Annotated in this window: 100 protein-coding genes, 1 tRNA gene and 17 pseudogenes (1 of these 118 only partly in view); 47 read left to right on the top strand and 71 right to left on the bottom strand. The window is 66.8% G+C overall.

The features are described from left to right. Positions 1–270 precede the first annotated feature (270 nt). The 6 genes and pseudogenes from G6N56_RS19880 to G6N56_RS19855 all read left to right on the top strand — a co-directional run bounded on the left by G6N56_RS19880 (position 271) and on the right by G6N56_RS19855 (position 6630). Positions 271–603 (top strand): CD225/dispanin family protein, encoded by a 333-nt coding sequence (locus G6N56_RS19880; RefSeq protein WP_085257896.1) that lies wholly within the window; start codon positions 271–273, stop codon positions 601–603. 13 nt (positions 604–616) lie between these two features. After that, positions 617–1042: a DUF2752 domain-containing protein gene (locus G6N56_RS19875; RefSeq protein ID WP_085257906.1), complete on the top strand. Its 426-nt coding sequence runs from the start codon at positions 617–619 to the stop codon at positions 1040–1042. 48 nt (positions 1043–1090) lie between these two features. Next, the gene (locus tag G6N56_RS19870) at positions 1091–2590 is read left to right on the top strand and encodes a M28 family metallopeptidase (protein WP_085257897.1); all 1500 of its coding nucleotides are present in this window, start codon (positions 1091–1093) and stop codon (positions 2588–2590) included. Next, on the top strand, positions 2587–4041 hold the full coding sequence (locus tag G6N56_RS19865; RefSeq protein ID WP_085257898.1) for a M28 family peptidase: 1455 nt from the start codon (positions 2587–2589) through the stop codon (positions 4039–4041). Before G6N56_RS19870 ends, G6N56_RS19865 begins: the two co-directional genes overlap by 4 nt. 36 nt (positions 4042–4077) lie before the next feature. Beyond that, positions 4078–5178, top strand: a pseudogene (locus tag G6N56_RS19860) (HNH endonuclease signature motif containing protein); the annotation flags it as partial. 15 nt (positions 5179–5193) lie between these two features. Then, entirely contained in the window at positions 5194–6630 is a 1437-nt protein-coding gene (locus G6N56_RS19855) for a recombinase family protein (RefSeq protein WP_163645148.1), read from the top strand. Positions 6631–6843: 213 nt separating this feature from the next. Here the strand turns inward: G6N56_RS19855 and G6N56_RS19850 are convergent, their stop codons facing one another. From G6N56_RS19850 to G6N56_RS19835, 4 genes and pseudogenes are all read right to left on the bottom strand, one after another. After that, positions 6844–7020 (bottom strand): hypothetical protein, encoded by a 177-nt coding sequence (locus tag G6N56_RS19850; RefSeq protein ID WP_163645069.1) that lies wholly within the window; start codon positions 7018–7020, stop codon positions 6844–6846. Then, the gene (locus G6N56_RS19845) at positions 7017–8567 is read right to left on the bottom strand and encodes a replication initiator (protein ID WP_232069101.1); all 1551 of its coding nucleotides are present in this window, start codon (positions 8565–8567) and stop codon (positions 7017–7019) included. Before G6N56_RS19845 ends, G6N56_RS19850 begins: the two co-directional genes overlap by 4 nt. Positions 8568–8637: 70 nt before the next feature. Continuing rightward, positions 8638–10049: pseudogene (locus G6N56_RS19840) on the bottom strand (FtsK/SpoIIIE domain-containing protein); the annotation flags it as partial. A 99-nt stretch (positions 10050–10148) separates the two neighbouring features. Next, the gene (locus G6N56_RS19835) at positions 10149–10484 is read right to left on the bottom strand and encodes an SCO3933 family regulatory protein (RefSeq protein WP_024637274.1); all 336 of its coding nucleotides are present in this window, start codon (positions 10482–10484) and stop codon (positions 10149–10151) included. Between the two features lie 164 nt (positions 10485–10648). Between G6N56_RS19835 and G6N56_RS19830 the strand changes: the two genes are divergently transcribed. The 5 genes from G6N56_RS19830 (at position 10649) to G6N56_RS19810 (ending at position 16078) form a co-directional block, all read left to right on the top strand. Beyond that, positions 10649–11851 (top strand): hypothetical protein, encoded by a 1203-nt coding sequence (locus G6N56_RS19830; RefSeq protein WP_096291189.1) that lies wholly within the window; start codon positions 10649–10651, stop codon positions 11849–11851. Then, complete coding sequence (locus G6N56_RS19825) at positions 11848–12570, top strand: creatininase family protein (protein WP_042791982.1); 723 nt, start codon at positions 11848–11850, stop codon at positions 12568–12570. The genes G6N56_RS19830 and G6N56_RS19825 overlap by 4 nt, the downstream gene beginning before the upstream one ends. A gap of 561 nt (positions 12571–13131) precedes the next feature. After that, complete coding sequence (locus G6N56_RS19820) at positions 13132–14205, top strand: IS110 family RNA-guided transposase (RefSeq protein WP_033711099.1); 1074 nt, start codon at positions 13132–13134, stop codon at positions 14203–14205. 107 nt (positions 14206–14312) lie between these two features. Next, positions 14313–15092, top strand: coding sequence for a tyrosine-type recombinase/integrase (locus G6N56_RS19815; RefSeq protein ID WP_197746635.1), 780 nt, complete (start codon positions 14313–14315; stop codon positions 15090–15092). Then, entirely contained in the window at positions 15089–16078 is a 990-nt protein-coding gene (locus tag G6N56_RS19810; protein WP_042909774.1) for a tyrosine-type recombinase/integrase, read from the top strand. Before G6N56_RS19815 ends, G6N56_RS19810 begins: the two co-directional genes overlap by 4 nt. Here the strand turns inward: G6N56_RS19810 and G6N56_RS19805 are convergent, their stop codons facing one another. Together G6N56_RS19805 and G6N56_RS19800 are read right to left on the bottom strand one after the other, a co-directional pair. Continuing rightward, on the bottom strand, positions 16079–16402 hold the full coding sequence (locus G6N56_RS19805) for a transposase (RefSeq protein WP_197746634.1): 324 nt from the start codon (positions 16400–16402) through the stop codon (positions 16079–16081). A gap of 254 nt (positions 16403–16656) precedes the next feature. Then, a pseudogene (locus G6N56_RS19800) lies at positions 16657–16884 on the bottom strand (transposase); the annotation flags it as partial. Between the two features lie 273 nt (positions 16885–17157). Here G6N56_RS19800 and G6N56_RS19795 point away from each other — a divergent pair. Then, positions 17158–18356: pseudogene (locus G6N56_RS19795) on the top strand (IS110 family RNA-guided transposase). On the opposite strand, the pseudogene G6N56_RS19790 reads toward G6N56_RS19795, so the two are convergent. Both G6N56_RS19790 and G6N56_RS19785 read right to left on the bottom strand, forming a co-directional pair. Beyond that, a pseudogene (locus G6N56_RS19790) lies at positions 18331–19413 on the bottom strand (IS256 family transposase); the annotation flags it as partial. The pseudogenes G6N56_RS19795 and G6N56_RS19790 overlap by 26 nt on opposite strands. 147 nt (positions 19414–19560) lie before the next feature. Continuing rightward, positions 19561–22644, bottom strand: coding sequence for an MMPL/RND family transporter (locus tag G6N56_RS19785; protein ID WP_408632638.1), 3084 nt, complete (start codon positions 22642–22644; stop codon positions 19561–19563). A 229-nt stretch (positions 22645–22873) separates the two neighbouring features. On the opposite strand from G6N56_RS19785, the gene G6N56_RS19780 reads away from it, so the two are divergent. From G6N56_RS19780 to G6N56_RS19735, 10 genes are all read left to right on the top strand, one after another. Next, positions 22874–23464, top strand: a complete 591-nt coding sequence (locus G6N56_RS19780) for a TetR/AcrR family transcriptional regulator (RefSeq protein ID WP_042792061.1) — start codon at positions 22874–22876, stop codon at positions 23462–23464. 135 nt (positions 23465–23599) lie between these two features. Continuing rightward, positions 23600–25057 (top strand): cytochrome P450, encoded by a 1458-nt coding sequence (locus tag G6N56_RS19775; RefSeq protein WP_042792062.1) that lies wholly within the window; start codon positions 23600–23602, stop codon positions 25055–25057. 210 nt (positions 25058–25267) lie between these two features. Further along, positions 25268–26410: an acyl-CoA dehydrogenase family protein gene (locus G6N56_RS19770; RefSeq protein ID WP_180150374.1), complete on the top strand. Its 1143-nt coding sequence runs from the start codon at positions 25268–25270 to the stop codon at positions 26408–26410. A 317-nt stretch (positions 26411–26727) separates the two neighbouring features. Next, entirely contained in the window at positions 26728–27441 is a 714-nt protein-coding gene (locus G6N56_RS19765) for a TetR/AcrR family transcriptional regulator (protein ID WP_051472933.1), read from the top strand. A gap of 77 nt (positions 27442–27518) precedes the next feature. Beyond that, a complete protein-coding gene (locus tag G6N56_RS19760) occupies positions 27519–28457 on the top strand; it encodes a R2-like ligand-binding oxidase (protein WP_042791989.1) in 939 nt (312 codons plus the stop codon). Positions 28458–28694: 237 nt separating this feature from the next. Beyond that, a complete protein-coding gene (locus tag G6N56_RS19755) occupies positions 28695–29105 on the top strand; it encodes an SCP2 sterol-binding domain-containing protein (RefSeq protein ID WP_042791990.1) in 411 nt (136 codons plus the stop codon). A 54-nt stretch (positions 29106–29159) separates the two neighbouring features. Next, complete coding sequence (locus tag G6N56_RS19750) at positions 29160–30776, top strand: long-chain fatty acid--CoA ligase (protein WP_042909773.1); 1617 nt, start codon at positions 29160–29162, stop codon at positions 30774–30776. A gap of 47 nt (positions 30777–30823) precedes the next feature. After that, positions 30824–31930, top strand: coding sequence for an NDMA-dependent alcohol dehydrogenase (locus G6N56_RS19745; protein ID WP_042791991.1), 1107 nt, complete (start codon positions 30824–30826; stop codon positions 31928–31930). A 55-nt stretch (positions 31931–31985) separates the two neighbouring features. Beyond that, positions 31986–33050, top strand: coding sequence for a BtrH N-terminal domain-containing protein (locus G6N56_RS19740; RefSeq protein WP_051472934.1), 1065 nt, complete (start codon positions 31986–31988; stop codon positions 33048–33050). After that, entirely contained in the window at positions 33047–33715 is a 669-nt protein-coding gene (locus G6N56_RS19735) for a transglutaminase-like domain-containing protein (RefSeq protein ID WP_042791992.1), read from the top strand. Before G6N56_RS19740 ends, G6N56_RS19735 begins: the two co-directional genes overlap by 4 nt. 153 nt (positions 33716–33868) lie before the next feature. Here the strand turns inward: G6N56_RS19735 and G6N56_RS19730 are convergent, their stop codons facing one another. Then, the gene (locus G6N56_RS19730; protein ID WP_042792065.1) at positions 33869–34753 is read right to left on the bottom strand and encodes a metal-dependent hydrolase; all 885 of its coding nucleotides are present in this window, start codon (positions 34751–34753) and stop codon (positions 33869–33871) included. Positions 34754–34852: 99 nt separating this feature from the next. Here G6N56_RS19730 and G6N56_RS19725 point away from each other — a divergent pair, with 99 nt between their 5' ends. Next, the gene (locus G6N56_RS19725) at positions 34853–35521 is read left to right on the top strand and encodes a TetR/AcrR family transcriptional regulator (RefSeq protein WP_042791993.1); all 669 of its coding nucleotides are present in this window, start codon (positions 34853–34855) and stop codon (positions 35519–35521) included. Positions 35522–35542: 21 nt separating this feature from the next. Here the strand turns inward: G6N56_RS19725 and G6N56_RS19720 are convergent, their stop codons facing one another. The 5 genes and pseudogenes from G6N56_RS19720 to G6N56_RS19705 form a co-directional block, all read right to left on the bottom strand. Beyond that, complete coding sequence (locus G6N56_RS19720; protein ID WP_042791994.1) at positions 35543–36433, bottom strand: alpha/beta fold hydrolase; 891 nt, start codon at positions 36431–36433, stop codon at positions 35543–35545. A gap of 71 nt (positions 36434–36504) precedes the next feature. Beyond that, positions 36505–36904: pseudogene (locus G6N56_RS19715) on the bottom strand (PaaI family thioesterase); the annotation flags it as partial. 27 nt (positions 36905–36931) lie between these two features. Continuing rightward, on the bottom strand, positions 36932–37126 hold the full coding sequence (locus G6N56_RS29860; RefSeq protein WP_408632637.1) for a hypothetical protein: 195 nt from the start codon (positions 37124–37126) through the stop codon (positions 36932–36934). Next, the gene (locus G6N56_RS29855) at positions 37116–37478 is read right to left on the bottom strand and encodes a TetR/AcrR family transcriptional regulator (RefSeq protein ID WP_408632636.1); all 363 of its coding nucleotides are present in this window, start codon (positions 37476–37478) and stop codon (positions 37116–37118) included. Before G6N56_RS29855 ends, G6N56_RS29860 begins: the two co-directional genes overlap by 11 nt. 294 nt (positions 37479–37772) lie before the next feature. After that, positions 37773–38131: pseudogene (locus G6N56_RS19705) on the bottom strand (hypothetical protein). Positions 38132–38159: 28 nt separating this feature from the next. Between G6N56_RS19705 and G6N56_RS29850 the strand changes: the two are divergent. The 3 genes from G6N56_RS29850 to G6N56_RS19695 all read left to right on the top strand — a co-directional run bounded on the left by G6N56_RS29850 (position 38160) and on the right by G6N56_RS19695 (position 40175). Further along, positions 38160–38606 (top strand): IS5/IS1182 family transposase, encoded by a 447-nt coding sequence (locus G6N56_RS29850; protein ID WP_042791995.1) that lies wholly within the window; start codon positions 38160–38162, stop codon positions 38604–38606. After that, on the top strand, positions 38524–39108 hold the full coding sequence (locus G6N56_RS29845; protein ID WP_408632635.1) for an IS5 family transposase: 585 nt from the start codon (positions 38524–38526) through the stop codon (positions 39106–39108). Before G6N56_RS29850 ends, G6N56_RS29845 begins: the two co-directional genes overlap by 83 nt. Before the next feature lie 104 nt (positions 39109–39212). Then, positions 39213–40175, top strand: a complete 963-nt coding sequence (locus G6N56_RS19695; protein ID WP_042792067.1) for an IS481 family transposase — start codon at positions 39213–39215, stop codon at positions 40173–40175. Here G6N56_RS19695 and G6N56_RS19690 read toward each other — a convergent pair. Beyond that, complete coding sequence (locus G6N56_RS19690; RefSeq protein ID WP_082278413.1) at positions 40121–40516, bottom strand: TetR family transcriptional regulator; 396 nt, start codon at positions 40514–40516, stop codon at positions 40121–40123. The two genes, G6N56_RS19695 and G6N56_RS19690, sit on opposite strands and share 55 nt — an antisense overlap. After that, the gene (locus G6N56_RS19685; protein WP_042792068.1) at positions 40513–41022 is read right to left on the bottom strand and encodes a PaaI family thioesterase; all 510 of its coding nucleotides are present in this window, start codon (positions 41020–41022) and stop codon (positions 40513–40515) included. The genes G6N56_RS19690 and G6N56_RS19685 overlap by 4 nt, the downstream gene beginning before the upstream one ends. A gap of 151 nt (positions 41023–41173) precedes the next feature. Here G6N56_RS19685 and G6N56_RS19680 point away from each other — a divergent pair, with 151 nt between their 5' ends. Next, positions 41174–41881, top strand: a complete 708-nt coding sequence (locus G6N56_RS19680) for a TetR/AcrR family transcriptional regulator (protein WP_051472936.1) — start codon at positions 41174–41176, stop codon at positions 41879–41881. Here G6N56_RS19680 and G6N56_RS19675 read toward each other — a convergent pair. Next, positions 41841–42071 (bottom strand): annotated as a pseudogene (locus G6N56_RS19675) (transposase); the annotation flags it as partial. The gene G6N56_RS19680 and the pseudogene G6N56_RS19675 overlap by 41 nt on opposite strands. Before the next feature lie 273 nt (positions 42072–42344). Between G6N56_RS19675 and G6N56_RS19670 the strand changes: the two are divergent. After that, positions 42345–43544: an IS110 family RNA-guided transposase gene (locus G6N56_RS19670; protein ID WP_082278410.1), complete on the top strand. Its 1200-nt coding sequence runs from the start codon at positions 42345–42347 to the stop codon at positions 43542–43544. Here the strand turns inward: G6N56_RS19670 and G6N56_RS19665 are convergent. Next, a pseudogene (locus G6N56_RS19665) lies at positions 43519–44616 on the bottom strand (IS256 family transposase); the annotation flags it as partial. The gene G6N56_RS19670 and the pseudogene G6N56_RS19665 overlap by 26 nt on opposite strands. Before the next feature lie 140 nt (positions 44617–44756). Beyond that, positions 44757–44984, bottom strand: a pseudogene (locus tag G6N56_RS19660) (transposase); the annotation flags it as partial. A gap of 273 nt (positions 44985–45257) precedes the next feature. On the opposite strand from G6N56_RS19660, the gene G6N56_RS19655 reads away from it, so the two are divergent. Further along, positions 45258–46457, top strand: a complete 1200-nt coding sequence (locus G6N56_RS19655; protein ID WP_082278410.1) for an IS110 family RNA-guided transposase — start codon at positions 45258–45260, stop codon at positions 46455–46457. Here G6N56_RS19655 and G6N56_RS19650 read toward each other — a convergent pair. The 10 genes and pseudogenes from G6N56_RS19650 to G6N56_RS19605 all read right to left on the bottom strand — a co-directional run. Further along, a pseudogene (locus tag G6N56_RS19650) lies at positions 46432–47513 on the bottom strand (IS256 family transposase); the annotation flags it as partial. The gene G6N56_RS19655 and the pseudogene G6N56_RS19650 overlap by 26 nt on opposite strands. A 118-nt stretch (positions 47514–47631) precedes the next feature. Beyond that, the gene (locus G6N56_RS29530) at positions 47632–48078 is read right to left on the bottom strand and encodes an ISAs1 family transposase (protein WP_142278382.1); all 447 of its coding nucleotides are present in this window, start codon (positions 48076–48078) and stop codon (positions 47632–47634) included. Then, positions 48056–48508, bottom strand: a pseudogene (locus G6N56_RS29525) (ISAs1 family transposase); the annotation flags it as partial. The pseudogene G6N56_RS29525 and the gene G6N56_RS29530, both read right to left, overlap by 23 nt. 53 nt (positions 48509–48561) lie before the next feature. Further along, positions 48562–48777 carry a transposase family protein gene (locus tag G6N56_RS29840; protein WP_082278415.1) on the bottom strand — a complete coding sequence of 72 codons (216 nt, stop codon included), beginning with the start codon at positions 48775–48777 and terminating at the stop codon, positions 48562–48564. Between the two features lie 385 nt (positions 48778–49162). Continuing rightward, a pseudogene (locus tag G6N56_RS29205) lies at positions 49163–49459 on the bottom strand (phenylacetic acid degradation protein); the annotation flags it as partial. Positions 49460–49477: 18 nt separating this feature from the next. Next, the gene (locus G6N56_RS19625) at positions 49478–49978 is read right to left on the bottom strand and encodes a PaaI family thioesterase (protein WP_042791998.1); all 501 of its coding nucleotides are present in this window, start codon (positions 49976–49978) and stop codon (positions 49478–49480) included. Beyond that, positions 49975–50667, bottom strand: coding sequence for an MFS transporter (locus G6N56_RS19620; protein ID WP_134770488.1), 693 nt, complete (start codon positions 50665–50667; stop codon positions 49975–49977). The genes G6N56_RS19625 and G6N56_RS19620 overlap by 4 nt, the downstream gene beginning before the upstream one ends. 216 nt (positions 50668–50883) lie before the next feature. Further along, complete coding sequence (locus tag G6N56_RS19615) at positions 50884–52086, bottom strand: NAD(P)/FAD-dependent oxidoreductase (RefSeq protein WP_042792000.1); 1203 nt, start codon at positions 52084–52086, stop codon at positions 50884–50886. Continuing rightward, positions 52083–53423 (bottom strand): cytochrome P450, encoded by a 1341-nt coding sequence (locus G6N56_RS19610; RefSeq protein WP_051472937.1) that lies wholly within the window; start codon positions 53421–53423, stop codon positions 52083–52085. The genes G6N56_RS19615 and G6N56_RS19610 overlap by 4 nt, the downstream gene beginning before the upstream one ends. 71 nt (positions 53424–53494) lie before the next feature. Continuing rightward, positions 53495–53815 carry a 2Fe-2S iron-sulfur cluster-binding protein gene (locus G6N56_RS19605; protein ID WP_042792002.1) on the bottom strand — a complete coding sequence of 107 codons (321 nt, stop codon included), beginning with the start codon at positions 53813–53815 and terminating at the stop codon, positions 53495–53497. 126 nt (positions 53816–53941) lie between these two features. On the opposite strand from G6N56_RS19605, the gene G6N56_RS19600 reads away from it, so the two are divergent. Beyond that, the gene (locus G6N56_RS19600; protein ID WP_042792003.1) at positions 53942–54955 is read left to right on the top strand and encodes a helix-turn-helix domain-containing protein; all 1014 of its coding nucleotides are present in this window, start codon (positions 53942–53944) and stop codon (positions 54953–54955) included. Between the two features lie 786 nt (positions 54956–55741). Beyond that, positions 55742–57026, top strand: a pseudogene (locus G6N56_RS19595) (IS3 family transposase). 410 nt (positions 57027–57436) lie between these two features. Here G6N56_RS19595 and G6N56_RS19590 read toward each other — a convergent pair. Further along, positions 57437–58201, bottom strand: a pseudogene (locus G6N56_RS19590) (ISL3 family transposase); the annotation flags it as partial. Positions 58202–58368: 167 nt separating this feature from the next. Between G6N56_RS19590 and G6N56_RS29835 the strand changes: the two are divergent. Beyond that, a complete protein-coding gene (locus tag G6N56_RS29835; protein WP_408632634.1) occupies positions 58369–58632 on the top strand; it encodes a hypothetical protein in 264 nt (87 codons plus the stop codon). Here the strand turns inward: G6N56_RS29835 and G6N56_RS19580 are convergent. Beyond that, a complete protein-coding gene (locus G6N56_RS19580) occupies positions 58577–59389 on the bottom strand; it encodes a helix-turn-helix transcriptional regulator (RefSeq protein ID WP_163645147.1) in 813 nt (270 codons plus the stop codon). The genes G6N56_RS29835 and G6N56_RS19580 overlap by 56 nt on opposite strands. 328 nt (positions 59390–59717) lie before the next feature. Here G6N56_RS19580 and G6N56_RS19575 point away from each other — a divergent pair, with 328 nt between their 5' ends. Continuing rightward, positions 59718–60143, top strand: a complete 426-nt coding sequence (locus tag G6N56_RS19575; RefSeq protein ID WP_042909771.1) for an MmpS family transport accessory protein — start codon at positions 59718–59720, stop codon at positions 60141–60143. Then, positions 60140–63005 (top strand): annotated as a pseudogene (locus tag G6N56_RS29830) (MMPL/RND family transporter). The gene G6N56_RS19575 and the pseudogene G6N56_RS29830 overlap by 4 nt, the downstream one beginning before the upstream one ends. Before the next feature lie 323 nt (positions 63006–63328). Here G6N56_RS29830 and G6N56_RS19565 read toward each other — a convergent pair. The 7 genes from G6N56_RS19565 to G6N56_RS19535 form a co-directional block, all read right to left on the bottom strand. After that, the gene (locus G6N56_RS19565; RefSeq protein ID WP_085258024.1) at positions 63329–64654 is read right to left on the bottom strand and encodes a UDP-glucose dehydrogenase family protein; all 1326 of its coding nucleotides are present in this window, start codon (positions 64652–64654) and stop codon (positions 63329–63331) included. A gap of 81 nt (positions 64655–64735) precedes the next feature. Further along, positions 64736–66229 carry a DUF7159 family protein gene (locus G6N56_RS19560; protein ID WP_232069099.1) on the bottom strand — a complete coding sequence of 498 codons (1494 nt, stop codon included), beginning with the start codon at positions 66227–66229 and terminating at the stop codon, positions 64736–64738. 145 nt (positions 66230–66374) lie between these two features. Then, positions 66375–67499: a DUF7159 family protein gene (locus G6N56_RS19555; RefSeq protein ID WP_163645221.1), complete on the bottom strand. Its 1125-nt coding sequence runs from the start codon at positions 67497–67499 to the stop codon at positions 66375–66377. Continuing rightward, entirely contained in the window at positions 67496–68962 is a 1467-nt protein-coding gene (locus tag G6N56_RS19550) for a DUF7159 family protein (protein WP_163645146.1), read from the bottom strand. Before G6N56_RS19550 ends, G6N56_RS19555 begins: the two co-directional genes overlap by 4 nt. A gap of 196 nt (positions 68963–69158) precedes the next feature. Beyond that, positions 69159–71054, bottom strand: a complete 1896-nt coding sequence (locus G6N56_RS19545; protein WP_197746633.1) for a DUF7159 family protein — start codon at positions 71052–71054, stop codon at positions 69159–69161. 130 nt (positions 71055–71184) lie between these two features. Further along, the gene (gene dcd, locus G6N56_RS19540) at positions 71185–71757 is read right to left on the bottom strand and encodes a dCTP deaminase (protein ID WP_085256122.1); all 573 of its coding nucleotides are present in this window, start codon (positions 71755–71757) and stop codon (positions 71185–71187) included. A 36-nt stretch (positions 71758–71793) separates the two neighbouring features. Continuing rightward, positions 71794–72447 (bottom strand): VldE C-terminal domain-containing protein, encoded by a 654-nt coding sequence (locus G6N56_RS19535; RefSeq protein ID WP_142280633.1) that lies wholly within the window; start codon positions 72445–72447, stop codon positions 71794–71796. A gap of 253 nt (positions 72448–72700) precedes the next feature. Here G6N56_RS19535 and G6N56_RS19530 point away from each other — a divergent pair. Both G6N56_RS19530 and G6N56_RS19525 read left to right on the top strand, forming a co-directional pair. Continuing rightward, positions 72701–72774, top strand: a tRNA-Gly gene (locus tag G6N56_RS19530). Positions 72775–72882: 108 nt separating this feature from the next. Further along, positions 72883–74037, top strand: coding sequence for a TIR domain-containing protein (locus G6N56_RS19525; protein WP_085256123.1), 1155 nt, complete (start codon positions 72883–72885; stop codon positions 74035–74037). On the opposite strand, the gene G6N56_RS19520 is transcribed toward G6N56_RS19525, so the two are convergent. From G6N56_RS19520 to G6N56_RS19470, 12 genes and pseudogenes are all read right to left on the bottom strand, one after another. After that, entirely contained in the window at positions 74034–75422 is a 1389-nt protein-coding gene (locus tag G6N56_RS19520; protein ID WP_085256124.1) for a site-specific integrase, read from the bottom strand. The genes G6N56_RS19525 and G6N56_RS19520 overlap by 4 nt on opposite strands. Before the next feature lies 1 nt (position 75423). Then, on the bottom strand, positions 75424–75720 hold the full coding sequence (locus tag G6N56_RS19515) for a hypothetical protein (protein ID WP_232069098.1): 297 nt from the start codon (positions 75718–75720) through the stop codon (positions 75424–75426). 74 nt (positions 75721–75794) lie between these two features. Next, the gene (locus tag G6N56_RS29625; protein ID WP_324616574.1) at positions 75795–76151 is read right to left on the bottom strand and encodes a recombinase family protein; all 357 of its coding nucleotides are present in this window, start codon (positions 76149–76151) and stop codon (positions 75795–75797) included. 112 nt (positions 76152–76263) lie between these two features. Next, a pseudogene (locus G6N56_RS29620) lies at positions 76264–76443 on the bottom strand (recombinase family protein); the annotation flags it as partial. A gap of 29 nt (positions 76444–76472) precedes the next feature. Next, positions 76473–76715, bottom strand: coding sequence for a hypothetical protein (locus G6N56_RS19505; RefSeq protein ID WP_142280634.1), 243 nt, complete (start codon positions 76713–76715; stop codon positions 76473–76475). Between the two features lie 144 nt (positions 76716–76859). After that, positions 76860–77681: a hypothetical protein gene (locus G6N56_RS19500; protein WP_232069366.1), complete on the bottom strand. Its 822-nt coding sequence runs from the start codon at positions 77679–77681 to the stop codon at positions 76860–76862. Positions 77682–78016: 335 nt separating this feature from the next. Continuing rightward, complete coding sequence (locus G6N56_RS19495) at positions 78017–80947, bottom strand: MMPL/RND family transporter (RefSeq protein WP_085256128.1); 2931 nt, start codon at positions 80945–80947, stop codon at positions 78017–78019. Beyond that, the gene (locus G6N56_RS19490) at positions 80944–81492 is read right to left on the bottom strand and encodes an MmpS family transport accessory protein (RefSeq protein WP_085256129.1); all 549 of its coding nucleotides are present in this window, start codon (positions 81490–81492) and stop codon (positions 80944–80946) included. Before G6N56_RS19490 ends, G6N56_RS19495 begins: the two co-directional genes overlap by 4 nt. Before the next feature lie 97 nt (positions 81493–81589). Beyond that, positions 81590–82276 carry a TetR/AcrR family transcriptional regulator gene (locus tag G6N56_RS19485; RefSeq protein ID WP_142280635.1) on the bottom strand — a complete coding sequence of 229 codons (687 nt, stop codon included), beginning with the start codon at positions 82274–82276 and terminating at the stop codon, positions 81590–81592. Positions 82277–82376: 100 nt separating this feature from the next. Continuing rightward, positions 82377–82856 carry a M15 family metallopeptidase gene (locus G6N56_RS19480; protein ID WP_232069365.1) on the bottom strand — a complete coding sequence of 160 codons (480 nt, stop codon included), beginning with the start codon at positions 82854–82856 and terminating at the stop codon, positions 82377–82379. A 77-nt stretch (positions 82857–82933) separates the two neighbouring features. Next, on the bottom strand, positions 82934–83455 hold the full coding sequence (locus G6N56_RS19475) for a lipoprotein LppJ family protein (RefSeq protein ID WP_180150369.1): 522 nt from the start codon (positions 83453–83455) through the stop codon (positions 82934–82936). Between the two features lie 33 nt (positions 83456–83488). Further along, positions 83489–85339, bottom strand: coding sequence for a putative alpha/beta hydrolase (locus tag G6N56_RS19470; protein ID WP_085256132.1), 1851 nt, complete (start codon positions 85337–85339; stop codon positions 83489–83491). 196 nt (positions 85340–85535) lie between these two features. Here G6N56_RS19470 and G6N56_RS19465 point away from each other — a divergent pair, with 196 nt between their 5' ends. Continuing rightward, positions 85536–85877 (top strand): DUF732 domain-containing protein, encoded by a 342-nt coding sequence (locus G6N56_RS19465; protein ID WP_085256133.1) that lies wholly within the window; start codon positions 85536–85538, stop codon positions 85875–85877. Positions 85878–85886: 9 nt separating this feature from the next. Here the strand turns inward: G6N56_RS19465 and G6N56_RS19460 are convergent, their stop codons facing one another. Next, on the bottom strand, positions 85887–87377 hold the full coding sequence (locus G6N56_RS19460) for a bifunctional phosphatase PAP2/diacylglycerol kinase family protein (RefSeq protein ID WP_085256134.1): 1491 nt from the start codon (positions 87375–87377) through the stop codon (positions 85887–85889). 25 nt (positions 87378–87402) lie between these two features. On the opposite strand from G6N56_RS19460, the gene G6N56_RS19455 reads away from it, so the two are divergent. Continuing rightward, the gene (locus G6N56_RS19455; protein ID WP_085256135.1) at positions 87403–88131 is read left to right on the top strand and encodes a hypothetical protein; all 729 of its coding nucleotides are present in this window, start codon (positions 87403–87405) and stop codon (positions 88129–88131) included. Here G6N56_RS19455 and G6N56_RS19450 read toward each other — a convergent pair. Genes G6N56_RS19450 through G6N56_RS19440 form a run of 3 tightly spaced genes read right to left on the bottom strand, consistent with a single transcriptional unit; the run spans position 88122 to position 89833 of the window. After that, positions 88122–88805: a GAP family protein gene (locus tag G6N56_RS19450; protein WP_085256136.1), complete on the bottom strand. Its 684-nt coding sequence runs from the start codon at positions 88803–88805 to the stop codon at positions 88122–88124. The two genes, G6N56_RS19455 and G6N56_RS19450, sit on opposite strands and share 10 nt — an antisense overlap. A 28-nt stretch (positions 88806–88833) precedes the next feature. Continuing rightward, on the bottom strand, positions 88834–89502 hold the full coding sequence (locus G6N56_RS19445) for a GAP family protein (protein WP_163645145.1): 669 nt from the start codon (positions 89500–89502) through the stop codon (positions 88834–88836). Positions 89503–89527: 25 nt separating this feature from the next. Continuing rightward, a complete protein-coding gene (locus G6N56_RS19440) occupies positions 89528–89833 on the bottom strand; it encodes a hypothetical protein (RefSeq protein WP_085256137.1) in 306 nt (101 codons plus the stop codon). A gap of 35 nt (positions 89834–89868) precedes the next feature. Here G6N56_RS19440 and G6N56_RS19435 point away from each other — a divergent pair, with 35 nt between their 5' ends. Next, on the top strand, positions 89869–91389 hold the full coding sequence (locus tag G6N56_RS19435; protein WP_232069097.1) for a glycosyltransferase family 39 protein: 1521 nt from the start codon (positions 89869–89871) through the stop codon (positions 91387–91389). Positions 91390–91392: 3 nt separating this feature from the next. Here G6N56_RS19435 and G6N56_RS19430 read toward each other — a convergent pair whose 3' ends face one another. After that, entirely contained in the window at positions 91393–92229 is an 837-nt protein-coding gene (locus G6N56_RS19430) for a glycoside hydrolase family 16 protein (protein WP_085256138.1), read from the bottom strand. Between the two features lie 240 nt (positions 92230–92469). On the opposite strand from G6N56_RS19430, the gene G6N56_RS19425 reads away from it, so the two are divergent. Continuing rightward, a complete protein-coding gene (locus tag G6N56_RS19425) occupies positions 92470–93066 on the top strand; it encodes a hypothetical protein (RefSeq protein WP_085256139.1) in 597 nt (198 codons plus the stop codon). Between the two features lie 114 nt (positions 93067–93180). Here G6N56_RS19425 and G6N56_RS19420 read toward each other — a convergent pair whose 3' ends face one another. Further along, entirely contained in the window at positions 93181–94206 is a 1026-nt protein-coding gene (locus tag G6N56_RS19420; RefSeq protein ID WP_180150367.1) for an NADP-dependent oxidoreductase, read from the bottom strand. Between the two features lie 81 nt (positions 94207–94287). On the opposite strand from G6N56_RS19420, the gene G6N56_RS19415 reads away from it, so the two are divergent. Further along, entirely contained in the window at positions 94288–94884 is a 597-nt protein-coding gene (locus G6N56_RS19415) for a DUF3060 domain-containing protein (protein ID WP_085256141.1), read from the top strand. On the opposite strand, the gene G6N56_RS19410 is transcribed toward G6N56_RS19415, so the two are convergent. The 4 genes from G6N56_RS19410 to G6N56_RS19395 form a co-directional block, all read right to left on the bottom strand. Then, a complete protein-coding gene (locus tag G6N56_RS19410) occupies positions 94885–95286 on the bottom strand; it encodes an Rv0313 family protein (protein WP_085256142.1) in 402 nt (133 codons plus the stop codon). 65 nt (positions 95287–95351) lie between these two features. Beyond that, positions 95352–96695: a DUF7159 family protein gene (locus G6N56_RS19405; RefSeq protein WP_163645144.1), complete on the bottom strand. Its 1344-nt coding sequence runs from the start codon at positions 96693–96695 to the stop codon at positions 95352–95354. Positions 96696–96787: 92 nt separating this feature from the next. Continuing rightward, the gene (locus tag G6N56_RS19400) at positions 96788–98698 is read right to left on the bottom strand and encodes an Hsp70 family protein (RefSeq protein WP_163645143.1); all 1911 of its coding nucleotides are present in this window, start codon (positions 98696–98698) and stop codon (positions 96788–96790) included. A gap of 165 nt (positions 98699–98863) precedes the next feature. Then, on the bottom strand, positions 98864–100090 hold the full coding sequence (locus G6N56_RS19395; RefSeq protein ID WP_085254606.1) for a hypothetical protein: 1227 nt from the start codon (positions 100088–100090) through the stop codon (positions 98864–98866). Positions 100091–100128: 38 nt separating this feature from the next. Here G6N56_RS19395 and G6N56_RS19390 point away from each other — a divergent pair, with 38 nt between their 5' ends. Both G6N56_RS19390 and G6N56_RS19385 read left to right on the top strand, forming a co-directional pair. Next, on the top strand, positions 100129–100764 hold the full coding sequence (locus G6N56_RS19390; protein WP_085254607.1) for a TetR/AcrR family transcriptional regulator: 636 nt from the start codon (positions 100129–100131) through the stop codon (positions 100762–100764). A 4-nt stretch (positions 100765–100768) separates the two neighbouring features. Next, positions 100769–101251, top strand: coding sequence for a nuclear transport factor 2 family protein (locus G6N56_RS19385; protein ID WP_408632633.1), 483 nt, complete (start codon positions 100769–100771; stop codon positions 101249–101251). 11 nt (positions 101252–101262) lie between these two features. On the opposite strand, the gene G6N56_RS19380 is transcribed toward G6N56_RS19385, so the two are convergent. After that, positions 101263–101919: a L,D-transpeptidase family protein gene (locus G6N56_RS19380; protein WP_085254609.1), complete on the bottom strand. Its 657-nt coding sequence runs from the start codon at positions 101917–101919 to the stop codon at positions 101263–101265. Positions 101920–101945: 26 nt separating this feature from the next. Next, entirely contained in the window at positions 101946–102611 is a 666-nt protein-coding gene (locus G6N56_RS19375; protein WP_085254610.1) for a phosphatase PAP2 family protein, read from the bottom strand. A gap of 58 nt (positions 102612–102669) precedes the next feature. On the opposite strand from G6N56_RS19375, the gene G6N56_RS19370 reads away from it, so the two are divergent. Beyond that, entirely contained in the window at positions 102670–103152 is a 483-nt protein-coding gene (locus G6N56_RS19370) for a hypothetical protein (RefSeq protein ID WP_085254611.1), read from the top strand. Here G6N56_RS19370 and G6N56_RS19365 read toward each other — a convergent pair. Next, on the bottom strand, positions 103136–103420 hold the full coding sequence (locus G6N56_RS19365) for a hypothetical protein (RefSeq protein WP_085254612.1): 285 nt from the start codon (positions 103418–103420) through the stop codon (positions 103136–103138). The genes G6N56_RS19370 and G6N56_RS19365 overlap by 17 nt on opposite strands. A 67-nt stretch (positions 103421–103487) precedes the next feature. Here G6N56_RS19365 and bluB point away from each other — a divergent pair, with 67 nt between their 5' ends. Both bluB and G6N56_RS19355 read left to right on the top strand, forming a co-directional pair. Continuing rightward, positions 103488–104135, top strand: a complete 648-nt coding sequence (gene bluB, locus G6N56_RS19360; RefSeq protein ID WP_085254613.1) for a 5,6-dimethylbenzimidazole synthase — start codon at positions 103488–103490, stop codon at positions 104133–104135. Positions 104136–104149: 14 nt separating this feature from the next. Continuing rightward, on the top strand, positions 104150–105535 hold the full coding sequence (locus G6N56_RS19355) for a sulfatase family protein (RefSeq protein WP_232069363.1): 1386 nt from the start codon (positions 104150–104152) through the stop codon (positions 105533–105535). A gap of 13 nt (positions 105536–105548) precedes the next feature. Here G6N56_RS19355 and G6N56_RS19350 read toward each other — a convergent pair whose 3' ends face one another. After that, the gene (locus G6N56_RS19350) at positions 105549–106334 is read right to left on the bottom strand and encodes a trans-aconitate 2-methyltransferase (protein ID WP_085254615.1); all 786 of its coding nucleotides are present in this window, start codon (positions 106332–106334) and stop codon (positions 105549–105551) included. A 136-nt stretch (positions 106335–106470) separates the two neighbouring features. On the opposite strand from G6N56_RS19350, the gene G6N56_RS19345 reads away from it, so the two are divergent. Further along, the gene (locus G6N56_RS19345; RefSeq protein ID WP_085254680.1) at positions 106471–107679 is read left to right on the top strand and encodes an alpha/beta hydrolase family protein; all 1209 of its coding nucleotides are present in this window, start codon (positions 106471–106473) and stop codon (positions 107677–107679) included. Here the strand turns inward: G6N56_RS19345 and eccE are convergent. The 7 genes from eccE to G6N56_RS19310 form a co-directional block, all read right to left on the bottom strand. Next, positions 107676–108656, bottom strand: coding sequence for a type VII secretion protein EccE (gene eccE / locus G6N56_RS19340; protein WP_085254616.1), 981 nt, complete (start codon positions 108654–108656; stop codon positions 107676–107678). The two genes, G6N56_RS19345 and eccE, sit on opposite strands and share 4 nt — an antisense overlap. Further along, positions 108653–110053, bottom strand: a complete 1401-nt coding sequence (gene mycP / locus G6N56_RS19335; RefSeq protein WP_085254617.1) for a type VII secretion-associated serine protease mycosin — start codon at positions 110051–110053, stop codon at positions 108653–108655. The genes eccE and mycP overlap by 4 nt, the downstream gene beginning before the upstream one ends. Continuing rightward, complete coding sequence (gene eccD, locus G6N56_RS19330) at positions 110050–111459, bottom strand: type VII secretion integral membrane protein EccD (protein ID WP_142280495.1); 1410 nt, start codon at positions 111457–111459, stop codon at positions 110050–110052. Before eccD ends, mycP begins: the two co-directional genes overlap by 4 nt. Before the next feature lie 82 nt (positions 111460–111541). Then, positions 111542–112426, bottom strand: coding sequence for an ESX secretion-associated protein EspG (locus tag G6N56_RS19325; protein WP_085254619.1), 885 nt, complete (start codon positions 112424–112426; stop codon positions 111542–111544). Between the two features lie 21 nt (positions 112427–112447). After that, the gene (locus tag G6N56_RS19320; RefSeq protein WP_085254620.1) at positions 112448–112738 is read right to left on the bottom strand and encodes a WXG100 family type VII secretion target; all 291 of its coding nucleotides are present in this window, start codon (positions 112736–112738) and stop codon (positions 112448–112450) included. Between the two features lie 27 nt (positions 112739–112765). Then, positions 112766–113059 (bottom strand): WXG100 family type VII secretion target, encoded by a 294-nt coding sequence (locus G6N56_RS19315; protein ID WP_085254621.1) that lies wholly within the window; start codon positions 113057–113059, stop codon positions 112766–112768. A gap of 57 nt (positions 113060–113116) precedes the next feature. Continuing rightward, positions 113117–113802 carry the 3' end of a PPE family protein gene (locus G6N56_RS19310; RefSeq protein WP_085254622.1) on the bottom strand. It continues 835 nt past the right edge of the window, so only the last 686 of its 1521 coding nucleotides appear in the window; its start codon lies beyond the right edge, outside the window — the gene reads right to left on this strand; it ends in the stop codon at positions 113117–113119.

The raw sequence follows: 113802 nt of genomic DNA, 5'->3' as shown, positions 1-113802 counted from the left end.
TGGTTGCTGCATACCGATCGTAGGGGTACCAGGTTGCCGTGCAAACACATTCCGCCGGATATTGTCTGTCTGGGTACGAATTTGTCGGTCGCGGATAATATCCATGCCGGACAAGCATTTCCGGATGCGGGGCTGATTGTTCCCACGTCGCGCGGTGGTGATTAGCCCTCGGCGGGGATCGGACTTTTTGTTTCGTGATGACGGCGCGACGCTGCTCGGGTATGGTTAGCACGTTTCACGCCAGCTAACTTCTCGTGATCTGGAGAATCCATGACACAGCCGCCCCCTCCGCCCCCGGGATATCCGCCGCAGCAGCCGGCCGGGCAGGCGCCGAATAACTACCTGGTGTGGTCCATTCTGGTGACCATTTTCTGCTGTCTTCCCTTCGGGATCGTGGCAATCGTCAAGTCCAGCCAGGTCAACGGGCTCTGGGCGCAGGGGCGTTACGCCGAGGCGCAGGCGTCGGCCGACAGCGCCAAGAAGTGGGTCATGTGGTCGGTCATCGTCGGCCTGATCGTGATCGTCATCAACGTGATCCTGGCGGCGACCGGCGCCTACAACGGAGACAACACGAACGCGGCGATGCTTGCCGCGATGTTCTAAGGTCGGCGTCGTGATGGTCACCCGACAGGGCTTCGCGCCGCTGAGTTTGGCTGCGCCCCTGGCGGTGGCCGCGTCGACGACGCTGGTCTGCGCGGCCGTTTGGGTGGGTGACCCGACCACCCCGAACGGCCCGCTGCCGGTCTGCCCCACCAAGGCGCTGCTCGGTATCGACTGCCCCGGCTGCGGCAGCATGCGCATGCTGTATTCGCTCATGCACGGCAATCTGCTGGCGGCCGCCAGGTTCAACGCGCTCGGCCTCGCGGCGCTGGTGCTGTTGGTCTGGGCGTACCTGGCGTGGACCTACGGCCGGGCCACGGGCAGGCGGATTCGCGGCTGGCAGCACCAGCGCTGGTCCGCCGCCGTGGCGCTGGGCCTCGTGGTGATCTGGTTCGTTGTGCGAAACCTCCCCTTCGCCCCGTTCAGCGCGCTGCATGTCTGAACGTGTCGATCGGCGCGACCGGTGCACCGCGGTCTAACCTGGGGCTTAATGCTGAACAAATCGTCGACGGTCCCGGCGGTGCTCGTCACGGTCGCCCTGACCGGGATCGCGGCCGGTTGTTTCCACAAGTCGGCCGACCCCACGCCCGGAACGCCCAACCCCGCGGCGGCCGAGTTCGCCGACACTTTGCACAGCAAGGTCACCGCCGACGCGATGATGGTGCACCTGTCCAAGTTGCAGGACATCGCCAACGCCAACAACGGCACCCGTGCGGTGGGCACCCCCGGCTACGAAGCCAGCGTCGATTACGTGGTGGATACATTGCGCCACAGCGGTTTTGACGTGCAGACGCCGGAGTTCTCCGCGCGCGTCTTCCACGGTGACAAGCCGGTGGTGACCGTCGGCGGCCGGCCCGTCGAGGCGCGTGCGCTGGACTTCAGCCTCGGCACCCCGCCGGACGGGGTGAGCGGCCCGCTGGTGGCCGCGCCCGCGGACGACAGCCCCGGGTGTGAAGCGTCCGACTACGACAGGCTGCCGGCGCAGGGTTCCGTGGTGCTGGTCGACCGCGGCAATTGCCCGTTCTCCCAGAAGGAAGACGTCGCGGCCAAGCGCGGCGCCGTCGCGATGATCGTCGCCGACAACGTCGACGAGCAGCAGATGGGCGGCACCCTCGGGCCGGACACCGAAGTCAAGATTCCGGTGGTGAGCGTCACCAGATCCATCGGGGTGCAGCTGCGCGCGCAGCCCGGGCCGGTCACCATCAAGCTGACCGCGAGCGTGCAGAACTTCAAGGCCCGCAACGTGATCGCGCAGACCAAGACGGGCTCGTCCCACGACGTGGTGATGGCCGGCGCCCACCTCGACAGCGTGCCGGAGGGGCCGGGCATCAACGACGACGGGTCCGGCGTGGCCGCGATCCTGCAGACCGCGATCCAGCTCGGCAGCTCGCCGTCCGTGCACAACGCGGTGCGGTTCGGCTTCTGGGGCGCCGAAGAGCTCGGGCTGATCGGGTCGCGGAACTACGTGGAGTCGTTGGATCTCAACGGGCTCAAAGACATTGCGCTGTATCTGAATTTCGACATGCTGGCGTCGCCGAACCCCGGTTACTTCACCTACGACGGGGACCAGTCGCTGCCCATGGACGCGCGCGGCCGGCCCGTCGTCCCCGAAGGCTCGGCCGGCATCGAGCGCACGCTGGTCGCCTACCTGAAGTCCGCCGGAAAGGCCGCGCAGGACACGTCGTTCGACGGCCGTTCCGACTACGACGGTTTCACCCTCGCCGGGGTCCCGGCCGGTGGGCTGTTCTCCGGGGCCGAGGTCAAGATGTCCGCCGACCAGGCCAAGCTCTGGGGCGGCACCCCCGACCAGCCGTTCGACCCCAACTACCACCAGAAGACCGACACGCTCGACCACATCGACCGGACCGCCCTGGGCATCAATGGCGGCGGCGTCGCCTATGCCATCGGCCTGTATGCGCAGGACCTGGGCGGGCACAACGGGGTACCGGTCATGGAGGACCGCACGCGACACGTGCTCGCGAAGTCATGATCCGCCGGCTGGGCGCGACGGTGCTCCTGCTGGCCGGGTTGCTGTCGGGGTGCTCGTCGGGCTCACGTGTGGCGGGGCCGGCCGCTGCGCCGGACCTGGGCCGCGGGCTGGCCGGAAAGGTGACCGCGGACCGCATCCTCGCGCACCTGCGGGCGCTGCAGGACATCGCCAACGCGAACAAGGGGAACCGGGCCGAGGGCACCCCCGGCTACGACGCCAGCGTCGAATACGTCGCGAAGACGCTGCGCGACAGGGGATTCGACGTGGCCACACCGCAGTTCGACCGGCTGTATGCCGAATCCCCCGGGAAACCGGCGGTGACGGTCGGCGGCCTCGGCTATCAAGTTGACCAGGCATCCCTGCTGGTGCAGACCCCTCCCGGCGGCCTGACCGGTCAGCCCGTCCGGCCCACGCAGCCGTCCGGCTGCTCGGCCGCCGACTACCCGGGCTTGCCGAAGGGGGCGATCGCCGTCGTCGACGACGCCCGCTGCTCGGTGGTGGACAAGCAGAACAGCGCGGTGGCCAAGGGCGCCGCGGCCGTGATCGTGCTCAGCACCCCCGCGGGTCAGGGGGCGCCGCCCACGCTGTTCAACCCCGGCTACTTCAAGCAGCTGACCGTGCCGGTCGCGGTTGCCGGTGGCTCCGCCGCGAGCGCGCTGGCACGCGCCACCGCACCGATACGTCTCGTGCTGGACGCCCGCAACGTCGTGGTCACGTCGCGAAACGTGCTGGCGCAGACCAAAACCGGCTCGCCGCACGAGGTGGTCGTGGTCGGTGCGCACCTCGAGGGGCCGCCGGGGGGGCCGGGCATCAACGACAACGGTTCCGGGGTCGCCGCGGTGCTGGAGACCGCGCTGCAGCTCGGCCCGCTGGCCCCGGTGAACGACGCGGTCCGGTTCGCGTTCTGGGGTTCCGGGGCGATGGATTATGTCTTCGGGATGGACGACGCTCAGCTCAACGACGTCGCGCTGTACCTGAACTTCACCACGCTGGGGTCGACGAACGCGGGCTTCTTCACCGACGACGGTGATCAGTCGGGTCCGGCCAGCCCGGGGGTGTCTTTCGGGGACGTCCCCGACGGCTCGGCCGGCATCGAGCGCACCCTGGCCGGGTTCCTGAACCTCGCGGGCAAGCGGCCCGCCGACATGCCGCTGGACACCAGGGCCGACTACCACCCGTTCATGGTCGCGGGCGTGCCGGTGGGCGGCATGACCGCCGGCGCCTCCCAGATGAAGACCACCGTGCAGGCCCGCCTGTGGGGCGGTCAGGCAGGGGCACCCTTCGACCCCAATTACCGGGGCCCCCGGGACACCGTCGATAACGTCAGCCGGGAGGCGCTGGGGATCATGGGTTCCGGGGTGGCGTTCGCCGTCGGCACCTACGCGGAGTCCGTCGGTGGGGTCAACGGGGTGCCCGGGCACGACAAGCGGCACCGCTCCCGCGTTCCGTAGGCGGGCTTGTCGGTGGGGTCTGCAATTATCGAATGCATGTTCGATAAGCGGCTTCACGAGTATTGGGAGCCCCCACAGCACGGTCGCGCGCGGGCGCTGGTGGAGCGGATGCGCGCCTCGTGGCGGGATGAGGCGCGGGCGGCGGCGGATCGGTTGGATGCGATCGGGGAGCTCTTCGAGATGCGCCGCGCCGAGCGGGGTGAGGAGGCCGATTGGGCGGTCGATACGTGGGCCGCGGTGGGTGGGGAGGTCGCTGCGGCGTTTCGGATCAGCCTGGCCATGGCGGGTAGTTACCTGCATCAGGCGCTGGCGATGCGTGAGCGGCTGCCGCAGGTGGCGGCGGTGTTTCGGACCGGCGACATCGACTATCGGACGTTTCAGATGCTGGTGTACCGCACCGGTCTGATCACCGATGCGCAGTTGCTGGCGGTGGTGGATGGGCAGCTGGCGGTAGCCGTGCCGCGGTGGCCGTCGATGACGCGGGGCCGGCTGGCTGGGCAGGTCGACAGGATCGTGGGCAAGGCCGACGCGGATGCGGTGCGCCGCCGCCACGAGTCGCGGAACGAGCGGGAGGTGTCGATCTGCGACCTGGAAGGCGGGATGTCTGAGATTCACGGCAGCCTGGTCAGCCCGGACGCCCACGCGCTGGACAGCCGGCTGGACGCGGTGGCGGCCACGGTCTGCGAGCGGGACCCACGCAGCCACGCTCAGCGGCGCGCGGATGCGTTGGGGGTGTTGGCCGCCGGGGCGGATCGGTTGGGGTGTCGCTGCGGGCGCGATGACTGTGCGGCCGGCGCGCGCCGGCCCGCCGCGCCGGTGGTGATTCATGTGATCGCCGAGCAGACCACCCTCGATGGCGGCGACGCCCCCGCCTCCGAGGGGGGTGTCGACACGCTGATCGCCCCCGAACTGCTCCGGGAGCTTGCCCGGTCGGCCACGCTGGTGCCGCTGGCTCACCCCGCCGGCGCCCCACCCGAGACGGGCTACGTGCCGTCGACGGCCCTGGCCGATTTCGTGCGGTGCCGGGACCTGACCTGCCGGGCGCCGGGCTGTGACCGCCCGGCGGCCCACTGCGACCTGGACCATACGATCCCGTGGGCCGACGGTGGCGCCACGCACGCGTCGAAGGTTAGATGCTGCTAATATACCCCCATGGCGAAGATGAAATCCGCTGGTCAGCGGGCTGGGGTGCGGTCGGCGGCGATTTACGCGCGTATCTCGGCTGATGTGGAGGGCACCGGGTTGGGGGTGGCGCGGCAGTTGGAGGATTGCCGCAAGCTGTCTGCTGACCGCGGTTGGCCGGTTGGCGATGAGTATGTCGATAACGATGTGTCGGCGTTCTCGGGCAAGCCGCGTCGGCAGTATGCGCGGATGCTGGCCGATCTGGCATCAGGGGCGCGGGATGCGGTGATCGTCTACAACTTGGACCGGTTGCATCGCCGACCGGTGGAGTTGGAAGAGTTTGTCGCTTTGTGTGAGTCGGTGGGTGTGCGAGACGTGGCTACCGTGACCGCCGATATTGACCTGGGTAACGATGACGGGTTGTTCATGGCCCGGATTTTCGCCGCGTTCGCCGCCAAGGAGTCCGGGCGCAAGTCCGCACGTATTCGCCGCAAGATGTTGCAGAACGCCGAACAGGGACTACCGCACGGCTCGGTGCGCCCGTTCGGCTACGAGGACGACAAGATCACGCTGCGGACGTCGGAGGCGGCGGTGGTGCGTGAGATGGTGGACCGCTACTTGGCGGGCCAGTCGTTGTTGTCGTTGACGGTGTGGCTCAACGACTCCGGCGTTTCCCCGGCGGTGGCCAAGTCGTGGCAGACCTCGGCGGTGCGCCAGATCCTGTGCTCGGGCCGTATCGCCGGGCTGCGGGAGCATCGTGGTGAGGTGATCGGGCCTGCGAAATGGCCGGCGATCATTACGCCGGCGGAGCGGGACCGGATCTTGGCGCGTATCGCGGCGCGGTCGGTGACCAAGACGCGGGCGCGCACATATGTGTTGTCAGGGATGCTGCGGTGTGGGCGTTGCGGTAATCGGCTGTATTCGCAAGCCCGGCACAGTAATCCCGATCATCGGGTGCGCCGCTATGTTTGTCTGAAAGGACCCGATCATGGCGGCTGTGGTCGGCTGACGGTGGTCGCCGAACCGGTTGAGGCTTTGTTGACTGATGCGGTGTTGACCCGCCTGGATTCTCGGGATCTGGCGAAGGTGTTGGCCGGCAAAGCCAGCCCTAATCATGATGTGGCTGCGTTGGCGGCGGCCGTGGAGGCCGATCAAACGCGCCTCGATGAGCTGGCCGGTTTGTATGCCGACGGCGCGATCAGCGCGCGGGAGTGGATCGCGGCCCGCGACCCGATCACCAGCCGCATCCAGCAGGCCAGGCGTGACATCGCTGAGGCCACCGATACCAGTGAGGTTTATGAGTTGGCGGGCACCGGCGGGGCGTTGCGCGGCCAATGGCCGGACCTCGACGTGGAACGCCAGCGGAGCATCGTCAAATCGATCCTGGATCACGCGGTGATCGCACCGGGCACCCCCGGTTCCCGCAGTCTCGACATTAACCGCGTGCAACCCCATTGGCGCATCTAGGTTTTCGGCGTCGCGGATGCTCCCTGGCGAGTGCCGAGTGTCTGGGCTGGTGGGCCGTCAAGGCCAAAGCCGCACGCGGTCGAAGCCAGCTTCGAGCCTGGACGGCCCACCAGCCCAGACACCAGGAATGCTCTTATCGCCGGGAAGGGTTGTGTTGAAATAACTTTCGTCGTCTATCCGGTTGGCCGGTGACGGTACGGTGCCTTTGCGTGCTCAGCGCAGGAGGGTTGCGATGGCAGCCAGGGTGGTGGGGTCGGTGACGGTGACGGATAGGGCTTGGCGTTCACATGAGGCGGTCAGCCAGGCTATGAACTCCGGGCGCTCGTGCAGCGGGACCGCGCCGGCATCGTGGTTGTTGGCGGCGCCGCCCGCGGGCGTCGTGGCCATCACCCTGCCCCGCGTGGTGGCGGCGAGATGCGGGTGGAGACAGTCCGGGATTCGGTGATACCGGTGATGCGGGCGCTGATGTGGCGCAGGGCTGCGGAGATGACCAGGACGCGGTCACCGGCGCTGGCGTGTCCGGCGCGGTCGAACTCCCACAGCATCTCATCGGTGTCGATCGGTTGCTGCTGCCTGCCGGTGCTCGCCGTCACGTCGTCAGCGAAATGGGCGGATTGCGTATCGTCCTGTCGCCCTGAATGTTTGGCTATCTGGTTACGGGTCCAGGTGGCGCGGGCGGCGCGCAGGGCACCCATGGTGGTCGAATAGCGCCGCGATTTGGTAGTGATGTGGCCGCGGTAGCCCAGGGTGTGCAGCCAGCGCCCAATCCCCGCCAACGACGGACCCGCGGACGCTGGGTGTTCGGCGAGTCCGGCGATGGTGGACAGGATGGCCCGCACATGTTCAGTAACGTCGAGTTCGCCGATCGCTTCTGCGGACAGCCGGCGCGCGGTGATGCCGAAGTCGTGCAGGGATTTGGTGACGTATTTCGCCAGATATGCCGCAACCCTGCGCGGCGACAACCGCGAGGCCGAAGCGACTGCGGTGTCGTCGACTTCGGAATCGCTTGCGGTTATTGGTTCGGGTGTCAATGGTTGGGTATCAATTTGGGTGCCGAACCGCACCGTGCGCACCCCGCCCGGGTTGGCGTAATCGTCGTCGCCGGCGGGCACGTCGATACTGACGCGACTGGCAGCGTGTTGGATCAAGGCGGCCAGCTCGGCGGCGGTGATCGCTGACGACCAGCCGGGATGCTGCTCGGCTACCGGACGAGACAACCTGCCACCCCGCGGGGCGGCGGGGCCGTGACGATCGTGGTCACCTGATTTCGTGGTGTCGTTGGTGGCGGGTGGCGGGTCGAGGCGGATCAGGGCATGGATGTGGGGTATGGCGCGGGCTTGCAATTCAACGACTTTGACGAAGCTGACCCGCACCGAGCCGGGCTTGACGCCAACTGTTTTCAGGTGCGTCGCCACGGCGCGCCGTAGTGCGATGGTGAACCGCCGCCACAGCTCGGGCAGATGCCAGGTGAACAAGATATGTCCCAGATAGTCGTAGCAGTCCGCGCACAATGGTTGGCCCACCAGAGGGTCATCGACACTGTGGATTATGGTGCAGCGCAGGCAGTTTCCGTGCCGGCAGCGGCCCGCCGACCTGTTGGGTATGGCGTGACACGGAGTTCCGGTGGCGTTGTGCACGGCCCCGTAGCTGGGGGCGGTCAAGGTGGTGAACACTTGCGGACGGTTGGCGACCTCGACGGGTATGTCGTGGTGGCCGCCGGCGGCTCCGGCGTGCACGAGTTGCCAGGTGTCGCGGGCGTAGAGGTCTGAGCATGACGGGCACACCGCGTGACGGCGGTTGTTGCAGCGCGTCCACACCGTGTGCTGACGCCCGGCGGTGTCGACACCGAGCAGCTGGATCGGGTGGGCGCAGTAACCGACCGATTCCACTCGCCGCCACCACGACCCGAAACCGGGTGAGGAGGCGCGCCGGCACATCTGGGTGACCACCGCATCGGCATCGATGGTGGCCGGCAGGCCCGGCAGCACGATCACCGGGCTCTGCGTCGTTACGGTCTTCACCGATTTCCTGTTCGCCTGAACGCGGTGCCCGAAAGGTGCGGGCCAACAAGGTGATATCGCGATCGGTGACGTGAAAGGCCCGGACCCGTATCGGGTCGGCGGTGCCATCGATCATCACGTACCCGATGCCGGGGGTGGTATCAGCGATCAGGTCGCATTCGGCGCCGGCATCGCGGGCTCCTTGGCCCAAGACCATGGCGGTTTGGGTAGCCTCGGTCATCCGCAGCCCGATCCGCACGGTGAACAACTGCCGTACCGGCAGGGTGTCTTTGGCCGGGTCTTGCACCGCGGCTACCACCGATATCCCGACCGCACGCCCTTGGGATAACAGCAGGCCGAGGAGTTGTTCTGTCTCGGCGCGGAGTTTGCGGTCGGTGACATAGGCGGTCAGCGCGGCGATCTCATCAATGATCAGCACGATCAACGGCTCAGCGAGGGCGGGGGTGTGCAGGCGGGTGTGCCCGCGCAGCCGGGTGGCGCGGGTCTGCATCAGCTTCACCAGCTCGCGCAGCAGTTCCACGGTGGGCTGACCGGTGTGGTAGCAGAACCGGGCGAACAGCGGCGCGCCAGCACCGAGTTCCATGCCGCCTTTGGGGTCGATCACCCACAACCGCACCCGCCCCGTTTTAACGTGGGGTGCCAGCCCGGCGATCAGCGACCACAACACCGAGCCTTTGCCGGCTCCGGTGGCACCGGCGGCCAGGATGTGCTGGCCCAACACCGGTAGGTGCCACCAGCGCCGCGATTCGGTGACCCCGACCCGCACCGCGCCCAGATCGACCGCCGAACCCGGGGGTTGGCATGGGCACCGCGATCGGCTGGCCGAGCACATCCCCGCGGCCCGATGATGATCCGCAGCTGGCCCGGCGTGGTGGCGCGGATCGTCAACCGCTGCGCGTCCCAGGTCGCCGCCAGTGCGAGGGCGCGTTTCTGCCAGTCGGCAATCGACTGGCCGGTCACCACCTTGACGATCAGCACGTCGGCGTGATGGCCGATCCGCACCGATTGCAGGGCAGGCACCAACGTGCGTTCACCCAGTTTGGCGGTCAGGCCGTGCAGGGCGCAGACCGATTCCCAGTTGCGGTGATAACGCCACCACGCCCAGAAACGCTGCCGCAGCGGAGCGCTGACCCACCGGGTGAATGAGGCCGGCTGGCACACCCACCAGCCGAGGTATGCCACGGCCTCCACAACGGCGGTCAAAACGCCGGCTCGGGCGCCGTGACTGAAACCGACCCAGATGGCGACGACGGTGGGAATGCTCAGGGAGGGAAACAGGATTGCCCACCACAGCAGATACCCGGCGGCTTTGAGTAGTCCGACGATCAGCTCGCCGATCCAGTCATCATCGGGTGATGGATTGTTGTTGTGGTTCTTACGGTTTGGACTATTCGACATGACGGTCTGCCTTCACTTACGACGGGGAAAGAAGGGGCGGGAGCGTCGGCCCGGCAGCCCATAGGCGCACGCTGTCGCGGGCTGCCGGGCCGGCTGCGGTTACCGGGCCTGCTGGCCCGTCTTGACGGTGGCGAGGTCGGTGGCGGTGATGGCTTCGGCGCGGTACGCGATGCCCGAGCGGCCGTCTTGCGACCACGGCAACGCCACCAGACCCGTCACAGACACCGGCTGGCCGACAACGACTTTCGGTTCCCCGACCACGGTGACCGCCAGCACTTCACCGCCGGTGGCGTCCAGGGCGATCAGCTGCACCTGCCACAACGCCTGCCCGGTGGCCTTGTCCACGCGCGGTGCACCGGTGTCGAAATTCGTGCGCTGCTCGGGAATCCGAGTACAGAGGAACGTCACCCCGGTGGTGTCGATACGTAACTTCATGGATTGCTGTCCTTCCTTGCGGTGTTGGCGCGGTCTGTTCGGCCGCGACTCAAGGACAGCGCCATCCCGGATGCGCCCGGAAGTGACAGGCAGTGATACTGGTGATGACCGCACACGCGCACACGTAGCTGACCTGCGCTGATGTATGCGGCATGATCGAAGCCATGGCCGCAGTCGACCCGATCCGGGCACTCAATGCGCAGCGGCTCAGCCAAGCCCGCAAACGCTACGGCTACAGCTTGCGTGAGTTGGCGATCGAGGTCGAAAACGTGCGCAAGCTACGCGGCGACCCCGACCTGCCCGCGCGGGAATCCCTGCGGCAAAAAATCGCCCAGATCGAGCGGACCGGAATGCTCGGCCCGCTGTGGCGTGAAGACCTGGCCGCGGTGTTCGGCGTCGAACCCGACGAAATGTTCAGCGTGCCGATCGCCACCGAGCTGCCGCACCCGCTGCTGATACAACTACCCGTCGACCGTGACGTACTCGCCGTCATCGAGGCCCAGCAACATGCCCACATCCAAGCTGAGCACACCTTCGGCCCCCAACACGCCCGCCCCCTGGTGGAATCCGATCTGGTCACCATCGAATCCCTGATTGCCCACGCACCCTCGCAGGTCAAGGCAGAGATGCGGCGCGCCGCTGGGGCTATCGCCGAAGTTGCCGGGTGGATCGCCCAAGACCTCGGAGATCACGCCGCCGCGGAGAAGCTCACCCACACCGCAGCCCTGCACCTACGTACGGCCGGCCCGCCATTCAACGCCATAATCTTGATGCGCCAATCCAACATTCTCACCCGCACCAACCCCGACCTGGCCACCGCCTTGGCCACCGATGCCGCCGACCTCATCGACGGCCACGACGTGGGTCGCCTGGCCGCCAGCATCGCCCGCCAACAGGCCCTTGCCGAGCTGGCCAATCACAATGAGCGGGGATTTCATCGCTACGCCGCCGCAGCCCTCGAACTCGGTGACCTGCAACCCCACCCGCATGATCATGCGATCTATGCCCACGGCGCCTACGTCGCCAGCGAGATCGCCTCCGGCTACCTGCGCATCGGTGACCCGGATAAAGCCCTAACCCTGCTCGCCGGGCACCATCACGCCTGGACATCACAGCAGCACCGCGATCAGACCGTGGCCGATATGCGACTCCTGCACGCCTACATCGCCACCGGCGAATACCAGCAAGCACTGGCACTGACCGCCGCAGCGATCCCGGGCTACCTGGCCGCGCCCTCGCAGCGAGCCAGGATTCATCTGGCCAGGGCAGGCACAATCGTGCGAGACCGTCGACGGCGAAACAAAGACCCGATCCTGCAACAGCTCGCCGGCCGCATCAAAAACGCCACCCAAGGAGTCACCCCGTGAGCCGTCGAATCATCCCCGACACCACCACCACCACCGACCCCGCGGCCACCCACACGGTCGCGGTGCTGCCGGTCGGCTCATTCGAACAACACGGCCCCTACCTTCCGCTGGGCACCGACACCCTCATCGCCACTGCCATCGCATCCGCAATCAATCAGCACCACAACGTATTTCAGCTACCACCGGTCGCGTTCAGCTGCTCCCACGAACACGCCGCCTACCCCGGCACCATCAGCATCAGCGCCACCACCTTGGCCGCGATCGTCGCTGACATCATCGAATCGCTGGCACAGCAGAACATCGCCGGGCTGATCGTCGTCAACGGCCACGGCGGCAACGCCGTACTCACCAACGTCGTCCAACAAGCCAACCACCCCAACAACCCCGTCAAGGTTGGGCTCTACCCCAGCCGCGAAGACTGGACCGAAGCCCGCACCGCCGCAGGAATCCACAGCAGCAACCACGACGACATGCACGCCGGCGAACTAGAGACCTCCATCCTGCTCGCCACCCATCCCGACTACCTGCGCGACGGCTGGCAGACCAGCGACCACACAGCCAACGACCGCCGCTACCTCACCAGCCTCGGCATCCACGCCTACACGCCCACCGGCGTCATCGGCTCACCATCCCAGGCCACCGCCGCCAAGGGCAGCAGTGCCCTCGACCACCTCGGCCGCAACGCCGACACCCTGATCGAACTCCTCACCACACGTTGAGCACAAGCGACAGCTCGGCGGCTACCTTCCGGGCTTCGCTGCGCTCCCTTCGCTTCCGTCCGCTGGCGCTCCCGTCCGCGCCGGTCGCTCCACTGCGCCCTGCGTCCGCCGCCGAGCACCAGACCAGCGCCCACCACTCAGTGAGAACACCGGCCGTGTTCGCGCCTGCCACCGCCAGGCCAACGGCGTTTGCGCCTCTCGCGCGGCGACCAGAGCCGGGCCAGACCGCCGGCCACCGTGGGACACATGCCCTGACCTCGCACGTGAGGACTTTCTTTACTGCTATTAAAGAACTACCGGCGTTTCCGCGGCCTCGCGAAGCGGGGCGTCGGTAGGGTCCGCGTCCGAACCGGTGCGGTCTGACTCATTTCTTTACCGGCCGCGAGCAGTGTGGCGTGCCTGCAATCGTCAGATCCGTCGACCGTGCCTGGTTCGGCGCGGAACCGCCGGACGGAATGACCTGATAGGAGCGCGACCAAGCATCCCGTAGCAGTATCGTCCCCGCCCGACGGCTTCGCCCTTTCACCCCATCCAGGAAATCCCGGTCACAGGAAGGCCGCAATGCAATCCACCATCGCCGCATCCACCCAACCACAGGTCACCGTCGGTGTCGACACGCACAAGCAGTTCCACGTCGCCCACGCCGCCGATCAGCTGGGCCGTCCGCTGGGCAGCCACCGCATGGCAGCCAGCACCGCCGGGTACCGCCAATTCGTGTCCTGGGCTCACGGGCTGGGCCAGCTTGTCATCGTCGGTATCGAAGGCCCCGGCCACTACGGCGCGGGCCTGGCCCGGTATCTGCGCGCCGAGGGCATCCCGGTCACCGAGGTCGGCCGCCCCAAACGGCAGCGCCGGGCACGCTACGGCAAATCCGACGATGCTGATGCGGCCGGAGCCGCCGCGATCGTGTTGGCCGGCGAAGCCCTCGGCGACCCCAAGTCCGCCGACGGTGCTGCCGAAATGGTGCGGGTGCTGCGGGTGGCCCGTACCAGTGCGGTGCGCGCCCGCGCCAAGGCCTACACCGCCCTGCAGGACCTTTTGGTCACCGCTCCCGCAGCGCTGCGTGAACAGCTGGCCGGCCTCTACAAAAAGCGTCTCATCCAGGCCTGCAAACAGTTGTCTGAGTCCGAAACGCCAAGCAGTCCAACCGATGCCATCACGATGGCGATCAAATCACTGGCGGCGCGCTGCGAGCAACTCGACGTCGAAGCCGCCCGGCTCAAACACCACATCGACACCATCACCGCCACCGCCGCACCGCAGTTGCGCGCCGTCTACGGTGTTGGCCCCGACACCGCCGCCACGCTGCTGGCAGCGATCGGCGACAACCACGATCGGATCAACGGCGATGGCGCCTTCGCTAAACTCTGCGGAGTCAGCCCGCTGCAGGCCTCCAGCGGCAAAACCGTCCGACACCGACTCAACCGCGGCGGCAACCGTGATGCCAACCGGGCGCTGCATGTCATCCTGGTCGTGCGGCTGCGCCGCCACCAACCCACCCGTGACTACATGGCGCGCCGCCTCGCCGAAGGCAAAACCAAAAACGAGGTCATGCGCTGTCTCAAGCGCTACCTCGCCCGCGAAATCTTCCACGCCATTCAGCCGTCAAGAAAGGCAACAAAAATCGTTGCCTGAATATAGGAGCATCTGCTATCAAGCTCGCCGGCGCGGGGCTGCTGCTCGAGCAGTTCGTCGACTTCGCCGATGCGGCCGATACCGACACGATCACGACAGAGCTGGCGGTGCAGTGGGCCACAATGCCGCCGGGTAGCTCCTCAACCTGGCACGCGCAACGGCTGAGCGTGGTGCGCTGTTTCGCCCGCTGGGTGCAGGCCTTCGATCCGGCCGTCGAGGTGCCGCCGGTCGATGTGCTGCCGACCCGCACCAGGCGCGCCACGCCGTATCTGTATTCCGACGCCGATGTCGCCGCCTTGATGGCCGGGGCCGGGCGGCTGCGCTCACCGCTGGCCGCCGCGACGATGCAGACATTCATCGGGCTGGTGTTCGCCACGGGGCTGCGGCGCGGGGAGGCGCTGAGTCTGGACCGCGGCGATTTCGACCCGGCCACCGGCGTGTTGACGATACGTGAGGCGAAATTCCACAAGCCCCGACAACTGCCGTTGCACCCCTCCACCACGGCCGCGCTCACCGCCTACGCAGCGCGCCGGGACCGGCTGTGTCCGCATCCGCGCACGGGCGCGTTGTTGGTGTCCACCACCGGTGCCCGACTGGCGGCCACCACGGTGTCACAGACGTTCCGAACGCTGTTGCGCGAGAACGGGATCGGGCAACACTGCCCGGCATGTCGCCCGCGCATTCACGACGCCCGGCACACCTTCGCGGTAAACACTTTGCTCGACTGGTATCGCGATGATGCCGACGTGCAGGCACGGCTGCCGCTGCTGTCTACCTACCTCGGCCACACCGACCCACGGCACACCTACTGGTACCTCTCGGCCGCGCCAGAACTGCTCGCCCTCGCCGCCGACCGGATGCAGCGCCACGCCGGAGCGACCTCATGACCGCGCTCGCCCCGACCCTGCAGGCCTTCTTCACCGAACGCCTCGCCCGGCAGAAGAACGCCAGCCCACACACCGTCGCCTCCTACCGCGACACACTGCGGCTGCTGCTCGGTTTCGTCGCGGAGCGCACCGGCACACCGCCGGCCCGAATGCAGATCGAGGACCTCGACGCCCCGCTGATCGGCGCGTTCCTCGACCACCTCGAATACCAGCGCGCCAACAGCGTGCGCAGCCGCAACACCCGCCTGGCCGCGATCCACTCGCTATTCCGATTCGCCGCACTGCAACACCCCGAGCACGCCGCGCTCATCGCTCGGGTGCTGGCCATCCCACCCAAACGCTGCAACCGTGCTGTCGTGTCCTTCCTCAACGACCAGGAAATCGACGCGCTACTCGCCGCTCCGGACACCAGCCGGTGGATAGGCCGTCGCGACCACGCGCTGCTGCTGGTCGCGGTCCAGACCGGGCTGCGGGTCTCCGAGTTGACCGGGCTGTGCTGCGGAGACGTCCATCTCGGAGCGGGGGCCCACGTGCGCTGTGTCGGCAAGGGACGTAAACAGCGCTGCACGCCGCTCACTGCCGAGACGGTCGCGGTGCTGCGGGGCTGGCTGGCCGAACGACGAGGCCGACCCGAGGATCCGTTGTTCCCGACCAGCCGCGGTCGACCGCTCAGTCGTGACGCGGTCGCGCTGCTCGTCACCAACCACGCGATCACGGCGCGGCAGCGCTGCCCCTCCATCGATGCCAAAACGATCACCCCGCACGTCCTGCGCCACTCGACGGCCATGACCCTATTGCGCGCAGGCGTGGACACATCAGTGATCGCGCTCTGGCTCGGCCACGAGAAAACAGACACGGTCCAGATCTATCTGCACGCAGATCTCCGCCTGAAAGAACGCGCCCTCGCTCGCACCACCCCCGTCCATGCGACCCCGGGCCGATACCGACCCCCCGACACCCTGCTCGCGTTCCTCGAGGCGCTTTGATTATGCCGAGTGCATGGACACAGATCCCTTACCGCGCAGACGATTCAGCGGCGTCCTCGGCATAATCCGGTGCTCGGCATAGTGGGTGTTATCCCGATGTCGGGATAACACCCACAGGACCACTGATCGCTTGAGGACATCACGCTCCATCCGCAGCTCAGCGTTCTCGCTGCGCAGGCGTTTGAGCTCCTCAACGTCGTCGCGGGTCAACTCCCCGCGGCCCTCGCGGGCCTCACGGTCCCGGGCAACCCAATTGCCCAGAGTGCCCTCATGGACCCCAAGGTCCCGCGCCACCGCGGCGATCGACTTACCCGTCTCCCGCACGATCCGAACAGCCCCCTCACGGAACTCCCGGGGCCTGGCCGTCGGCGACCGCGTCCGCATCCACGCACTCATGAAAATCGAAACAACCCCCGGCGGCGCCGTCAAAACCACCTACATCGCCCACGCCGTCTACCGGCTCAACGACTAAAACTGAGCTTCACAGGCGGCTTTCGACTCGTCCTTCGTGGCCGCAGGCACCCCTCCGACCGTTTGCGGGGCTGTCTGATTAACGGTGGATCCGACCTTGGCATTTGTTAGTTGCCGGTCGGGGTGATCCGGCCGTTGAAGGTGATTGCGAACGCGTTGAGTGCGGGCTTCCACCTCATTGCCCATCGTGCCCTACCTCGCCCGGTCGGATCTAGTGATCGGGTAACGAGATACAGGCATTTCAGGGCAGCTTGGTCGGTAGGGAAATGCCCGCGGGCGCGAATCGCGCGCCGGTAGCGGGCGTTGATCGACTCCACGGCGTTGGTACCCGGTATGAAATGGGGTGGAGGCCCACGTGGTTCTGTCTTGCCTGGTCAGACGTACTAGGCATACGGTGCGACCGTCCGGAACAGGGGCCTTCGGGGAACACGTATGGGCAGGCCGTTCTTGCTCGATGGGCTGCGAGCCCGTGTTAGTAGTTGGCCGCCCCTGCGACTTGTCCGGCTGCGCTGCGAGCGCGTATCCGTAGGTGTCGTTCCGTCCCAGCGGTTCCCCGGCCAAGTGATCAGCACGGAAGGGAGAACCAGGCGGTGGTCAGATATGTCGGCATGGATGTGCACCGCGAGTTCGCGCAGCTGGCGGTGGTCGAGGACGGGATCCTCCGCGACGAAGGCAAGATCGGAGTGACGCCAGAAGCATTGCGGGCGTGGGCGTCTGAACTACGCCCGGATGATGAGGTGGCGTTGGAGGCCACCGGAAACAGCGATGCGATCGCTACTCTGCTCACACCGCTGGTGGCCCGTGTGGTGGTGTCGAACCCGTCGAAGACGCGGGCGATCGCCGAGGCGAAGGTGAAAACCGACAAGGTCGATGCGCGGATCTTGGCGCAGTTGCTGGCAGCGGATTTTCTGCCACCGGTGTGGCTGCCCGACGATCGGACCCGCAGTCTGCGCCGGCAGGTGATGCGTCGTGCTCACGTGGTGCGTCAACGGACTCGGCTGAAGAATCAGGTGCACGCGATCCTGGCCCGTAACCTCGCACCGACGCCGCCGGTGTCGGATTTGTTTGGCAAGACCGGTCGGCACTGGCTCTCGCGTCAGCCGTTACCTGCCGATGAACGCGCCAGCGTGCAGGCGTTGTTGCGTCAGTTGGACTTTCACGCCCATGAACTCGCTTTGGTCGATAGAGAGCTGGCCCAAGAAGCGCTCACCGATCCGATGGTGGCCCGGTTGATGACCATCCCTGGTGTCGATGCGATCGCCGGCATCTCCATTGTGGCCGCGGTCGGCGACTTCTCTCGGTTCGACGATCCCGACAAGTTAGTGGCCTATATCGGGCTCAACCCGAAGGTGCGCCAGTCCGGGAATTCCGCGCCGGTGCACGGTCGGATCAGCAAAGCCGGCCGCGCCCATGTGCGTGGTGTGCTGGTGGAGGCGGCCTGGTCGGCCAGTCGCGCACCAGGGCCCTTGCGTGCGTTCTATCAGCGCATCAAATCCCGACGCGGATTTCAGACCGCGATCGTGGCCACCGCCCGCAAGATGACGGTGCTCGCATGGCATTTGGTGACCAGGACCAGGACTACGCCTTCGCTCGACCAGGGCTGGTCACCCACAAGCGCCGAAAGCTCGAACTGGCCGCCGGGGCGCCGTCACGCCGCGGCAACTACCGCCAGCCCGGCGCGGCCTATAACAGCAAGCACCGCCGCGACGAAGAGAACGCGGTCGTCGAACAGGCCGAACGTGCCTACGAAGTCCTCGTCGCCCACTGGCAACCCCGCAAACCCGCCACCAATCACCGCTCACCTTGACGATTTCATCCGTGGAGCAGATGACCCGACGTATCTCGACGTCGTAGTCCAGGAAGGGCACGAACTCGCTCCAGGCGTTCTCCCAGAGCCGGATGATCGCCGGGTACTGGGGACCCCATTTCGCGGTGAATTCGACGAAGCGTTCCTTGGCCGCGGCCTCGGTCGCCGCGGTATAGACCGGCCGAATGTCGCGGGCGATCTGATCCCAGTACTTGCGGGACGCGTAGCGAAAGGTGTTGCGCAACAGATGAATGACGCACGTTTGGATGATCGCTCGGTCCCAGACGGTGTTGACTGCCTCGGGCAATCCTTTCAATCCGTCACAGACCACGATGCACACATCGCCGGTGCCGCGGTTCTTGATCTCGGTGAGCACCGACAGCCAGAACTTGGCGCCTTCGCTGCCCTCGCCGGCCCACAGCCCGAGGATGTCGCGCTCGCCTGCGCAGGTGACCCCCACGGCCACGTAGATGGGCCGGTTGGTGACCTGCCCGTCGCGGATCTTGACGAAGATGGCGTCGATGAAGACCACTGGATATACCGCTTCCAGCGGCCGGTTGCACCATTCGGCCATCTCGCCGACCACCTTGTCGGTGATCCGGCTGATGGTGTCTTTGCTGACGGTGGCGCCGTAGACGTCGGCGAAGTGTGCCGCGACCTCGCCGGTCGTCAATCCTTTTGCCGTCAACGACAATACGATCTCATCAATACCGGTCAGGCGACGCTGTCGTTTCTTGACGATCTGCGGGTCGAAGCTGCTGTTGGTGTCACGGGGCACCTCGATCTCGACGGGCCCGATCTCGGTGAGCACCGTCTTGGCCCGGGTGCCGTTTCGGGAATTGCCGCTGCCACGGCCCGCTGGGTCATGCTTGTCATAACCCAGGTGCTCGGCCATCTCCGCGTCCAGCGCGGTCTCAAGCACGTTCTTGGTCAACTGATTGAGCAGCCCGTTGGGGCCGACCAATTCGACTCCTTGTTCCTTCGCCTGCGCCAGCAGCTGCTCAGCCAGCTGCCGTTGATCCAGTTCCATCGCCACAGGATCGAGTGTTTCTGACATCGTCAGTCCTTCCCGCCAAGCACCGCTCGGCGTGTCAGACCAAGATCAGATCCACCGTTGTTCGGACAGTCCCCCGTTTGCGGCTGTGGCAGATGCCGATGTTGTTGGCGGGGGCGTTACCCGACGGGCCCGGCGCGGCGATGCAGTTCACCGCGGGCGGTGGCCGGGCGGGTGCGGGGGTGTGGTCGAGGGCGGTGTGTTGGGCCACCAGCTGGCTTGGCGTAGGAGTGTGGCGATGGCGGGGACGGTGAGGGTGCGCACGAGGAAAGTGTCGAGCAGCAGTCCGCAGCCGATGATGAATCCGGCTTGGACCATGATGGCCACCGAGCCGACCATCAGGCCAAACATGCTGGCGGCGAAGATGAGTCCCGCTGAGGTGATGACCGAGCCGGTGTTGGCAACGGTACGTAGTACGCCGACGCGGATATTGCGTCCTGATTCTTCACGCAGCCGCGACACGAGAAGCATGTTGTAGTCGGCGCCGACCGCGACCAGGATGATGAACGCCACCAGGGGCACCGGCCAGGCGATGGGATAGCCCAGCTCCCATTGGAATAGAAGCACGCCGATGCCCAGTGCGGCGAGGTAGTTGAGCACCACGGTGCCCAGCAGGTAGAGCGGGGCCAGCACAGCGCGCAGCAGCAGTACCAGGATGAGCCCGACGATGAGCAGGGTAGCGATGGCCAGTTGGGCGAAGTCGGCGCGCAGCAGGCGTTGGATGTCGGAGTTGACGGCGGGGAATCCGGCCACTGACATGGTGGCGTGGGCTAACGCGGTGTTGGGCCGGGCGGCGTTGGCGATGTCGGTGATCTGGTGGGCGAGGTGGATTGCTTCGGCGCTGTAGGGGTCGAAATTGGATTCGATGGCAAAGCGCGCGGTTTTACCGTCTGGGGAGACAAATTGCTTTGCCACGTCGGCGAATTGGCGGTTTTCGAAGACGTTGCCAGGTAGGTAGAAGCCGCTGGAGGAATCCGAGCGGGCGCTGGCCCGGGCAGAGTTTTGCAGCTGGATGGCGATCTGGCTCATCCCGTAGAGCATGTCGATGTTGCTGTCGGCCAGGGTGTGCACGCCGGTCGCCAGTGCTTGGGCGCCCGAGGCAAGCTGGCCGACGCCGTCTGAAAGGCGCCGTATGTTGCCGGCAAGGTCGGCGGGGTCCCCGAGGGTTCCGAAGGCTTTGTCCAGTGCGCCGACGGCGGACTGGACGTTGGTGAGGGTGCCGGTGACGGTGGCGTTGGTGGCGGGGTTGTAGCGGTCGCCGAGGTCGGCGACCTCGGTGAAGAACCCATTGTCACGCAGGCTCACCAGAATCTGGACTTGGTCACGGATCTGGGTGCACTGCGGTGTGGTGGCACACCACGGGGAGCTGTTGAGGGCGCCGGCGAGGGGGTCGAGGACGGCGATGGCGTTTTGAGCTTGGTCGGCCAACGGGCGCAGCCCGGGGCCGGATTGGATGGCTTGATCGACGGCGGGGGCGGTGGCCGAAAGCTGTTGCAGCAAAGGCCGCAACTGCTGGGCCTGGGTGGCGGCAGACTGGGCCTGGGTGAGTATTCCGGTTAGCGGAGTCAGGGCGGTGCGCAGGGTGGTGTCGAGTTGGGCCAGGCCCTCCGCGAGTTGGCTGGCGCCGTTGGTGAGTTTGGTGAGGTCGTCTTTTCGGGTGTTGCCGTCGGCGACGGCGCGGGCCATCTTGTCGCCGATCTGAGCGTTTTGCCATGAGAGTTGGGCTTGTTCGAGGCGGGTTCCGGTGGGGCGGGTGACTCCGGATACTTTGGTGACGCCGGGGATTTGCGCGATGCGGGAGGCCATTTCGTCGAGGTCGGCCAGCCCCTTTGCGGTGCGCATGTCGGTCGGGTTTTCCACGACCAGGAATTCGGTGACGATGCTGTCTTTGCGGAAGTGGCGGTCCAGCAGGCGGTAGCCCTGGTTGCTGGCGGTGCCGGCCGGCTGGCCTTTGCGGTCGTCGTAGCTGATCTTCATGGTCGCCGCGACCGCGGTCAGGGCCAGCAGGATGACCAGGCTGGTGATCAACAGCGGTACCGGCCGGCGGACCACCGCGACTGCGACGCTGTTCCAGTAGCGCCGGGTGCGGTCAGATTTGGGTTCGCCGATGCCTCTTTTAGCGGCCAGTGACAGCACCGGTGGCAGCAGCGTGATGGTGGCTGCGAACCCGACCAGCACGGCGACCGCGCAGGCCGGACCGAGGGCGGCGAACACGCTCAGGCGGGCGAACACCATGGTCAAGAAGGCGAACGCCACGGTGGCCGCCGAGGCCAGGATCACCCGGCCGATGCTGGCGGTGGCGTGGATGACGGCTTGATCGGCGGGAACCTGGGCGCGGCGCTGCTCGTGGTATCGGCTGATCAAAAACACCGTGTAGTCGGTGCCCGCGCCGAGCAGGATCGCGGTCATAAACGCCACAGTGAACTGGGAGACAGGCATGCCGATTTCGCCGAGCGCGGACAGTACACCGCGCCCCACGGCCAGGCTTGTCCCGATCACCAACAGCGGCAGCAGCGCGGTGAACACCGACCGGTAGACGATCAGCAGGATCAACGCGATCAGCCCGGCCGTTGCGATCGAGATCAGCAGTAGATCGTGTTCGGCAGAGGCGATCATGTCACTGAACGTCGTCGGCGGGCCCGTCACGTACGCGGTGGTCGACGAGCCGGCGAACACCTCTGCGACGAGGGCGCGCACCGCCTGCACCGATGCGGCCGCGGTGGGATCGCCCAACGTGCCGGCCACACCCACCGGCAGGTACCACGCCTTGCCGTCGCGGCTGACTGCCTGGGACGCGGTGACCGGATCGGCCAGCAAGTCTTTCACCAGCAAGACATGGCCGGTGTCGGCGCGCAGCCGCGCCAGCAGCTGGTCGTAGCGCTGCCGCGCCGAGGCAGTCAACCCGGCGGGGTCTTCCATCGCGACGAACACCACCGTCTTGGAACCCTGTTCACCGAAGGCCGCGCTCATCCGGTCCACTGTTTGCAACGACGGAACATCTCGCGGGAGAAGGTTCACCGACTGCTTGCGCACCACCGTCTCCAGCTGGGGAAACAGCACGGCCAGCAGCACGGCGACCAGCACCCAGGATCCGATCACCAGCGCCTTGTGCCTGACGGCGAATCCAGCCAGGCTCGCCAACCGCAGGCTGTATTCGCGTGATCCCACGAAACCGGCCGGTGGGGCGGGTCGGGAAAGGAGTGCAGTCGCACTTTCTGTGGAACCGACGGTCACATACACCTCCAGCCGAAAGCGAGACTAGTAGTCTCGCTACGCTACTATCAGTACCACAGCGGGGGGTCGCGCGGCGATTCAGGTGTCGCTTCATCTCACCGATCGGCCATCGCGCGGCTGGCACGTCGGGATCGGTCCGTATTTCTGGCGAAGTACCTGGCCAAAAGGCTTCGCGATTATCCTTTCGACTATGCCCAGTGAGTCCCTCCGAATGTCGTTTCGCCGGCACATGCGCGAACAAGTGTTGGACGCTGCGCGGGCCCTGACGATCGAGAAGGGCTGGGAGCGAGTACGGGTGAGTGAAGTCGCCGAGCTGGTGGGTGTCTCTCGTCCGACGCTGTACAAGGAGTTCACCGACAAGAAAGGACTCGGCGACGCGCTGATCGTCCGCGAAGGCGAGCAATTCTTGGATGGCGTTCGCGCGGTGCTCGAAGAGCATGCCCGCGACGCCGGTGCAGGCATCATGGCCGCCGTCCGCTACACCCTGGACGAGGCGGAGTCCAGCCCGTTGCTGAAAGCGGTACTGACCTCCAACCGGGGGACCGACGCCGGGCCCGGGTCGCCCGACACCGGGGTGTTGCCGCTGCTGCCGACATCGGCGTCGCTGCTCGAGTTGTCCTCGGCAACGATGATCAAGTGGTTCATCGGCCATTTCCCGGGGCTCGACGCCCAGGATGTACGGGATGTCGTCGACGCCTTGGTCCGGCTGACCGTCAGCCACCTGGTATTGCCCACTGACGACGCCGCAGCCACAGCGGGGCGTATTTCGCAGGTCGCGTTGCGGTATCTGCGACTGGACCACCCATCTGTGACAGATTGAGCCGAACTGTCTGAAGCTTGACATTTAACTGATCCCTGTAAATGATTTGGGGTATCGCCGGTTAGGCGCAGTCACGCGAGAACTGCCAGCGGTCGATGGCGATCTGTGTGTTCAGAGAAGTGCGAAGGAATGCTCATGACTGGGTTGTTGCACGCTCCGGTCGATAAGGCCCGCGAGCGCTTGTCGTCGGTGATTTTGGTTCCGGCCCCCCGCCGCGTCGAGGACGACTGGCGAGAGCTGAGCCGGCGGTGGCCGGTGCGCGATTTGGCGGCTCCACCGGCTGGCAGCGGTCTCAAGCCGGTTCCTGGTGACCCTGGGCTGCCTTTCGTTGGGCACACCTTGGACTACATCCGCTTTGGTTCCGAACTCGGCCGCGAACGCTATGCACGGCTTGGGCCGGTGACCTGGATGGGAGCTTTCGGCACCAAGATGGTGGTTATCGCCGGACCGGAGGCCACCCAACAGGCGCTGACCAGTAACGCAAAGGCGTTCTCGCAAGACGGCTGGAGCTTCCTCATCGATGCGTTTTTTCATCGCGGACTGATGTTGATGAGCTTCGATGAACACCGGATGCACCGGCGCATCATGCAGGAGGCGTTCACCCGGCCCCGGCTGGCCGGATACGTCAAACAGGTCGCCCCGTGCGTGCGCGCCACCGTTCCGGCCTGGCCGACCGGGCCATCGACTCGCCTGTATCGCCTGCTGAAGAACCTGACACTCGACGTCGCCACCGATGTGTTCATGGGCGGCCGCGGCAAGGACGAAAGCGATGCGGTCAATCGGGCTTTCATCGCGACCGTCCGCGCTGCTAGCGCCATCGTCCGCGCGCCGCTGCCCGGCACCCGGTATCGGGCCGGGATCCGTGGTCGACGGGTTCTGGAAGATTATTTCACCCGTCACCTGCCGCAGGCTCGCTCCGGAGGCAGCGACGACTTGTTCACCGCGCTGTGTCAGGCCCGCACAGAAGACGGCGAACAGTTCACCGACGCCGACGTCATCAACCACATGATCTTTTTGATGATGGCTGCCCACGACACCTCGACCATCACCACCACCGCCGTCGCCTACTTTTTGGCCAAACATCCCGATTGGCAGGACCGGGTGCGCGCCCAATCCGACGTCTTCGGCGACAAGGTTCTCGATATCGACGATTTGGAGGGCTTGACCGACCTCGACCTCGTCATCAAGGAGTCGCTGCGCCTTCTCGCCCCGGTGCCCCTGGTGATGCGAAAAACCGTCGAAGACACCGCCATTGCCGGCTACTACATCCCGGCCGGCACCCTGGTGGCCATCACTCCGGCGGTCAACCACTACGTCACCGACGTCTGGACCGAGCCCGACCGCTTCGATCCCCTGCGCTTCGACTCACAGCGGCGCGAGGACAACGCGCACCGTTTCGCCTGGATCCCCTTCGGCGGAGGCGCCCACAAGTGCATCGGGATGCATTTCGGCATGCTCGAAGTCAAGGCCATCTTGCACCAGATGCTGCGCACCTACACCTGGAGTGTGCGGCCCGACTACACCGCCAGGTGGGACAACACCTCGCTGCCCATCCCCGTCGACGGCCTTCCCGTCGACTTGCGCAGGCGATGAGCACGCAGGTGACAGTTCCACGCCCGCACTGTCTCTTGGCGGGCCGATATTGTCCCTAGCTCATTTCGACACGATTCTGCCCGGGCTGGCGTCGGCGCGAAATCCGCTGCGGTACAAGCAAACGTAGCCGCACAGCCGCCAGGCGATTCTGACGCCGAACTGATTTTTGACAGCGAATCTCGACAGGCTCGACAGCAGAAAGGCTTCTTGATGAACCTCAACTCGCCCTGGCGCACTTCAGAACTCGACGCAGTCCGCGAGCTGGCTGCCAAGTTCTGCGCCACTGAACTCGCACCTCACCGGGAGCGGTTCGCCCAACAGCACCACGTTGACCGGGCGTTGTGGCAGCGCGCCGGAGATCTCGGCCTGCTGTGTATGTCGATACCGGTCGAATACGGCGGTGGCGGCGGAACTTTCGCCCACGAAGCAGTGTTACTCGAAGAGCAAGCCCGCATCGCTGACAGCTCGTGGGGCGCGGGCCTGCACAGCGGCATCGTCGCGCACTACGTCCTTCAGTATGCCCAAGAAGAATTAAAGCAGCGCTGGCTGCCTAAAATGGCTTCCGGCGAACTTATCGGTGCGATCGCGATGACCGAGCCCGGCACCGGCTCCGATCTGCAGAATATCACCACGCGAGCAGTAGCGGAGGGCGACGACTATGTGATCAGTGGCTCCAAAACTTTTATCACCAACGGTCAACAAGCTGACCTCGTAATCGTCGTCGCCAAAACTGATCCAAATCACGGAGCCAGCGGCATCTCGTTGATCGTCGTGGAGGCCGACCGGCCCGGGTTCCGCCGCGGGCACGTCTTGAACAAGATCGGCCAGCACGGCCAAGACACCTCCGAACTGTTTTTTGACGCGGTGCGCGTGCCCAAGTCCCACCTGCTCGGCGAAACCGAAGGTCAGGGTTTCATCCAGCTGATGACTCAGCTGCCACAGGAGCGGTTGATCGTCGCAGTCGGTGCCGTCGCCGCCATGGAAACGGCGTTGCAGCACACCTTGCGTTACACCCACGAACGAGAAGCGTTCGGCCGCAATCTGTTCAGCTTTCAGAATACCAAGTTCACGTTGGCTGAAGCCGCCACCGAAACCCGCATCGCGCGTGTCTTCCTCGACCACTGCATCTGTTTGCATCTCGACGGCAAGCTCGATGTGCAAACCGTAGCGATGGCGAAGTGGTGGACGACAGACCACGCGATGACCGTCATCGATAATTGCTTGCAGCTGCATGGCGGCTACGGATACATGAACGACTACCCGATTTCTCGTCTCTGGGTCGACCAGAGAGTCCAGAAAATCTACGCCGGAACTAACGAAATCATGAAAGAGATCATCGCGCGATCCCTGTAGCCTGAGCTACCTTGCGCCCCCGCAAATCGCCATGCCGACTACCCTCTCAGCGACCACCGCGTCGCGCTGAGAAGGTCATGACCCGCAGTGGCGGTACCCGCGCTCACGTCACGAGATTTCCTCAACGCTGGGGGCGGATGATCGCTGACCTACACCGGCCCAGACTTCACCCATCGGATGACGGCTCGCAACTGAACGTGCCTCTTGCACAGTCTATTTCGACTCGGAAAGCCTCCCCCGCGGCATTGACTGTGACCTGCATCATGCTACAATGACCAGTGGTCATTATTTTTGACGGATCGCGACAAGGAGGTGGGATGCCGACGGTTACGTGGGCGCGTGTCGATCCAGCCCGTCGCGCAGCCGTGATAGAGGCGGCCGAAGCCGAGTTCGCGGCGCATGGGTTTTCAGGCGGCAGCCTGAACGTGATCGCACGCCGTGCGCTAGTGGCCAAGGGGAGCCTCTTTCAGTATTTCGCTGACAAACGCGACTTGTACGCATTCGTCGCCGACGTGGCTAGCCAGCGGGTGCGGTCGTATCTGGAGGTCCGTATCCGCGAACTCGATTCGAGCCGGCCGTTCTTCGACTTCCTCACCGACCTGCTCGACGATTGGATCACGTATTTCGCCGAGCATCCTCGCGAACGTGCTTTGCACGCTGCCGCGAGCTTGGAAGTCGATAGTGAGGCCCGCGTCAGCGTGCAGACGGTGGTTCACCGCCACTACCTCGAAGTGTTGCGCCCTTTGGTGCGTGACGCGCACACGCGCGGTGACCTGAACGCCGATGCTGATACGGCCGTCTTGTTGTCCTTGCTGCTGCTGTTGTTTCCGCATCTGGCGCTGGCGCCGCACGTCCGCGGGATGGATCCGGTCCTCGGCCTTGATGAGCCCACACCGGAGCAGCCGCATCTGGCGGTGCGCCGCCTGGTGTCAGTCATGGTGGCCGCGTTCGCGCCGTCATCCTCGCCACGCAGCGGTCCATGCGATGCCATGACTGAGCTGTCCCGCAGGCAGACAGCAGCGTGCACATGATGTGAAGGAGGCCCGAATCCACGTACCGCAAAAGTCCTACGCACTAATTTTCCTACGATGACAAGGAGGTCACAATCATGACGAGGTCCGATTATGGTTCGCTCGCAGAGGGCGGGCTCAACTGGGATAGTCTGCCGCTCAAGCTTTTCGCCGGCGGTAACGCGAAATTTTGGGACCCGGCGGCCATCGACTTCTCCCGCGACCGGGCGGACTGGGAGACATTGTCAGACAGCGAACGGGACTTGGCGGTGCGGCTGTGCGCGGCTTTTTTGGCCGGCGAAGAAGCGGTCACACAGGACATCCAGCCGTTCATGGCTGCGATGCGGGCCGAGGGCCGGCTGGGTGACGAGATGTATCTGACCCAGTTCGCGTTCGAGGAGGCCAAGCACACGCAGGGATTTCGGTTATGGCTTGATGCCATGGGGATTACCGACGACCTGCACGGCTATCACTCCCCGATTTACCGGAAGATCTTCAACGAGGAGCTGTCCGAATCACTCGGCGCCTTGGTCGCGGATCCGTCACCCGCTGCCCAAATCCGTGCGGCCACAACTTACAACCACATCGTTGAGGGGATGCTGGCGCTGACCGGCTACTACGCCTGGCATAAAATCTGTGTAGACCGCGGCATTCTTCCCGGTATGCAGGAGTTCATTGGCCGTATCGGTGACGACGAGCGCCGCCACATGGCGTGGGGCACGTTCACTTGCCGGCGTCACATCGCCGCCGACGACACGAACTGGTCGGTGTTCGAAACGCGAATGCAGGAGCTGATCCCGCTGGGCGTGCAGATGATCGAAGACCTCCTGGCCCCCTACGGCGAGCACATCCCGTTCGGCCTGACCGTCGACGAGTTGGCCAAGTACGCGACCGATAAAGGGATGCGCAGGTTGGGGACCATCGAGAGTGCCCGAGGACGCCCCGTCGCCGACATCGACGTCGACTACACGCCGGTGCAACTCGAAGACGAATTCGCCGATGAAGACCGCAAAGCGCTGGCCGGCGCTTCAGCCTGAGCTGTCGGGCTAGACAGCGACCCTCCCGGGCTGAGCAATCCCGTGCGGCCGCACCACTCAGTCAGCAACGTTCGCAAGCCGATTGTTGACGAAACGGCGTGTTGCTGCCTGGGTGCGGCCCAGCGGGCACCGCGCCGCCGGCGTTGCTGGTGTCGTGTTATCGGTCCGCCGGATGTCGTAATCAAGCTGCGGTTCACAAGGCCGTGCAATTAGTTGTTCCGACGAGATGAGGTTGAAATGGCTGTTTTTGCTGATGAGGATGAGGTTTACGCCTATCTGGGTGGGATTTTCCGACGTGGGCTGGATAAGGAGGGGTTGGCTGACAAGCTGGCGGGTTCGGGGGTGGTGTTGCGGGTTCATTACACCGATCCGGATGCGGTGGTGACGGTGGATATGCCTAATAAGGTCGTCGAGACCGGTGCGTCGAGTGCGGCGGTGCCCAATGTGGAGTTGTTCATGTCGGCGGACATGGGAAACAGGTTCTGGTTGGGGAAGGTGAACTTGACGGTCGCGATGGCCACGGGCACGGTGCGGGCCAAGGGTCCGGTGGCCAAGTTGATCAAGCTGATACCGCAGGCCAAGAATTTGTTTCCGGAGTATCGGCTGATGTTGGAGGCCGCGCAGCGTCGGGACCTCATCGATGCGTGAGCCGCAGCCCTGGACTGGTTTGCTGAGCGCGGTGGTGCCGCGGTGAAATCGACGATGCAGGACGTTCAGTTGGGTGTCGCCGGGATCGTCGGGCATGCGGCGACGGTGCATGGCGAGCGGGAGGTGTTCAGCGCGCGCGGTCCCGGCGACATTTCTCGGGTGACTTACCGGGAGTTGGCGGTTCGGGCGGCCCGGCTGGCCAACGCGTTGCGTCAGGTCGGTGTGCGCGGTGATGAGCGGGTCGCGACGTTGCAGTGGAGCAATCAAGAGCACCTGGACAGTTACGCCGCGGTGCCGTCGATGGGCGCGGTGCTGCACACGTTGAATCTGCGGTTGCCGCCGCAGCAGTTGGCGTGGATCGCCAACGATGCCGATGACCGGGTGGTCATCGTCGATGACACGGTGCTGGGCGTGCTGGCGGCGGCGCTGCCGACGATGGCGTCGGTTCATACGGTGCTGGTCACCGGTGAGGGTGATCTGGCGCTGTTGGATGGTTGCGGGAAAACCGTGCTGCGCTACGAGGAGCTGGTGGCGGGCCAGCCGGAGACCTTCGACTGGCCCGATCTTGACGAGCGCGCCGCCGCGGCGATGTGCTATACGAGCGGCACCACCGGTCACCCGAAAGGAGTGGTTTACAGCCATCGCTCGACGTGGCTGCATTCGCAGGCCGCCTGCACGGCGAACGCGTTGGGCATCGGTCATGACGACACGGTGTTGGCCATTGTGCCGATGTTTCACGCCAACGCCTGGGGGCTGCCCTATGCGGCGATGATGGCCGGCGCGCAGCTGGTGTTGCCGGATCGGTTCTTGCAGGCCGCGCCGCTGGTGGAGATGATCGAGGCGACGAGGACGACGATGTCGGGTGCGGTGCCGACGATTTGGACCGACATCTTGCACTACCTGGGCGACAATCCCGGCCATGACTTGAGTTCGTTGAAGTTGGTGGCGTGCGGGGGATCTGCGGTGCCGCGGTCGTTGATGAGCGCGTTTGACGAGTTGGGCATCCGGATCGTGCAGGCGTGGGGTATGACAGAAACCTCGCCGCTGGCCTCGGTGGCCCTGCCGCGCCACACCGACCCCGCCGATACCGCGCAGCGACTGCGGGCGACGCAGGGTCGGGTGGTGGCCGGCGTGCAATCCCGCATCGTCGACGACACGGGCGTCGAACAGCCTTGGGACGGCGAGTCGGTCGGGGAGATCCAGGTGCGCGGTCCGTGGATCACCGAACGCTACTACGGCCAGGACACCGCAGCGGTTACTGCCGACGGGTGGCTGCCGACCGGTGATGTCGGCACGATCTCTGAGGATGCGTTCATCACGTTGACCGACCGGGCCAAAGACGTGATCAAGTCCGGCGGTGAATGGATTTCCTCGGTGGAACTGGAAAACGAATTGGCCGCGCACCCCGGGGTGCGTACCGCGGCGGTCATCTCCGTGCCCGACCCCAAATGGCAGGAACGGCCGCTGGCGGTCATCGTGCCACACGCCGGGCACACAGTCACCGCCGCGCAACTGGCGGACTTTCTGCGCGACCGAGTGGCCAAGTGGTGGCTGCCGGAGCGGTGGACGTTCGTCGCCGAGGTCCCGTTGACTTCGACCGGCAAGTTCGACAAAAAAACACTCCGCCGGCAGCACGCCGACGGCGCGTTGGTCATCGAGACCCTCGGTTGATCTTGTCCCGTCGATAAATAGGAACATCCAGTGCAAGGAGTGAAACGGTGAAGACACGCGCAGCGATTCTGTGGGATCTGGGCCAGAAATGGGAGGTCGAGGAGGTTGAGCTCGATCCCCCCGGTCCCGACGAGGTGCTGGTCCGGTTGACCGCGACCGGGTTGTGTCACTCCGATGAACACCTGGTCACCGGCGACCTGCCCATCCCGCTGCCGGTGGTGGGCGGACACGAAGGTGCCGGCACTGTGGCCGCGGTCGGGCCCGGCGTCGACGACGTCGCAGAGGGCGATTCGGTCGTTTTGACGTTCCTGCCCGCGTGCGGACGCTGCTCGTATTGTGCGCGCGGCATGGGCAACCTGTGCGAGATGGGTGCGGCGATCATGATGGGACCCCAGATCGACGGCACCTACCGCTTCCACGCCCGCGGCCAGGACATCGGTCAGATGTGTTTGTTGGGAACGTTTTCCGAGTACACCGTGGTGCCGCAAGCCTCACTGGTCAAAATCGACGCCGCAACCCCGCTGGACAAAGCAGCCTTGATCGGGTGCGGTGTCACCACCGGGTACGGGTCGGCGGTGCGCACCGGGGAGGTGCGCGCCGGGGACACCGTGGTCGTGGTGGGGGCGGGCGGTATCGGCATGAACGCCATCCAGGGCGCCCGCATCGCCGGAGCGTTGACGATCGTCGCGGTCGACCCGGTCGCGTTCAAACGCGAGCAGGCCGCCCGCTTCGGCGCGACGCACACTGCTGCCACGATCGATCAGGCGTGGGCATTGGTCAGCGATCTGACCCGAGGCAAACTCGCCGACGTGTGCGTGTTGACCACCGACGTGGCCGAGGCGTCCTACATCGGTGAGGCGCTGTCATTGGTGGGAAAGCGGGGCCGGGTGGTGGTGACCGCGATCGGGCACCCCGACGACGCCTCGATGTCGGGATCGCTGCTGGAATTGACGTTGTACGAGAAGCAGATCCGCGGCGCGCTGTACGGGTCGTCCAACGCCGTCCACGACATCCCGCGGCTGGTCGAACTCTACAACGCCGGGCAACTCAAACTCGACGAGCTGATCACCCGGGAATACACCCTCGAGCAGATCAACGAGGGATACGACGACATGAGATCAGGCCGCAACATCCGCGGACTCATCCGATTCTGACGAGCGAAAGGCGCGAAAGGCTTTGGGCACAGGACAGATCGCCTACCGGCACCGAATGGGTGGGCACTGCGGGTCGTCGGCGCTGCGGGACCTCACCGAATGGGCCGAACTCGGCTGGGGATCTGAGCCGCCAACCGAGGGGCTGGTGTTCGCTCTCGGTGGTGCCGTGGACTTCAGCTACATCCGCTGCGCCCGGTTGCGGCCGCAGATCTATCTGGTGGGGCGTGGAGGCGGGCTGGAAGAGGACTACCTGACCCGTATCGGCGCCGGGCTGCGGGTGGCCTCGACTGATGACGCCGACGTCGGCTGGGCATGGGTGACCGGCGAGATCGACGCCGGCCGGCCGGTGATGGTGTGGGCCGACATCGCCGAGCTGCCCTATCTTCGGGTGCGGTTGAGCATGAGCCGCCACGATGTCGTGATCGTCGGCTACGACGACGATCATCAACTGGCCTATGTTGTCGACAACGACCGGGACACCATCCAAAGCGTTCCGTATGAGAACCTGCGACGCGCCCGGTGCTCGACCGGGTTCCCGGTGCCGACCCGTCACACCACCTATCTGATCGACTGGCCACGCCACGTTCCCGAACTGGCCGTGATCAGCGGGCCCGCGCTGGCAGCCAGCGCGGCGTCGATGCGCGGCGAGGCCGACGGGCCGCCGCTTCTAAATTTCAACGACGCCGACCTGGCAGGGGTCGGGTTACCTGGTGTGCGGGTTTTCGCCGACGACGTGCGCTGCTGGCCTGACTATTTCGACGACGATGCGCTCGCAGAAGCACTGTTCGGGCTTGGCGCGTTCATCGAAAAGGCCGGTACCGGTGGCGGACTGTTCCGCCGCCTGCAAGCTCACGGCTGCCAGCACATCGCCGAGTTGCTGGACAACGACGCGGTCGCCATCGCGGCAGCAGCGGCCCGTGGAGCAGCCGACCTGTGGACCGCTGTCGCCGAGAAAGCCATGGACAACAGCCTTTCGGTGCGGGACCGCTGTGCTGCGGCGGCCCATCTGGCCGCCGGACTGCCCGAAGCCGAGCGGTGTCTTGCCGAGGCCTTGGACCACGCGGCGCGATCGCTGACAGGCCATATCGCGATCGAGGCGAGGACAAAAGGCGCTCAGTGACCGACACATCCACCGGGCAGCACCCGAGTTTTCTGGCAACGACGGAGTTCCTGGACTGGCGCCACGACAATGTTCAGCGCTTCACCCGGGCGGCGATCGGCGACAGCCACGATCCGGTGACACGAGCCCAACGCATCTTCACCGCTGTCCGCGACACGATTTGGTACGACCCCTACAGCGTCGATGACGATCCCGGTCACTACCGAGCCAGCTACGTCGCCACCGCTACCCGCGCCTACTGCGTCCCCAAGGCGGTCCTGCTCACCGCGGCGGCCCGCGCCGCGGGTATACCAGCCCGACTGGGTTTCGCCGATGTGCGCAACCACCTACAAACCGACACGCTGCGGGCCCGCATGGGCGGTACCGACCTGTTCGTCTACCACGGCTACAGCGAACTTTTCGTCAACAACCGCTGGGTCAAGGCGACACCGGCGTTCAACGCCGAACTATGCGCCCGATTCGGTGTGCCCCCAATCGACTTCGACGGCGAACACGACGCACTCCTGCACGCCTTCGACAGCGAAGGCCACCACCACATGGAATACCTTCACGACCGCGGCTGGTACCACGACCTGCCCTTCACCGAAATCATCAACGAACTCCGACAGCGCTACGGCCCGCTCATGCACACCCACCCCACCGAGCACGACACCTTCGCCCGATAAGCGGCAGCCGCCTGGCAGCGGGAATGAAAGTCGCTCACGTCAGAACATGCCGAAATAGGTTGCAGCACGGCGTGATTGACTGTACCCCTGTATCGGCGGTGGCAGCTTCGACGTCGGGGATCCGGTTACCGGCGTGTTTGTCTCTGGATGAGACTAGGCCCTTGGCGCGTCGGCCGGCTGCCCGATCCGCTGGGCGCCGTCGGCGTCGAACAACTCGGCTGCCCAGCGGCGCAGGACGTCGGCGCTGTCCCAGTCGTCAGGGTGAAACCCGGGGCAAGTGTAAGAACGGAAGCGTTGCACCGCCTCGGGACTGAACATGGGGGAACGACGAAATGCCCTCAGGCTGGCCCTCATTCGTCTCGGATGATATGCAGCACGGTCAGTCGCCATAGACCGGAGCGTTTGGGCGATCAACTCGGTGAACAAGATCAGCGAAGCGACGCGCATTCCCCAGACGCGGGTGCGTTCGGTGGCCCCGATCGTCCGTAAGACATCAAAAGCAACGGCCTTGTGCTCGGACTCCTCGAACGCATGCCACAGCAGGATCGGCCGGACCTCGGTGTCGCCGATCAGTTTCTGGGCTTCATCACTGGTCAAGATGATCTCGGCCAGTGTCGCCGTGTAGTGCTCGAGAGCGGCGGTGACAGCCAGGCGCAGGACCGGGGAGAAGCGCTGCTCCAACCGGGCAACCAATTTTTTGATGTGCCGATCGATCCGGTCGGTCGGATAACCCATCGCCTGCAACCGCTCGTTGAGCAGCCGATGCTGATAACGGTGGGTGGCCTCCTGCGCGATGAATCCCGTGACCGCCTCCTGAAGGTCAGGGTCGCTGATCTGGTCACGGTACTGGCGCACTGACCGAATAAAAAAGTCTTCGCCTTCGGGAAACGTTGCCGACAAGGTCGAAATAAAGTGACTCATCACCAGCTCGCCGCCCACGAAATGCTGGCGAGTGGTGCCCGAAGGCAATGCGAAACGGACCCGGCGGGCCTTGGGCAGCACCCGTGTTCTCGACGATATCGACGACTCGTTGCTCATCACGCTGCCCCTTGTTCGTAGTGGACAAATCTGACTTTACGTCTAGTCAGATGTGGGTGCAAGACTATGCGTGTGCGTTCGGTCCGGGTGTACAGCGGAATGTCGGCCGAGCAGCGTCATCGCCGCCGCCGCGAGCGCTTGATCAATGCTGCCGTGGAGTTGATCGGCACCCGGGGCGTGACGGCGGCCACGGTGACGGCGGTGTGTGCAACCTCGGGGGTAACCTCGCGGTACTTCTATCAACACTTCACCGATCGGGACGAGCTGTTGCGGGCGGTCTACCAGCAGCTCTACGCCACCTTCCAGGAGGTAATAGTCCAAGCGATCCCCGACGCGGGAGCGACCCCCGAGGTGTTGGCACACGCTCCGATTCGCGCGCTGATCACGATGATCGAAAGCGACCGGCGGCTGGGCCGGCTTTTGTTTGTCGAATCGGCAACCGAACCGCTGCTACGTGAATTGCGCAGCCAACTCATGGCTGGATTCGCCGACCTCGTGCTGCGCGAGGCTAGAGTGCGCCTCGATATTCCAGACTCCGCAGTAAGCGTCGCCCATCTGGCGTCGACCCTGGGGGTGGGCGGGCTGTTCGAGGTGCTGCGCCGCTGGCTCGACGACGAACTCGACTTCCGCACCGACGAACTCGTGGCCCACTGCGCAGGCTTCCTCGGAAGCCTCGGCGCCTACGTGCTGTCACTCAATACCAGTGAGACCACGCCGGCAGCCACTCACCGTCGCGCCGGCGGCGCAGCGGCAGGCGACTCGCAGTAGGGATGGGTTCAGCGGGCAGCGTCACGACTTTGCCGCAATGGTGCGGTCCAGAAAGTCCGCGACTGCCGCGGTGAAGGCGTCGTTGTCGTCGCCGGCGACCATGTGGGCTGTGCCCGAGACGTCCACTGTCTGGGCATGCGGTACGACCTGCAGGAATTCATCGACCGATTGCTGCGATGTGACGTCGGAGAGCACACCGCGCACCAGCAGCGTCGGCGCCCGTACGCGGCGGGCTCCGTCGACCAGCAGGTCGGTGATGGCGTTGAACTCCTCGGCACCGGCCGCGGGATCGCCGCGCAAGAAGTGGAAGTTGGAGGTCACGAAAGCCGGGTCCCATCGCCAGATCCACCGATTGTCCTCGCGCTGCCGTAACACTTTGCGGAGTCCGTTCAGACTGCGCGGCCGTGCGCGGTGTGGGTTGTATTCGGCGATGGATTCGGCCGCCTCGTCGAGGCTGCCGAATCCATCAGGGTGGGCGGCCATGAACGATACGACACGGCGTGCTCCGTCGAACTCGATGCGCGGGGTGATGTCGACCAGGATTACTGCGGCCCACAGGTCTGCGGCTGCGAGTCGGTGCGCCCCGAGAACGGTCATGCCGCCCAGAGACGCACCCACCACCGCTACGGGGCGGTCGCTTGACGCTTGCGCACGTACGGCCAGAAGATCCGACGCCAGCACGTCGAGATCGTAGTGTCCGGTGGGATCCCAGGCGCTGTCTCCGTGACCACGGGCGTCATAGGCGATGACGGTGTAGCCAGCTTCGTGTAACTGGTGCGCGGTGGCCGCCCACGCCTGGCGGTTTTGACCTCCGCCGTGTAGCAGGAGGACGACAGCGGGGGAATCGGGATGCCGGTAACAATCCGCGGCAAGCCTAACACCGTCGTTGCCGTTGAAGTGCGTGAGCGTCATCGGCGCAGCCGTGCGAATCGGGCAGCTAGAGCCGTCAGGGGAATGCTGACTTTCGCGCTCACGTCGACCCCGGTCGTTGGGCGCACCACGGTTACGGTTCCTTGGGCGGCGCGCACTGCGCTCCCGTCGTTGCTGATGTCGATTCTGCCGACCCCGCTACGCTTTTCCAGCGCGATGATCTCGACCACGGCGACGCACACGCGGTGTGACACGGGCGCAAGCCGTTTCAGCTTGAACTCCGTGATCGCGGCCCATGATCCGGCCGGGATGACTGGATAGAACACCACACCCAGGCAGTGGTCGACCATCGCGGTCGGGCATCCGCCGAGCGGATCGCCGAACGCAGTCAAACAGGTCAGCGCGGGCATCCATCTCCACCACCAGTCGCCCGGCGCTGAACTCGGTGTGGCGAAACCCAGATAACCGGATAGCCTCTTCCGCGACCGCCAAAGCGTTCTGCGCAAACTGCACGGTTAGCGCTCTCGAGCGGCGTCGGAGTCAATCGTCATGACTTAAGACACTACTTAAGATTTGTTGCATGCCGCCAGACTCGGCGGTGGAAAGCAACGACGGCAGCAGGAAACGGCGCAGGAAGGTGTTCACGCCGTCGGGACTGCGCTGGCGGGGGCCGCGCACCGCGATCAGACTGAGGATGACGCGCAGAATCCACTCGGCGGCGTCGTCAACTGACACCCCCGACCCTAATTGATCCCCACCACTCTTTGAAGACCGGTCGTAGGAATTCGGCGACGAGGTCGAATAGTGCCACCGACGTGCCTTCGGCCAACCCGACACCGGCTAAATCGTTGGCGCTGCCGAACAACACACCGATGATCGGCTCGCGGTGAGCCGCCCGTACCGTCTCCTCGACGAAATCGACGCTCGCCGGACCTAAATCGGCATGTTCAGCGATGCGCGGAGCAATGCGTCGCAGGTAGCGCTCCGTTGCCCGCAGGATGAAACCGGACACGACGGACTCGCGATTGGAGAAGTAGCGGTACACCGTGGCGCGCGAGACCCCGGCACGCCCCGCGATGTCCTCCATGGTGGTGCCCGACTGCCCCCTATCCCGCAAACAGTCTTCGGCGGCGTCGAGCAGGCGATCCGTGGGGCCACCGCTCGGGTGGCCGCAGGCGCCTGACCCCGCCGCGATGATGTCATCGCCACGATGCACCTGACTCGAACCGACCAGCGACGTAACGAAAGCGAATTGGCGGCCCTCCCGCTTTCGGATGCGACATCATCAGTCTTCTGTCGCATTGCCACAGACTCCGGCCACCACCGACAAGGCCCTCGGCGATGCCGCAACGATGCGCATGCCCAATACCGTCGCCTTGGGTCACGGTCGTCGGGCCGTTGATGACAATGCCAGATTGGCCAATATCCGCCGGGTGGCTCGAGTGATGCGATCGCGGGTCTGTGACGCCGAGGCCCGTCGGCCGATGAAAGCGGTCAAATTCGCCAGCCAGATGTCCGCGATGACCCCGGCGACACGTCGATCGAGAAGGCTGGGCGTGCCGCCGGCGAGGGTGCCGCCAGGAGATCTTCGATGACCCCGGCGGCCTCGTTCACCACGTCAGCCGCGGTGCTGTCAGTGACCCGGAAAGCCTTGACCATGGCTTCGGTAAGCAGTGGATCGCGCTGCCAGCGGTCGTGCAGATAGGCGCTGAGCCGGTCTAGGGCGTGTCTGACAAAGATTTGGGGTGTTGTGCCTGAGGCTTGAGCTATGTCGCGGTTTCAGTTGCTCACCGATGCTCAGTGGTCCTTGATCGAAGATCTGCTTCCGGCTCGGACAGGTAAGCGGGGCAGGCCCTTTCAGAATGCCCGCTCGATGGTCGAGGGCATCATTTACCGTTACCCGGTGCGGCATGTCAACGGCGGGGACACGGGGTCAGTTTTCAGACGACGCCAACACGGCATTGCCTGGCGAGACGTGCCCGATGTGTTCGGGCCATGGCAGTCGATCTGGACCTGGCATCGAAGAATGAGTGCCGAAGGCACCTGGGATGTCGTGCTGGCCCGGTTGCTGACCGCCGCCGCCGACGCCGGGATCATCGACTGGGCTGTGGCGGTGGATTCCACGATCGCTCGTGCTCACCAACACGCCACGAACATCACCCGCGACACGGGGGGCTGGGTCGAATTACACGAATCTGACGATCGAGCCGCCTGACCACGGCATTGGCCGCTCCCGCGGCGGATTGACCAGCAAAATTCATCATCTCGTCGACGGCCGCGGACGACCCTTGGTGGTGCTCGTGGGCGCCGGCCACGCCCACGACGGACCGGTGTTGGAGCATTTGCTCGCACACTTGAAAGTGGACCGCCGCCGCGGCGGCCGACCACGGACCCGCCCCGATCGCCTCCGCGGCGATAAGGCCTACTCCAGCCGAGCAACACGAACACGGCTACGCCGCCGCGGCATCGGTGCGGTCATTCCCGAACCATCCGATCAGATCGCCCACCGCAAGCGCCGAGGTGCACGTGGCGGCCGGCCCCCAGCCTTTAACGCCGAGGATTACAAGGGCCGCAACGTCGTTGAACGAAACTTCAATGACGTCAAGCAATGGCGCGGGCTGGCCACTCGCTACGACAAACTCGCCCTCGTCTACCGCGGCGCAGCGGTCCTGCGCGCCATCACCCTCTGGCTATCCCATTTGTCAGACACGCCCTAGTTGTACCCGGTCATGACGTTGGTAGCAGGCGTGTCGGCTTGATGTGAGGAGAACCCCCGGGTGGGGTGTGGCTTGTCGAGGTCCATCACCGTCCGGAGGTTCTCATGTCTCACCGTAATGCCCGTACCACCTTTCGCGGCCGGCTGCTGATCGTGCAACGGCATCGAGCGGGTTGGGCCAAAGCTCGTATCGCCGAGGCGATGGGCTTGTCGCGCAAGTGCGTGCATACCTGGATCACCCGGTTCGATGCTGACGGACAAGCGGGTTTATTTGACCGGTCCTCGCGGCCTCACACGATGCCCACACGAACCCCGCAAAGCCTGGAGAACCGGATCGTAGCCTCGCGCCAGCGCCACCGGTGCGGCCCGGATGAGATCGCAGAAAAGCTCGGTGTGAGCGCCCGTACTGTGTCACGGGTGCTCCGCCGACGCGGGGTGCCGTATCTGCGGGACTGCGACCCGATGACGGGCGAGCTGATACGTTCCTCGAAGTCCACGGCCGTGCGCTATGAGCGGCTGCGACCGGGCGAGCTGGTCCACATGGACGTCAAAAAGCTCGGCTGCGTCCCCGAAGGCGGGGGTTGGCGGGCTCTTGGCCGTGCCAATAGGGTGCGAGACCACAAGGCGGGCATCGGCTTTGACTACGTCCACTCTCTAGTCGACGACTATTCCCGGCTGGCCTACAGCGAGATTCTTCCCGACGAGAAAGGCCCAACTTGCGCCGCCTTTTTGCAGCGGGCAGCCGCGTACTTTCGCGATCACGGCATCCCCGCCATCGAATGCGTCATGACCGACAACGCCTGGGCCTATCGCTGGTCGCTGCGCGCGATCTGCGCCGAGATCGGCGCCAGTCAGATCTTCATCAAGCCGCACTGCCCTTGGCAGAATGGCAAGGTCGAGCGCCTAAACCGCACCCTGCAAACCGAATGGGCCTACCGACAGGTCTTCACCTCCAACGCCCAGCGTGCCGCAGCCCTTGCCCCCTGGCTCAAGCACTACAACACTGAACGCCGTCACAGCGCACTCGGCGGGCTACCGCCCGTCAGCAGACTGCGACCAACCTTATGACCAGGTACACCCAGTCGCTGCGCGGGCGTAGCGGCGCCGGCCGTCCAGTGCCAGCCTGCCTCCACACGGTGAAATTGACGCGTCAGCGCGACCGCCAGCAGGTAATTCTTCGACGGAACGTAGCGATACAACGTGCCCACGGCCATGCCGGCATGTTTGGCAACTGCGCGCATTTGCACGGCGTCGTAGCCGCCCACCGACGCCAATCTCACCGCCTCATCCAGCAACGCTTCCCATCGCTCCGCTGCCAGGTGCGGTGCGGCGCTCACGCCGCGCGCAGGCGACGCATTGGCGCCAAATTTCTTCGTGGCTGGGTGAGCGCGCAAGTCCGGTGAGCTCATCGAGCCAGGCCGTTTCGGGACACCCCATCGCGACCGAATTGCTCCAGCAGGCCGCCAAAACCGGACACGTCGCCGTGAGCGGCGAAATGTTCGGCGTCGACCAGCACGAACACCGCATCGGCGGTGAAGCGGATGATCCCATCGCCGCCGACGCCAGCGGCTCTGACGTGCAACGCGCGGCCCTGTCGCATCTCAATGTGGGCCGTGATCCGATGAGGCTGGTTCAGTGGAACCGGCAGCAAGTACTCGACAGTCAGGCGGCGAGTGACTGCCGGGGCTCCAATGAGCCACGGCGTAAAACCCAGCACGTCGTCGCACGCCGCAGCAACAGCACCACCGTGGGCAAGCCCGGGAGCGCCGACGTGGCGGTCGGTGAACGTCACATCGGCGTATACCGAATCGCCACTGCGATGTGCCACCAAATGCAGGCCATGCGGATTCTGCGGCCCACAACCCAAACATGTCGAAGTGTGGTAGGGCAGCAATTGCGGGACCGACACCGGCAAGTCGCCGGGCGCGCTACCCTCGTCGACCAAGCGATCAGACAAACTAACGGCCTTTCGCTACCATCGGTTTCGCTCCGATACTGCCGGAACTATAGCGGGCTCCACATGGAACCGTCAGCCAGGAGCATGGTCAACCGCGAAGCGAGGAAGAATGAGCAGCCTGCCGCAAGCCCACAGCGCCGGCGTCGACGATGTCGACCCGCGGCGAACTCGATCCCGCAACCGGCTTCTCGACGCCGCAACAGCCTTGCTCACCAGCGGCGGCATCGAAGCCGTCACCGTCGACGCGGTGACCAAAGCCTCCAAAGTCGCCAAAACCACCCTTTACCGCCAATTCAACAGCTCGTCACACCTGCTCGCGGCCACTTTCGAACGGCTACTTCCCCAAGTCGAATCACTGCTACCCGCCCCAGGCTTGCTGCGCGAACAACTCATTGAGCTGCTGACCCGCCAGGCCGGCGTCTTCGCTGAGGCGCCGCTGCACGTCACCGTCCTGGCCTGGCTCGCGCTTGGCCCCGCCGCGCCAGCTGAACAGCACGCCTCCACGGCCCTGCGCGCCCGCGTCATCGAGCAGTACCGCTGGCCCTTCGACGCCGTTCTGCAACACGCCACAGCACGAGCCGAACTCGACGACTTCGACCCACAACTGGCTTTGTGCCAACTCATCGGCCCGCTGGCATTCGCGCGAATAACCGGCCTGCGCGCCACCACCGCCGACGACTGCGCACGCATCGCCGACGACTTCCTAGCCGCTCACCGATCTGTCGACAGCCCAGCACGCGGGACTATCTCGCTAACGGTGTTTCCGGCGGTTTCCATCAGTAGGTTTCGGCTGCCGGGAATCGGTCGCCGAAAGTGATTGCAAACGCATTCAGCGCTGGCTTCCACCGCATCATCCATCGTGCCCTGCCAACACCGGTCGGGTCCAGGGATCGGGTCACGAGATATAGGCACTTCAACGCGGCCTGCTCAGACGGGAAATGCCCTCGTGCCTTGATCGCTCGCCGGTAGCGGGCGTTGAGGGACTCGATGGCGTTGGTACCCGGTATGAAATGGGGTGGAGGCCCACGTGGTTCTGTCTTGCCTGGTCAGACGTACTAGGCATACGGTGCGACCGTCCGGAACAGGGGCCTTCGGGGAACACGTATGGGCAGGCCGTTCTTGCTCGATGGGCTGCGAGCCCGTGTTAGTAGTTGGCCGCCCCTGCGACTTGTCCGGCTGCGCTGCGAGCGCGTATCCGTAGGTGTCGTTCCGTCCCAGCGGTTCCCCGGCCAAGTGATCAGCACGGAAGGGAGAACCAGGCGGTGGTCAGATATGTCGGCATGGATGTGCACCGCGAGTTCGCGCAGCTGGCGGTGGTCGAGGACGGGATCCTCCGCGACGAAGGCAAGATCGGAGTGACGCCAGAAGCATTGCGGGCGTGGGCGTCTGAACTACGCCCGGATGATGAGGTGGCGTTGGAGGCCACCGGAAACAGCGATGCGATCGCTACTCTGCTCACACCGCTGGTGGCCCGTGTGGTGGTGTCGAACCCGTCGAAGACGCGGGCGATCGCCGAGGCGAAGGTGAAAACCGACAAGGTCGATGCGCGGATCTTGGCGCAGTTGCTGGCAGCGGATTTTCTGCCACCGGTGTGGCTGCCCGACGATCGGACCCGCAGTCTGCGCCGGCAGGTGATGCGTCGTGCTCACGTGGTGCGTCAACGGACTCGGCTGAAGAATCAGGTGCACGCGATCCTGGCCCGTAACCTCGCACCGACGCCGCCGGTGTCGGATTTGTTTGGCAAGACCGGTCGGCACTGGCTCTCGCGTCAGCCGTTACCTGCCGATGAACGCGCCAGCGTGCAGGCGTTGTTGCGTCAGTTGGACTTTCACGCCCATGAACTCGCTTTGGTCGATAGAGAGCTGGCCCAAGAAGCGCTCACCGATCCGATGGTGGCCCGGTTGATGACCATCCCTGGTGTCGATGCGATCGCCGGCATCTCCATTGTGGCCGCGGTCGGCGACTTCTCTCGGTTCGACGATCCCGACAAGTTAGTGGCCTATATCGGGCTCAACCCGAAGGTGCGCCAGTCCGGGAATTCCGCGCCGGTGCACGGTCGGATCAGCAAAGCCGGTCGCGCCCATGTGCGTGGTGTGCTGGTGGAGGCGGCCTGGTCGGCCAGTCGCGCACCAGGGCCCTTGCGTGCGTTCTATCAGCGCATCAAATCCCGACGCGGATTTCAGACCGCGATCGTGGCCACCGCCCGCAAGATGACGGTGCTCGCATGGCATTTGGTGACCAAGGACCAGGACTACGCCTTCGCTCGACCAGGGCTGGTCACCCACAAGCGCCGAAAGCTCGAACTGGCCGCCGGGGCGCCGTCACGCCGCGGCAACTACCGCCAGCCCGGCGCGGCCTATAACAGCAAGCACCGCCGCGACGAAGAGAACGCGGTCGTCGAACAGGCCGAACGTGCCTACGAAGTCCTCGTCGCCCACTGGCAACCCCGCAAACCCGCCACCAATCACCGCTCACCTTGACGATTTCATCCGTCGAGCAGATCACCCGGCGGATCTCCACGTCGTAGTCCAGGAACGGGATGAACTCGTTCCAGGCGTTATCCCAGAGCCGGATCACCGCTGGGTAACGCTGTCCCCACTTCTCGGCCAGCTCGTCGAAGGCTGTGCGGGCCGCGGTGGCGTTGACCGCGGTGTAGATCGGTTTGATATCACGTTTGATCTCGTCCCAGTATTTACGGGAGGTGAGCCGAAACGTGTTGCGTATCAGGTGAATAATGCAGGTCTGCACGATCGCCTGCGGCCAGACGTTACCGACCACTTCGGGCAGCCCTTTGAGTCCGTCGCAGACGACGAAGAACACGTCCTTGATGCCACGGTTGCGCAGATCGGTGAGCACGCTCATCCAGAACTTCGCGCCCTCACCACCAGTGCCTGCCCATAGGCCCAGGATGTCGCGTTCGCCGGCCAGGGTGACGCCAATGGCAGCGTAGAACGGTCGGTTGGCGACCTGACCGTCGCGGACCTTCACCACGATCGCGTCAATGAAGATCGCCGCGTAGGTCTCATCCAGTGGCCGCACCGCCCAGTCATTCATCTCGTCGATGACTTTGTCGGTGATCCGGCTGATCGTCTCCTTGGATACCGAAGCGCCATAGATTTCGGCGAAATGCGCTGAAATCTCGCCGGTGGTCAAGCCTTTGGCGTACAGCGACAACACCACCTCATCGACGCCTGAGAGCCGTCGTTGGCGCTTTTTGACGATCTGGGGCTCGAACGTCGCGGCCCGATCTCGTGGCACATCGAGCTCAACGGGGCCGGTGGTGTCGGTCAGCACCGTCTTGGCGCGGGTGCCGTTACGGATGTTGCCCGCGCCCACTCCGGCCGGGTCATGTTTCTCATAACCCAGGTGCTCGGTCATCTCCTCGTTGAGTGCGGTCTCGATCACCGTCTTGGTCAGCTGCTTGAGCAGCCCGTCCGGTCCGGTCAGCGACAGCCCCTGCTCCTGCGCCAACCGGACCAGCTCGGCCGCAGCCTGCTGCTCGGCCGATTGCTCAGCCTGCTTCTTCTTGGTCACATCATCCAGTGTCGTCATCACGGCACCTTCCTCGCCGAGGAACCCTCAGCGTGTTAGGCCGGAAACACCGTTAAATCCACAGTCCCGCACGCATCAACACCACGAAGTGTGACGTGGCGGGGCTGTCTGATTAACGGTGGATCCGACCTTGGCATTTGTTAGTTGCCGGTCGGGGTGATCCGGCCGTTGAAGGTGATTGCGAACGCGTTGAGTGCGGGCTTCCACCTCATTGCCCATCGTGCCCTACCTCGCCCGGTCGGATCTAGTGATCGGGTAACGAGATACAGGCATTTCAGGGCAGCTTGGTCGGTAGGGAAATGCCCGCGGGCGCGAATCGCGCGCCGGTAGCGGGCGTTGATCGACTCCACGGCGTTGGTACCCGGTATGAAATGGGGTGGAGGCCCACGTGGTTCTGTCTTGCCTGGTCAGACGTACTAGGCATACGGTGCGACCGTCCGGAACAGGGGCCTTCGGGGAACACGTATGGGCAGGCCGTTCTTGCTCGATGGGCTGCGAGCCCGTGTTAGTAGTTGGCCGCCCCTGCGACTTGTCCGGCTGCGCTGCGAGCGCGTATCCGTAGGTGTCGTTCCGTCCCAGCGGTTCCCCGGCCAAGTGATCAGCACGGAAGGGAGAACCAGGCGGTGGTCAGATATGTCGGCATGGATGTGCACCGCGAGTTCGCGCAGCTGGCGGTGGTCGAGGACGGGATCCTCCGCGACGAAGGCAAGATCGGAGTGACGCCAGAAGCATTGCGGGCGTGGGCGTCTGAACTACGCCCGGATGATGAGGTGGCGTTGGAGGCCACCGGAAACAGCGATGCGATCGCTACTCTGCTCACACCGCTGGTGGCCCGTGTGGTGGTGTCGAACCCGTCGAAGACGCGGGCGATCGCCGAGGCGAAGGTGAAAACCGACAAGGTCGATGCGCGGATCTTGGCGCAGTTGCTGGCAGCGGATTTTCTGCCACCGGTGTGGCTGCCCGACGATCGGACCCGCAGTCTGCGCCGGCAGGTGATGCGTCGTGCTCACGTGGTGCGTCAACGGACTCGGCTGAAGAATCAGGTGCACGCGATCCTGGCCCGTAACCTCGCACCGACGCCGCCGGTGTCGGATTTGTTTGGCAAGACCGGTCGGCACTGGCTCTCGCGTCAGCCGTTACCTGCCGATGAACGCGCCAGCGTGCAGGCGTTGTTGCGTCAGTTGGACTTTCACGCCCATGAACTCGCTTTGGTCGATAGAGAGCTGGCCCAAGAAGCGCTCACCGATCCGATGGTGGCCCGGTTGATGACCATCCCTGGTGTCGATGCGATCGCCGGCATCTCCATTGTGGCCGCGGTCGGCGACTTCTCTCGGTTCGACGATCCCGACAAGTTAGTGGCCTATATCGGGCTCAACCCGAAGGTGCGCCAGTCCGGGAATTCCGCGCCGGTGCACGGTCGGATCAGCAAAGCCGGTCGCGCCCATGTGCGTGGTGTGCTGGTGGAGGCGGCCTGGTCGGCCAGTCGCGCACCAGGGCCCTTGCGTGCGTTCTATCAGCGCATCAAATCCCGACGCGGATTTCAGACCGCGATCGTGGCCACCGCCCGCAAGATGACGGTGCTCGCATGGCATTTGGTGACCAAGGACCAGGACTACGCCTTCGCTCGACCAGGGCTGGTCACCCACAAGCGCCGAAAGCTCGAACTGGCCGCCGGGGCGCCGTCACGCCGCGGCAACTACCGCCAGCCCGGCGCGGCCTATAACAGCAAGCACCGCCGCGACGAAGAGAACGCGGTCGTCGAACAGGCCGAACGTGCCTACGAAGTCCTCGTCGCCCACTGGCAACCCCGCAAACCCGCCACCAATCACCGCTCACCTTGACGATTTCATCCGTGGAGCAGATGACCCGACGTATCTCGACGTCGTAGTCCAGGAAGGGCACGAACTCGCTCCAGGCGTTCTCCCAGAGCCGGATGATCGCCGGGTACTGGGGACCCCATTTCGCGGTGAATTCGACGAAGCGTTCCTTGGCCGCGGCCTCGGTCGCCGCGGTATAGACCGGCCGAATGTCGCGGGCGATCTGATCCCAGTACTTGCGGGACGCGTAGCGAAAGGTGTTGCGCAACAGATGAATGACGCACGTTTGGATGATCGCTCGGTCCCAGACGGTGTTGACTGCCTCGGGCAATCCTTTCAATCCGTCACAGACCACGATGCACACATCGCCGGTGCCGCGGTTCTTGATCTCGGTGAGCACCGACAGCCAGAACTTGGCGCCTTCGCTGCCCTCGCCGGCCCACAGCCCGAGGATGTCGCGCTCGCCTGCGCAGGTGACCCCCACGGCCACGTAGATGGGCCGGTTGGTGACCTGCCCGTCGCGGATCTTGACGAAGATGGCGTCGATGAAGACCACTGGATATACCGCTTCCAGCGGCCGGTTGCACCATTCGGCCATCTCGCCGACCACCTTGTCGGTGATCCGGCTGATGGTGTCTTTGCTGACGGTGGCGCCGTAGACGTCGGCGAAGTGTGCCGCGACCTCGCCGGTCGTCAATCCTTTGCCGTCAACGACAATACGATCTCATCAATACCGGTCAGGCGACGCTGTCGTTTCTTGACGATCTGCGGGTCGAAGCTGCTGTTGGTGTCACGGGGCACCTCGATCTCGACGGGCCCGATCTCGGTGAGCACCGTCTTGGCCCGGGTGCCGTTTCGGGAATTGCCGCTGCCACGGCCCGCTGGGTCATGCTTGTCATAACCCAGGTGCTCGGCCATCTCCGCGTCCAGCGCGGTCTCAAGCACGTTCTTGGTCAACTGATTGAGCAGCCCGTTGGGGCCGACCAATTCGACTCCTTGTTCCTTCGCCTGCGCCAGCAGCTGCTCAGCCAGCTGCCGTTGATCCAGTTCCATCGCCACAGGATCGAGTGTTTCTGACATCGTCAGTCCTTCCCGCCAAGCACCGCTCGGCGTGTCAGACCAAGATCAGATCCACCGTTGTTCGGACAGTCCCGACGTGGCCATCCCGCTCGACCCAGGGTCCCGGAAAAGTCACATCTCATGAGGTTAGGACCAATTTGAGGGCGTGATCGGGGTGTCTGGTGTGGTGGCGTAGGCCGGCGGCGATGTTGTCCCATCCGGTGGTTCGGAGCATGCCGATAACGAGGTTGCGGCAGGTGGCCATCACTCGTGGCGCTTGGCCGGTACGTATCCCTGATCCGTCCTCGGCGAAAGTGACGTCTTGGACCCAGTGAAGGCGATTTTCTATGCTCCAGCGGCCTTGTACCCAGGCGGCGGGTCGCTTCAGCGGCGCCGTCGTGTGGTTTGCTGAGGTGATCAGGTAGTCGACCTCGACGGTTATGGCTCCGTTATCGGTGACGGTGCGGCGTAGTTGGGAGACTTGGGCTGCGTCGGGGAAGTCGATCCAGGCGGGAACGTCGGCGACCTTGATCGTTCGGGTGATGCGCCGGCCACGCTCAGTGTTACGGGTCGTGTGCGCGGGCATGTCCTTGCAGGGCAGCTTCTTGAGCTTGTAAGTGCAGGGTGGGCATGTTCGCCTTGACCGTGAACACGTAGTCCCCACCGGCGCCGTTGATGGTGGTGGCGGTCTGGGTGTGTATCGCATCGAGGGTCGCCACCGCATTGTCGAGATCGAGGTGTCCCAACAGTGTTCGGGCGGCGCGTATTTCGTTGCTCTTGGCGTTGACGGCGACCTGTCCCAGCACGGCTCCGACACCGTGGTCGAATGCGGCGATCAGGTGCGGCGCCTTACCGCCGGGGTGAGTGCGCGCACCGCGGATCGTCTTGCCGTCGATGGCGATCACGCGGCGCTGCTCGCCGGGGCAGATTCCGGTGAAAGTTGGCGTCCATATCCACTCGCCCAGCGCCCGGTCGAGGGCGTCGGCATCAATGCGCGCGAACAGCTTGCGCAACGTCGATTCGTCCGGGGCCCGAACAAGGCCAGGTTGTCAATTGCGGTCTCGGCGGCCTACTGACCCGTCGCCGCGAACGACCGGCACCCAGCCAAGGTAGCTGTGACCGCCAGCGCGAGCACTCCGACCAGCGGGTAGCGCACCCCGCGCCGGTCGCGTGGGTCGGGCACCCTCTGAAGGGCTTCCCGCAGTCGTTCGTGGCGCGTCCGGTTTGCATCGGCATGCGGGTGTGACCTCGAGTTCGGATGGTTGGCTTCGTAACCTGCATCCAAACCCTTTGGTCACACCCGTCACAGTAGTCACGCCGGTCACGCGGCGACAACGGCCAAGGTCGCAACACTACGCATCAACTTTTCCGGCACCCACCCTGGGTGATGTCCGGCATCGACAGCTGGAAGGGTCAAGGATAATTCTGCTGATGACGCGGGTGTGCCCGATATTCCATGGAGTCTTTGCGGCAAACCACGGCGGCCCTATTTCGGTCGGTGTGTGAAGCGTGGATCTAATAGCCGCTGGTCCCACGCTGCCAGGCGGGACATCTGTTCCCGCAACGCTTGTTGTCACCGACGGGAACGATTTCACTGAACCGCCCATGGGACAGCCCTTTGGCCCGTAGCCCTTGTGCGAGGCGATCGTTAGGGATCGCTGCGGTGCCCGGTTGGACACGGGTTGCAGGTTCAGCTTGAACTCGGTGGTCGTCGCGACCCACGATCGCGCCGGAATGACTGGGTAGAACACGATCCCGAGACAATGGTCGACCCTCGCGGACAGACATCCGTAGCGCAGGTTGCCGAACGGTGTTAGCGGTTCGGCACGCGTTTCCATCTCTGCCACCAGCCGACCGGAAGTGAGTTTCGTGTGCCGAAAGTCCAGAAACGTCGACAGTCCCCCCGCTGAGTTCGCCGATCTGCTCATCAAAGGTGCGCGAACTTCACAGGTACCACCACATGTCATTCTCCTGCGCGTCATGCGTTAATCCCCGCCCTCCTCAGCGAACCGTTTGAGCATGTCGCCGAACGCGCCGAGGTCACCGTGCGCGGCGAAGTGCTCAACGTCCACTGCGATGAACCTCGCTGTAGCGGTGAAGCGCACGACGCCGGCCTCGCCGGTTCCCGTCGCACTGACGTGTAGGGAGCGACCTTCGCGGGCGTGAACGTGTGCGGTTATGCGGTGCGGTTGACGTAGCGGCACTGGTTGGAGGTAATCGACCGCCAGATTGCGGGTGACCGCCGGTGCGCCGGCGATCCAGAGGGTGAAGCCGAACAGGTCGTCGCAGGCCGCGGCGATCGCGCCGCCGTGCGCGAGGCCCGGTGCGCCTGCGTGCCTTTCGTCGAAGACCACGTCGGTGTACACCTGCTGTCCGGATCGAAACACCTTCATCTGCAGGCCGTTGGGGTTGTCGGGGCCGCACCCCATGCACGTGGGGGTGTGCGGTGGTAACTGCTCCGGCTCAACGCGCACTATCTCGCTCATGACGTCGTCGATTCTGCAAAGGTGTCGATGTGCGATCTGGTGTTCGTCTCAACCCCCAGGCGTTGCCGAGCGGTTGTGGACGGACGGCCGCGTGCCCAGGTGTCGAGGATGACTGCGCTGACGGCAGTGATTGGTGAGAGCGCCAGAGCGGCTTGGCTTTTGCCGTGCGCGATCGCCTCGCGTGCGATGTCGGCGAGGTGCTGAGCGCATGGACCTGGCTGCTCGGCGACCTGTAGCGCGGCGGCCAACGAGTCCGACAAGGGCTGGTGCGCCGGTGATGGAACTGTGGGCAGCACGGGTTGGATGCGATAGACATACCCGGCGGTCAGAACGCTGCCGGCGACGGCTACTCCGATGGCGGCTCCGATTTCGCAGATGGCGTCATTGACTGCGGCGGCTACGCCGTGTTTCTCCACCGGCGTCGCTGCGACGATGGCTGTGGTCGCTGGGGCGGTGATCAGACCCAGCCCAGCGCCCATGGCCAACAACGGCGACAGAAAGTCGGGGTAGGTGGCGTTGACGCCTGACCGGCGCACGTCCACCCATCCCCGCGAAGACGTCTTCACAGGCGCGGTGATCGGCTTCGTCGTGGCGCCGGGGGCTCGCCGCTCGGCTGAACTCGTCATCAGGGGTGCATTGGTGCACATCTCAACTCCAAAGAACGCAGAAGTCTTCGCCGTGACGTTCACCTAGCAGCTTCTGCAGAGGATCGTTTCTTTCTTTGTGATTTTGATCAGTACGGTTGAGTCGACCCGCTGTGGCAGTGGCGCCAGAGACGACCGACGGCAGCCGCTCGCGCCCCTTTTGCCAGCGGGAGCTGGATGACGGTTGTCCACTGACGTTGCTCTGCGAACTGCGGTCCGCAATCGCTGTTGTCGTACCCATCGCCCCGAGGGCCCGTCACCTCAGGCCGATCCGGCGAGCGCCAGTTCGGCCCGGTCGACGGGGACTTCGTGGGTAATGGCCCGCTTGCTGAACATGAAGTCGCGGGGGCGGTTGATGCAGTCGGCGGCAATGAACCCGCCGGCACGGAGGTAGAAGCAGGTGAAGTGGCGGTCCCGGGTCGGGTCGCCGTTGAGGACGACTTCGTCGTATCCGGTGTTGAGGCCGGCGATCTGGAGCTTGAGGTTGTACTGATCTGACCAAAACCATGGGAGCGCCACGATTTTCTTTGACTTAGCGCACATGGTCGCCGCAGCTACTTTGGCCTGTTCGCCTGCGCTCGGCACGGATTCCAGGCGGATGCGACGCCCGTAACGGGCCATGTGGTGGCTGGCGCAGTCCCCGGCAGCCACGATGTCGGGGTCGCTGGTCCGGGCCTGGTCGTCAATCACGACGCCGTTGTCGACGGCCAGGCCCGCGGCGGTAGCAAGCTCGATGTTCGGCTCAACGCCGATGCCGACAATGACGAGGTCGGCGGGAATTGATTCGCCACTGGCCAGGAATACTTCGCGGACCATGCCGTCGCCGGACAGGGCATCGACCAGCGTGCCCGTCCGGATGTTGACGCCCTCCTCCCGGTGGACCCGGTCGAAGAACGCCGATACCTCGGGGGCGGTGACCCGTTCGAGAACGCGCTCGGTCGCCTCGAGCACGGTGACCTCCATACCCAGTCCACGCAACGAGGCGGCGGTCTCCAGTCCGATGTAACCGCCGCCGACGATCACGGCCCGACCGCCGGCAGTGGTGCCCTTGCGGATCATCTCGACGTCTGCGGCGGTGCGTAGGTAGAAAACTCCGGCCAGGTCGGCTCCCGGTGTGCAAAGACGCCGAGGGCGGGCGCCAGTGCACAGTGCGAGCTTGTCGTAAGGCAGTACTTCGCCGGTATTCAGCACGACGTGACCAGCCGGGCGGTCGATCGCCTCCACCGTCGCATCCAGGAGTTGTATTCGCTGCTTGGCGTAGAAACCCGAGCTACGAATCGCGAGATCGTCGAGTGTGCTCTTCCCGGCCAGGTATGCCTTCGACAGCGGGGGCCGCTGGTAGGGCAACGCCGACTCCTCGCCGACGAGGACGATCTCACCGTCCCACCCTTCTTGGCGAAGACTGGCCGCGAGCTGGGCGCCCGCGTGGCTGGCCCCCACGATGACCGCTCGCTGCAAGGTCATGCGCCAACTTTCGGGGTGAGGCGGACCATCAGCTTGCTGATACCCCTCACGAAGTTGGACTGCACGTACTCGGGCTCACCGAGGACTTCGATGTTCTCGAACCGCGGAAGCAACTCCTCCCACAGGATCCGCAACTGCATCTCGGCCAGCCGGTTGCCCATGCAGCGGTGGACGCCGAAGCCGAAGGAGATGTGGTTGCGGGCGTTGGCCCGATCGATGATCAGCTCATCGGGCCGCTCGAACACGCGCTCGTCGCGGTTGCCCGAGGCGTACCACATCACGACCTTGTCGCCCTTGCGGATGAACTGCCCGTTGAGCACGGTGTCGGCCTTGGCGATCCGACGCATATAGGCCAACGGTGTTTGCCACCGGATGATCTCCGAGACCATGTTGGGGATCAGGTCGGCGTTCGCCTTCAGTTTCTCGAACTGGTCAGGGAACTCATTCAGCGCTAGAACACCACCGCTCATCGAGTTTCTGGTCGTATCGTTGCCGCCCACGATCAGCAACACGAGGTTGCCCAAGAACTCCATCGGGCGGTCGATCAGATCCTTGGTGCTCTCGTCGCTCTGCAACATGGTGATCAGATCGAAGCCGGGCTGCTCCCCGGCAGCTGTCCGGGCTGCCTTGTCCCGCCAGTGAGCGCTGAGACCTCGAGCCATTTCGACCATGCCACGAAACACCTCGTCGTTGTCCGAGGGTCCACCGTTGGCTTGCTCCATCGAGGTGGCAAGATCGGACCATTCGACGAGCTTGCGCCGTTGCTCGAACGGGAAGTCCAGCAGCGTCGCCAGCATGCGCGCGGTCAACTCGATCGAGACGTGTTGCACCCAGTTGAACGGTTCGCCAAGCGGGAGATCGTCGAGCACGTCTCGGACGCGCTCCCGGATGACGCTTTCCATCTCACGCAGGTTCTTCGGTGCCACCACGCCCTGGACAGCCTGCCGTTGCACGTCGTGGCGTGGTGGATCCATCGCGATGAACATCGCCAAGTCGAGGAAACGCGGCGGGGTTCCGATGATGATGAACGGCTCGGCGGAGAAGACCTCGTGGTTCTTGTCGACGGCCACGATGTCGGCATGGCGCGTCACCGACCAGAACGGGCCGAATGCGCTGTGGGCCTGATAGTGCACAGGAGCCTCGTTGCGCAGGCGCTCGTAGTAGGACTTCCAACGCCCCTGCCGGTAGAGGAACGGATTGCTGAGGTCGATGTCGGTCAGTTTGACCTCGTCAGCGGGCGGGATCGGTCGCTCGGTAAAAATCTGCTGACCATTGGTGCCGGTGACCCAGCGCCGAGTCTTGTCGTAGAGGTGCGCGCCCTTGATCAGTGGGACCATAGGGATGGCTCCCTGGGCCTTGGCGGTGACTGCGTCAAGAATATTCGTCACGTCTTCGTGTCCTCTCGTCGTTACATCTGAAACTCTGGCAGGTGGACGGTCAAGCCGTCCCACGCCTCAGAAACCGGCATCTGGCAGGACAGCCGGGAGGTCGGCTGACGCTCGGGGTTCATCGCGAGCATCTCTTCTTCATCGGCCCCGGAGGGGCCGACCTGATCGGTCCATTGCGGATCGACGATCACATGGCAGGTGCCGCACGCGGCTTCGCCTCCGCAGTCGCCGTCGATGCCGGGCACCGCGTTGTTGGTCGCGACCCGCATCAATGACTGACCTGCCTCAAGAGGCGCCTCGTACTTCTCGCCGTCGTGGGAGATGAAGGTGACAACGGCCATAACCAACTCCTAATACGTTGTCCTCAACGTGAATGCTGTTGTTAACAGCGTTGTCGAGGACGAGCGCTTAGGCTATGTTTACCCGGACCAGGAACTTGTGAATTTAGCTCAAAGGGGTCTTGGCCAGTGGACCTCAATAACGCAGGCGTGCCCCCACTCGCGTTCGCGCAACTGCTCGAGAGCCAGGCACTCGCCCCAGACGCAGTCGTGCTACTTCGCAACATCATGTCTCGCGAAGGAGTCGACGAGGCGACGCTGATCCGGCGCGATGTCCAAGCCCCGCTACGATGGCTTCGCGAGGTCTACCCCGAACTCGCCGTCGAACAGGCAACCCTCCTCGGCTTCGCGTTCGCTGGACAGGCACAGTTGACGTCCTTCGGCCCGTTGAGCGTTCCGCTGGTCAGCGCAGGCTCGGTAGCCGAGGTCGTGGAGTTGCTCACCTATCTGCCGTTGATCACAACGGCTGTCAATCCACAGTTCCATCTAAATGACCACGGCCTCACCGTCGTGCTCTGCGGACACACAAGCGATCCGGCACTGGACTGCCTGGCCATCACATACGCCGGGTCGGCGTTGTTGCGACTGCTGGACATGCTCGTCGGTGACGCGCCGAGCGCCACACTCCACCTGAGTTGGCCAGCGCCCGTCACCCTGAACGATCTCGACGAAGACGTGGTGCTAGCCGGGCGCCTGTTCTTTGACGCATCGATGTCCTACCTTCGCGTTCCCGCCGACACGCTCGATGAGGTGTGCCGGTTCTCCGATCCCCTCGCATATCGACTCGCCGTCGCCCAGCTGAACTCGGCTCTCAACCAGCGGAGCGGAGCCACGTCCTTTTCGGAGAAGGTGAGACAGCTGTTGGAGAAGGATCCCGGACATCGAAGTAGCCAGTGGGTCGCAGACGAACTTTCGTTATCCACAAGCACACTTAAACGGCGGCTCTCCCAAGAGGGGACCACCTTTCGCGCGTTGCGCCAGTCGTGTTTGCGCGAGAGCGCGATGATGCTTTTACTCACCCGATTGATGTCGGCGAGCCAGATCGCCACCAAGCTCGGATACAATGACCTCGCCAGCTTCTCACACGCCTTCAAGCGATGGACTGGCCGCTCTCCGAGCGAGTTTGGGATCTCACAACGCTGAGCCGCCCCAGCGAGTCCGGAGATTCCAGACCTTGGAGCGTTTTTCTACAGCGTCGCCTCGGCCCCGGTTTCAACTGCTGCATCAGAATCGGACGAGCGCTCGGATGTTGCGGCCTGAGCGCATGTCTGCGCCAGGCGTTCGCGGTCACGTAATTTCCCCCAGGGGTGGCCGTCACGTAATTCCCTTGGGTGTAACGCTGCTGAGAGTGAGGGTAGCCGGGCTGGTTGCGTCCAGCGGAGTGGTGGTGTGCGAGCCGGACCTGATCGTGAGTGCCGGCGTGTCGTAGCCGAGTGATTGAGCACTGTCCACGATATCGATCTTGGGAACCTAGAGAATTACCATTATGTCCCTGCCGGACAGGCACTTTCGCGAATCTAAGCACCTAGACCGCGCTTGATGCAACACCGAGGCTAGCTGCTCAGCAGCGCTGCGCTCCGCCGACAGTGAACGGAAATTGCCCTGGTGCACTGGTTAGGTGTGTGGCTGGGCGGTTGTGTCCGCCGGTGGTCGGGGTGATGCTGATGGGGTGTTTCAGTCGAACCCGTTCGCTCTATGTTGCCATGTGAGCCCGCAGACTAGCTTGGGGGGCGGAGGGCACGATTCTTATCCACGGGAACTGCGCTCAAAGAGACTTTCGTTGTAGGGATTGACCTCAAATTAGGGCCCCCGGCGTGCACCAGATCGTGGCCTTGGTCCTAACTGGCGCGTTCCGAAATTGTCGGGATCACGTTCCCATGAGCCGTCCCGGCGTTTCCGGAGACTCCCGATCTTGGGAGGATCTGGGTTATGGGACGTGTCAGCAAGTACCCCGACGAGCTTCGTGAACGTGCGGTGCGCATGGTCGCTGAGGTGCGCCCGCAGTACCCGTCGCAGTGGGCGGCGATCACGGCGGTCACGGGCATGTTGGGGATCGGCACACCGGAGACGTTGCGGACCTGGATCCGCCGCTCGGAGGTCGATACCGGCCAGCGACCGGGTGTGACCTCCGCGATGGCCGAGGAGAACAAGGCGCTGCGCAAGGAGATTGCCGAGCTGCGCCGGGCCAACGAGATCTTGAAAGCAGCGGCGATTTTCTTCGGGGCCGAGCTCGACCGGCCCGGGAGACGGTGATCCGGTTCATCGCCGAACACAAGGACCACCAGGTGGCCGGCCCCAACGGCGGGGCCGGGCTGCGCTGGGGTGTCGAGCCCATGTGTGCGGTGCTGTCTGAGCATGGCGTGCCGATCAGCCCGTCGACCTACTACGAGTGGATCAACAAGACCCCGACACGACGGCAGATCCATGACGCCGAGCTGGTCGAGATCATCACCGCGGCGCGGGAAGACAAGAAAAGGGCAAGTTCGTCCAGACGCTGGGGTCACGCAAGTTGTGGATCTGGCTACGCAGCCAGGGTCACGATGTCGCCCGGTGCACGGTGGAGCGGATCATGCGCGAGAACGGTTGGGAGGGCGCGCGGTACGGATCCAAGCACAAGACCACCATCGCCGACGACACTCATCGGCGATACCCGGATCTGGTGGACCGCCGCTTTTATGCCGCGGCGCCAAATCGGTTGTGGGTGGCCGACTTTACGTATGTGTCGACCTGGATGGGATTCGTCTACGTCGCATTCGTCATCGACGCCTACAGCCGCCGGATCCTAGGCTGGCGGGCCGCCAGATCCATGACCACCGATCTGGTCCTCGACGCTATCGAGCATGCGTTCTTCACTCGCGCCCAGGACGGCACCACCAGTCTGCACGGGCTGATTGCGCACAGCGACGCGGGCAGTCAATACACCTCGGTGGCCTTCACCCAGCGGCTCATCGATGAGGGCGTGGATCCCTCCGTCGGCTCGGTTGGCGATGCGCTGGACAATGCGCTGGCCGAGACCACCGTCGGCTCGTTCAAGAACGAACTTATCCGCCGGCAAGGCCCGTGGCGCGACGTCAACCAGGTCGAGCTGGCGACCGCTGAATGGGTGGTCTGGTTCAACACCGAACGCCCCCACGAGTACCTCGACGACTTCACTCCCGAGGCCGTCGAGACGCTCTACTACGATCACAAACGCACCCCACCAAAGGCAGGGTGATTCAACGAATGCAGTCTCCGGACTCACCGGGACGGCTCAGACTGGTTTCTTTGGCTGGTTCATCGACATCGCACGGGGCGCAGCGCCCCGCCCCCTGAAGGCCTGCAGGACTGGCCTGTCAAACTACGGTCGGCTCGTCCTCATGCGTTATAAGAGTCTCTGAAGGGACAGCTTGGATGCTGGGTCGTCACTGGTGCCGTCAAGCGCGGATACGTTTTTCCGACATGACGACCAAGCAGACCGCGCTCGAGAGGACGACACCCACCGGAATCCGGGCCGGACGATACGAAACAGCCGACGACACTCTCCTTGCCTTCCTCCAAGCCCTCTGATTATGCCGACCTCACGGCTGCGGGCACCGCCTCCACCAGGCGCAACACCGACCATGTCGGCAGAACCCAGACGTCGTCATAAAAGGGATCCATCACCGCCGCCTCGGGCAGTTCGGTGGTGGTGGCGGTCTTGAATCCGGAGAATCCGTCCATGGCAACGACGTCCACACCATCGCGCCAGTCCTGTGGCCGGTCGGCCAGCCAGTCGGCGAATGCTCGTTTGGAGCGTCCTTCGACCATGTCGAGCAACCGCGCCGGACCGGTCTTGTCGCGCACGGGGGTCAAGTCGATGATGACGGTGACGTACTTGTCGGCGCGACGGGTGTGCCGCCACACATGCTCGTCGACGCCGATCACCGCGACCCCGTCGAAGCGGACCGCATCGGCGATGAGCACCCGGCGGCCTTCGGCCAACACCGCGTTGTTAGCGGTGTTCCACGACACCGCGAGCGCTTCGGCGACTCGGGCCACCGACAGATGTTGGCAGACCAGGGCTTCCAGTGCCCACCGCAGGCCCCGGCGGGACAGCTTGGCCCGCGGCTCGGCGGCCTTGCTGGTGTCTTGGCGCCACACATGAGCGCAGCCGGCGCACCGATACCGGCGGATCGTGACCAGCAAGCATGTGGGCCGCCACCCGAACGGCTCATGAGCCAGTTGCCGGGTCACGGTGTCACGCACCGCGCCCTGCTCGCCGCAGCGGCGACACCACGAGTCGTCGTCGATAATCCGGCAAGCCAACACCGCCCGGTCCGGCTCCAGGCGTTGTCCGGTCACCTCCAACCCGAGCTCGTCAAGGCGGCAGAATGTGCTCAGATCAGGGCACGCGAAGGTAGCGTCAGGCACGTCGAGGTCTTTCAGATGGGCGGTGTGAGAACTCCCATCATCGGAAGACCTCGACCCCCCGGCAGCGACGCGCCGACCACCTCTACACCCTCAACTGCGAAGAGCCGTCAACGCGTCCAACAGGCCACCTGCGACATCGCGGCCGCACCAGGGATCCGCTCTACGGCGTGCGCCGCACCCTGCGCACCCGATTCCCGCTGCTCACCGCCCGCCAACGCACCCGCCTGGAGGCGGTGTTCGCCGACGACAACCACCTCCCCGTGCAGCTCACCTGGGGCGTCTACCAGCGCATCATCGCGGCCTACAGCCACCCCGACCGGCGGCGCGGCAAGACCATGATGACCGCCATCATCAATGAGCCCTTTGTCGCTAGGACTATTTGTCCACCGTATTCGGCGACGCTGCCATCGAGAAGAAAGAGCCGTTCTTAATGCTTCTGTGGATTACAAGAAATTGTCCTGGCGCGCTCGCAACTGAAAGTAGCTCGTAGTCAAGCTCAAGCTCACCGAAGTCTCTATGTCGGAGCTGCTTGACCTTGCCGTCGGAGACATTGACATCGTGGCTGTTCCACATCTGGACGAAGTCGCTGCTCTTTTTGGAAAGTTCGAGGACGATATCGGTGATATCTGGCTGATCAATATCGATACCTGCGGTGCGGTGCACGGTGGCGATGGCGGTTTTGACGTATGATTCCCAGTTCACCCAGAGGGTTTTCGCCTCGGGATCCAGGAACAGTAAGCGCAAAACGTTCCCTGTGATCGTGAATTGGGAGAAGAGCTCTGAGGCTTGCGGGTTTTCGGCCAGCACATCGCACCGGCGGTTGACTATGTAGGCCGGACCGAGTGTCCAGGCTTGCATGATGAGAAGCAAATACTCAGCCGGGTTTTGCTGCGAACTGGCCTTCTGCCGCCAGCGGTGTCGCGGGGTCGCGAGGTCATACAGATAGGTCGCCTCACTGGGAGACAGGCCGAGCGCGATCACCAAGGCGTCCAATATCCGCGCGGACGGGTGGTTTTCTCGTCCTTGTTCCAACCGCGCGTAGTAGTCGGCACTGATGCCCCGCACGGCCACCTCCTCGCGGCGCAGCTCAGGGGTGCGCCGCCGTCTCGCAAGATCGCCGTGGCGCTGCTGGTTGGGTGTGATCGCCTCGCGGCGCGCCCGAAGAAATTCTCCCAGTGTCTTGGTCACGAAGCGATGCTAGCCAGCGCGGCGTCCTGGGTGTCAAATTCCTAGGTTAAGCTCCCCCTTCCGCGACCTGCGGTTCCTCGCCACCATATGTACTCGTGGCATCAATCGACCGCTTGGCCGAAGGGAACAGGGTTTTAGGCCGCTTGCTGATATCGACACGGGCGGAGGATGGGCCTGAGCATGGGCGGGGCTACCCAGCGCGGATACGGCGGTACGGCGAAGGGTCGGTTCGTTGCCTGGTCGCGACCACACCGACGACGTACTCGGGTCAACGCCCCAAACGTAGCAGCCTGGAGTGACAGCAACCCGAACCGGAAGGACAACGACTTTGCTGGGCATTCTCAAGCGGGCGTGGATTCCGCTGGTGATCGTCGCGGTTGCGGCCGTCGGGGGCTTCGTGGCTTACCGATTGCAGGGTGTGTTCGGCTCGCACCGAGTCGCGGAGGTGGGCCCGGTCGAGCAGATTGTGCCGATCAACGTCAAGCGCGTGGTTTACGAGGTTACCGGGCCCCCGGGCACGGCGGGTGTGGTCAATTACCTGGACGAGAACGCTCAGCCTCAGCGCGCAAGTTTCACCACCTTGCCGTGGTCATACACCGTGACCACGACCATGCCGGGAATGTTCGCCAACGTGGTGGCACAAGGGGACAGCAACATGCTCGGTTGCCGGATTCTGGTCAACGGTGTGGTGCGCGACCAGCAGTCCGTAGCCCGTTTCGACGCACAGGTTTTCTGCTTGGATAAAGCCGCATGAGCGGCGGCCACGCCGAGCGGCCTCTTGCGGCGCGGATGTTGCGGCGGTTGGCGGTGCCGATCGTGTTGGGTTGGCTGGTGTTCGCCGTCGTCGTCAGCGTCTTCGTGCCTCGACTGGATCTGGTGGAACGGCAGAACTCGGTCGGCCTGTTGCCTAAGGATGCTCCGTCGCTGATCGCGATGAAGCGCATGGGCAAAGTTTTTCACGAGTTCGACTCCGACAGCGTCGCGATGGTGGTGCTGGTGGGCGACAAACCGCTGGGCGACGAGGCGCGTCGCTTCTACGACGATCTGGTGCGCCGGCTCGAGCGCGACACCGCGCATGTCGAGAAAGTGCAGAACTATTGGGGGGAATTGGTCACGGCGGGCGGCGAGCAGAGCGCCGATAGTAAGGCCGCTTACGTGCAGCTCAACCTCGCCGGCGACCAAGGCTCCTCGCGGGCGGATGAGTCGGTGCACTCAGTCGAGCAGATCGTGGCGCACTCTCATCCGCCGCCGGGTATCAAAGCATATGTGACCGGTCAGGCGCCGCTGACCACAGACTTGACTGAAGCCGGCGACCGGGGTCTGGCCAAGCGCACGGCGATCACGATCGCCGTGGCCGCGCTGATGTTGCTCATCGCTTACCGGTCGATAGCCACCTTGCTGATCGTGCTGGTGGTGATTTTTGTCGAACTGGCCACCGCGCGGGGAATCGTGGCATTCATCGGCAACTTTCACGTGATCGGCTTCACCACGTTCGCGGTCAGTCTGCTCATGGCGCTGGCCATCGCGGCCGGCACGGACTACGCGATCTTTTTTCTCGGCCGCTATCACGAAGCCCGTCAAAGCGGCGAAGACCGTGAAACCGCTTACTACGACATACCGTGGAGTTGCCCATGTCGTGTTGGGTTCCGGGCTAACGATCGCCGGCGCGATGCTGTGTCTGCGGTTGGTCCGGCTGCCCTACCTCAATACGTTGGCGATTCCGTGCGCGGTGGCACTGGTCATCGTGATCGCGGCCTCGCTGACGTTGATGCCGGCTCTGCTGGCCATCGACGCGCGGTTCGGCTTACTCGACGCGAAGCGAAAGACCAATATTTACCGGTGGCGGCGACTAGCGACGGCCACGGTGCGCTGGCCCGCCCCGATCCTTGCCAGCGCTGTGGTTGTCTCAATAGTCGGGGGGCTGACCCTGCCGGGGTATCACACAAACTACGACGACCGCTATTACGTTCCCGCGAGCCTAGCGTCCAACGTCGGCGACCGTGCCGCCATCCAGCATTTCACCCATGCCCGGCTGAATCCGGACCTGTTGCTGGTCGAAGCCGACCACGACCTGCGTAACCCGGTGGACATGCTCGACCTGGATAGGATTGCGGCGAGTATCTTCCGGGTGCCGGGCATCGCGCGGGTGCAAAGCATCACCAGGCCGCTGGGATACAACATCGAGCACGGCACCATACCGTTCGCGATCGGCATGCAGCCCGTCCCGATCCGGGAGAACCTGCAGTATCTGAAGGACCGCTTGGCCGATATCCTGCGGCTGACTCGAGATGACCTCGGCGTCCAGATCGCGACGTTAGAGCGCATGTACACCGTGGAAAAGGAACTATCCGGGTCGATTAGCGACAGCGCTCGCGTCACAACTGACACCGCTGCAATCACGGATGGAATACGTGACCATCTCGCAGATTTTGACGATTTCTGGCGGCCACTTCGCAGTTACTTCTACTGGGAAAAGCACTGCTTCGACGTTCCGATATGTTGGTCACTGCGCTCCGTCTTCGACGCGTTGGATGGCTTCGACAAACTCGCCGAGAATTTCCACAAGCTGGCCAAGGACCTCCAACAAAGCGCTGACGCAACACAAGAGATGGTGACGTTGATACCGCCGATCATCGACGTTGCAAAGTCTATGCAGACTACCTTCTTCACGCTCTACAGCAGTTTTTCGGGGCTGATCACTCAAATGGACCGCATGACCGACACCAGCACACTCATGGGCGAATTCTTCGACAAAGCAAAAATTGACGGCCTCTTCTACATCGCGCCAGAAGTGTTCGACAGCCCTGACTTTAAGACCGGCCTCAGGCTGCTGGTTTCCCCCGACGGCAAATCCACCCGTATGATCATCACCCACAACATCGACCCCGCCAGCCCCGAGGCGATCTCCCACGTCGACGCAGAACTCAAGGCCGCACGCGAGGCGGTCAAAGAAACCCCCTTGGCCAGTGCGAAGTTATACCTGGGTGGCACGGCGGCTACTTACCGAGATATCCAAGAATCCACCAAATACGACGTCATGACCGAGGCCATCGCCGCGCTCATCCTGATCTTCATCGTCATGCTGGTCATCACCCGCGCGCTAGTCGCCTCGATGGTCATCGTCGGCACAGTCGTGCTCTCGCTAGCGACCGGCTTCGGCCTGTCGGTGCTGTTTTGGCAACACATCTATGGCTTGGAACTGCACTGGATCACCTTGCCTTTCGCAGTCACCATTTTGCTGGCCGTGGGATCTGACTACAACCTGTTGCTGGTCTCGCGGTTCAAGGAAGAAATCGGCGCAGGACTGAAGACCGGCATCATCCGGTCCGTAGGCGGCACCGGCGGAGTCGTGACCACGGCCGGCTTGGTGTTCGCCTTCACCATGGCCTCTTTGGCGGTCAACGAGCTGTACACGCTCAAACAGGGCGGCACCACCATCGGGCTGGGCCTGCTCATCGACACGCTGATCGTGCGCTCGCTGATGATCCCATCCACCGCTACCCTGTTGGGGCGCTGGTTCTGGTGGCCGCTACGGGTACGCTCCCGCCCAGCCAGCGAACTGCTCCGATCTGTGGGCCCCCGTCCACTGGTGCGCGCCCTGCTCCTGAGGGGGTAGTTTCCCGACTTGCCACTAACCTCAAATGCCTGTGCCGAAAACACCACTTACTCAAAACCTTCTGGACCGGCTGGCGAGACAAGCAGTTCCCCGACGGCACCCTCGAATGGACCTCACCCAGCGGGCGTACCTACATCACGCACCCCGGCAGCCGGCTGCTGTTCCCCGCCCTGTGCCTGCCGACCGGCGCCCTACCCACCCCGACAATCACACCGGAGCGCTCCGCTCACCGTGCCCTGATGATGCCCACCCGCCGACGCACCCGCGCCCAAGACCGCGCCCGACGCATCGACACCGAACGGGCGCAACCCTATTAGGGCCTATCAGGGTCGGGGCGCCCCCAGCCGGAACACCTTCCACCCGGCCTGGCGCCAACGCGCGACGTCGAGGCAGTTGCGGCCGTCGACGATCACCCGCGAGCGCACGCGGTCGGCGAGGTCGTCGGGATCGAGTTCGACGAACTGCCGCCATTCGGTCAGCACGAGCACGGCGTCGGCGCGGTCGCAGGCCTCCTCGACCGAGACCGCGTAGTTCAGCGTCGGGAACTGCCGCTGCGCGTTGTCCAGCGCCTTCGGGTCGTACACGTTGACCGCGGCCCCGTTGAGCTGCAGTTGGCCCGCCACGTTCAGCGCGGGCGAGTCGCGCACGTCGTCGGACTCGGGCTTGAACGCCGCGCCGAGCACGGCGATGTTGGCGCCGAGCAGCGAGCCGCCGCACGCCGCGCTGGCGAGCTCGACCATCCGCGTGCGGCGGCGCATGTTGATGCTGTCCACCTCGCGCAGGAAGGTCAGGGCCTGGTCGGCGCCCAGTTCACCGGCGCGGGCCATGAACGCGCGGATGTCCTTGGGTAAGCAGCCGCCGCCGAAACCCAAACCGGCGTTGAGGAATTGGCGCCCGATCCGGGGGTCGTAGCCGAGCGCATCGGCCAGCATGCTGACGTCGGCGCCCGAGGCCTCACACACCTCCGAGACCGCGTTGATGAACGAGATCTTGGTAGCCAGAAAGGCGTTCGCGGACACCTTGACCAGCTCCGCGGTCTGCAGGTCCGTCACCAAAAACGGCACGCCGTCGGCAAGCAGGGCGTCGTACAGTTCCCGGACCGCCGCCACGGCGCGGGTCGAATCCTGTTGCACACCAAGGACGATGCGATCCGGGTGCAGGGTGTCGTGCACCGCGTAGCCCTCTCGCAGGAACTCGGGGTTCCAGGCGATCTCGACGTCGACCCCGCGTGGCGCCAAACCGGCCGCCCGATGGTTCAATTCGGCGGCCGTTCCCACCGGAACCGTCGACTTGCCCACCAGCACCGACGATCTCGTCAGGCGCGGCACCAGCGCGTCGACCACGGCGTACACGTGCCGCAAGTCGGCGGCGTATTCGCCCTTCTTCTGAGGCGTGCCGACGCCCAGGAAGTGCACGTCGGCGAAGTCGGCCGCCACGTCGTAGTCGGTGGTGAACCGCAACCGCCCCGCGGCCAGGTTCTCCTGCAGCAGCTTTCGCAGCCCCGGTTCGTAGAACGGAATGTCACCACCGGCCAGCTTGGCGACCTTGCCCGGGTCGATGTCGACCCCGACGACCTCGTGACCCAGTTCGGCCATCCCCACGGCGTGGGTGGCGCCCAGGTAGCCGGTGCCGAAAACGGTGCATCGCATACCACTGGTGTAAGTGTCCGCGATGAGCGAACTGCATCGCTGGCCTGAGCGGGAGGCAAACGGCAGATGACGGCTGGCTCTTCAGGAGCTAGCGGTGGCCGAAGCCGCCGTGGCCCCCGCCGAAACCGCCGTGGCCGCCGCCACCACCCGGGAAGCCGGGGAACCCGCCCCCGCCGTGCGGCCCCTCGTGGCCGCCGCCACCCGGGCCGAAGCCGGGTCCGGGCCCGAATCCGCCCCCAGGGGGCCCACCGATGCGCGGCCCACGAGCCCGGGTATCGGCAGCGGGATCGGGACCGGTATCGGTGCCACCACCGGCGGGGGTGGCAGGGGCGCGGGAGCCTCGGGAACCGGAGCGGGCGCGGGCGCGGGCGCCTCGGGTATCGGGGCGGGCGCCGGGGCCTCCGGAATCGGCGCGGGGGCCGGTGCGGGCGCCTCGGGAACCGGGGCGGGCGCCTGCGGCGCGGGCGCCGGGGCCTCCGGAGCCGGGGCCGGCGCGGGCACGTTCGCCTCGGGGACGGGCGCCGGGGCGGGGGCCGCGGGCGCCGGCGCCGGGGCGGGCACCGCCTGCGGGGGCGCCACGGCGTGCTGACCGGGGGCGGGCTGGACCGCGGCCGTCGGCCGGATCGCGATCGCCAGCGAGACGACCAGCGCCACCACCCCGACGACGAAGACCATCGCCACTGCGGCTCCCACCAGGCGGATCGACCTGCGCTCCCCGAGGCCGGGGACGAGCGCCGTCGCGCCGGTCGGCTCGCCGACGAAGGGGTCGTCCGGCTCGTCGGGAACCGCGCTGTAGGCCAGGGCGTCCTCGCCGAGGGTGCCTGGTGTCTCGAAATAGCCGGGCGCCACCGCGAACGGGTTGAGGGCGCCGGTGCCGGGATCCTGCGCGTAGGCCAGGGCGGCAGTAGAAGAAGCGAACAGCGGCGCGTTCGCCGACGCCAGCGCGGCGCCGCGGGCCAGGGCCGTCTCCGGCTCTTCGGGGGCCGCGAGTGGAAGCGTGGTCGCCGCTTCCAGCACCGGCTTGATCATCGGGATGTCGATGCCCGAGCCGACGACGAACACCGCGTCCGGCCGCGTGTCCAACGACTCGACACCGGACACCATGGTGGCGAGCTGGGCCACCGCCGCGTCGTCGTCGTCCGGCAGGGGCTGCCGGTGCACGTCCGTGACGGACCCGTCCGAGCTATCGACGACGGCCAGGGTCGCGGACTCGGGCTCGATGTAGAGCAGCGCGGTGCGCGCGTAGTTGGTCTGGTGGCCCACGGTCTGGGCCAGCGCGGCCGCGGCCAGGAAGGCCGAGACGAGCATCACATTTTCGACTTTGTGAGTCGCTAGCGCATCGCGCAGGGCGGCAGCCTCGACCGGGTCGGTGAACGTCACCCCCGTAGACGCCAGCTGGTAGCCGCCCTCGGCCGCCCCCTCTCGCGTCCCAAGGATCGCCGATACCACCTGGTCGACCGCGCTGATCGTTGCTGCGTCGTCGTTGGCCGGTACGTCGAAATTGTCCTGATCTACAGTGGCGCCATCCCCATTTTCGCCTTCCACCAGGACCATCCGGACTGCTGTCGGCGCCATTGACACTCCGAGTACGGTGTCCAAAGCTCCTCCACTACTGTTTGCTAGTCCGTCACGATGAGGATGCCGTGATTGCAAGATCCGATATTCGCGACCGTTACCGAGTCCCCACCTGGTGTTCCCCTAGTACCCAGATTTTACGCGGCTATTGGTCCGGCAGCGGAATGGGAATCCCGCGCTCGAGGTGACGGCGCAGCCAGTCGTCGGCGCCATGGTCGTCGTCCCTGGGGTGCGGCGGCACCCACTGCGGTGGAGGGTTGACGCTCGGGGCCGGAACCGGGGCTGCGGGGGGCGACGGCTGGGCGGGCGCGGGGGCCGCCGGGGGTGGCGGCTGGGTCGCCGGAGCGACGACGTTCTTGCTGATGTCGGGCCGCTGTTCCGCGTGTGACCTGATCCCGATGGCCAGCGCCAGCGCGACCACGCCGACAACGAAGGTCATCGTCGCGCCGACGATAGCGGCCACCGGCTTGCGGCTCGTCCGCGCGGCCGGGGCTTCGAGGTCCGCGCCGGTTTCGTCCTCCGATTCGGCGCTGTAGGCGAGTTGACGCTCGGCGGTCACCGGGTCCTGCGCTCCCGGCATCGCCACCGTGCGCGGCGCGCCCAGGTGCGCGTTGGCCGACGCCAGCGCGGCACCCCGGGCCAGCGCCATTTCGGGCTCCTCGGGCGCCGCGACCGACAGCGAAGTCGCCGCGTCCACCGTCGGCTTGATGAGCGCGACGTCCACACCCGAGCCGACCAGCAGCACCCCGTCCGGGCGGCTTCTCAACGACTCAGCCTTCCCCGCCATGGCGGACACTTCCGCGAGCGCCGCGCCGTCACCGCGCGGCAGGGGTCGGCGATGCACGTCGGCGACCGACCCGTCGGCGGTGTCGACGACAGCCAGGGTGGCCGTCCCCGGCTCGACGAGGAGGAGCGCGGTGCGGGAGCACTGGATCGCGCTGCCGACCGCCTGCGCCAGCGCCGCCGCGGCGACGAACGCCGAGACGAGCATGACGTTCTCGACCCTGCGCGCCGCCAGGGCGTCTCGAAGCGCGGCAGCCTTGGCCGGATCCGTCCAGGTCACCCCGCTCGACGCCAGCTGATAGCCGCCACGCGCCGCGCTCTCCCTGGTACCGAGAATGGCCTCGACCACCTGATCGGCGGTGGCTCCCGCCGCGCCCCCGACGGGAAAGGCGTCCTGGTCGACGGTCACCCCGCCGGCGGCCTCCCCTTCGACCAACACCATGCGGACGGTCTCGGGGGCCATCGCTATACCGAGCACGACGTCTATCGGTGGCCCCCGAATCCATGACCGCCGCCGAAACCGTGGCCGCCGAAGGGACCCCCACCGAACGGACCGTGGCCGCCGAAGGGACCGCGGAAGGCCGGGCCGCCGCCGAAGGGACCCCCACCGAACGGACCGCGGCCGCCGAACGGACCGCGGAAGGCCGGGCCGCCGCCGAAGGGACCCCCACCGAACGGACCGTGGCCGCCGAACGGACCGCGGGAGGCCGGGCCGCCGCCGAACCGGGGCGCCGGCGGCCCGACGATCGGCACGCGCGGCACGGGGACGAACACGGGCGGCGGAACCACGGGGATGGGGACCGGCGCCGGCGGGGCCGCGGGGACCGGCGCTATCGCGGGTGGGCTCATCGGATGCGGGGCGGCCACCGGCGCGGGCGCCGCGATCCTCGGCCTCGCCTGGATCACCGGCGCCGGCGCGGGCTTGGCCGGGACCACGATGTTCTCGTTGGGGCTGGGCCGCAGCGCGACCGTCGGGCGGATGCCGATTGCCAGGGCGATCTCCAGCGCCACCACGGCGGTGATGAAGATGACCGCCAGTGCGCTGCCGACCAGCAGGAATGACTTGCGCCTCCGGGCGCCCTCGTCCAGCCCCAGGACGGTCGGGGCGTCGGCGTCCTCGTCGGGAACCGCGCTGTAGGCCACGTTGGGCTTGCCGGTGGTGTCGGGGACGGACACCCGGGCGTACACGACCGCCTGCGGGTCGACCTGGCCGGTCCCCGGATCCAGGGCGTAGGCGAATGCGGCCGTGGACGACGCGAACAGGGGCGCGTTGGCCGCGGCCAGGGCGGCGCCCCGGGCCAGCGCCATTTCCGGCTCGTCCGGCGCGGACACCGGCAGCGGGGTGGCGGCCTCGAGCGCGGGCTTGATCAGCGGGATGTCAACTCCGGAACCGACCACGACCACCCCATCGGGAGCGCCGTCGAGGTCATCGGCGTCGGCGACCATCTCGACGAGCTCCGCGACCGCTCGGTCCTCGTCCTCGGCGAGGACGGTGCGGCGCACGTCGGAGATCGCGCCGTCGGCGGTGTTGACCACCGCCAAGGTGGCGGTGTACGGCTCGACAAAAAGCAACGCGGTGCGCTGGTAGGCGGTGGCGTCGCCGATGGCCTGCGCAAGCGCGGCCGCCGCCATGAAGGTCGAGACCAGCATGACGTTTTCGACCCTGTGGGTGACCAGCGCGTCGCGCAGCATGGCGGCCTCGACGTGGTCGGTCCACGTCACGCCGGTAGAGAGCAGTCGGTAGCCGCCCTCGGCCGCACCTTCCCGGGTACCGAGAATGGCCGAGATCACCCGCGCGGGCGCCGTCGAGGCGCCGCCCGCGCCGCGCGCGGCGCTCTCAACCTCGAAACTGTCCTGGTCGACGGTGACGCCGTCGGCGCATTCCCCCTCGACCAGCACCATGCGGACCTTCGTTGGCGCCATCGAGACGCCAAGCACAATGCCCACCACTGCTGCAATTCCCCCTGGATAGCTGCTGCAGGTGCCCCCGCACCGGAAGGGCGTAAAACCCGGGATCGGCTGGGCACTAAGCAGTCCTGCCACTCGGGCGGCACGGTTTTTCGGCCGGCCCCGATGTCCCCGACCCTACCCGCGCGGCGCCGCGCGTTGGGGGCGCGAAACCCTGTGCATTGGCTGAATTGGCGGGCTAGTGGTGCCCGCCGCCGCCCCCGCCGTGGCCGCCACCGAAGCCACCGCCGCCGCCGAAGCCGCCGCCACCGCCGAAGCCGCCGTGGCCGCCGCCACCGAAGCCGCCGCCACCGAAGGGACCCCCGCCGCCGATCGGACCGCCGCCGTGGCCGCCGCCCCCGAAGGGGCCGCCGCCACCGATCGGGCCACCACCGCCGAACGGGCCACCACCGCCGAACGGACCGCCGCCGATCGGACCGCCGCCGTGGCCGCCACCCAACGGACCGCCACCCCCGAACGGACCACCGCCACCAATCGGGCCCCCACCGATCGGGCCACCACCGGGCGGGCCGCCACCGCCCGGCAAATGGATCGGACCTCCGCCCGCGCCCGGGCCGCCCGGGCCACCCGGACCCGCGCCGGGAATGTGGATCGGTCCGCCGCCACCCTCATCGCCGGGGCCGGTTCCCGGGAACGGCAGATGTCCGCCCCCGGTACCCGGCCCGCTGGGCTTGGGCGGCGAATCCGGAACCTGGCCACCGACGTGGGGCGGCGTCACCGGCTGCGGGACGTGCACCGGCGCCTGCGGCACCACGGGTTGTGGGACCGATATGTGCGGTGGCGCCTGAATGACCGGCGGCGTCAGCACCGGATTGGGCACGGGCAAGCGAATAGGAGGCGGCGCGATGACGGGCGCCAGCGGCGGGATCAGAACCGGGACGGGCACCACCGGGGCCGCCGGGGCCGGAGCCGGGATCGGTGGCGCGGCCGGGAGCGGCGGGGGCGCCGCGGGGACCGGGGCCGCCGGGATGGGCGCGGCCATCGGCTTGGGCGCCGCGACCGGCTCCGGCACGTTGATCCGCTGCGCCGGCGCCGACGCTTCGACGGGCGCGGGGGCCTGCTGAGTGGGCACGATGAGGTTCTGGGCGGGCGTGGGTCGCAGTGCGACCGTCCCGGTCGTGCGGATCCCGATCGCCAGCGCGATCTCCAGGGCCAGCACCGCGCTGATGCCGACGACCGCCAACCCACTACCGAGTAGCAGGGCGGGCCTGCGGCGCGGTTCGCTCGGTTCGGGGGCGAACAACCGCTCGATGACGACAGTCTGGGCGTTGGCGTCTTCGTCCGGGACGGCGCTGTAGGCCAACTCGTCGCCGCCGGGGGCGTCGAAGCTGAGGTACTCAGGCAGCACGTAACCGTCGAGAGCGCCGGTGCCCGGGTCCAGCGCGTAGGCCAGCGCCGCCGTCGACGACGCGAACAACGGCGCGTTCGCGGCCGCCAGTGCGGCCCCACGGGCCAGCGCCGTCTCCGGTTCCTCCGGGGCGCTCACCTCGAACGGGGTCGCGGACTCCAGCGCCGGCTTGATGGGGGCGATGTCGACGCCCGAACCGACTAGGAACAAGCCGCCCGGCGCCGTCGGTAATTCGTTGAGCCGGGTGAGTAGGTCGGTGAGCTGCTCGGTGGCCTCGTCGTACGACTCGGCTTGGATTGGTCGCTGGTACACGTCGGTGATGGAGCCGTCGGATGTCTCGACGACCGCAAGCGTCGCGGTGTCCGGCTCCACGAACAGCACCGCGGTGCGCTCGTAACCGACTGCGCCACCGACGTTTTGGGCCAGCGCGGTGGCCGCGAGAAACGCCGACACCAGCATGACGTTCTCGATCTTGTGGGTGGCCAGCGCGTCGCGCAACGCGGCGGCATCGAGCTGGTCGGTCCACGTCACGCCGATGGACGACAACTCCAGGCCCGCCTCGGCGGCGCCCTCCCGGGTGCCGAGGATGGCCGCGAGCACCTGGTCGGGCGCGGTCGCGGTCGCCGTGTCGTCGGCGGCGGCGACGTCGAATTCGTCTTCTTCAACCGTGGCGCCGTCGGCGTTCTCGCCTTCCAGCACCACCATCTGAATCGACGCCGGTGCCATCGAAACCCCGAGCACGATATCCAAATCAACCCCTCCAAAGGTGTTGCGAGCGAAGCCATGGTCGGGCGGAGGAGGAACCACGGACCACTCAATAATCCCCCAAAAGGAAGGCGCGGGGGGCTCTGCGAACCTAGGTAGATCTTATGAAGTTCTGATAGGACCGCGACGGCGTCGGACCCCGCTGGCCCTGGTACTTCGATCCGACGCGCGAACTGCCGTAGGGGTGTTCGGCCGGGCTGGTCAACCGCAAGATGCACAGCTGGCCGATCTTCATGCCCGGCCACAGGGTGATCGGCAGGTTGGCGACGTTGGACAGCTCGAGCGTGATGTGGCCGCTGAAGCCGGGATCGATGAAACCGGCGGTGGAATGGGTCAGCAGGCCCAGTCGACCGAGTGACGACTTGCCTTCCAGGCGGCCGGCGAGGTCGTGGGGCAGGCTGAACAGCTCGAGGGTCGAGCCCAGCACGAATTCCCCGGGATGCAGCACGAACGGCTCCCCCTCGGCGGGCTCCACCAGGCTGGTCAGCTCGTCCTGCTGCTGGGCGGGGTCGATGTGGGTGTAGCGGGTGTTGTTGAAGACCCGGAACAGGCAGTCGAGGCGGACGTCGATGCTGGACGGCTGCACCAGGGTGTCGTCGAACGGGTCGATGCCGACTCGGCCGCTGTTGATTTCGGCCCTGAGGTCACGATCGGAGAGCAGCACGCGACGAGCCTATCCGCCACGGGGCGGGATGCCGGCCTAACGGAGGTAGGTTTCCTGGCCGGTCGGGTATCCGCCGCCGGTGGTGGTCACGTGGACGTGGTCGTAGTGCCCGAGCCGGGAGGCCTGCGCACCTTCGGGCGTGTAGTAGACGCCGCGCCAGATCGCGTCCTGCATCCCGAATCGTTTGGCGTTCTGCCGCACGAACGCGACGATCTCATCGCCCAGCTCGATGCCGTCGGCACTGCCGGGGTTGGGGATCATGACGTCGATCGCCAGGCCGCGGGGATGCCACGGCAGCGGGTCGGGCCGGACGCCGCCGATCTCATGGATCTGGGGGAAGGCGGCGCTGATGGCGCGGGCCGCCAGGACCGTCCGGACCTGAAGCCCCTGCTCGTTCGCCACCCCGGCGGGCAGGAACCTGCTGCTCACCCGCAGCCTCGAAGCCCGGGTGGCGTCGCTCTCGACCGCGCCCATCAGCTGCGCGTGACCTGGCCCGTTGGTGATCGGCAGCGCGGCGACGATCTCCGGGGCGTACGGCTCGCCCTCGTCGACGATCGGCTTGGCCTCCGCGCGGGCGGGCGCCGGGTGCACGTCGCCGCCCGCCGCGACCAAAACGGCAGCCGGGATTGCGACCCCTGCCAGGAGCCCCGGCCACCGTCGTCGTGGCCTGGGCAATTCATGCCGACCCACGCCGAGCAGATTACGACACAATAACGAAAGAATAAACACGGATGTTTTCTAAGGCGTTCCCTCAATTTTTCTTTAGGCCGTCTAGCTGCAGTGATGCGTTTCTCCGGCGGGTAACGGGAGCCACCCGAGTCGATTTCCACGGCATGGATGGGGCCGTTTGGAATGACCCGAAGCGGCAAAGCGATCACCCAACGACACCCGCCGAGCCTGTCCGCCGGCGCGGCCGGGGATGCTAGCCTTCTCAGGCGACAGCGCCGATGTAGTTCAATGGCAGAACATCAGCTTCCCAAGCTGAATACGCGGGTTCGATTCCCGTCATCGGCTCCACGTCTACCTGGGCATTCAGCCACGGGTTCGCCCTCGGCTGGCGACCCGGTACCCCGCCCGTACCCCGACCTACCGAAGGTTGTCACCCGGTAGTGGGAAAGTTTGAGCATGGTCGCCGTCACCGATGGAGCAGCAGCGGACAACGAGAAGTACATAGCCGAATTGGAGGACACCGCTCGAAAGCTGCGCGAGGTCGTCGCGGAGTGGGACTCCGCTGAGGTCCGAGGACCGATCGAAGCACTCGACGCCGTAATCGAAAGCGTCCACAAGTCGTGGTCAGGATCCAACCTCGGTTATCACGCACGCACGTACTACGCGGGATACCGCCCGCCGCCATCGACTGACCTCTTCGACAAAGAGTGGGGACTCATGATGACCGGCGGCCAAGGCCGGGGGTGGGTCGTGTATGACGACGACGACGAGGTCAGGGACTACATCCTTGACCGCGCTGGTATGCCGGACTTGAAGACTCTGAGCGAGAAGTCCGACCAGGCTCGCCAACTTCTTCTCGACGGCAAGGAAACCGTGTCGTCGGTTCTCACGAACTGTCAATCGACGCAACCGGATGCATACCTCTCAGGCCTCAACGAGAAGGTGAGCGACCTCAGCGCACCGGGAGCAGTGGCGTTCGCTCGCCAATTCCTGCCGAGCGGGCAGATTATGTCCCGCGACGCGACCGCAATCAATGCGGGTTTAAAAGTGTCTCCGCACCACCAACTCTATGGTGACCGGCAAGCGATAGAAGCCCCATACCTATGTCTGCGATCGCTAGCCGATCATGCCGAAAACGCAGCGAAGCATTTGCGTCGAAGGCCTGCTAGTCCACCGATGGCTGCCACTGCACAGCTGGGCAGCCGCGTGTTCATTGGTCATGGAGGTTCCCATCAGTGGCGTGAGCTGAAGGACTACGTTCAAGACCAACTCGGTGTGCCGGTTGACGAATTCAACCGAGTGCCGACAGCCGGTTACGCAACTATCGCCCGACTCGGAGAGATGCTCGACAGCGCAGCTATGGCATTTCTTGTGATGACGGCCGAAGATGAGACGCCCGAAGGCGGCTTCCGCGCCCGCCAGAATGTCGTCCATGAAGTAGGGCTCTTTCAAGGACGGCTCGGATTCGATAAGGCAATTGTGATGGTCGAGGAGGGCTGTGAGGACTTCTCAAACATCCACGGCCTGACTCAGATGCGGTACCCGAAGGGCAATATTTCGGCGAAGTTCCATGAGGTGCGCGCTGTCCTCGAACGCGAGAAACTGCTTTAACCGTGTAGCGGTATCACGTTGTCCCCGTGGTTCGTCGGCGTAGCGGCCAACGCCCCCAGCGCTGCCATCTCGTCGTCGTGGTCGGCCTTGGCGTAGAGGTGCGTGTAGACGAGTTCGGTCGTCGTCGGGTTCGCGTGCCCCATCCACTCGGCCACCTGCCGCACCGAGATGCTGGGGACCGCCGCGCACAGGCTCGCGTAGGTGTGTCGGAGCGAGTGGAACCGTAAGCCCGCCGGGAGGGCCACGTTGCCCGCCGCTCGGTTGGCCCGGAGCACAGCGGGCCGGAACACGGCCTTGTAGAAGTTCGGGTGGCGGAGTGGCGTCGTCCAGTCGAGCACCAACCGCTTCTCCGCGTCCTGCACAGTGAGTTCGGCGAGGGCGTCGACCTGCCGTCGCGCGCGGTCCTTCGCGGTCGCGTTCGGTGCTGCGTCTTTCACAGCCGTCGTCGCCGCTCCTGGTGCGGCGGCGTCCGACCGCACTCCGGTAGGCCGGGGCGTCGTCAGGCGCATACCGGGGAATAGGGGCGCCCCCGGCTCGTGCCGACGCGTGTGCTCGGTGAGATAGTCGCGGACCAGACTTGCGGTCGGTCCCGGTACCGGAACGACTCGCATAGAGCCGTCGGTCTTGGTGAGCCCGTGGGCGGCAGCGGTCCGCTCAACGTGCACCTTCATGCTCCCGTTCGGCGCGACCTCGATGTCTTGGATTTGTGGCCCGCCGAGTTCCGCTGCACGCAACCCCGACCACGCCGCCAGGTTCACCAGGACGTTGTACGGCCACGGTGTGGCCTCCACAAGCGCAGAAACCTGTGCGGCGGTGAGGAACTGCGCCCGGTCAACCACCCCGACCTTCGCACCCTTCGCCCCGCGCTCTTTGGGGAGCTTTACGTGTTCGGCGGGGTTCTTCGCCAGCCGGCCATCCACCACGGCCTGCTCCATGACCATGCGGACGGTCCAGAACGCGTGCCGCACGGTCGACGGTTTCTTGCCCGCCTCGGTGAGCCGGTTGACCCACGCCTGGATGTACTCGCGGGTGATCTTGTTGAGCGGGTAGCCGCCGAACACCGCGTCAATGCCGAGCGTCTTACCGTCACCGCGTCGGGTTGCGGCCGGGGCGAGGGCGTAGCGGTGATTCTCGGCGTTGTTGCGGGTGTCGGCCTTGCGGGACTCCAACCAGATCGCCGCCGCGTCCCGGAACAGCATCTTGCCCTTGGCCGGGTCGAACACGATCCCCTGCGCTGCCGCGCTCTCGGCGTTGCGCGCATAGTCGGCTGCAGCCTTCTTGTTCGTGAAACCGCCCTTGCTGTGGTCGGTGCCGTCTGGGTCGCGCCACTTCGCCACGTATCTTGTTGTGCCGCTGGTGGTTATACGCTTCTGTGTCCGTGCCATCTCATGAGTCCTGTTCGGTTGGGGTGGGTTTGGTGTCGTCGGCGGCGTGCTTCCAGGTGCGCCCCCGCGTGACGTGGGTATAGCTGCGACCGCTGAGCACGGCCCCTATTGCGCCGACGCCGACGCTGTAGATGTAGGCGAGGTCGGCGCGGTCCCACTTGCCGGTCGCATACTCGGCCCGGATCGCCCGCACGTCGTCGTCGGTGAGCTTGGCCATGCCGAGTCCGTGGCCCTCCTGCGGCCTCGGCGGTGTGGGTTCCGGCCCGCTCTCCGTGTCCTCGGCGGGTTGCGGGCTCATCCGCGCCGCCGGGTAGCGGGGTGTGCTCGGCACTGTGTACGGTCGACCGTCCGGTGCGCGCTTGACGAGCGGTCTCATGCGGTCGCTGCCACTTCTGTTGCGGCGGTGGCGCTGGTGTAGATACGCCGCACAGTGGACGGCTGCCAGGTTGGCCGGCCGGCAGGCGACAGAATGCCCTCTGCCTCCAGAGCCGCCGCAATCTTGGCGAAGCTCAACCCGGCGTTGCGGTCCAACACGATTCGCCGCACGACACCCGGCTTCGCCAGACGTGGACGGCCCAACCGCTCCCCGCGTGCGCGCTTCGCCGCCAGACCCGCCTTTGTGCGCTCGCTGATGAGTTCGCGCTCGTACTGGGCGAAGTTGACCAGGTTCATCGCCACCATGCGGCCCGCCGCCGTCGTGAGGTCTACACCGAGGTCCAAGACGACCAACGACCAACCCTGCGCCTGGGCGGCTTCGATAATGTTGGCGGCGTTGACTATCGAAACGCGACAACCTGTCGAGCTTGGCGACCACGAGACCGTCGCCCTGCCCGGACGCCAATAGCTCCAGCACTTCTCGCAGTTGCGGACCGATCACCTTCCCACTCACGCCCGCGTCGGTGCGGTACTCCACGGTCCAACCCCGCCGCTCGGCTTCGGCGTCGATGGTCGCTCGCTGCGCCTCCAGGCCGTTGCGGCTGAGCACCTGTTCCTCGGTGCTCACGCGGGTGTAGCAGAACATCAAGTCGCCGTGTGCTTTCTGTGCCGCGCTCATGGCTGCGGCGCCAAGTCAGCATCGGGGAAGGCCACGGCCTCCGCGAGGTGGTCGAGGCGAACGTTGTTGCGCGCATGCCGGTCTCCGAACACATCGAGCACGGTGCCGGTCTTGCCGATCAGCGTGTCGCCGTTCCAGTCCAGCGCGTCGGGGTGGGCCGGGTCTGTGGCTGGTGCGCGGCCCGCCGCTGGCGTCACCGAGATCACGCGCACGCGGTCGCCGGGTTGGTATCTGCTCACTTCGGTTCCTCTCGTCGGGGCGGAAACGACCAAGAAAGCCAAGTCCGCCCGCGCGAAGTTCGCCAAGCAGGCCCGCGCGAAGGGCAACACGAAGGTCGGTCGCCGCGCCAAGAGCAGCGCGAAGCAGACCAAGAAGCGCGGGCGTTAGCCAGCGTCGGCTTCGGGTTCTGCTTCGGATTCGTTCTGGCGGCCCTTGATAAGGCGCATGATCTCTGGGTCTTCGTGTACCGGTGTCCACTTGGTGAGATCTATCTCGGAGATGTCGGTCGGCATCGGCGCACCGCCAACAGGCGCGCAGTACATCTCCATCACGCGCTCAATACGGCCATCCGCAACCACAGGATCGTTGAACGCCGATGAATCAAGCTCAATAAGCCTCTCATTGTGCAGACAGGCGATGAAGCACAGGGTGTACTCCACCCAGTAGCCGAGACGCGAAAACACACAGGCCGCTGCGTAGTAACGCTCGTTCAGGTCCACCTCTCTGGCGACCGCGTTTTGGGCGACTTGCGTGTGCAGTGCATCGGAGTTCAACCACTCGTTCGCGAGTTTGAAGTCCGTGACCTGACCGCTTTCGGTCATGACGTAGTACGCCTGGGCGGTTCCGGTGCCCTCCACGACGGCTTTCCATGGCCCGCGCAGGCTGTCGATATCAACAATTTCCGCGCGCGTCTCTCGACTAAGCAGCCGTTCAATCGAGTTGAGAACCGAAGCCCAGTACACCGGCTCTTTGCCGGAGGTAAACGGTCGCAGGCGCGCCGCGAACGACTCAAAGAGTTCCTCCGGCGGCAATTCGAGTTTTAGCGTGTGGGTGGCTTCTCCGGTCTTGAGGTTGTGTTCTACGCGTACATCGACGCTTCCCTGCAACAACTTGTTGAGTAGCGGTTGGTGCTCGCGGACCAAGGAGTGCTCCATCACCCTGCGGGCGCGCAGAACGAAGCGTTCCACTCGTTCGCGGTCATTCATCGCAGGCACGACCCCCAGCCTATTGGCAGGCACCGACACAACTCGGCGTGTCGGCGGGCGTGTCCTCCCGGTACCCCGGCTGTACCCCCGACCGCACCCGTACCGCAGCCGCCCGGACCCGTACCGAAAGCGCCCTTACCCGTACTGCAACCGCAGGTCGGGGCAGTATTCGAGCCCGCGATGCAACCCGCCGACCAGCGACGATCGCTCACCCGTTCGAGCGCAGAAAGGGCTTCCCAAGCTGAATACGCGGGTTCGATTCCCGTCATCGGCTCCAAGTTTGACCAGCGCGAAGCTTGATCGAACCCATCTCGTCACTCACGCGCCACGTAAGGTCAGCGCGGCTGTACCAGTCCGCCCGCCGGGCGTTCCTCGACGTTCTTGAGGAGCAATTCGCGCACAGCCGGACGCGGTCCGTACGGTCGCAGCATGGTGCTGGCCGGCCGTGGACGCACATGCTGCGGCCACCAGAACCAGCGTCCGAGCAGCGTGGCCAGCGACGGTGTCATGAACGACCGCACGATCAAGGTGTCGAACAGCAAACCCAGCGCGATCGTCGTACCCACCTGGGCCATGATCAGCAGCGGGCTGAACGTGAACGTGGCCATGGTCGCGGCGAACACCAGACCGGCGGAGGTCACCACCGATCCCGAACCGGCCATCGCGCGGATCGTCCCCGTTTTGAGCCCGGCGTGGATTTCCTCCTTGAACCGCGATATCAACAGCAGGTTGTAGTCGGAGCCGACCGCCAGCAGCAGGATGATCGCCATCGCCAGCACCATCCAGTGCAACTTCATGCCCAGGATGTACTGCCATAGGAGCACAGAGAGTCCGAACGAGGCGCCCAACGACAGCAACACCGTACCGACGATCACAAATGCCGCCACGACGCTTCGGGTGATCACCAGCATGATGATGAAAATCAGTGTGGCCGCGGCAATTCCGGCGATCATCAGGTCGATGTTGGAGCCGTCGTGCATGTCTTTGTACGTCGCGGCGGTGCCGCCGAGGTAGACCTTGGCGCCCTCCCAGGGGGTGCCCTTGATCGCCTCGTGCACGGCCTGCTTGATCGGTTCGATGTGGTTGATGCCTTCAGGAGTCGCCGGGTCGCCTTCATGGGAGATGATCAACCGAACTGCGTGTCCGTCCGGCGAGATGAACTGCTTGAGACCCCGCGCGAAATCCGGGCTCTTGAACGCCTCCGGCGGAAGGTAGAACGTGTCGTCGTTCTTCGCTTTGTCGAAGGCATCGCCCTGGGCGGTGGCATTGTCGGACTGCGCTCTGGCCTGTTCGTTGAGACCCATGGTGGTCGCGTAGTTCGACATGATGGTGTCGAGGTTGCGCTGCTGACTCTCGATCTGCGGCGGTATGAGCGCCACCAGCTTCGGCTGGATCTGATCCAACTTGTCGAGGTTCGCGCTGAGGTTCACGATGTTCTGGGCCACCTGGTCGATGCCGTCGAGCGCGTTGAAAATCGACCGGATCGCCCAGCAGACGGGGATGTCGTAGCAGTGCCTCTCCCAGTAGAAGTAGCTGCGGATCGGCCGGAAGAAGTCGTCGAAGTTGGCGATGTCGTCGCGCAACGATTCGGTGATCTGCACGGTTTCTTTGGTGAGCCTGGTGGTTTCGTGCGTGGTGTTACTGAGATCCTGGGTCACCTGCATCTGCTCGTGCAGCGTCGCCATCGTCTTGCGCAGCTCGTCCGCCTGCTTGAGCAGGTTCGCCGCCTGCTCGTCTTGATAGTGCTGGGTCTGGATCCGCCCCGCGGCTTGTGCGCCCATCTGGAAACCGAGGGTGCTGTGGTCGAGCGGCGTGCCCAATGGCCGGGTGATGGTCTGCACCCGGCCGATGCCGGGGATGTGGAAGACCGCCTTGGCGACCTTGTCCAGGATCAGGAAATCGGCCGGGTTACGCAGGTCGTGATCGGTCTCGATCATCAACAGCTCGGGATTGAGCCGGGCCTGGTCGAAGTGCCGGTCCGCGGCGGCATAACCGACGTTGGCCGGGGTGTCCGCCGGCAGGAAGTGGCGCTGGTCGTAGTCCGTCTTGTATCCGGGCAGGGCGAGTAGACCGACCAATGCGACCGCGATGGTCACCGCGAGAACCGGCGCGGGCCAGCGGACGATCGCCGTGCCGATCCGGCGCCAGTTCCGAGTCTGCAGCTTTCGCTTCGGATCCAGGAGCTTGAAGAATGACGCGACGGTCAGCACCGCAGGGCCCAGGGTCAACGCCGCGAGCACCGCGACCAACATGCCGACGGCGCACGGTGCCCCCAAGGACTGGAAATACGGCAACCGGCAGAAGCTCAGGCAGTACATCGCGCCGGCGATGGTCAGGCCCGACCCGAGCACGACATGCGCGGTGCTATGGAACATGGTGTAGAAGGCTTGTTCGCGAGACTCCCCCAGACCGCGCGCCTCGTGGTAGCGGCCCACCACGAAAATCGCGTAGTCCGTTCCGGCGGCGATCGCCATCAACACCAACAAGTTGTTGGCGAACGTGGAGAGTCCGATGATCTCGTAGTTGGCCAGCAAGGCAACGACGCCTCGGGCTGCGGCCAATTCGACGAAGACCATGAACAGCACGGCCAGGACGGTGACGAGCGAGCGATAGACGAAGAGCAGCATGACAAAGATCACCAGGATCGTGACCAGGGTGACTATTGCGACGCCCTTCTCGCCCGCGTGGGACTGGTCGGCAAACAACGGACCCGCGCCGGTGACGTACGCCTTGATGCCCGGCGGGGCGGGCACCGAGTTGACGATCTTGCGGACGGCGTCGGAGGACTCAGCGGATAGGCCGCCGCCCATGTTGCCGGCGAGGTAGACCTGGACGTAGGCGGCCTTCTGGTCGTGGCTCTGGGAACCCGCGGCGGTCAGCGGATCGCTCCAGAAATCCTGGACGTGCTGAACGTGTTTCTTGTCTTGCTCAAGGCGCCTGACGATCTCGTCGTAATAGCGATGGGCGTCCGCTCCGAGCGGCTTGTCACCCTCGAGCAAGATCATCGCCGAGCTGTCGGAATCGAACTCTTTGAACGTCGATCCGACCTTCATCATCGACTGAAAGGATGCCGCGTCAGTCGGACTCATCGACACCGAGTGATTTTTGGCGACGGTCTCCAGCTGCGGGGCCACGGTGTTGGTGACAAAGACGATGCCCAACCACACCAGGACGATCGGCAGCGCCAGCCGGTGGATCATCCGCGGCAGGAACGGCGGGATCAGCGGCTGGTCGACGCGCGGCGGAGCCTCGCTCGGCTCGCTCATGCGGACTTGTCCAGGCAGTAGACGAAGGGGTTCACGGTCTCGTTGGAATCTGACCGATTCGGAGCCTTGATGACGTCACCGTGGCCGTCGTGGTTGTTCACGACGAATCGGCAGGCGATCCAACTGCCGTCTCCTTGCGCCACCAGGTTTGCCGGGATGCCGGGCTTCGTTGAACTCAAAACTATGCTCCAGGGCAAGGGCACGTTCAGTGCCTGCTGCGGATGGGAGTTTTCGTCGAGGTAGTTGATGGTCGCCGTGCTGCCCGGTGAGCCCCAGACCTCGAGCGTGATCGTCTTGGCGTTGAACTGGTCGAGAACCTCTCCCGACGTGCCGCCACCGAACGAACCGCTGTGAACGCCGAAGACGCCGTGCAATCGGTATACGACGAATCCCGACACCGCGACGACAGCTGCGATCGTGAGCACCAGCCAAAAACGCCCCAGAAAGCCCTTTTTCCCAGCACGCTTCGGGCCGACCTTGTTGCCCTCGCTGCCCGCGGAGCCCTGCTTCGTCAGCGGCTCGGTCCGTGGCTCAGTCGTCGTCACGGGCGCTTAACGTCCTTCCCGAGCGCTCGAAGACTTCGGAACCGTCTTCACCGGTTGCAGTTCGCCAAGCCAAAGCGCTCCGGCCTCCTTCCTGAGTTCATGAGGATTCCGAGATCAGGCCGATGCAGGTGGCCGTCAGCAGGCGGGTGAGGGCGGTCGCGAAGTCCAGATTCCACTCGGGCGGAACCACTTCGGGCTCCTCGGCATAGATGTGGGTCAGGTGCTCCGGCGGGTTCGCGACTTGCCACAGCGTCGCCGCCAGCGAGTAAGCGGCCAGCAGGATGTCCAGCGAGCCCGATCGTCCGAGTTCGGGCAGCGCGCATGCGATCGAATCGGCCAGCGAGAGTGTGGCCGCGGTGCTGATCCGCCTGACCTCGACGACCCGCTCGGCGTTCACCTCGTGTTCCAGGTGCAGGTGCAGGTTGGCAAGCAGGTCGCAGAACAATGGGTCTTCGGCCAGGGCTTCGGCCAATGTCTCGGCGATGCGCGAGGGCGACTTCGCACCGGGCTCGGCCAGCTTCTCCGACACGGTATTGGACCACCGCACCCAGCCCTCGGCGGACAGACGCAGCAGGACTTCCTTGTACGAGGTGAAGTAGCGGCGTACCGCCGAATAGTGAATTCCGACGCGGCTGGCGACCGCGGTCAGGGTGACCGACGCGACGCCCGTTTCCATTGCCAGCGAGCGTGCGGCTTCCACGAGGGCCTCCGCACGTTGGCGCTTCTCTTCCTCGGTGCGAGCGCGCTGGAACGTTAGTTGCGCCACCGGGGGAGTGTAACGCACATCGTGTGATTTGCATAACACACAAGGTTTCTGCACGCGTGGTCTTCCGATGCCCGCCATCGGCTGCACTCGGGCCGACGCCGAAACAGACCCGAGCGTCCTACTGCCCCGCCGCGTTGGGCAGCAGGGCCGGGCAGTTCCCGGCCGCGTCCGCGACCAGCTCGAAGTGCCACGGCTCGTTGGCGTAGATCCGGCACAGCCCGAAGCGGGGCCCGTTGGCGGTGAGCCACTGGTCGGCGCCCGCGCCGCCGACGTCGACCGCCTCGCCCACGACGTGTTTGGACGCCGCCGGCGTCTGCACGTATTGGCGCGCCGCGGCCATGCTGCCGTAGGTACGCACGGCCTCGTCGAGCAATCGCTGTTGCAGCGCGGGCGACCGCCAGCCCGACGTGATGGTCATCGTGATGCCTTGCGCGCCGGCCGCGGTGGCGGCGTTTTGGATGGCGCTCAACAACGCCGGATCGAGGCGCCCGATCGCCGGGTTCGCGACGTCGAACGGGCTCAGCGGGCGTCCGTCGGGCAGCGATCCATCGCCCGGTTCGGTGGCGGGATCCAAGGGCACGGAGTGGTCGGCGAGCATGACTCCCGCCGGGCCGGGCGCAGCCGCCAAAGACAGGGCCGCGACCACCGCCAGGACCCAGCCGATTCGCACTTCCGTCACCCGATGTCCTTGCGGACGTCGACGGGCCCGGTGGAGCCGTCGGTCCGGTGGTCGGACGTGTCGCGGCATTCGCCGTCGACTTTGACGCCGACGTGCCGGATCAGGGTGATCGACGGGGGCGGCTGCGGCGCGACCGTGAGGATGATGTTGACGCCGTTCTTCTTCAGCGTCTGCCCGTGGGACACGAACTCCGAATCGGTGCTCCAACCGTCGGCGACCAGCCCCCTGACCACGGCCTGCGGGTCGGCGGGCTGATCGTGAGGGACGTTGGGCATCCAGAACGACAGATCGACGACGCCCCGAAAGGGCGCCTCCCCCTGGTCATTACACGATTCGAAGCTGAAGTTCGCCTCGGTCACCTCGGCGTGCAGCGCCCGCACGACGTCGCGGGAGGCATCGAGGACTTGAGCGCGTGCCTGCATGGGCGAAAGGGGGTGGCTCACCGTCTCAGAGCATCCGCTCACGATCAGGCCGATGATCGACGCGAAAAAGGCGGTCCTCGCCAAGAAGGTCCACACTCGTCACTTCCTTCCGCTGGTCTTGGCTCAAAGTCATCCGGTCGCCCCGCCGTGGCGGTGGCCGAGGGTCGCTTCGCGCACGGCTTCGGGGTCGACCCACTGCGGCACACCGTATTCGCCGCGATGGTGCGCGGTCATGCCGTCGTGCTGCAGGGCGTCGCCGTGCCCGGAAACCACGTCGCCCATGCTGAACAGCGACTCCGAGCCGTCGTCGAAGTAATGCGAATGGTCGTAGATCGGGTTGGCGGTGTACGGCGGGTTCTCGGCTTTGAAGCGGGTGGCGCCGAACCCGTCCACGGACGGGTCGTCGCCGAGCCCGACCAGCCTCGGCCCCACCGCTCCCGGCCCATAACCGTTGGGGGACCACGTGACCGAGTCCCCGGACGCCGCGCCCACATAAAGGTGCCCGCCCGGCCCCAGGTGAAAGTCGGCCGCGGAGTGGGCCAGGTCCGTGCCGGGCGAACCGACCAGCACCACGTCGTTGGCGTGCATGCCGAAACCGGCCGCCGCGTCGGAGACCACGGTGGACCCGTAGGAGTGGCCGACCACCGTTAGGTGGGACGGGGCGCCCAGGTGGGTGACCGGCAGCGCGTTGACGTCGGCGGCCAGCAACTGGCCCCCGGTGCGGGCCATGTTCGGTTCCCACAGGCCCGGGTCGTACCAGGCGTTGGGGGCGTCGTAGCCCACCCACATGATCACCGAGGTCTGCTTGTTCCAGTCGGCGCGGGCCGACTCCTGGTACAGGCGCACACCGTCCGGGTTGGACAGCGTTCCTTCACGCACGCCGCTGCCCAGCCCCTTGACCACGACCGCCGTGTTCTCGGCGATGTCGGGATTGCCCATCGCGATCGCGGCGGATCCCTCGCCGCCGAAGGCATCCGGCCGATACCTGAGCAGATACACCGGCGGATGCCGACCGAACGCATCCTCGGCCTTGGACGACGTGTTGAGGCCGTTCCGCGCCTGAACGGCGTTGGTATAACGCATGACCGCATTCGGCGACAGCCCGTACTTGGCGGGGTCGCTCAGGATGTCGTCGACGGAAATCCCTTTCCCGGCAAGGTCTTCCACCCGGTGCAGGTCGTCGTTCATGACGGCCTCGTTGACGTCACTGCGCGCGGCGACGGGGACCCCGTTCAGGTTGCCGAGCTCCTGAGGATGCTCGGCGATGAGGCGTTGCCGTTCTTCGGGCGTCACCGACGTCCACCACCTGTGCACGTCCTCGGGACGGGCGTTGGGCGGAGGGATCCTCGTGTCCGCGTCCACCTGACGCAGAATGTCCGCGTCATAGCCGTCGGAGCGCAAATTGCCCAGCGAGCTCAGCAACGTGTTCGAGTAGCCGCCGCGAATTGACTGCAACTGGTCAACAGCGGCCCTGGTGTCGTCGGCGGCGTCGGCCTTGGCGTCGTTGATCAACGACTGCAGCTCATTTCTGGATTTCGCGTCGAGACCGGGATCCCGCAAGTCCTGCATCGCCGCGCCGACGAGTTTGTCGAGTAGCTGGAGTTGCCGTTCCAACGTGGCGATTTCCCCGGCTCCGGCCTTTTGCGCCTCGGCCAACGCGGCCGCAATGTTTTCCAGGTCGGCGCCGATCTTGGGTAACCGCCCGGACTGCGCACCCAGCGATTTCATCACCCGTTGCACCTCGGCCGAGTCGTTGATCGGGTGGTCGCCATTCCGATGGTTCCAGGCCGCGTCGAAGCGCTTCCGTGCCTGCTCGAAGGCGTGGTCGGCCTCCGCGGTGTGCCGCCCTGCCCCGTGAAAGGCCTCGGCCAGGCTCGAGATCTGCGACGGGTTGCCGGCCTGCAGGCTCCGGTCCATCTCCCAGGGATCCCCACCGGCCCGGGCTATGAGATCGGCAACGTTCAGCCAGACCAGCCGCATCGCACCGCCAAAACCTTCACGCTTTCCTCCCCCGGACCGGCTTAACACGCTACCCGGGCGGGCGCGCCGCCGCCCTTCACCGGCCCCCTCGCCGCCTTTTCATCCCGAATCACCGCGCGACGTATTCACGCCCCCGTTTTCGTGCAAAAATTCGCCATCCAATTCGCGCGGCAAACACCTCGAAGGAGAAGCAGTTATGGCAGCGCAGCGGTGCTCACGCCAATTTCTGGGCTCGGCAGCATTGGGCCCGCTCCTTGTGGTCGGGATCGTCCTGGCCGGCCCCGCGCAGGCCGACGACAGCTCTTACCTCAACGACCTCCACAACGTCGGCATCCGCGATGTCGGGGGTGGCGACTCCGCGCTGCTGGTCACGGGCTGGAAGATCTGCAGCCAATTGGGCTATGGGGCCACCCCCGGGCAGCTGATCCAATTGGCGCTGCAAACCTCCGACGCCGACCTCGGCGCCAAGGGGCTGAATCCGGTGCAGGCCAACGACTTGATCGCCTACGCCCAGCAGGATCTGTGCCCGCGCGCGTAGCGGCGACCGTCACGGAAGCGGGCGAAATACCTGCAGGGCACGGTACTTCGCGCTGAAGCTGGCCCGGTCGTACTTGTCGCCGACCTCGCCGTCACGCGCGATCACCGTCGGGCCGTCCACGGCTGAGAAGCTGAACTCGGGCACCTGCAGCTCGTGGTAGAGCGGGCTGCGCTGCAGGCGCCCGAACACCAGCGCGGTCAGGATCCTGGCCGTGGCCAGGGGTCGGCCGGCCTCCAGGATGCGGACGTCGATCAGGCCGTCGTCCATGCGGGTGCGGCGGGACGGCGCGAATCCCGTTGGCAGATAGAGCGAATTGCCGAGAAAGAACAGCGACGTCAGCAAGGTCTTGTTGTCGTAGCTGATCCGGACGGGCTGACCCTTGCGCAGAGTGTGCAGCATCGCATAGAAGCCGGCCAGCGGCTTGCCGATGCGCTTCTCCAACTTCTCCCGATGCTCGACGAACGTCGGGTAGGCGCCGATGCTCGCGGTGTTGAGCACCATCTGGCTTTCGTTGAAGCACACCACGTCCACACAGGCGACGCTGCCCCGCCGGATGGCGTCCACGGTCTTGGCCACGCTGTCGCAACCGATGTCCTTGGCGAAGTGGTTGAACGTGCCCGCGGGAAAGACGGCCAGCGGCAGGTCCGATTCGACCGCGACGGTCGCGGCCGTCGCCACGGTGCCGTCGCCGCCACCCACGGCCAGCACCTCCGCGCGCCCGGCCGCGTCGCGCAGCACCTGCAGCGGATCGTCGTCGGGGCCCAGTTCGCGAATCTCCGCCTCGGGCAGCGCGTCCCGCACCTCGTCGACCACGCGGGCCCCGGTGCCGCTGCCCGAGGCGGGGTTGATCACCAACACCACCCCGGAGCCGTCGGGTCGCTCCGGCGATTCGACGCGCAGGGGTTCGGTCCGCGGCAGGGCGGTCTCCGCGATGGGCGGCACGAGCCGACCCCCCAGCACGGCGACGCCGGCGCCGATGCCGAATCCGGCGGCCACGTCGCCGGGATAGTGCGCGCCGGTCGCCACCCGCGACAGCCCGACCAGCCCGGCCAGCAGCGCGAGGCCGAAGCCCAGCATCGGGTTCTCCAGCCCGACCCCCACCGCGAACGCGGCGGCGCTGGCCGAGTGCCCCGACGGCAGCGAGTTCGACACCGGCCGGCGGCGCACCTGCCGCGCGAGGGGCACCAGGTCGTACCCGGGACGCGGGCGGCGGCGGATGCGCTTGGCGACCTGGTTGGTGACCAGGCTGGTGACCCCCAGCGTCACGACGCCGCGAATGGCGCCACGCTGGGCGGAATTGTTGCCCGACGCGGCCAGGGCCGCCGCGATGGCGAACCACAGCTTGGAATGGTCGGCCGCGCGCGTCAGGGGCGGCATGACCGTGTCGAGCAGCGGCGTGGGTGTCTCGGCGATCGTTTCGAAGATCTCCCGATCCAGGGTGCCCAGCCCCCGGGTGATCTGCTTGACGCCGCGCGCGCGTTGCCAGGGCCGCTTGTTCATTCGCTACACCCTAGAGTTCTGGTCGATGGCGGATCTCTCGGGTGAGTGGCTGCGCAACGCCGGGCGGCGGGGTGTGCCCCGCCCCGTCGTCGCCGAGATCGCCCGACGCCACGGCATCACCGCCGAAAGTTTCCGGGTCCTCGACGGCATGGAGAAGGTCGAGGACCCCGACGGCAAGTCCTTCTTCCTGCTACCCCCCGGCATCCCGGGGGGCCGCGCGCGCCGCGCGGCGCTGCTGACCTATGTCCTCAACGCGGCCACCGACTACGGCGCCGCGGGGGACGCCGGGGACTTTCCCCCGACGCCCTACTCCGCCGACGAGGTTGCGCGAATCGCCGAGCGGCAACACGCCAACGCCTGGACCTACGCCCGCGACGTCGGGTTCGTCCACCGCAACGGCGGGCGACTAGTCGCCACCCCGAACGGCATCCTGATGGGCGTGGGCGGCAACAGGATCCAGCGGCAGTTCAGCCGGCGCGGCGGCACCACGTGGGGCGACATCTTCATGCTCAACCTCGGCGGCGTCGCCGACCCCGCCGGGGAGTTGCGCCGCATCGTCCGGTCGGGACGCGCCTGGCACGTCGACCTGGATCGGTTGCTGCACCACGAGGAGCGGCACTCCCGGCAGTGGGCGGCGAAGGGCTACGCCGGCATGCTGCGCGATTACGCGTGGGAACTGGTGCGCGAGTTGGTCTTTGGCAAGACGAACAGGCTCGAGGAGGATGCCGGCCTGTCCGACGGCGGCTACCGGTGATGGGTCAAAGCGTCGATTCCGTGATAGAGGATCATCGCACCGATCACGACGAGGACCGCCGCCAGCAGGGCGGCGTTGTTCTTGTCCATCCAGTCCTTGAGCCGCACCAGCGTGTCGTCGAGGCGGTTGCCCGCGGCGGCGTAGGCCAGGATCGGGACCGCGACGCTCGACGCCGCGACGGCGACGAAGAACGCGGCGGCCAGCCAGTCACCGCCCGCACCCAGCCCGCTGCCGCCGATCGCCAGCCCGGCCGGCACGCAGATGAGCGCGACGTCGGGCCGCACCGCGGCCAGTGCCGCCCCCATCAGCCCCGCCCGGGTCGGCGTGATCGTGCTGAACGACCGCATCCAGCCCGGCGACTCGCTGTGGCCGTGCCGCGTGAACCACTTGACGATGCCGTAGACGATCAACAGCGACCCCAGGACGACCCGCAGCCACGACGACCACCGCGGCGGCGACTTGTCGAGTCCACCCAGCAGGCCGGATGCCGCGACGGAGAGCGCGGTCAGCGCGGCCAGGCTGAACAACCAACCGCCAAGGAAGGCAAGGCCGCTCGGCCGCGGCCGGGGTGCCTGCAACACCAGCACCGCGGGAATGACGGTGAGCGGCGAGAGCGAGATGACCAGGCCGAGGGGGATGAGACCGGTCCCGACGGTAACCCAGCTTCCTGCCATGGGCAGCAATCTACGCGACCGGCGGCTTTTACAGCGCGTGAATTCCGTTGTAAAGCACCATCAGTCCGATCAGCACCAGGACGACCGCGAGCAGCGCGGCGTGGTTCTGCTCCATCCAGACCTTGAGCCGTTCCAGCGCGTCGTCGAGGCGGTCACCGGCGCCGACGTAGCCGAGGATGGGGATGGCGACGCTGGACGCGGCCGCCGCGACGAAGAACGCCCCGGCCGGCCAGATGCCGGCGCCGAGCCGGTCGGTCCCCAGGGCCAACCCGGCGACCGCGCAGATGATCAGCACCTCCGGCCGCACCACCGCCAGCACCGCCCCGGTGACGCCCGCGCGCAGCGGGGTCAGCCTCGAGAACGACCGCATCCAGCCGGGGGCGCTCCCCTCTCGATGCCGCGTCAGCCAACGGTAGATGCCGAACAGGATCAGCGCCGACCCGAAGGCCACCCGCACCCACGACGCCCACGTGGGCGGCGACTTGTGCAGCCCACCCAGCAGGTCGGAGGCGGCGACGAACAGTGCGGTCAGCGCGGCCAAGCTCACCACCCACCCGCCGAGGAACGCCAGGCCGGTCGGGCGCGGCCGGGGCGCGTGCAGGACCAGCACCGCCGGGATGACCGTGATCGGCGAGAGCGCGATCACCAGCGCCAGCGCAAAGAGCCGGACCAGCAGCGCTCCCCAACTTGTCTCCACGGGCAGGAATCATCGCATCCACCGGCTAACTTTTGCGGCGCAACGTCCAGGCCGGCACCCAGTGCGTCACGCTCCTGCGCTTCGCGCCGTAGTCGATCGGGTAGGTGACCAGCCCCCACCAGTCGCCCTGCTCGCAGATCCCCCAGCAGCTCAGCCGCCCCTCGACCACCTTGTGCAGCTGCATCCCGTTGGGCTGATACCGGCCCGAGCGGTGCGGCTCGCGCGGGAACAGCACGGTCAGGTCGACCAGGACCGCGACCGGCGGGCGCACCACCCGAAACGGGCTGCGGACAGGCTGCCCGTTGTATCCGATCGACGCGAGGTCGCCCATCGGTCGATCATACGTTCGAATGGCAGCATAGCGGTGTGCTTCGCGGCGGCCTGCGGACAGTGCCGAAGGGGGCGCTGGACCCGCTGATCGTCGCGGTGGTGGCCGCCGCGGTGAGCCTGGCCGGCGCCGGCCGCCCGTCCTTCTGGTACGACGAGGCCGCGACGATTTCGGCCTCCTACAGCCGCTCGCCCGGCCAGCTGTGGCACATGCTCGGCAACGTCGACGCCGTGCACGGCCTGTACTACCTCCTCATGCACGGCTGGTTCCGGGTCTTTCCCCCCACCGAATTCTGGTCCCGCGCGCCCAGCGGCCTGGCCGTCGGGATCGCGGCGGCCGGCGTCGTGGTGCTCGCCCGGCAGCTCTCGACGCGCACCGTCGCGCTGGCGTCCGGGGCCTTCTGCGCGATCCTGCCGCGCAGCACCTGGGCGGGCATCGAGGCCCGGCCGTACGCGCTGTCGATGGCGGCCGCCGTCTGGCTGACTGTGCTGCTCGTGGCCGCCGCCCGCCGGCCGACCGGGTGGGCCTGGCTGGCGTACGGGGTCGCCGCGGCCGCGTCGGTCCTGCTCGACGCGTACCTGGTGCTGATGTTGGCGGCGCACGCGGTGTTCCTCTGCACCCACTGCCGCACCCGAACCACCTTGGTGCGCTTCGTCATTGCCTCGGCGGTGGCGGTGTGCGCGCTGACGCCGTTCCTGGCCGCCGTCGCCGGGCAGGCGCATCAGATCAAGTGGGTGCCGCCGATCGGCCGCCGCACGCTCGAAGACGTGGCGGTCCAGCAGTATTTCGAGCGGAGCCCGTGGTTCGCCGTGCTGTCGGCGTTGCTGATCGCCGCGGCCGCCGTCGGGTGGCTCAGGGCATCCGGGCCCACCCGGGGAGATCGGCAGCTGCTGACGATCGCTGTCGCGTGGCTGGCCATACCGACGGCGCTGATTGTGTTGTGGTCGGGGCTTTTTCACCCCATCTACACGCCGCGCTACCTGTCCTTCACCGCGCCGGCGATGGCCCTGATCCTCGGCGTCTGCGCCGCCGCGGCGGCGGCCCGCCCGTGGGTGACCGCCGCGCTCGTCGGCCTCTTCGCCGTCGCGGCGGTCCCGAATTATGTTCTGGCGCAACGCAATCAATACGCGAAATACGGGATGGACTACAGCCAGGTGGCCGATCTCATCGACGCGCAGGCCGCGCCCGGTGACTGCCTACTGGTGAACGACACGGTGACGTTCATGCCGGCCCCGATGCGCCCGCTCCTGGCCGCCCGGCCGGACGCCTACCGAAAACTCGTCGACCTGACCCTGTGGCAGCGCGCCACCGACCGCAACGACGTCTTCGACACCAACCTCATCCCCGAGGTCGTCGCGCAGCCGTTGAGCCACTGCCGGGTGGTGTGGATCATCACCCAGGCCGACCCGTCGCTGCCCGCGCACGAACAGGGCCCGGCGCTGCCACCCGGCCCGGTCTACGGCCCGACCCCCGCCTTCGCCGTCCCGCACGACCTCGGCTTCCGCCTGGTCGAGCGCTGGCAGTACAACCTGGTCCAGGTGCTCAGGGCGGTGCGGTGACGCCTACCAGATGCGCAGGTAGTCGATGAGCATCGAGGACGGGAAGACGCCCTGGGCGGGGTCGCCCGCGCCGACGCCACCGACCGCCAGGGTGAACATCGGGGTCATCCAGTAGCCGGGGTTGTTGAACGGCCACCGCAGGTCGGTCGGGTTGCCGTGGACCGGGATGGGCTTGTTCGGCACGCTGAAGTACGGCTTGGCACCGTCGACGTAGTCCCGCCAGAACTGGAACCCGTCCTCGCCCCAATGCATGCGCCAGGTGTGCCAGTTGCCGTCCACCATGCCGGGGATGGACTTGCCTTCCCAGGTCTTGCCGTTGGACGCCGCGTGCACCGTGGTGCCCGGCGCCCACTGGCCGTTGCCGTACCACTCGAAGATGTCGACCTCGCCGTCGGGCAGCGGGTCCTCGTTGACACCCCAGAACGAGGGCCACAGGCCGGGGAACAGGCAGTCCAGCTTGATCCGCGCTTCCCAGGTCTGGTTGATCATGCTGCGGAAGTTTCCGCGCAGCTTGCCGCTGTAGTAGGTGTTGCTCAGCAGGTCATGCGTGGCACACAGGACGAGGTTCGAGTGCCCGTCCTGGAACACGTTCTGGCGGTCGTCCCGGTAGATGCCTTCGACCGGCGGGAACACGTCATCCTGCCAAGTCTGGATCGTCCACTTGCCCGGGTCGGGAGGCGAACCCGCCGGGCCGTCGAACTCGTCGGCGAAGATGTAGGGCCCGCCCGTCGCGGACGGTGGCGCCTCGGGCGCCGACGGGGCGGCCCACGCCCCCGGCATCCGCATCGCGGCTCCCAGCATGCCGACCCCCGTCATCAACAACATGCTGCGACGATCCATTCGCTACCACCAATCCGTTAACCGGGCCGCATACACCCGGCGCGCTCTCCCCGTAGGCCACTTTCGCAAACGGTGTTATGAAATCATGCGCCGGGGTGCGCCGCATCCCGCGGCATGCCACGCCATGCGGCGGTGAACCAGATCCCGGCGTCTCACCGGACTCTCCAGCTTCGGGCGCTTCCGTTCCGCCGGTGGTATCAAGGAAGTTGATACTCCGGTGCGAAGACGAAAGGAATTGAGATGTCTGGTGGATTTTTCGGCGGTTTCGGCGGCCCCAGTTTCGGGGGCCCCGGCTTCGGGGGCCCGGGCTTCGGCGGCGACTGGGGCGGGTCCGGTTGGGGTCACGGGCCCGGCGGCCCGGGCGGCCCCGGCAAGCACGGCCGGCCGGATCTGCGGCGGGCGGCGTTCGTGACCGCCGCGCTGCTGCTCGACGGCCCGGCCGACGCGGCTCAGATCGTGCAGCGGGTGTCCGACGCGACCGACGGCGCGTTCACCCCGCCGCAGGATCTCGCGGAGCTTGCCATCGGCGTGCTCGCGGGCCGGGGCGCGGTCAGCGTCGACGACGGCGTGGCGACGCTCACCGAACTCGGCCGCAACCTGCTGGCCTGGCGGGGCGTCAGCAGCGAGACCGCGCACGCCTTCCTGGGCCGCGCGGCGAAGTTCGGCGACGCGTTCAAGATCCGCCGGGAGCTCTTCGAACTCGCCGGGCTGGCCCGCACCATCACCTGGACCGGCACCGACGAGCAGAAGCAGCAGCTCGCCGGGACTCGGGCCACGGTGCTGGAAGCCCTGACCGACGCGAAGAAGGCGCTGCACCGCGCGCTCGGCGAGGGCTGACTAACCCTTCCCGCCGAGAGCGCCGCGAGGGTCGTGGTTTGCCGGCGAATCGCGACCACCGCGGCAATCTCGGCGCCAGGCGAGGCGCCGAAGGCGCCAAAAGCGCCAAGCGCTTTAGCCCGACGCGGGTTCGCTCAGCCGGACCAGCATCTTGCCGATGTTGGCCCCGGCGAAGAGGCCGTTGAGGGCATCCACGCACGACTCGATGCCCTCGAACACCGTCTCGCGATGCCTGATCCGGCCCTCCTGCTCCCACCCGCGCAGCGCGGCGAACGCCTCGTCGAAGCGGCCCCAGTCGTCGAGGGCGTTGAAGCCCTGCATGAGGGCGGTCTTGGACAGCAGGTTGACGTAATTCTCGGGGCCGGGGTGCTCTCCGCTCAGGTAGCTGGAGATCACGCCGCAGAGCACCACCCGGGCCTTGGTGGCCAGGCGGCCGAGCACGGCATTGAGGATCGGGCCGCCGACGTTGTCGAAGTAGACGTTGACCCGGCGCGGGCAGTGCTCCCTGAGGGCGGCGGTCAGGTCGTCGTTCTTGTAGTCGATGCACGCGTCGAACCCGAAGTCCCCGACGACCGCGCGGCACTTCTCCGGGCCGCCCGCGATGCCCACCACCCGGGCGCCCGCGATCTTGGCGATCTGACCCGCCACCGATCCGGTGGCGCCGGCGGCGGCCGAGACCACGACCGTCTCGCCCGGCTGGGGCCGCCCGATGTCCATCATCCCGATGTAGGCGGTCGCCCCGGTCGGGCCGTACACGGACATCACTGCCCGCTGGTCGACCTTGGCCTTGCCCCGGATGGGCGTGCTGAAGACGTCGTCGCGGACCAGCACGTACTCCTGGAAGCCGGTGAGGGTGGTGATGACGTCGCCGACCCCGAAGGCCGGGCAGCGAGACGCGACCACCTCGCCGATCCCGGCCGCACGGATGACCTCGCCCAGCTGCACCGGCGGCAGGTAGCCCTGCTGATCGTTCAGCCAGGTCCGGACCGCGGCGTCCAGGCCCACGTAGGTGGTGCGGACCAGCGCCTCACCCTCGGCCGGCTCGGGCGCGGGCCCGGTGACCAGCTCCGTGTCACCGGGTTGGACCAGCCCGGTGGGCCGGCGGCGCAGCACGATCTGGCGGTTCGGCAAGGCGGCCACGATGCGTAAAACTACCGAAAGGGCCGGCAAATCCCCGGCAAATCTCGCTGAAAACGCCCAGCGGAATGGCATATTCGGTCCATGGGCCGCGAGGAAGACCCCGAGGACCGGATTCGGGAACTCGAGCGGCCGCTGGCCGACACGGCCCGGGCCTCCGAACTGGGCGCGACCGTGCCCGCGGCGCAGCCTTATCCGCAGGGCCCACCGCCTGCCCCGTGGACCTACGGCGGTCCGCCGCCGCGGCGCTCGGGCAACCGCATGTGGTGGATCCTCGGCACCCTCATCGTCGTCGGCGCGCTGGCTCTGGCCGGCGGCATTGCCGCCTTCGCCGCCCGCCAGTTCTCCGGTGTCCGGTCGATCATCGAGTCCCCGCCGACCAGCCGCCCGTCCAGCACCTCACCGGCGCCACCGCCGGGCGGCAGGGTCAGCGTCTCGGGCGTGAACGAGAACCGGACGCTCGCCTGCAAGGACAACGTCGTGAGCGTCAGCGGGGTGTCCAACACGGTGGTCATCACCGGTCACTGCGCGAGCATCAGCGTCTCCGGCTTGCGGAACGCGATCACCGTGGACTCCGTCGACGCGGTCGAGGCCTCCGGCTTCAACAACAGTGTCACTTACCACTCGGGGACGCCGAGGATCAGCAAGTCCGGCGACTCGAACGAGGTGCAGCAGGGCTAGTTACGGCGACTGCTCGGACGGCTCATCCGAGTCGTCGTCGAGGACGCTGACCGCGATCCCGTACGGCAGAAAACGCACCTTGCGCCTCGGGTCGACGTTGTTCTTGTTCGCCCGCAGCGCGTCCAGCTCGGTCGCGTAGACCTGCTCGACGCGCGCGCCCCCGTCGGCGTCCACCGTGTAGATCGCCCACACGCCGTCGCCGGCCTCGCCGGCGGTCTCCGGCGCCGGACGCGGCCGCCGCCGCGACACGTCCTCGAAGATCGACGACCAACCCGCCCCGGCGCCGGAGGCGCCGACGAACTTGCCGATCCGGTCGAAGACGTCGCGCAGCCCCTCGCTGCCCTCCCTGATCACTCGATCGAATTCGTCGGGATCGAATCCGAACGGACCGTATTCGCCCACGCGACCTCCTAGCGTTTGCCCTTGAGGCCCAGTGTGCGCGCACTTCGGGCCGTTCGCCACGAGTTCTAGGGAGCCGGCGGCGGGGGCGGGGGCGGCGCCGGCGGGGTGATCGGGATCGGCACCGTGACGAACGGGAAGTGCAGGTACATGGTCAGCGGCGGCTGCGCCGGCGGCACGGGTTCCGCCGTCGGGGGCGCGGGCACCGCGGCCGGCGGCGGAGGGGGAGGCGCGGCCTGCTGCACCGGGGTGGGGACGTACTCGGGCGCGCGCCGGGGCGGCGCGCGATGGACCGGGGCCGCGGGAGCCGGCGCCGGTCGCTCCGCCGGCGGTGCGGTTGCCTGCGCGGTGGGCGGGGCCGGGGGCGGCGGGCTCGGGGCGGGCGGCTGCGCCTGCGGCGGCGGGGCCGGGGCTTGCGCCGGCGGCTGGGGGGTGGCGACGCCGACGCGGGGGTTGGGCTGCACCGCGGACGTGGGCCGATCGGACGCCAGCGACACCACCAGCACCCCGGCGACGACGGCGGAGAGCGCCGCCAGCGCGCCACCGGCCAGCACGAACGGGCTGCGCCGGCGCCCGGCCGCGTCGTCGTCCTCGACGGCGCTGTAGGCCAGCGCGGACGGCTCGGCGTTGCCGGAGAAGTCGAGATAGGCCGGCGTCAGCGCGCGGGGATTCACCTCGCCGGTGCCCGGATCCAGCGCGTATGCCATCGCGGCCGTGGTCGACGAGAACAGCGGCGCGTTCGCCGACGCCAGGGCCGCCCCGCGGGCCAGCGCCATCTCGGGTTCCTCGGGGGCGGTCACGTCGAGGGAGGTCGCCGCCTCGAGCGCCGGCTTGAGGGGGACGATGTCGGTCCCACAGCCGACGAGGAACACGCCGTCGGCCCGTGACCCGGGCGCGTCCAGTGCAGCGACCATCGCCGCCAGTTCGGCCGAGACGGCGCACTGGCCGGCCGCAGCCAACTGGTGGCGGTGCAGGTCGACGATCGACCCGTCGGCCACCTCGACGACGGCCAACGTCGCGTTCCCGGGTTCGACGAACAACATCGCGATGTGCCCGTAGCCGAGTGCCTGACCCACCGTCTGCGCCAGCGCGGCGGCCGCCAGCAGCGGGGAGACCAGCATCACGGTGCCGACGTCGTGGGCGGCGACGGCGTCGCGCAGCGCGCCGACCACGGCCGGATCGGTCCACGTCACCCCGGTCGAGACGAGTTGATAACCACTCTCCCCCGCTCCCTCGCGGGTGCCGCCGATGGCGGCAATCACCTGATCGACCGCGTTAGAGGTCGCCGAGTCGCCGGCCGCGTACACCTCGAACTCGTCCTGTTCGACGGTGACGCCGTCGGCGTCCTGGCCCTCGATGACCACTAGGCGGACGTTGGTGGGGGCGACCGACGCCCCCAGCACGATGTCCACTTGACGCCTCCAAGGTCCTGGGAAGCCCTACCCATCAGGGCTAATAACCAGTCAGGACCCCGCCCAAACTGGGGCAGGAGGCGCGTGTGGGATCAGTAACCGGGACCCAGGAACGGGTTCTGCGGGTACCCCCCGCCGGGATACTGGCCGGGGTATTGGTTGGCCGGGTACTGGGGCGCCGCGGGAGCGGCGGGGGCCTGGCTCGCCGGCACCGGGACCGGTATCGGGACCGGCAACAGCGGGACGTGGATCCACTGCGTCGTCATCGGCACCGTCGTCGTCGTGGTGGTCGGCGGGGGCGGCGGCGTCGTGGTGGTGGTCGTGGTCGGTGGCGGCGGCGGCGTCGTCGTCACGACCGTCGTCGTGGGCGGCGCCGGATGCCGGGTGGTGACGACCGGCGGCCGCGTCGTCGTCACGATCACCGGCGCGGGCGGCGGCGAGGGCGGCGGGGGCGGCGCGGCGCTGGGGACCGGCGCGGGGCTGGGGACCGGCGCGGGGCTGGGCGGCGGCGGCACGGGCGTCGGGGGCGGGGGCATGGGGCTCGGCATCAGGGAGGTGACCGGCGGCGCGGGCACCGGCACGACGGTGGGTGCGGGCGGGACCTGGTGGTTCTCGATGCCCGACAGCGTGTAGGCCACGCCCCCGATCGACGTCATGGCGACCACGGCGCACATGCCGATAACGAGCTGCGACAGCCGTAGTCGCCGCCATGGGCGCTGTTTGGGCGGCTCCATCACATTCAGCCGCATGGACCAGCCGGCCGGACCGTCCTCGTCGAAGACCTCGGGCGTGTAGCGCACCCGCAGGTCGGCGCCGAATTCCGTTTGCGACCAAGCTAATTCGCGATCAGTCAAGGCCTCGTCGTCGATCACCAGCACGTCACCGGCTCCCAGGTCGACGACGTCGCCGGCGGCGGCCGCCGTCGAGAGCAGGCCGATGGACGTGCGCGTCCGCATGTCCAGCTGTTCGCCGCGGGAGGCCAGCAGCAGGGCACCGAGCGCGGCGGCGTGGGCGGGACGGGACGGTGTCACCACCGGCCTGCGGCCGTGTACCGAAAGTCGTTCGGTGATAAGGGGGATGCTGGCGCCACCGCCCACGGTGACCACGGCGGACAAATCGGTCCAGCTCTTGCGGTGCCGGACCAACATCTCGTCGAACGCATAGATGAAGCCGGTCAGCCGGTCCTGGATCAGGTCGCCCAGCTCGTCGCGCGTCACTCGCATGCTGCAATTGCGCCCGCCGAGCTCCGCGGCCAATTCGACCGCCGTTTCGGTGGACAACCGCTCCTTGGCCGCGCGGCACTGCTCACGGAGCATGCCGAGTTGGCCGACCCCGGCGGTGCTGGCGGGGTCGATCTTGCTGCCGGGCCCCAGTTCCTCGAAGACCCGGAGCAGCAGCGCCTGGTCGATCTCGTCGCCGGAGAAGGCGGCGTACCGCATGGTCGGCGTGACCAGCTCGTAGTCGCCGGCCAGGTTCACCAGGGTGGCGGACGTCCCTGTGCCGCCGAAGTCGAGCAGGCCGACGACTCCGGTTGCGGCAAGGCACAAGTCCGTGTTGGCGCCGGTCAGGGCCGCGATCGCGTCGGACACCAGCCGGGGTGCCATGCCGCTGCGCACGAAGCCCACGTGGGTCCGCAATCCGTTGCGCAGGGCCTGCACCGTGCCGGGTTTCCAGTAGGCGGGAACGGCGATGGATATCTCGGCGGACGCGGCGTCCGCGCCGACCGCCGAGACCATCCCGTCCAGGGCCTCCACCGCCAGGAGGTCCGGGTCGTGGGCGGACCCGTCGGCCGACACCAGCGCCACGGCATCGCCGATGCGCTCGACAAAGCCGCTCATCAGCATGCCCGGCTCGGTCATGTCCGAATTCTCGGACGGTAGACCGACTTTCGGCGCGCAGTGCGGATACAGCGTCAGCACGGCTCGCCGGCTTACCGGTGAACTTCCGTTACGCGCAGCGACCAGGTTCGTGGTCCCGATCGACAACCCCAGTGGGTCGTACATAGAGCGAAAACCTTCGTCTATAGAGGTCGGTAGCCAGCGTCAACCATAACGGCGGACACGCCGAAAGCCGATGGCTTGCAATGCCATTGGTATTCGGTCGATGCGGTTGCGTCACCGAAGCGGTACCGGAAACCCCTTGACAAACGGCGTTTCGCCGGCGATAGGTCAGACCGGCGTCAGCGGCAGCGAACGCCTCGGCTGGAACTCGAACGTCGATCCGCCGCTCACTTTGGCCACCGATACCTCTGGTAGTTCGGTTGCCGGGGCATCGGTGCGCACGAGTTCGGCGGCCCACTCGAAGGGCGTTCCGCTAACCCGAAACTCGGCGTGCGGGTCGACGGCGGTGGCGATCGCCTGCAGCGGCTGGACGGAATCGGTTGAGCACAGCGTGATCCACGCCCCGTCGTCGTGCGCGGGCGACCGGTGCACCGCGAGCCGGTGGCCATCGATCTCCGCGACGAGGTAGCCCGCGGGGTTGATCAGCGGGTGCAGTTCGAGCACCCGCATGATCCCGTCGAACCCGCCCGGCAGGGACAGCGCGCGATGGAGGCGTTCGGCGGCCAGCCCGGCCAGGCCGATCAGGCCGCGGGTGCACACGTCAGTCGCCTGCGCCTCGTCGCGGGCCCGTTCCCGCACCGCGATCGCGAACGACAGGTACAGCAGGTGCATCTGCAGGCACACCTCGTCGGCGATGCGGACCAGCGCCGAGTGCGAGAAGGCGGTGAAGTCGAGATCCGACAGCAGCGGCCCCGAGTAGTCCGCCAGGCCCTCCTCGGACGGATCGATGGGGTCGAGTTCCCATGTTGCGGCACGAGTTTGGCCGACGATGTCCAGCGCCGGGATGCTTTGCGCCTCCGGATGGGACTCGTCGATGATCACCGTCCAGGCGCAGTGCGGATGCCGGTCCGACGGCTGGCGGGGGGGCCGGTGGATGGGCCGGACCTGCGCGCGCGCGTTCGTCGCCACCGCGGTGGCGTCGAAGGTCGGGTCCTCGATCGTGTGGCACATGCCGTAGACGTACTTCTCGCCCATCGGCTCCACGTCGAGCAGCGCGCCGCAGTGGTCGAGGTGAAACTCGCCGCGCCAGCGATCGTGCACGGTGTAGCGGAAATCCATGAACTGCGGCGGGGCGCCGATGTCGAGCTGCAGCCCCTTGAAGATGGTCGGCACGTCGTCGCCCTCGTAGCGCAACGCCCGCTGCATCCGCCGGGTGTAGATGGGGCTGGCGCCGGCCCACTCCTCGATGGCGATCTGCACCATCTCCTCGCGGCCGAACGCGTTGATGCACCACGCCATGCCGGAGCGGTCGATCATCTGCCCGATCAGCAGCAGCTCGGGGACCAGGACGGCGAGCTCGGCGCGGGATAACCGCGCGTACCGGGATGGGCTCACCGCCCAAAAATAGAGCTGACTATGTTATAAAGTCAACAATGTCGATCGTCGCGGGTCAGCAGCCCGTACGTCCCACCCGGCGCACCAGCGCGCCGCGCAAGCGCGGCGACGAAACCCGGGCCCGGATCATCGACGAGACGGTCCGCTGCATCATGGACGAGGGCTTCGCCGCCGCCACCGCCAAGCACGTGGCCGAGCGCGCCGGCGTGACGTGGGGGGTCATCCAGTATCACTTCGGCGATCGCAACGGCCTGCTGCTGGCCGTCGTCGACGACGGGGTGGCCCGGCTGGTGGACAGCCTGTCGTCGGCCGACGTGAGCGGCCTTCCCCTGCGCGAGCGCATCGAGGTGGTCGTCGACACCGCGTGGGACTGCTATAGCAGCCCCACGTCGATGGCGGCCTTCGAGATCCTGCGGGCAACGCGCGGCGGGCCCGGGGAGGCGTCGCGCCGTCACCTGCTCGAGATGAATGCCGCGGTCACCAGGCTCGGGCGCCTGATCACCGAGGACCCCGCGAATGACGGTGTCGCCGAGGTCATCTGGGCCGCACTGCGGGGCGTGGTGCTGGCGCAGATGATCGTCGGCGCCCCGATCGACTGGCAGCGGGAGCGGCGGGCGCTGATCGAGATGGCGACCCACTATCTGCACCGCGACCAGCGCGGTGTGCTGCAATGACGGGATGAGCCCGCACGACTCCCCCTCCGTGGTGGCCGACATCGAAGCCATCAAGCAACTCAAGTATCGCTATCTGCGCGCGCTGGACACCAAGCGCTGGGACGACTTCGCCGACACGCTGGCCGATGACGTCGTCGGCGACTACGGGTCCTCCCTCGGCGAGGAGCTGCATTTCACCAACCGCGTCGACCTGGTGAATTTCATGCGCAAATCCCTTGGGCCGGCGGTTATTACCGAGCACCGGGTGACCCACCCGGAGATCACGGTCACCGGTGACGAGGCGTCGGGAACCTGGTACCTGCAGGACCGGGTGATCGTCGCCGACTTCAATTTCATGCTGATCGGCGCCGCGTTCTACCGCGACTCCTACCGGCGCACCGGCGACGGCTGGCGCATCAGCGCCACCGGCTATGACCGCACCTACGAGGCGACGATGTCGTTGGCCGGCCTCGATTTCAAGCTGAAGCCGGGCAAGGCCCTGGACTGACGGCCCCGTCGCTACTTGGTGATGGCGATGACCGCACCGGGCTGCAGCCACTTCATGATCGACACGAGCTGCGCGTCGTCGACCGCGACGCATCCTTCGGTGGGCTGACCGTCGGTGGTGTGGAAGAAGAACGCCGAGCCGCCGCCCGGCGTCTTGTTCTTGTTGACGCCCATCACGACCGCGTGCTTGTACTGCGGGATCTGCAGGTTCTCGCTCGCGGCGGTGCTGAACGGGCACTGCGCCTTCTGACACACCTGCATGCTGTTGAACGTGGGGCTGTGGTCGTCCCCGCTCCACCAGTGGTTGGGTCCCACCTGCGTATAGGGCAGCGCCGTACCGGGGTTCGGCGCGGTGCCGAAGGCCGAGTCCAGCGTGTAGACGCCCATCGGCGTGGCCGGCACCCCGCTGCGCGCCTGCGGCGCCATGCCCGCCGAGCCGACGTGCGTGGGGACACCCGTCCTGAGCGCCTGCCAACCGGCGGCGCTGCGCTGATAGATGTCCATCTTCGCGTTCGAGCCGCCGGTGCTGACGACCGAGACGACCTGCGTGGCATTGCCGACGGCGTTCGCGAACCACGGCGCGCCGGCGGCGCCACTGAGCGGGGCCAGCACGAGCGACGCGCACACCAGGCACGCGGCGACCCACAGGGAAGCGAGCGGTCGGCGCATGCATCCCATCGTCGGACTGGCGCCGCCTAAGGGTCAAGTAAAGCTTTAGCTTCGATCGGGTCTCCGCGCCGTGACCAAGACGGCCGAAACACCAACAGGCACAACAAAAAATACAGGCAACCGAGGGACCAGCCGGCGAGCACGTCCGAGGGATGGTGCACGTTCAGCGCGACCCTGGCCACCCCGACCGCCAGCACGCACACCCCGGCCGCGGCGGCCAGCACCCGGCCCGCCGTCCGGCTCAGCATCGGCAGCAGGAAGGCCAGGATCGCCAGCAAGCCGGCGGTCGCCTCGAGCGCATGCCCCGACGGAAACGACGTGGAGGACGCGGCCACCAGCATCGTCGGCGGCCGCGTCCGGTTTGCCAGCCCCTTGGCCGCCGACGTCACCAGCCCGCTCAGCGGCCCGCAGGCCAACAGCACCAGCGCCGCGCGCACGTTCCTCCCCAGTACGGCGGCGATCGCCGCGGCCATGCCCAGCAGCCGCAGCGGGACGGGCCCCAGCGCGAAGGACACCGTGTCCCAGAAGTCCACCCACAGCGGGTGCTTGACCCCGACCGCGTGGGCGGAGTTCAGCAGCCACCAATCGACGCGGTGCAGCCAGGCCCACTGCCGGGAGTAGGCCACCCACATGAGCGCGTAGACCGCGACCGCGGCGGCGGCAAGGATCAGGGCACTCCGCGCGCGGGTCATCCCCCACCGATACCAGCACCGTAGCCGCGCCCACGCCGCGGGCCGTCATACTGGCCTCATGGCGGTCTTCGTCCGCAGGTTGTTCGGTATCGGCAAGCTGCCCCCCGATCTGCATGCCCAGGTGGAAGCGGAAGGGCTGATCTACCTCGCCGACTACGTCGCCGTCACCCGGCGATTCGGCGGGGTGATCCCCGGCGTGCGGCTCCCGCACAGCGTCGCCAGCTACACGGGTTCGCTGGTGTTCACCTCCGAACGGGTGCTGGCCACGCTGTCCATGCTGCCCAAGCTGGCGGGCCCGACGGTCGACGCGCGCTGGGACGCGCCGCAGACCGGGGCGGCGAAGGTGGAGATTTCCTCGACCGGATTGCAGGTCGACGTCGACGTCGCCCGGGTGGATGCGAACTTCAGCGGCGAGCTGTCGCTGCACTACAAGACGGCCATCCCGGCCGAGGTGCTCGACCGCCTACCGCGCCGTTCGCTGGCATTCGACATGCCGCCGGAATACGTCTTCCGCGCGGTCGGCGTCACCTATAGCCCGTGAGCGTGATCCGCGGCCACGGCGGCTGCCGCAGCAGCGCCAGGGTGCCGATCACCGCGGCCAGCAGGCCGGTGGTCACCCCGATCAGCGCTATCCGGTTCTGGTCGACGGCGGGCACCCAGGACGCCTCGCCCGCCCGGATGACGAACACTCCGCGCGGTCTGGCGACGGGAATGACGGTGGTGCCGTCGGGGGTCTGGTACGGCTCGCTATAGATGCGCCCGTCGGCGCCGTTCGTCGTCGGCTGGTCGAGGATGTCGGAAAGCTTCACGGGGCCACTTCCTTCCTGCGGGTCTGGCAGACGATTCACGCTAGCGCCGATTTCCTACGATGACCGGGTGACCGCGTTCAGCCCGCAAGACCGACGGGCCGTCTACCGGGCGATCTCCGAGCGGCGCGACATGCGCCGGTTCTCGCCGGACGGCACCGTGGCCGACGACGTGCTGGCGCGCCTGCTGCAGGCCGCGCACGCAGCGCCCAGCGTGGGCCTCATGCAGCCGTGGCGGTTCATCCGGATCACCGACCCGCCGCTGCGGCGGCGCATCCACGCCCTCGTCGACGAGGAGCGTCCGCTCACCGCCGCGGCGCTGGGCGCACGCGGCGACGAGTTCCTCGCGCTCAAGGTCGAGGGCATCCTCGAGTGCGCCGAGCTGTTGGTGGTGGCCTTGCGCGACAAGCGCGACCGGCACGTGTTCGGCCGGCGCACGCTGCCGCAGATGGATTTGGCGTCGGTGTCCTGCGCGATCCAGAACATGTGGCTGGCGGCCCGATCCGAGGGCCTCGGCATGGGCTGGGTCTCGCTGTTCGACCCGCAGCGGCTGGCGGCCCTGCTGGCGATGCCCCCCGGCGCCGAACCCGTGGCGATCCTGTGCCTGGGACCGGTGCCCGAGTTTCCCGACCGGCCGGCGCTCGAGCTCGACGGCTGGACCGTCGCGCGCCCGCTCTCGGAATTCGTCTGCGAGAACCGCTGGGTTCAGGGTAGGTAATGGGTGTGACGGCATTGGCGGCGGACAAGGCGGACAAGGCGGACGACCGGAAAGACAACGTGCTGATCGTGCACTGGCACGACGTCGGCCGATACCTGGGCGCCTACGGCCACCCCGACGTGTCCAGCCCGCACCTGGACCGGCTCGCCGCCGAGGGCGTCCTGTTCACCCGGGCGCACGCCACCGCGCCGCTGTGTTCGCCGTCGCGCGGTTCGCTGTTCACCGGTCGCTACCCGCAAACCAACGGGCTCCTGGGCCTGGCCCATCACGGCTGGGAATACCGCAGCGGCGTGCGCACGCTGCCCCAGATCCTGTCCGAATCCGGCTGGTATGCCGCGCTTTTCGGCATGCAACACGAGACGTCGTACCCGAAGCGGTTGGGGTTCGACGAGTTCGACGTCTCGAATTCCTACTGCGACTACGTGGTGGACAAGGCCGCCGACTGGCTCAGGGATAGCTCGGAAAACCTTGCGGGACAGCCCTTCCTACTCACGGCCGGGTTCTTCGAGACGCACCGGCCCTACCCGCGGGACCGTTACGAGCCCGCCGAGAGCGCCGGCGTCGAACTGCCCGACTACCTGCCCGACACGCCCGAGGTCCGCGACGACGTCGCCGACTTCTACGGCGCGATCGCCGCGGCCGACGCCGCCACCGGCCGGCTGCTGGACGCGCTGGCCGCGACGGGGCTGGACGAGGGCACCTGGGTGGTGTTCTTCACCGACCACGGCCCCGCGTTCCCCCGCGCGAAATCCACGCTCTACGAAGCGGGAACGGGGATCGGGATGATCATCCGCCCGCCCACGCGCCGGCGCGTCGCCCCCCGGGTGTACGACGAGCTGTTCAGCGGTGTCGACCTGGTGCCGACGCTGCTCGACCTGCTGGGCGTGCGGGTGCCGCCCGACGTCGACGGGGTGTCCCACGCCCGGGCGCTGTGGGCGCCGCAGCCGACGCCGATCAGGGACCACGTGTACGCCGGCAAGACGTATCACGACTCCTACGACCCCATCCGCGCGATCCGCACCAAGGACTACAGCTACATCGAGAACTACGCCCGACGACCGCTGCTCGACCTACCGCTGGACATCGAGGAGAGCCCGTCGGGCATGGCGGTCGCACCGTTCATCGGCGATCCGCGGCCGGACCGCGAACTCTACGACCTGCGCGCCGACCCGACCGAGACCACCAACCTGCTGGCCGACGGCGACTCGGACGCGGACGCGATCGCCGCCGATCTCGCTGTGCGCCTGCACGAGTGGCGCCAGCGAACCGGCGACGTCATTCCGTCGGAGTTCGCCGGAACGCGCATCGCGGTGCGCTATACCGAGACGTATCTGCAGATCCATCGCGCCGCGCCGAGCGCGCGGTCGGCGATCGCCGTCGAGCGCGGCATCGAAGAGTGACCCGCGGACCCGGTCAGCCGGCCGGGCGGCCCGACCCACCGGCCACCGCGACGAGGAACACCCGCCGGAACGGGAAGATCGTCGTGCCGTCGCCGCGCGCCGGGTAGGCGTCGTCCAGCAGCGGGATGAGCTCCTGGCGGAACTGCTCCCAACCCTCGTCGCTGAGCCGGTCGCGCACCGGGACAAGTGCCGTCCCGGTGATCCAGTCGAGCACCGGGTGCTCGCCGGTCAGCTGATGCAGGTAGGTGGTCTCCCACACGTCGACCTTGCATCCCGCGTCCAGCAGCAGGTTCGCGTAGTACGTCGGCGGCTGCACCACCGCCCCGACCCGAAAAGGAATGTCGCGCAACAACTTCGCGTACGGTTCCCGGCGCGCCAACGCCCGCACCGCGGCGTACGAGGGCGATTCGAAGTTGCCCGGCATCTGCACCCCGATCCACGATCCGGGCGCCAGTTCGCCGGCCCAGCGGACCAGCAGGTCGGAATGCTCGGGCACCCAGTGCAGCGCCGCGTTGCTGACGACCACGTCGGTGTCGGGCTTGGGCCGCCAGTCCCGCACATCGGCATTGACGGCGTGGATGCCGCGCTCCTTGGCGGCCGCGACCATCTCCGGCGAGCTGTCTATCGCCTCGATCACCGCGTCGGGCCAGCGGCGGGCCAGGTATTTCGTCAGGTGACCGGGCCCGCAGCCGAGGTCGACGACCCGGCGCGCCCGGTCGGCGCCCACCCGCGACAGCAGGTCGTAGAAGGGGCGCCCGCGATGGTCCGCAAAGGCCAGGTAGACGTCGGGATCCCACATGTCGGTCCTCCTGAAAACGCCGTGGCTGGTTCCGGCCGCTCGACAATCCGTATTACCGCACGCCCTCCCCGGCCCCTCTGACCGGGTGCCCGAATACCGGGTTGCCAAGCCGGCAAAGCCGATAGCATCGGCGTTCGTGGCGCACGACACCGATCCGGCCGGTCCGCCCACCGGAGTTCCGGACGTTCCGGATGCCTTCGAGGGCAAGGACGTGCCCGCCGGCGCCGAGGGTTTGCCGCCGCTGTCGGCGCTGTCGCGGCGTCAGCGCGCGGTGGTCGAGACGTCCGCTGTGGGCGATCTGGCGCTGCGCACGGGAGTGGCGTCGGTGATCGCCGCGACGGTGGCGCCGGTGCTGCTCGCGACAAACCTGCGCCGGCCCAGCGGAACGGAACGCAGGAACCTCAGCTTCTACGCGGAGCTGGGCGCCGAACGGGACCCGGCCAAGTCGTTTCCGGCGCCCACCGAAACCCCCCGGGTCTCGTCCCGCCGGGCCGGCCGGCGGGCCGAGTCGCTCGCGCGCGGCACCGTCGAGGACATCTGGTTTCCGAGCAGCTTCACCGCCGTCAACCCCGCGATGCGCGCCCGCTGGAGCGCGCTGCGGCGCAACAACGTCGTACACGCGCAGCACTGGCGCCACGGCGACGGGCCTCGGCCCACGCTGTGCGTGATCCACGGCTTCATGGGGTCGTCGTATCTGGCCAACGGGAAGTTCTTCACCCTGCCCTGGTATTACCGGTCCGGTTACGACGTGTTGATGTACACCTTGCCGTTCCACGGGGAGCGGGCCGAGAAGTTCTCGCCGTTCAGCGGTTTCGGCTACTTCGCCGACGGGCCCAGCGGGTTCGCGGAGGCGATGGCTCAGGCCGTGCACGACTTCCGCTCGATCCTTGACTATCTGCGCCACACCGGCGTCGACCGCATCGCGCTCACCGGAATTTCCCTGGGCGGTTACACCGCGGCCCTGGTGGCCTCGGTCGACGACCGGCTCGAGGCCGTCATCCCGAACTGCCCCGTCGTCACGCCGGCCACCATGTTCGAGGACTGGTTCCCGGCCAACCAGCTCGTCCGGTTGGGGCTGCGCCTGTCCAAGATCAGCAGCGACCAGCTACGGGCCGGGATGGCCTATCACGGTCCGCTGAACTACCGGCCGCTGGTGGGCCGGGACCGGCGCATGATCATCACCGGCCTCGCCGATCGGATGGCGCCGTCCAACCAGGCCGCCGCGCTCTGGGAACACTGGGATCACTGTGCGCTGCACTGGTTTCCGGGCAGCCACGTGATGCACGTGAGCCAGCTCGACTACCTGCGCCGGATGACGTCCTTCCTGCGGACGGTCATGTTCTAGACGGTCGCGCGATGCGCCCCGGCCGCAGGGGTGGGCCACCGCAGCAGCGCCAGCAGGTCGACGGGCGCCTCGGTGTGGCCTTCGAGCCGCGCGGTGGACAGCAGATCCAGCGCGGCCAGCGCCGGCCGCTGATCGCCGCTCTGCGGGATCAGCCCGGCCACCGGCGCAGCGCCCGCAGGGGGCGTCTCGGTGAGGAACGCGCAGGCGGCCGCGACGGTCGGGCGGGCCGGCTCACCGGCGATCTCGAGCGCCGTGCAGCTCTCGCGAGCAGGGTGGGTGCGGATAGCGTCGAGGGTCCCGGGCAACGCTTCGTCGACCCGGACGCGGTACGCCGCAATGTAATCCGAAGCGCCGCGCTGCACCCCGCGCCACGTCTCGCGAGCGCTGGGCGACAGCAGCCGGGGGACGTCGTCGGGCCCGACCGTGGCGGCTTCCCAGCCGATCTCGCGCAAGTGGTCGGCCAGCCGGCGCGCGGCCACCTGGGCGGTCTCATGCAGGGGAATCCGCGGCGAACGCGCCCGCAGCGCGGCCAGGTTGTCGACGGCCGAGAGCGTGAGCGCGATCCAGGTCTCGCGCCGCGCGGGCTCGGAAGCGTTGTCGCGGCTGGTGATCCGAATCTTGTCGGCGCGGACGCCGTAGCGGTCCAGGTAGCCGGCGAGCAGCGGCAGCGGCAGCACGTCGGCGTCGTCGCCCGGCGCGCCGACCCGCAGCAGCACCGTTGCCTTGGTGGCGGCACCGGAGTCGGCCACGAATCGGGACCTGCGCCTCGCGATCGCCAGGCGGCGCCCCAGGATCGTGGTGAAGTGCATCCCCCGCCACCACCCGAACAGCGCGACGACGACCGCGACGGCTATGCCGAGCACCCACTGCTCGCGGGCGGTTCGCCAGGGGTACGCCATCACCGCGGGCACCACGGCGAGCAGCGCCAGTGCGACCCGGCCGCTGCCGACCGGCGGTATCGAGCGAAGCACGCTCATGAGGTGGTCTCCTTTCGTCGCCGCGCGGCCGCGATCGCGGCCCAGGCCCCGAACGCCGCCACGACCGCCGCGAGCGCGGCGGTCCCGGCGAACGCGACGGTGCGCGGCGTGGTGTCCTTGGGCGTCGGCGCGGCAGGGACCGCGACCGGCTTGCCCGGGGGGGCGTCGGGACGATTCCCGGCGGGCAGTTGCCAGGTCAGGGCCGCCACCGAGTCGACGCTGCCGGCGCCGACGACGTTCGAGGGGGCGCGGGCGCCGCCACGCGCCGTCGCGGTGAGGCGGTGCACCACCTGCGCGGCGGTCAGCTCGGGATACTTGGCGCGCACCAGGGCGGCGACACCCGACACGTAACCGGCCGCGTAGCTCGTGCCGTTCAGGGCGACCATCTGCTGGTGGTCGCCCGGCAGGCCGTTGGCGAGGCCGCCGCCGTCGCCGTTACTCACCGACACGATGTTCTCGCCCGGCGCCGCGATGCCCACCCACGGCCCGGCCATGGTGAACTTCGACGGCTGCCCCTCGGGTGTCAGCGACGCCGCCGACAGCACATAGGGCTGCCACCACGACGGCGTGGAGATCGACGTGACTCCGGCCCAGTTGCGCGGGTCGTTCGGGCGGCCGAGGTCGGTCAGCGGGTTGGAGTCGCACGACGTTCCGCCGGCGGTGGTCCCGGTGGATCCGCTGTTGCCGGCGGCGGCCACGATCACCGCGTCGCGGTCGGCGGCCGCATACCGGACGGCCGCGCCCAGCGCCGCCTGATCGACGGTCCGGTCGGCGGGCAGACAGGTGATGGCCGAGATGTTGATCACCCGGGCGCCGAGGTCGGCGGCGTGCACGATCGCGCGGGCCAGCGTCGCCACGTCCAGGGCGGCGCGGGCGAGTTGGGGGTCCCCGCCGGCGGGCGTGCGCGGCGAGAAGGCGGCGGACGTCGCCCTGATCGACAGCAGCCGCGCCGCGGGAGCGACACCGGAGAACCCGTCCTCGCCGGGTTGGCCGCCGATGATCCCGGCGACCAGAGTGCCGTGCCCGTCGCAGTCGGTGAGGCCGTCGGTGGTCTCGACGAAGTCACCGCCGGGGTCGACGTTGGGCAGGCGCGGTCCGGGCCGCACCCCGGTGTCGATCACCGCCACGAGTTGCCCTTCGCCGCGCGAGAACTGCCACGCCTCGGGAAGATCGAGCGCCGCCTGGGCGGGCGTGACCACGTTGGGATCGCTGCCGGGAATGACGCCCGAGGTGCTGCACGGGCCGCGCTGTTCCATCGGCTGTCCGGGCCCGGGCGCGCCGCTGGGCGGTGGCACCCCGGGATCGACCGTCGGCGGGCTCACCGCCGCCGCCGGCGGGCAGGCCCACACCGCAACGACCAACGTCGCTGCGGTGCAAGCCAATCCGGCACGAATCATCGATTCAGCACCCAGCCGAAGAGCCCGACGAGGTACGCCAGCACGGGAATCAGGGACGCGTCGAGACCGGCGGCGACGAAGCCGACCAGCCGGCGCACCGGCAGGGAGTAGCTGTCCGGCTCGGCGATGCGCGGGTTCAGCGCCACCACAACCCACACGGCGGCCAGGGCGACGACCACCAGGACGACACCGAGGGCGGCGCCGTACCGGCCGGTCGCGGCGTAGACCACCAGCAGGACCCCGGCGACCAGGTACGGCTGGGCGAGCAGCCAGGCCTTGCACGTGGCCGAGTCCCACACCCGGGCCCGCAGGACGGACGCGGCGGCGGTCGCCGCGACCACGTACCAGCCGGCACCGTTCAGGGCCTCGGGGCGCAGTGCGATCGCCACCGATCCCAGGACGCTGAGCAGCACCGCGGCGGCGATGAAGCCGCTCTGGTGGGCGTCACTGATCCGGACCCGGCGCGGCAGGTCCTCGAGCACCCGCAGCGACGGCGCCGACGGCGTCGGGTCCCCGGGCGCCGGGATGACCGGCAGGGGGAAGCGGGCCGCCAGCGCCGACAGCTGGGCCGCCTCGACGGTGAGCAGGAGCGCCGCCACGATCAAGCCGGCGCCGATCGCGACAAGCGTCGGCCGCCAGAGTGTTTCGGCCGCGGCCGCCAGCACCACCGCGGTTCCCACCACCGCGGTGGTGGTGAACACGCCGACGAACCGCTCGCGCTCCGCGCCGGGAATCATCAGGACGATCAGCGACCACGCGGTGACGCCGGCCGCGCCGAGCATCAGCTGCGCCGGGCCGAAACGTCCGGGCACCGCCAGCGCCAGGGCCGCACCGACGGGTGCGAGCGCCGCGATCGACAGCGCCAGCCCGACGCGCGGCGAGCGGGCGGCACCCAGCAGGCCCGCCAGCGCCGCCAGCACCGCGACCGCGCCGACCGCGATGAGGCCGGCCGCCGCCCCGGTGGCGACGCGGTAGGCCGCCCCCAGGCCGGTCGCGGCGAGCGTGGCCGCGACCGCCGCGGCGAGGGCGAAGCGCTGGATATGCGTTGCGTCCCAGGGCTTCAGGCGCGAGGTGGAAAAGATCATCGCGGCGTCGGCGATGTCCTCGACGATGCCCGGGGCCGCCGGCCCGGGGGGCACCGGCTGCAGGGCCAACAGGTCACCGTCCACCACCCCGACCGTGTCGAGGCTGGCGTCGAGGCTGAACGGCGCCCCGCCGATCGGCGCCAGGCTCAGTTGCGACGTCGCGCCGATCTCGCCGAGGGTGTCGCGCGAATCGCCGTTCGACGCCGCCGGAATCGCCAAACGCCGCACGGCGGGCAGGATTTCGCGCAGCGGCAATTCGGCCGGCAAAGCCACCTCGGTCAGCCTGCTCTCCGCGAGGATGGCCACGCGGACGATCGGCATGACGGTGCCGGACGTCACCGGACCCTCGTCGGGTGCTGGGGCCGTTGCTGGGACATCGTGCTCTCTTTCTTCTTGGTTTTCGTTATGCCCGCTGGGCGGAAAGGTCCCGCGCGGAGAAATCTCGGGACAGCCGCTGGCTGGGGAACCAGTGGCCGTCGGGTAACAAGGCGGTGAGCGCCTCGAGGGCGACGGCGATGGCGAACGGGGTGCCCGGGCCGAACGTCGACACCCATTCGCCGTCGAACGCCTGCGACGGGCTGATCAGCAGCCGCCCGGCGGCCGCGTCGACGATGCTCATGCCGACCTCGGTGGTCGCCTCCCGCCCGTCGCGCCGGCAGCCGGCGACGATCTCGACGTAGCTGCGCGGCCCGGTGAAGACCGACTCCACCACCGACCGCGCCGAGGCCGGAATGCCCAGGTAATCAAGGACTTCCGGCAACGAGGCGCCCGCGCGCAGCCGTTCGTCGGCCCGCGCTCCGACGCGCATCGGCATGCTGAACTCATCGAACCGAGCCGGCGGCCGCTGCGCCAGCCCCGCGCCGAGCACGGGAACCATCCCCCGCGCATCGTCGATGTCCATCGCGGTGAAGGTGATGAGCTGTGCGCTGCGCAACGCGACGATCGTCTTGCGGGTGGTCGCGGGACGCTGCACCACCACACCGCGCAGCAGGTCGCCGGTGCCACCGGTCCCCTGATGCGTGACGTAGCGCAGGTCGAGCCACCGGTCCGGAAAGCAGACCGCCCTGATCCAGTCGGCGACCGAGGGGTTGACCACGCCCGCGGGCGACACCAGGCCCATCTCGGCGAGCTCAGCGCGCTGACGTTCGAGGAACGCGCCGCGTTCCGCCGCATCGCGGTACGGGGGCGTGATCGCCAAGACCCACGGGAAGCTACCCGCCCCAATGGTTTCGGCGACGAACCACGCGTGGTCGACCGTCAGCTCGACGGCGTTCGGTTCGGAGCTCATCAGACGCTCATGCGGTCGGCGCTAGCCGCCCCACTTGGCGGCTTCGGCCTGGTCGCGGGCCAGCATGGACATGGTGTTCGCCTCGTGGGTGCTGGCCATCGCCTGATAGGCACGCACCAGGTCTCCCATCGCCTGGTTCCACTGCGCCTGCCACGCCTGGTAGGTCATGCCGGTGTCGCCCTGCCAGGCGTTCGACAGCGCGGCCTGCTCGCTGGCGATGTCGGCGCCCAGCCCCTGCAGCGTTCCTGCGTAGCCGGCCATGTCCCCGGCGTGACCGAGCATCGCCGGGTAGTTGTACATGATCTGCGACATGTGAAGTCCTTTCGTGTCTTCGGTGGGTCAGAACGCGTTGTACCCGGAAGCGGCCGCGGCGTCGGCGGCCACGTAGGTGCCCGCGGCGTCGCCGAGGTTCGCCTGGGCGATGTCGAGCAACGTGTTGACCCGGGCGGCCACCTCGACGAAGCGGGCATGCGCGGCCTGGAACGCCGCCGACGCCTCGCCGGTGTGAAACGCCTGCGCCGACATCGCTTCCTGCTCGGCCTGGCCGATGGTGCTGCGCATCAGGGCCGCCTTGGCGCCGAACGCCGACTCGGCGGCCACCAGCTGCGGAATGTGAGCGTCCAACAAGCTCATGACAATTCCCTTCTCTCTTCTCTCTCTCGATCCTTGGGACTGTTCGTGTTTCGACGGCTAACTGTCCTGGCCCCCTCTCCCCCACTCGTCCGGGTCGTCGGCTTCGTGCTCCCAGGTGCCCGGCACCATCGGCACCCGCGGACCGCCACCGAACCCGCCGCCGGCCAGCTTGGTCAGCCCGGCCGCCTGCAAGACGGCCTCTTTGTGCGCGGTTCCGGCGAACCCCAGGGCGCCGGCTCCGTGCTCGGACGCCATCGTCTCGGAATCGGGGACGCCCCAGTCGGGGTCGACGTCGACATTCATGTCCGCGAACTGGTCGCCGTGGTCGTGCAGCGCCTTCCGGCGGCGCCGCCGCGCCCGCGCCTCGGCCCGGCTCGCCGCCGCGGACCCCGCCGCGGGGACGGTCGCCGCCGGCGCCCTGGCCCCCGTCCGTCCGCCCACCGTCGGCCCCAGCTCCGGCCCCCAATCGCCGGGCCCGGCGACCGCATAGGCAAGGACCGCCGGCGCCGGGGCCGCGGCCGGGGACGTGGCGGCGGGAGCGCCGGCCGCCGTCGCGGTCGCGGGCGCGCCGGGCGCGGGGTTGGTGACGGGCGACGAGATCCCGGCAGCCGGGAAGCCGTGCTGTTGCGCGGGGATGGGCTCCGGGGTGACCGCGGGGGCCGCGTCGGGCACGGTGTCCAGGTTGACCGAACCGAGCAGCCCCAGGGGAATCGCGAGGCCGGTGGCAATGGCCGCCGGCAGCC

The organism is Mycobacterium saskatchewanense (genome assembly GCF_010729105.1).
Classification (GTDB): Bacteria; Actinomycetota; Actinomycetes; order Mycobacteriales; family Mycobacteriaceae; genus Mycobacterium; species Mycobacterium saskatchewanense.
Note: the sequence above shows the minus strand (reverse complement) of the source record. Positions and strands in the feature narration are given on the sequence as shown.

What these genes read in the sequence shown, in the direction of transcription:
- G6N56_RS19880 (WP_085257896.1), top strand. Translation starts at nt 271, where the DNA reads ATGACACAGCCGCCCCCTCCGCCCCCGGGATATCCGCCGCAGCAGCCG.
- G6N56_RS19875 (WP_085257906.1), top strand. Translation starts at nt 617, where the DNA reads ATGGTCACCCGACAGGGCTTCGCGCCGCTGAGTTTGGCTGCGCCCCTG.
- G6N56_RS19870 (WP_085257897.1), top strand. Translation starts at nt 1,091, where the DNA reads ATGCTGAACAAATCGTCGACGGTCCCGGCGGTGCTCGTCACGGTCGCC.
- G6N56_RS19865 (WP_085257898.1), top strand. Translation starts at nt 2,587, where the DNA reads ATGATCCGCCGGCTGGGCGCGACGGTGCTCCTGCTGGCCGGGTTGCTG.
- G6N56_RS19855 (WP_163645148.1), top strand. Translation starts at nt 5,194, where the DNA reads ATGGCGAAGATGAAATCCGCTGGTCAGCGGGCTGGGGTGCGGTCGGCG.
- G6N56_RS19845 (WP_232069101.1), bottom strand. Translation starts at nt 8,567, where the DNA reads ATGTGCCGGCGCGCCTCCTCACCCGGTTTCGGGTCGTGGTGGCGGCGA.
- G6N56_RS19835 (WP_024637274.1), bottom strand. Translation starts at nt 10,484, where the DNA reads ATGAAGTTACGTATCGACACCACCGGGGTGACGTTCCTCTGTACTCGG.
- G6N56_RS19830 (WP_096291189.1), top strand. Translation starts at nt 10,649, where the DNA reads ATGGCCGCAGTCGACCCGATCCGGGCACTCAATGCGCAGCGGCTCAGC.
- G6N56_RS19820 (WP_033711099.1), top strand. Translation starts at nt 13,132, where the DNA reads ATGCAATCCACCATCGCCGCATCCACCCAACCACAGGTCACCGTCGGT.
- G6N56_RS19810 (WP_042909774.1), top strand. Translation starts at nt 15,089, where the DNA reads ATGACCGCGCTCGCCCCGACCCTGCAGGCCTTCTTCACCGAACGCCTC.
- G6N56_RS19780 (WP_042792061.1), top strand. Translation starts at nt 22,874, where the DNA reads ATGCGCGAACAAGTGTTGGACGCTGCGCGGGCCCTGACGATCGAGAAG.
- G6N56_RS19775 (WP_042792062.1), top strand. Translation starts at nt 23,600, where the DNA reads ATGACTGGGTTGTTGCACGCTCCGGTCGATAAGGCCCGCGAGCGCTTG.
- G6N56_RS19770 (WP_180150374.1), top strand. Translation starts at nt 25,268, where the DNA reads ATGAACCTCAACTCGCCCTGGCGCACTTCAGAACTCGACGCAGTCCGC.
- G6N56_RS19765 (WP_051472933.1), top strand. Translation starts at nt 26,728, where the DNA reads ATGCCGACGGTTACGTGGGCGCGTGTCGATCCAGCCCGTCGCGCAGCC.
- G6N56_RS19760 (WP_042791989.1), top strand. Translation starts at nt 27,519, where the DNA reads ATGACGAGGTCCGATTATGGTTCGCTCGCAGAGGGCGGGCTCAACTGG.
- G6N56_RS19755 (WP_042791990.1), top strand. Translation starts at nt 28,695, where the DNA reads ATGGCTGTTTTTGCTGATGAGGATGAGGTTTACGCCTATCTGGGTGGG.
- G6N56_RS19750 (WP_042909773.1), top strand. Translation starts at nt 29,160, where the DNA reads ATGCAGGACGTTCAGTTGGGTGTCGCCGGGATCGTCGGGCATGCGGCG.
- G6N56_RS19740 (WP_051472934.1), top strand. Translation starts at nt 31,986, where the DNA reads ATGGGTGGGCACTGCGGGTCGTCGGCGCTGCGGGACCTCACCGAATGG.
- G6N56_RS19730 (WP_042792065.1), bottom strand. Translation starts at nt 34,753, where the DNA reads ATGAGCAACGAGTCGTCGATATCGTCGAGAACACGGGTGCTGCCCAAG.
- G6N56_RS19725 (WP_042791993.1), top strand. Translation starts at nt 34,853, where the DNA reads ATGTCGGCCGAGCAGCGTCATCGCCGCCGCCGCGAGCGCTTGATCAAT.
- G6N56_RS19720 (WP_042791994.1), bottom strand. Translation starts at nt 36,433, where the DNA reads ATGACGCTCACGCACTTCAACGGCAACGACGGTGTTAGGCTTGCCGCG.
- G6N56_RS29855 (WP_408632636.1), bottom strand. Translation starts at nt 37,478, where the DNA reads ATGGAGGACATCGCGGGGCGTGCCGGGGTCTCGCGCGCCACGGTGTAC.
- G6N56_RS29850 (WP_042791995.1), top strand. Translation starts at nt 38,160, where the DNA reads ATGTCGCGGTTTCAGTTGCTCACCGATGCTCAGTGGTCCTTGATCGAA.
- G6N56_RS19695 (WP_042792067.1), top strand. Translation starts at nt 39,213, where the DNA reads ATGTCTCACCGTAATGCCCGTACCACCTTTCGCGGCCGGCTGCTGATC.
- G6N56_RS19690 (WP_082278413.1), bottom strand. Translation starts at nt 40,516, where the DNA reads ATGAGCTCACCGGACTTGCGCGCTCACCCAGCCACGAAGAAATTTGGC.
- G6N56_RS19680 (WP_051472936.1), top strand. Translation starts at nt 41,174, where the DNA reads ATGAGCAGCCTGCCGCAAGCCCACAGCGCCGGCGTCGACGATGTCGAC.
- G6N56_RS19670 (WP_082278410.1), top strand. Translation starts at nt 42,345, where the DNA reads ATGGATGTGCACCGCGAGTTCGCGCAGCTGGCGGTGGTCGAGGACGGG.
- G6N56_RS19655 (WP_082278410.1), top strand. Translation starts at nt 45,258, where the DNA reads ATGGATGTGCACCGCGAGTTCGCGCAGCTGGCGGTGGTCGAGGACGGG.
- G6N56_RS29530 (WP_142278382.1), bottom strand. Translation starts at nt 48,078, where the DNA reads ATGCCCGCGCACACGACCCGTAACACTGAGCGTGGCCGGCGCATCACC.
- G6N56_RS19625 (WP_042791998.1), bottom strand. Translation starts at nt 49,978, where the DNA reads ATGAGCGAGATAGTGCGCGTTGAGCCGGAGCAGTTACCACCGCACACC.
- G6N56_RS19615 (WP_042792000.1), bottom strand. Translation starts at nt 52,086, where the DNA reads ATGACCTTGCAGCGAGCGGTCATCGTGGGGGCCAGCCACGCGGGCGCC.
- G6N56_RS19610 (WP_051472937.1), bottom strand. Translation starts at nt 53,423, where the DNA reads ATGGTCCCACTGATCAAGGGCGCGCACCTCTACGACAAGACTCGGCGC.
- G6N56_RS19605 (WP_042792002.1), bottom strand. Translation starts at nt 53,815, where the DNA reads ATGGCCGTTGTCACCTTCATCTCCCACGACGGCGAGAAGTACGAGGCG.
- G6N56_RS19565 (WP_085258024.1), bottom strand. Translation starts at nt 64,654, where the DNA reads ATGCGATGCACCGTTTTCGGCACCGGCTACCTGGGCGCCACCCACGCC.
- G6N56_RS19560 (WP_232069099.1), bottom strand. Translation starts at nt 66,229, where the DNA reads ATGGCGCCGACAGCAGTCCGGATGGTCCTGGTGGAAGGCGAAAATGGG.
- G6N56_RS19545 (WP_197746633.1), bottom strand. Translation starts at nt 71,054, where the DNA reads ATGGCACCGGCGTCGATTCAGATGGTGGTGCTGGAAGGCGAGAACGCC.
- G6N56_RS19525 (WP_085256123.1), top strand. Translation starts at nt 72,883, where the DNA reads ATGGTCGCCGTCACCGATGGAGCAGCAGCGGACAACGAGAAGTACATA.
- G6N56_RS19520 (WP_085256124.1), bottom strand. Translation starts at nt 75,422, where the DNA reads ATGGCACGGACACAGAAGCGTATAACCACCAGCGGCACAACAAGATAC.
- G6N56_RS19515 (WP_232069098.1), bottom strand. Translation starts at nt 75,720, where the DNA reads ATGAGCCCGCAACCCGCCGAGGACACGGAGAGCGGGCCGGAACCCACA.
- G6N56_RS19500 (WP_232069366.1), bottom strand. Translation starts at nt 77,681, where the DNA reads ATGAATGACCGCGAACGAGTGGAACGCTTCGTTCTGCGCGCCCGCAGG.
- G6N56_RS19495 (WP_085256128.1), bottom strand. Translation starts at nt 80,947, where the DNA reads ATGAGCGAGCCGAGCGAGGCTCCGCCGCGCGTCGACCAGCCGCTGATC.
- G6N56_RS19480 (WP_232069365.1), bottom strand. Translation starts at nt 82,856, where the DNA reads ATGCTCGCCGACCACTCCGTGCCCTTGGATCCCGCCACCGAACCGGGC.
- G6N56_RS19470 (WP_085256132.1), bottom strand. Translation starts at nt 85,339, where the DNA reads ATGCGGCTGGTCTGGCTGAACGTTGCCGATCTCATAGCCCGGGCCGGT.
- G6N56_RS19465 (WP_085256133.1), top strand. Translation starts at nt 85,536, where the DNA reads ATGGCAGCGCAGCGGTGCTCACGCCAATTTCTGGGCTCGGCAGCATTG.
- G6N56_RS19460 (WP_085256134.1), bottom strand. Translation starts at nt 87,377, where the DNA reads ATGAACAAGCGGCCCTGGCAACGCGCGCGCGGCGTCAAGCAGATCACC.
- G6N56_RS19455 (WP_085256135.1), top strand. Translation starts at nt 87,403, where the DNA reads ATGGCGGATCTCTCGGGTGAGTGGCTGCGCAACGCCGGGCGGCGGGGT.
- G6N56_RS19450 (WP_085256136.1), bottom strand. Translation starts at nt 88,805, where the DNA reads ATGGCAGGAAGCTGGGTTACCGTCGGGACCGGTCTCATCCCCCTCGGC.
- G6N56_RS19440 (WP_085256137.1), bottom strand. Translation starts at nt 89,833, where the DNA reads ATGGGCGACCTCGCGTCGATCGGATACAACGGGCAGCCTGTCCGCAGC.
- G6N56_RS19430 (WP_085256138.1), bottom strand. Translation starts at nt 92,229, where the DNA reads ATGGATCGTCGCAGCATGTTGTTGATGACGGGGGTCGGCATGCTGGGA.
- G6N56_RS19425 (WP_085256139.1), top strand. Translation starts at nt 92,470, where the DNA reads ATGTCTGGTGGATTTTTCGGCGGTTTCGGCGGCCCCAGTTTCGGGGGC.
- G6N56_RS19415 (WP_085256141.1), top strand. Translation starts at nt 94,288, where the DNA reads ATGGGCCGCGAGGAAGACCCCGAGGACCGGATTCGGGAACTCGAGCGG.
- G6N56_RS19400 (WP_163645143.1), bottom strand. Translation starts at nt 98,698, where the DNA reads ATGTACGACCCACTGGGGTTGTCGATCGGGACCACGAACCTGGTCGCT.
- G6N56_RS19390 (WP_085254607.1), top strand. Translation starts at nt 100,129, where the DNA reads ATGTCGATCGTCGCGGGTCAGCAGCCCGTACGTCCCACCCGGCGCACC.
- G6N56_RS19385 (WP_408632633.1), top strand. Translation starts at nt 100,769, where the DNA reads ATGAGCCCGCACGACTCCCCCTCCGTGGTGGCCGACATCGAAGCCATC.
- G6N56_RS19380 (WP_085254609.1), bottom strand. Translation starts at nt 101,919, where the DNA reads ATGCGCCGACCGCTCGCTTCCCTGTGGGTCGCCGCGTGCCTGGTGTGC.
- G6N56_RS19375 (WP_085254610.1), bottom strand. Translation starts at nt 102,611, where the DNA reads ATGACCCGCGCGCGGAGTGCCCTGATCCTTGCCGCCGCCGCGGTCGCG.
- G6N56_RS19370 (WP_085254611.1), top strand. Translation starts at nt 102,670, where the DNA reads ATGGCGGTCTTCGTCCGCAGGTTGTTCGGTATCGGCAAGCTGCCCCCC.
- G6N56_RS19350 (WP_085254615.1), bottom strand. Translation starts at nt 106,334, where the DNA reads ATGTGGGATCCCGACGTCTACCTGGCCTTTGCGGACCATCGCGGGCGC.
- eccE (WP_085254616.1), bottom strand. Translation starts at nt 108,656, where the DNA reads ATGAGCGTGCTTCGCTCGATACCGCCGGTCGGCAGCGGCCGGGTCGCA.
- mycP (WP_085254617.1), bottom strand. Translation starts at nt 110,053, where the DNA reads ATGATTCGTGCCGGATTGGCTTGCACCGCAGCGACGTTGGTCGTTGCG.
- eccD (WP_142280495.1), bottom strand. Translation starts at nt 111,459, where the DNA reads ATGCCGATCGTCCGCGTGGCCATCCTCGCGGAGAGCAGGCTGACCGAG.
- G6N56_RS19325 (WP_085254619.1), bottom strand. Translation starts at nt 112,426, where the DNA reads ATGAGCTCCGAACCGAACGCCGTCGAGCTGACGGTCGACCACGCGTGG.
- G6N56_RS19320 (WP_085254620.1), bottom strand. Translation starts at nt 112,738, where the DNA reads ATGTCGCAGATCATGTACAACTACCCGGCGATGCTCGGTCACGCCGGG.
- G6N56_RS19315 (WP_085254621.1), bottom strand. Translation starts at nt 113,059, where the DNA reads ATGAGCTTGTTGGACGCTCACATTCCGCAGCTGGTGGCCGCCGAGTCG.